Source organism: Pantoea agglomerans (assembly GCF_020149765.1).
In the GTDB taxonomy this organism is placed as follows: domain Bacteria; phylum Pseudomonadota; class Gammaproteobacteria; order Enterobacterales; family Enterobacteriaceae; genus Pantoea; species Pantoea alvi.
In genome coordinates, this window is sequence record NZ_CP083808.1 from 170,936 (window position 1) to 286,278 (window position 115,343).

The window sequence follows — 115,343 nt, forward strand, 5'->3', positions numbered from 1 at the left end:
ATGGCAAAGGAAAATGCCTCCGCAATCTGCTGGGAAAGCGGAGGCAGGGCGCGATTACCAGCCTTTGATAATATCGCCTTTATAAATTTCGTTGGCTTTATCCAGTACTTCCTGCGAGCGGAACGCCTCTTTCAGCTTCTGGATATTCGGGCTGTCTTTATTATCTTCACGCGCCACGATGGCATTCACGTACGGCGAGGCTTTGCCTTCCATAAACATGCCGTCGCGTGAGGCGGAGAGATTCGCCAGTGCGGCAAAGTTGTTATTAATAATGGAAAGGTAAACCTGTGGATCATCGAGCGTGCGCGTCAGCTGCGGCGTATCAACCTCGACAAACTTCAGTTTTTTCGGGTTGTCGGTCACGTCCAGCGTCGTCGGCAGCAGGCCCGCTTCCGGTTTCACCTTGATCAGACCCTGCGCCTGCAGCAGCAGCAGGCTGCGGCCCAGCGTGGTCGCTTCGTTAGAAATGGTAATGGTCGCGCCGTCCGGCAGCGCATCCAGCGATTTGATTTTGCGCGAGTAGCCAGCGATCGGGAAGACAAAGGTGTTGGTGATCACGGCGAAATGGTAGCCGCGCTCTTTGGACTGCATCTCCAGATAGGGCAGGCTCTGGAAGGCGTTGGCGTCAACATCTTTATTGAACAGCGCTTCATTCGGCTGCACGTAGTCGTTAAACGCCACGACATCGACATCCAGATGATATTTGTCATGCGCCACCTGCTTAACGGTCTCCCACAGCGTCTGGTCCGGACCGGTATTAATAGCGACTTTGACTTTGCTGTCGTCATCTTTATTACAGGCGCTGAGCAGCGTTACCGACGCGGCCAGCAGAATTGAAAGCACTTTTTTGTTCATAAGCCTGATCCCTTTTCTCGTAGGCTGAGGACTATAATCTACATCTAGACGTCTGTACATCCAGAGCTGCGCGTTTGCCGCTTTTTTATCCGCTCTGCCTGAAGCCATGCTCGGCCGGTGCGCAACTATTTTCACTCCGGCAGTGAAAGTGCTGCTGTCGTCAGCGGCTGTTTCTCTGCGCGCAGGAGGCCTATGCTGTTATCCAGCACCCGTAAACCTGTTACTGCTAAAAGGAACCGAGATGAAAGCTATCGTCTACAGCCAAAATGGATTGCCGATCGCCGATCCGCAATCGCTCTACGACACCACGCTGCCGCAGCCCCAGCCGGGCCCGCACGATCTGCTGGTGAAAATCGCCGCGATCGCCGTTAATCCGGTCGATACCAAAGTGCGCAACAACGCGCCGACCGAGCAGCCGCGCATCGTCGGCTGGGACGCCGTCGGGACGGTGGAGGCGGTTGGCGACAGCGTGACGCGCTTCAGGCCCGGCGACGAAGTCTACTATGCTGGCGCCATCGACCGTCCGGGTTCCTATGCGGAATATGGCCTGGTGGATGAACGCATTGCCGGCCACAAGCCCGCCTCGCTGAGCAACGCCGATGCCGCCGCGCTGCCGCTCACCTCCCTGACCGCCTGGGAACTGTTGTTCGACCGGCTGGAGGTGAAAGAGCAGGAAGATGAAGCGCTGCTGATTATCGGCGCGGGCGGCGGAGTCGGCTCGATTCTGACGCAGCTGGCAAGCAAGCTGACCAGCCTGCGCGTTATCGCCACCGCGTCACGCCCGGAAACCGCCGACTGGGTGCGCGAACTGGGCGCGCACGACGTGATCGATCACTCCCGTCCGCTGACGGAAGGGCTGCGCGAAATCGGCGTTGAGAACGTTCGCTATGTCGCCAGCCTTACCCATACCGACAAACACTATCAGCAGATTGTCGAGGTGCTGGCGCCGCAGGGCCGTATGGCGGTGATTGACGATCCGGAAACCCTGGACGCGATGCCGCTTAAGCGTAAAGCGATCTCACTGCACTGGGAGCTGATGTTTACCCGTTCGCTGTTCCAGACGCCGGATATGGCGCGCCAGAACGAGATCCTGGAAAACGTGCGCCGCCTGATCGACGACGGCACGCTGCGCACCACGAAAGGCGAGCACTACGGCACCATCAATGCGGAAAACCTGCGTCGCGCCCATGCGCTGATTGAGAGCAACCGCGCGCGCGGCAAAATAGTACTGGAAGGGTTTTAATCCAGCCTGATAAGCCAGCCTTTTACCCTGGTTTGTGCCGCAGTGTAATGCGGCAAGCACCCGGCCTTCTGGCCGGGTTTTTATTTGCCGCGCGGGTAAAGAGGCGCGTTGGCCTGCAATCTGCTGGCCCGATCCCCTCTCCGCAAAGAATACGTCGGCCGCGCTGTCCGCGCGGAGCTGCCGCGTCCTTAACCACTATTTCGCTAAAAAACCCTGCCTGCGCCCGCAGGAAGCAATATTTGAGAATAAATCTCATTGCCATCCACATTGATGTGCCCGTAGTTTGATGCCACAGGTCAGACTGCGGAATATGCCGGAGGTGGAAAGTGCCACTTATTTATGGGGTGCTTAATCGTCGGTAAAAAGCCGCAGTTAATATCCAGGCGTTAAACGCAGCGTTGACCGCTGGCGAACGCATCAGATAATAAGGAATGTATGGGAGCTTACTGCAGGCACTGCCGCGCGCTTTTGAGCCGGGACGAATATTTCTGGTTTAATGACAGCTGTCTTCGCTGTGAAAAATGGGTGCAAATTCGTGCCGAAGAGCGGGCGATTTTTATCAAGTCGCCGCTCTATGTCTGGAGTGAAATGCGTTTTCAGACGCGCAAGTTTAAACACCGTCTGACAGACTATCTGAAAAGGCTGAATCTGGTCTGAGCCTCTGGTTAAAGGTCGCGCGCCAGGGAATGTTTAACATGCAGCCCGTTATTTCATCAGAACAGCTGGTTTACCGTCCGCTAAAAAAAGAGGACTGGCCTTTTTTCTGGCGCTTTATCAGGACAGTAAACTTATGACCTATATCGCCGATCCCCGGGATGAAGCGGAAATAAGATCGGCATCGTTTGAAAGCCGTTTATTACCCTGGCGGAAAGGCGACGCGCACTGGTTATGCCTGGTTATTGAAACAGGTGATTGCCGCAACCCGGTGGGCGTTACCGGCTTTATTGAGCGCAGCCCTGACGTGGCGGAGGTCGGATTTATTCTGGCAGCCGAACATCAGCGCAAAGGCTACGGAAGGGAGTCGCTAAACGCAATCATTCGCTTTGCTTTCGATGCGCTCGATTACGGGAAACTCACCGCCACGGTCACGGCGGGAAATCACGCATCGCAGCGCCTGCTGCTTAACTGCGGATTTCGCCAGGAAGGGACCATCAGGCAAAATTATTTCCTGAACGGCGCGTGGCGCGACGACTGGGTGTTCGGCCTGCTGGCCAGCGAATCTCCGCGCTAATCGCCGCGTCGCTGTCGCGCCCGCTCAGATAGCGGGTCACGATGTATTGTGACGTTCTGTTTATCATTTCTGTCTGCGCAGATGGCCTGGCGCGCCGACGCCGCGCGCCAGTGCCGCAAAAATCCTCTGCCAGTCTCCCGCCTGCCGATAAAACAAATTTAAGTTTTTCATCGCGCTTCCGATAACCATTGCGCCGCTTTGAAGGTCGAGGATGCGTTGTTAACTATATCCATCACCTGAGTGCGCGTCGGGGCAAGACTGTCCCGTTTTTAATTTAACAAGGAGCAGTAAATGAAAAACCGCAATGCCCTTATGGCGGCTGTCGTCGCATCATCTCTTGTTCTCTCTGGCTGCAGCGCTATGGGAACGGCCATCAAGAAACGTAATCTCGAAGTCAAAACGCAGATGAGCCAGACCGTGTGGCTGGAGCCGTCAAATGAGAAAACGGTCTATCTCCAGGTGCGTAATACGTCAGACAAAGATATGAGCGATCTTCAGTCATTACTGGCACAGGACCTGCGCGCTAAGGGTTATACCGTTACCTCGTCGCCTGACACGGCCTATTACTGGATTCAGGCTAACGTGCTCAAGGCAGAAAAAATGGATCTGCGTCAGTCGCAGGGTTTCCTCTCAACTGGCTATGAAGGTGCGGTCACCGGCGCAGCGCTGGGTGCCGGTATCACCGCGTATAACAGCAACTCAGGCGGCGCCATGCTGGGCATTGGTCTCGCGGCAGGCCTGGCGGGCATGGCGGCAGACGCGCTGGTCGAGGATGTCAACTTCACCATGGTGACCGATCTGCAAATTTCGGAGCGCAGTAAATCTACCGTCACCACCGATAATATTGGCGCGCTGCGTCAGGGTAATGCCGGCATTAAGCTGCAGACCAGCAGCGAAGAGGGCAACCGTATGAAATACCAGACGCGCGTGGTTTCCAACGCTAACAAGGTTAACCTGAAGTTCGAAGAGGCCAGGCCGGTGCTGGAAGCCCAGCTGGCAAAATCCGTCGCGGGTATTATGTAATATCCTCTGTCTCAGCCATGCTCTGCGAACAGCGGCGTGGCTGAGCAGCCTCTGCCCTCTGAATGATATAAGGCGCATCGCTTTCCTTTCCTCTTTCCCTGCCTGTTTCAGCGTTAACCTTTTAAGGCGTTGACGCGGCGAGCGGCCGGGTTCGTGCTACGCTTGAACACCTGAACAGGTTCCACCGCACTCGATCACACCCCATTTTGCGCTGGATAAGCGCCGTTAACCCAGGGAAGCGCGATGTTTCATCTGATTTTTAGTATACCGAGCTGGTATGTCATCCTACGTTTCCTGTTGCCGCTGGCGATGCCGCTGGCGTTGAAAATTCTTTTGTCGGTGCTGGTTTTGCTGGCGTCGCAATATCTGTTTATCAGCCGCTTTACCGCTGGCGGCATCTTTTCGCCGGAGATGCCCCGCGCGCTGATTATCCTGTGCAACTGGGCGTTCAGCGCCGTTCTGTTTCTGGCGCTGCTGCAGATGCTGATCGACGCCGTCGCGTTGATATCGCTTTTAATCAGGCATCCGTTAGCCATTACGCCGATAGTGCGGGGTCTGGCGGCGCTGCTTGCCATGACGCTGGCGGCCGTGGGCGTACATCAGGCGATACGCGTGCCGCCGGTAAAAGATGTCGCTATCCGCATCAATAACCTTCCGCGCGAGTTTGAGGGCTACCAGCTCCTTCAGCTGACAGATCTGCACATTACCCGGCTCTTCAATGCCGGCTGGACCGCAGAGATGGTCAGGCGGGCAATGTCGCTCAACGTTAACCTGATCCTGATCACCGGCGATGTTATTGATGGAACCGTGCAGAACCGCAGAAAGGATGTGGAACCGCTGGCTAATCTTCACGCGCCAGACGGCGTTTACGCCGTTACCGGCAATCATGAATATTTCTTCGAGCAGCAGCGCTGGACCGAGCACCTTGCCTCGCTGGGCCTCTCTACCCTGCATAACAGCCACATTATTATCAGGCGGGGCGCAGCGGAGCTGGTTATCGCCGGCCTGCCTGATATCTCCGCGCTGCGAAGAAAGGCGGACGGCCCCGATCTGACGATGGCGTTAAAAGGGGCGCCGAAAAACGCCCCGGTTATTTTACTCGACCACCAGCCGCGCAACGCGCGCAAGAATGCTCTGCAGCAGGTCGATTTACAGCTGTCGGGCCATACCCATGGCGGGCTGATCGTCGGCCTGGATCGGCTGTTTGCTAAGCCAAACGGCGGCTTTGTTTCCGGGCTCTACCAGGTAGACGGCATGCAGCTCTACGTCAACAACGGAACCGCACTCTGGCCCGGCGTAGCGGTAAGGCTAGGGCGGCCGTCAGAATTGACGCGCATTACGCTGCTGGGGAAAGAGTAGCGGTTACAGACAGGCCTCAACAGGCTGGCTCTCTGATTCGGCGCAGCGGGTAAAAAACCGCGTTAAAGCGTCCGCAACGGCTTCGGGTTTTTCCTCAGGCAGGAAATGCCCGCAATCCTCCAGCGTTTCGCCTGCGACGTCAGCGGCAAACGCATGCAGAATGGCCGACATATCCGGGATCGATCCCTGATCGGCGCTTAAACCCAGCACGGGCAGGGTGAGTTTGCCGTTTTGCGCCAGCGCCCGGTTTTGCTCAGCCGAGCGCGCCACCGAGCGGTAAAACGCCAGGCCCGCTCGCATGCCGCCGGGCGCGCCGTAAATTCGCAGGTATTCGGCCATTTCCTCTTCGCCGTAACAGGCAGGATTAGCCGTTTTGGTCCAGAAAAACCATTCAAGATAGGCTCTTTCCCGCCCCTCAAGCAGGATTTCAGGCAGATCCGGCACGGCGTGAAAAGAGAAGTGCCAGGTCTTCCAGGCCGTTGGGGAGGTCGCAGGCAGTTTATCTGGCAGGGTTACGCCTGGGATGCCGGCATCCATCAGCGCCAGCGCCGCGACCTCCCCAGGGAAGAGGTGCGCGTAGGGGAAGGCGACCCATGCGCCGACGTCATGGGCGGCGAGGCAGTATCGCCTGATACCAAGATGCGCCAGAAGATCGTGCGTGCGCTGCGCCACCGTCTGCGTGTCATAGCCATCAAGCGGGCGATCGCTGTCGCCCTGACCGGGCAAATCGAGCGCGATGATATGAAAACGGCGACCCAGCAGCGGCATCACGTTGCGCCAGGCGTACCAGCTTTCTGGAAAACCCGCCAGCAGCACTACTGTCGGCTGCCCCGGCGCGCCGCCTTCGACGTAGTGAAAGCGTAACCCCCCGGCGGTGGCAAATTTGTGGCTGAATCCCGCTGGCGCGGACGGCATTGAACCATGAATCATGGCGTTGTTCCTTGCAGGCAAAGAGGTGAGGTAGCGCTACGGGTTGAAAACAGCAACATCATGCTGCCGGATTAAATTAGGAAACGATCGTATCCTAATTGTGGCTAACGGCGTGCGTCAAGCGCCAGCGTGACTTTTTTGCCGGAGGTGATTCCAGGCGTGCAGCCGATTATATTTTTAGTTCTTTGATTAAAAAATCGATAAAGATCCGGCACTTAAGGCGGATGCGGTGGTCGCCTGCATAGACTATGGTGATATCCTGCGCGGGTAAGGCGTAATCCGCAAAAAGCTGTATCAGCTTGCCTGCTTCACGCTCCTGGCGAACCATCCATTCAGGCAGAACAGCAATACCCAGACCGGCAATGGCCATTGCCTTAATGGCGGTTGAGGAGTTGGAGTGATATTTCGCTACGGCGCGTATTTCTGTGTCCGTTCCGTCTTTGTGGCACAGCGTCCACTGCGTTGGCGTCTGTAAATTACTGTTAGCAATCCAGGGCGCGGCGTTTAAATCCTTGACAGAGGTGAGGGGATTATTTTTCAACCATTCAGGCGAGGCGACCAGCAGAATATTATAGCTGGCTAATTTTCTACTTTTTAATTCAGAATCCCGTAGTGTGCCAAGACGAATTGCTAAATCAAGCCGGTCGGAAACTAAATCATTTAACGAGGAGTCGGCATAAAAGTTAATAGCCAGATTAGGGTGGAGCTGGCAGAAATCACCAATTAGCGGAATGATATAGTTTTCGCCGAATTCCGTGGTTGAAGTAATATTTAATACGCCAGAGAGAGAGCGATGGCTGTCAGATACATTTTCCAGTGAACTCTGGATGTTAACGAATATTTCGCAGAAATCTCTGTAGAGCGCTTCACCGGCTTCTGTCAGGGTAATGCCGCGCGAGTTGCGGATCAGCAGCTGTACCTTCAGCACCTCTTCAAGCGATTTGACGTGAATGCTCGCCATGGCTTTGCTGATAAAGAGACGCTCTGCCGCGCGCGTGAAGGAACCGCAGTCCACGACCGCGATAAATGTCTGAATTCGGTTTAAATGGTTAAACATTAACTGTTAATTTTAAGTAAACACCGCGTTTAATTTAATTTAATCGACTCTCAACGTCAAGCCGCCTTAGACTCCGCGTCGGAGGTCACAATGACATATCGCTATCGCATTGCTTTTGTTTTTCTTGCCGGTTTTTTATCGACTGTATCAATATATTTATGTCGGCTATCGCGCTGCCTGACATATCGCGCGAGCTGCAGGTCTCAGCTTCCAGCGTGGCCTGGGTTGCTAATAGCTATATTCTGGGCTTAACGCTCATTATTCCTCTCAGCCACTGGCTTGCCAGCCGCTTTGGCGCGCGACTGACGATGGCAGCCTCAATGCTGATATTCTCTACTGGCGCACTGCTGTCGGGATTTGCCGACCACTTTGGCAGCCTGGTGTTATTCCGTTTTATCCAGGGCGTGGGCGGAGGCTTGCTGATCCCTGTAGGACAGGCGTTGACCTTTGGCCTGTTTAAAAAAGAGGAAAGAGCAAAAATTTCTACCCTGGTGATGGCTGTTGCGCTTATTGCTCCCGCTATTTCACCGGCTGCCGGCGGTGCAATTGTCGACCATCTCTCCTGGCGCTGGGTCTTCCTTTGCAATATACCTTTCAGCCTCGTGACCGCTGCGCTGGCGCTGCTGTGGATTAAACCTGAAAAAAGCGCGGCGCCACGGCCCGATATCCTTGGCCTGATCATTATCAGCCTGGCGCTGACGGCTCTGCTGTCAGGCCTCTCTTTGTATGCGGACTCTGCTCACCAGAGCCTGCCTCTGGGGCTGGTTATAGCGGGTATAGCGCTGGCATTTGCCTATTTTCTGCACTACCGCCGCCAGGCTAACCCGGTGCTGGATTTAAGCGTGCTTAGCAATGCGCATATGCGCTTTTCTGTCATCGTTTATTACGCGGTGCCGGGCATTTTCACCGGGGTCAACCTGCTTAATATTTTTTTCGTGCAGGAGGTACTCGGCTGGACAGCGAGCGAAACGGGTCTGCTGATGGTGCTCTATGCGGGCGGCTCTTTCTGCGCGATGACGCTTTGCGGCCGTTTATATAACCGCACCGGCGCCGCGCCGCTTTTTCTGGCGGGCTTGCTGCTTCACGCCGCCGGTATAGCGGTGCTGTCGGTAACCGAGGCGTCGCACGACCTGCTGTTTCTTGTTTGCGCTTATCTGCTTATGGGAACCGGGGGTGGCATAGCGGCCAATACGGCTCAAACCACCGCAATGATGGATTTTGAAGGGGATCGCCTTGCTCGCGCCAGCACCATCTGGAATCTGAACCGGCAAATCTCTTTCAGCACAGGCGCAGCGGTTTTCACCCTGTTATTCAACCTGCTGCAGAAGTCCACAACGCTGACGTCTGCCTACCATTCCGTGTTTCTTATTGCCGCCGGGCTGGGGTTACTTCCTCTGCTCGGACTCATGAATCTTAGCCAAAAATCGGAGCTCCTATGCGATCGGAAAGAGAGTTAATCGCCCACTATAGCGTGACTGAACTGCATCAGTGGATTGAAGAGGTATTTACCGGCCGCGCAGGCTATCCCTCTGCCCTGGAGCGGCTGCTCGCCAGCTTTAGCACATCATTTAGCATGGTCACCATGAAGGGGCAGATCATCGGTTTGTCCGAGGTGGAGAATCTGTTTCGCAACAACAAGGGATCGCGTCCCGGTCTGCGTATTGAGACTGACGCCTGCGAAACGCTCGCCCAAACGGACACCTCAGTGACCTGTCGCTACCGCGAAACGCATTATGAGCAAGGCAACACGCATGTCCGCTGGTCGATCGCCATTATTGAGTTTGAGGCAGGCCGACCTTACTGGCGCTATCTGCAGGAAACGGCGGTAGCGGAAGCGTTATGAAGCAGTTTGCCATCACGACTATTCGTTCCGTAGGCGAAGCCGTTCGGGAGTTCACGCTTGACGCGGATAACAATGAGCTGGCTTTGCTGACGCCGGGAGCGCACTACCGCTGGCAAATGCCTGATGCGATCGGCACGCGGAGTTATTCCTGCGTCATGCTGGCGCTGCCCGCGCCCACGCTGACATTTGCTGTTCGTCTCTCCCCAGGCTCGTTAAGCAGCGGCTATCTGTCAGGTCTGGCGGAGGGGGATATCGTCACGCTGGAGGGGCCGTTCAACTCTTTTCCACAGCTGTCCGCGCCGTTAAATGGAAGAGATATCGTTATCGCCGGCGGGATTGGGGTTACGCCCCTGACGGGCGTGGTTGCTCGTCTGGTCGCTGCCGGGCGCCAGCCTGAATGCCATTACTTTGCTTCTTCCCGATCTCAGGCGGCCTACGCGGATCCCCTGGAGAGTCTGCTGCAAGAGCGGTTTCACTTACACACCGCAGAAGGTCCCCGCATCACTATTGATGCGTTACTGGGAAAGCTGCAGCGCAACGATCGTATCCACGTTTGCGGACCGACGCGTCTGCTGAGTGCGGTGCTGGACTACTGCGATGCCCATGATTTCCCCCGCAGCCATCTCGCCTTTGAAATCTTTAACGCGCCTCCGGCCGAGGCCGAAGCGGGCGGGTATGAGGTCGAGGCAGCAGAGAGTGGCGTAAGGTTTTATGTCACTCGCGGTCAGTCTCTGCTGGACGCGCTGGAAGAGGCCGGTCTGGAGCCGCTTTACGATTGCCGAAGAGGGGAATGCGGACTCTGCGCGCTGGAAGTCATTGAGGGGGAGGTCGAGCACCACGACTTTATTATGACGCCGCAGGAAGCCGCAACCAGTCGGACTATTTATCCCTGCGTTTCCCGAGCCAAAGGAAGCGTTCTCAAATTAGCTTTATGAGTGATGCCATGAACCCCAATACCCTTTTTCGCGGCAGCGAAATTCATAAATCCGCCTACCTTGATCAGACGCTTTTTCTCACTGAACAAAAAACGGTCTTTGCACAAAGCTGGCTTTATCTGTGCCACGCCAGCCAGCTCCCTGCTGCGGGGGACTATGTCACCGTTGAGCTTGCTGCTCAGCCCCTGGTCGCTATTCGTCAAAAAGCAGGGGATATCACCGTTCTGTTTAACCGTTGCCCGCACAAAGGCGTCAAGGTATTAGCGGAGTCCTCAGGCAATTGCGGTCGGTTTCTACGCTGCCCTTACCATGCATGGACCTTTAAGCCGTCAGGTGAACTGCTGAGCATTCCGGTGAAAAATGAATACGATCCCTGCGTGATCGCCGCGTGTGAAGCGGGCCACGGCATGGCACGAGTCGAAAATGTTGTGGTTTACCGCGATTTCATTTTTGTGCGTCTGAGTCAGCACGGCCTCTCCTTTGAGGAATTTTACGGCGATTCGCTTTCCACTCTGGACAATATGGTCGATCGCTCTCCCGCTGGCCAGCTGCGGGTAGTCGGCGCGCCGTTGCGCCATCGCCATCGCTGCAACTGGAAAATGGTGATGGACAATCAGACTGACACTTGTCATCCAATGGTGGCGCATGAGTCTTCAGCAGGTGAAGCCGTTAATCTCTGGGCGCAGTCAGAGCGGCAGGCTGAACAACCGATGGCGGTGGAGCTCTTTTCTCCGTTTATGTCGTCGCACGCCTTCTTCGCTGAAATGGGGATTCGCACCTGGCCAAACGGGCATGGACATACAGGAACGCGTAATTCAATCCATAAAGATTATTCCGCTATCCCCGGTTACTGGGAAAGCATGGTTGAAAGCTATGGCGAAACGCGGGCACGGCAAATCCTCGATGATACCCGCCACAATACCGTCTACTTTCCCAACCTGATGGTGAAAGGCCCGATACAAACGCTCCGTATTATTCGTCCCGTCTCGGCCAGCGAGACGCTGGTGGAATCCTGGATTCTGGAGCTGGTTGGCGCACCGCAACAGATGCTGGAACGAACCGTTCAATACAATAACCTGATCAATTCGCCCTGTTCGATGGTGGCGCATGACGATGTAGAGATGTATGAACGCGCGACGGAGGGGCTGCAAAGCCAGGGGAGTGAGTGGGTCAATATCGCCCGCCTCTACCAGGCGGATGAACAGTGGAACAGAACAACCGTCACCTCAGGAACCAGTGAGATTGCAATGAGAAACTTCTATGCCATGTGGCAGCATATGCTGGAGGGGAAACATGTCTCCTGAAGGTGTTTATAACGCGCTGACCGACCTGATCTATTACGAAGCTGAGCTGCTGGACGAGCAAAACTACGATGCATGGATGGCGCTTCTCTCTGAGGATTACACCTGGTGGATGCCCCTGCGCCACGGCCAGCCCGATCCGTTAACCGAGTCATCGCTGCTTTATGAAGATCGTTTTGTCACGCAGCTGCGCGTTAATCGCCTGCGCAGCGCACGTAATTTTTCTCAGCAGCCTAAAAGCCGCAGCCAGCACCTGCTGCAGCGGCCGGTAATTGCCTGGCGTGAAGGCGAGGCAAATGCGACAGCCGTCACCCGGCTTATCTACAGCGAAAGCCGCGGGGAGCAAGAGTGGCACTATGCTGCCCGCATTGAGCATGCGTTTCGTCTGGTGGAAGGGCAATGGCTAATCGCTGCGCGCAAAACGATTTTGCTCAATCTTGAACGCCCTCTCGACAGCCTGCAGTTAATCATCTGAGAACACCTATGACATCTCCATCACATGAAAACGGGGCGGCGCAGGCTTTTCCCTATATTGATACGCTGTTTGATTACGGTGATTTTCTTGCGCGAGCGGCGTCGCTGGGGGGTATTGGCCAGTGTCCAGAGCGTGAGCGCGCGCCTCGCGTCGCAATTATCGGTGCTGGCTTAAGCGGGTTAATCGCCGCGCGTGAGTTGCTTCGGGCGGGGATCCGCCACGTCACGCTGTTTGAAGCTGAGCAGGGCGGCTATGGTGGACGCCTGCTCAGCCAGCGCTTTGATCCTTCAATGCCGCACTATATTGCTGAAATGGGCGCTATGCGCTTTCCTCCCACAGAGGTTGGGCTATTTCACTATTTAAACCATTTCGCTATCGATACCGCTTCGGTTTTTCCCGATCCTGGCATTGTCGATACCGAAATCCACTACCAGGGAGAGGCATTTGCCTGGCGTGCCGGCGAGCCGCCGCCAGCGCTGTTTCAGAAAGTCGATCGCGGATGGCGCGCCTTTATAAAAGAGGGCGTTACCCTGGATAACGGCAGGGTACTGGTTGCGCCAGCCTCTATCACGCAGGCGCTGAAAGCGGGAAGGCTCGCGGACGCAAAAGAGGCATGGCAATGTTATCTGGATGTGTTTAGCGACAGCTGTTTTTACTCTGCGCTGGTACGCATTTTCACCGGCAAAAACCCGCCCGGCGGAGAGCCCTGGCTTAAACCCACCGATTTTGCCCTGTTTGGATCGCTTGGCATTGGTTCCGGTGGTTTTCAGCCCGTTTTTCGTGCGGCCTTCATGGAGATCATGCGGCTGGTGGTCAATGGCCTGGAAGAGGATCAGCGGCTGGTGCCCGCCGGTATTGCCACGCTCACTAACCGCATGGGCGAGGAGCGTATCGCCGGTCAGATGCTGTCAGACCGCATCCTGTATCAAAAAGTTACCGCCATCGAGGAGCGTGACGATAAGCGGTTCGACGTGGTGACCGCCGAGGGCGGCGCTACCCAGTTTGACCGGGTCATTGTTACGGTATCAACGCGTGCGATGCAGATCGCTCTGAAGCTCTCTCAGCGCCCGCAGTGGCTGTCGCCAGAGGTCTCGCGAGCGATAAATGAGACGCATCTTATCGGTTCATCGAAACTTTTCTTGCTCACCAGGGAGAAGTTTTGGCTGAAGGAGACGCTGCCGCACACCATTCTCACCGATACGCTCGCAAAAGGGGTCTACTGCCTTGACTACCAGCCAGACGATCCTGAGGGGCACGGCGTCGTACTGATCAGCTATACGTGGGAAGATGATTCGCACAAGCTGGTCACGCTTAAAGATAAACAGGCACGCCTGGCAAGGCTGGTAGAGGAGCTGAGCCAGACCGCGCCAGAGTTTGCCCGCCACCTTGTTCCTATGGATAACGATCCCAAATTTATTCTGGAGTATGACTGGCTTACTCACCCTCTCGCGATGGGGGCGTTCAAACTGAACTATCCGGGTGACGACCGTTATTCAGAAGCGCTTTTTTTCCAGTTCCAGAGCGCGGCGAGTGCTGACACCGATAAAGGGATATACCTCGCAGGATGCAGCTGTTCCTTTACCGGAGGTTGGGCGGAAGGGGCCGTACAGACGGGGATCAATGCGGCCTGCGCCGCTATCGCTAGTCTGGGGGGGACGTTGATATCCCGTAATCCGCTGCACGCTATGGCGCGCCATTTTCACTACTGAGAGCGACACGTTCATGCTGACTAAACGCCCTTGCTCTTTGGCTGCCGAGGTGGCCTTGAATCGTCACCCGGCAGGACTAAAAGAAAATCATCACTATCGATATGAACGCTACCGTGAAACGCTGTCGCTTAATGCATTTATTGCTTATGATGCGCAGCGTTTGCATGGTGAAATCCCACCTGCGAAGTCCACGTCCGCACCGCTTTTTGGGCTGCCTTTTTCCTGTAAAGACAATATCAACGCTAGCGGATTCGCGACCACAGCGGGTACGCCGGGACTGGCTGATTTCCTTCCTGAAAAAGATGCCCCCGTCGTTGCGCGCTTAATTGAGCAGGGTGCAGTGCTGTGCGGCAAAAATAATATGCATGAATTATCGTTTGGCGTGACTTCATGTAATGGCACCTGGGGCACGGTAGGCAATCCGGCTCATCCCGGTCATCTTGCTGGTGGCAGCAGTGGGGGCTGCGCTGCGGCTGTCGCAGCGGGTGCCTGCGCTTTCGCCGTGGGAACCGATACCGGGGGATCGGTGCGTATTCCGGCCTCGCTGTGTGGCCTGTCAGGATTCCGGCCGACCACCGGCCGCTACTCCTCTGCTGGCATTGTGCCTGTTTCCCACACCCGGGATACGCCAGGCTTTATTGCACCCGGCGTCTCCGATATCGTGCTGCTTGATGCCGCCCTTATGGACGAAACGCCGGTTGAGCCGGAGATGCCGCGCCGCGTGGGTTTTCCTGCAGGCTTTTTATGGCAGGGGCTGGATAGCGCGGTAGAGAAGCGGTGCAGGGAAGCTGTCGCCAGGCTTGAGGAGCAGGGGGTGGAAGTCGTCACCATTGATGACAGCCATCTTGGCGAACTGAATGCGTCAGTTCAGTTTGCCGTTCCGTTTTATGAATTTTTTATCGATTTCCCGCGCTTTCTGCTCGGTGAAGGGCTCGAATGGCGATTCCAGTCGATTCTGGACCAGCTGAGCGATGCCCAGGTACGTAATCTTCTTCAACGGCAGCTGCAGCAGTGCAGCGTTTCCTGGGATGACTATCTGGCCGGCCTGTGCACCACAGGCGATGTGCGCACCGCCTGGCAAGAGATGTTTTCTGAACATCAGCTTGATGTTTTACTTTACCCAACCGTGAGCTGTGCCGTGCCGCGCCTGACGGAAGCGCATAATCCTGTTGTTTTTGAAAAACTGGTGCGCAATACGGATCTCGCCAGCAGTGCCGGCGCCCCCAGCCTGACTTTGCCGGTGGGCAGAGCAGGTGAACTCTCTATTGGTCTTTCTGTGGATGGTCTGCCAGGAGAGGATCGCCAGCTAATGCGTTATGCTCTGGCGGTCGCTCGCCTGGTGCAGGCTTAATATTTTTTTATCGGAACATGTAATGACAGAAATAGCATTAACCCAGCGTCAGCCTTCAGTATGGTGGGGCGCGATGATTATCTGCGGGACGGTGGTAGGCGCAGGGATGTTTACGCTGCCTGTGGTGATGGCCGGCGCCTGGTTCGGCTGGTCGCTGCTGATACTGCTGGTTAGCTGGGGATGTATGCTGCTGTCGGGGCTGATGTTCCAGCAGGCAAGCCGCTATTTTCCGCTCGGTGCCGGCTACGATACCTTAACCCGCTCGCTGTTAGGGCGCCGGTGGGCTGCGCTAAACGGCCTGAGCATCCTTTTTGTACTGGGCATTCTGACCTACGCCTATATTTCGGCCAGCGGGCCGGTCTATCAGCACTCGCTCAATAGCGCCGGTTTGCCTGTCTCTGTCGCGGGCGCGAAAGTGCTGCTGACGCTGTGCGTCGCCATCGTCGTCTGGCTGGGGACAAAGGGGGTCAGCAGGATCATGACCTTTTGCGTGCTGGCCAAACTTTTGCTGCTGGTGACGGTCTTCGGTGGCCTGCTCACGCAGGTCAATCTGCTTACGCTTGCCGACGCGGGAAGCGGCGAGGGCGGCTACTGGCCCTATGCGTTTGGCGTCCTGCCATTCTGCCTCGCCTCGTTCGGCTATCACGGCAATATTACCGGCCTGATAAGCTACTATGGCGGCGAGCAGAAGCAGGTCAGGCGCGCGCTGGTGGTTGGCACGCTGATGTCACTGGTTATCTATCTGTTCTGGATTACCGGTACCATGGGCAATCTGCCGCGCGCCTCGTTTCCCGCCGTGGTGGCAGCTGGCGGGGATATCGCCGCGCTGCTCGCCGCCTTACGCGATCGGCTGCATGTCGGCGCGCTGAACTTTATGATGACGCTGTTTTCCCATTTCGCGGTGATCGCCTCGTTTTTAGGGGTAACGGCTGGTCTGTTTGACTTTATCGCTGACCGCCTGAAGCTGGGCGATACGCCGCTGGCGCGCTTTGAGGTGGCTTTGCTGACCTTTTTACCCGCCCTGGCCGCCTCACTATGGTTTCCCGACGGCTTCCTCGCCGCTATCGGCTTTGCCGGTCTTTTCGCTACGCTCTGGGCGGTCATTGTCCCCGCCTTACTCTATATCAAAGCGCGGAGACGCTTCGCTAAGCAGGAAAGAGCAGGGGCGCGGGGATCCCTTGCGGCGATGGTAGTTATAACCTTTGGCGTACTGAATATTCTGGCCTGGACGCTGAGCTGGCTCGATATGTTGCCAACGTTCAGCGGATAGCGCGGGCTATTGTAGCGACAGGCCTGCTGCAGAGCGTCTTCAGTCAGGCCAGTAACCCTTATTATCGGCTGCATATCCATGCGGCTTTGCAGCAGGTGGCGGGCTAACCCTGTGCTCGCTTCCTGCTCGTCCTGGCCTGACTCCTCAGGTTATTTCTACAGCCGCTCTCTTTTGTCATCTTTCGCGAACCGGACTTGCCGGACTTTGAACCTTGCCTGATAGCGTGCAAAAGCAGAAACCTGAACGCACAGGACTGAAGCGCGATTTAACATGTGGCTCAATTCTGGCGCGTATAAATCAGCCAGCGGTTTGCCGCACCCGCAGCGCAGCGATATAGTTTGGCTGCGTTAATGACATAAGGATATGAAAATGAAACTATTTAGATGGCATTTTTGCACCATGCTTGCCGCTTCGCTGCTGCTGACGGCCTGTGCCGGACAGCAGAGCAGCGCCGAACGCAACGCCAGCCATGCCGTTGCGAAACTCTCCAGCATTCACTTCGATCCCAATACGCGTCCGCTCCGGGCGGATAATTACCGCTGGATGACGACGTTTCTGCGGCAGTTTTACGATCAGGGTAAAAAAGACCGGGCAAACAGCCTGACGCAGGTGCAGGCTGAACAGCGCGTTAAAGCATTTAGCGAATGTCCGACGGGACCTTTCAGACCAGAGGCGCAGACCAGCCACATAGTTTCGCAGGTTTACAGCGCTGATCGTCCAAAGGAACAGAGTCAGATTTTGCTGGAGAGCGCCACCGCGACATACTGGGATGGTTATTACGGACGGCCGTAACGGGCACGGCGAAGGTTGATATCTGATCAAGCGCCGACCGCGGTCGGCGCTTTTACTGACAGAGAGCACGGCAGACAGAAAGGTTCGAGTCACCAGAGAAGAGGAGGGAGAAAAAGGCTGTCTGAGAGATCTCTGTTTGCTGCGGCTGATATTCTATTTAACATAAGATGTATTATGCGTAGTTGCGTTGGCTGTGAATATTTGCCATTAACTTACTATTTAACGTAAATAGCAACGCTAAAGAATGTATTAGACAGGAAATCAATAAAAAGTTAATCATTTGATTTGAAAAGATTAGAATTCAACACCAAACCCGTCTAAAACTCCGATCTGATTCACATTCATAAATTTACCTGTTAATTCCTGTTGCCAGCGCAGCAGGATTTAACAATGATTAGCCCTTAAAGGATTGCTACTTCTAAAAGGCAAAACCTAAACCTTCTCGCTTTCTTAACCTGAAGCAAGAAGGTTTAGGTTTTTTTTGTTTTTAATTTAACGCGTCACTGCGTTAGCCAGAGGAAGTGTTAGTCGGTTATATAACTTAACGATGAGATAAAAAATGAAGAAAAGACTCTCTTTGCGCATTACCTTTCTTGCCGCGCTTTTTATACCTGGCGCACAGCTTCACGCGGGAAATAGCGAATGGAATGGCATCGTATTAGGTTTTGAGCCCCCGGGAGCGGGTTTAGCCGGCGACATGGCAGGCATTCGTCCGTTACTTCAGGAACTTGGGTTTAATTATAACCTCAATTACCTGAATGAATTCGCCTATAATGTTGCTGGCGGTTACGATCGGCGTGAGCATCTGGCTTATATCGACCAGTTTGCGCTAACCTTTGTTCAGGATCTGGAACAATTTACGGGGATTCCTGATGCCAAAATAGAAGGCAATATTGTTAACCGAAACCACGATGATAATTTAACAACCAGACGTATTCAGGATATGAGAGTCAATATGGTTGACTCCGCTCAGGAAAGCCATGGCACAGGATCAGTTACGCGTCTTGGCTGGCTTACCTTTAGCCGCTCTTTTGACGATCGCCGTCTGCAATGGCGAATCGGCATGATGAATAAGGTGCAGACATTCGATCAGACCACACCCTGCGATTTTCAGTTGTTGACGCTATGCGGAGGAAAATCAGCTAACTCTTTTTTCTGGAGCAACTGGAACATCCATACGTGGGGCACCACGCTGGATTATAAAATTACGCCAGACGTTACCTTCAAAACCGGTATTTTCGAGCAAAATCCTCGTGCCACCGAGCGCAGCCATGCATGGAGCGGTTCAACAAAAGGCAGCAAAGGTTTTATACTGCCGATAGAGCTGGAATGGAAGACCACTATCAACGCCCTGCCCGGCATTTATAGTGTCGGGACGCAATTCACAAATGCTGTCCAGTACGACCTCTATAGTGGAAAGTCGAAAAAGGAAGGATTAACCGATCCTGAAGGCTATAAGCCCTATAATCGCACCTGGTTTATGTGGGCAAGCGCCAACCAGCAAATCACCCGTAAAGAGAATGATGCCAGCCGCGGCATGAGTCTGGGCTGGAATATTGGCGTAAGCGATCGTCGCAGCAACTTTTTACATCTGGTCACCGCAGCCTCTTTACGCTACCGGGGACTATTTGATGCCAGACCGGAAGACTGGATTGGGCTTGGCGTCAGTTATACCGATATCAGCCATCATTACAGCCGTAATCAACGCGCCAAAAACGTGCTTTCCGGGATTAATGAATACAGCCATGCCTTTTATCATCCCATTCCAGGGCATGCTGTTAATGCAGAGCTTTATTATCGTTTCCGTCCGGTAAGCTGGCTTGAGCTTCAGCCAGGCATTCAATACTGGCACCGCCCAGGAGGATTAAGGGAAACGCAGGATGCATGGGTTGGAGAGTTTAAGACCAGCGTGACCTTTTAAACCCATTTCGCCCCAGGCTAATAACGGGCTACGGCCCGCATCGACGGTAGCTCTTCTCACCTTGCCTGCACGCCAGTCAGCCAGTCGTCACGGCCGCTGTCAGGTCAGGATAGTTGCCCGCATTCAGGGTGGGGTCAGTATGGGTCAGACCGTTGCCGTTCTTATATCCCTTACCGGCATTGACGCCGGCCCGGACGCTAATGTCGTAGCCGTCCGAACCGGCGCCGATGCTGGCGCCGAGGTTACCGCCTGCATTCAAAGACACGGCATACCGGCCGGCCCATTCCCGGTCGCTCAGCAGTTACCGTTTTAATTCAATCAATTTTCAAACACCCCTCTTGTTCGCATCTCGTTCACTATAAGCTCAGGAACGTTTTCTACATCAGATATTCTTCTTGTGTTAACAATGATCTGACTCGCTTCTTTATAACCTGGTGCCCACAAATCATTATTGTCAGTTACATTTTTATAAACGCAGATGAGTGGTGTTTTCCATGCAGCAGAGATATGTACAATCGACGTATCTGGAGAGATAACCAGATCAACTCTTCTGATAAGTTCCATAACGTGATGCAGTGAGTTAAATGGATTGATAAAAACGTTATCGGGAAAAAACATATCCAGCTCTTTCCTGTGGTCAAGAACGATAAAGACTGTGTTGTCAGACTGTTCGTTAATCATCTCAATCGTCCGAGATAATTGCTCTTTTGACAGATTCCTTTCAGGACTTCCAGTGAAAATGTTAATTATGATCTTAAGCTTCCCTTCCCACTGACATAGATATTCTTTCACTTCAGAAGCAATCTCATTGGGAATGTGCAGGTCGTAACAATGGCGGTTTTTAAGATCAAGACCCAGGCTTTGGGCCACCAAAGAAATACCCTTTGTCACATGCTCCTTACCATTATCAAATGAAATGGATTTACTGTAGTGATTGATGCAGTCCCATTTGTTAAATCCGAGAACAAACTTTGCCTGTATCTCTCGAAAAAGCTTCATCCTGTGCACAGGGGTATCGAACAAACAAAGGTCAATCACCAGGTCATATTTATTTTCATTCAGCGTTCTTAGGGTTGATTCAGCCAGGGTGTGACTAAAGCTCTTCAGGAAAACCTCAGTGTTACAGTCCCCGGCTTCGTAGACATTCCTGACACAGGGATTGTATTTCATAGCTACGCTGCTTGACGTTGTCAGCAGTAAATCAACCGTATAACCCGCCTCATACAGGCACTTAACTAGCGGCGTTGAAACGACAACATCTCCAACTGTTCCTTCATTGCGAAGGAGCAGTATCGTTTTGATTTCTTTGCTGACAAAAGAACTTTTTTTACGCTTATCCCAGATAAGCTTTGCAATATAAATTCTGATGTTTAGCTTTACTTCCTTGAAGAAATAATTTCTTCTTCTGTTCCACTTCCTTATTCTTTTGAAACGGCCGCCTGGAATAGAAATTTCCAAATGCTTACTCACAACACTCTCTCCATGTTTTATATTTTCGCTTATTAACACATAACGGGCGTGTTTCTGCGCTTATCCCTGATGTACCTGTAGCAATATCGATCGCTTTTGGTTTTTAATGCGGAATGGGGGGTATTTAACGCCTTCCTGTTCCCTGGATGTCCAGTAAACTAATTAATTAGCTCCTCTTATGACTGGTGTAAATTGTCGCCCTTATCCCAAAACGAGCCAGCTTCGATATTATCATCGACGCCATCACAACATCCTTTTCGTTCACGCTATAATTAATTAAGTCTTTATATTATTCCAGCCCGGCGTCTGGAATACTTTAAAAGCTTCTGTAATTGTGAGAAACATCGCATCTTTATTATTCAGTGGCCGATGCCGCGCAAATTTTCGCCTAAATAATTAGGATTATTTTGAAAAAAGGGGCGTCGGAGAAAATTGATCTATTTTTCATTGGTCAGAGAGGAGGAAGAATGCGTTCTTTTGGCAGAGAGCATCCGTTCAGCCATATGACCGACCTGCAGTGGCTTTCGCCGGTGTGCGCCTTAGCTGACGGCATAAGCCGGACGCGACACGCAACCGCCCCTTATACTTAGCGCAGGTCATCGGGCCGCCCGCCCTGACCTGCTGCCCCTTAATCCCGCCGTTTTCGTAAAATAGCTGCTTAGAACCAGCGCCCTGTTCGCCGACAGAAATGCGCTAATAGTGTGATGCGCTTAACAAATAGCCTTCATTCTTCTTTGCATCTCTTCATTCCCAAAAGGAGTATGGGTCTCTTCGCTGGGACAGAAGCAAAAAGAAGCCAGCGACCCGCAGCTGAACATGCCACGGCTGCGCCCCACTCTTTATTCATCAAAAAGGAGATACCCACATGCCTGAGATTGTGGTTTATGCCGTAGAAGGCCGCTCTGCCGAGCAAAAAAAGAACCTGATGGTCAAGATCACCGACGCCGTAGTAGAGAGTTTCGGCGTGGAGCGCGATCTGGTGGTGGTGTCGGTCGTCGAAACCAAAGCCAGCGATAAAGCGCGCGGCGGCGTGCCCTACAGCGAACGCGGCAAATAGCGCGCCCCAACGCTCTGCCACAGGATCTCTCCCTGCGCGACTGTCAATTACCGGCTAACCAGGATATAAATGAAACGCTGTTTTATTTTTATATCCTTTATCCACTGACAGATGCAAGGAGAGACGATGTCAAAGAAAGCTGCACTTTTGCTGGCCACCGGTTTTGAAGAAGCCGAAGCATTTATTACCCTCGATATCCTTAGCCGACTGGGGATAAAGGTCACTACCCTCGCCTGTCATCCCCACAATCAGGTTGTCAGCTATCACGGCGTGGTGACGCTGGCTGATCGGCTACTGGAAGAGAGCCAGCATGAAATGTTCGATGCGGTGATCATTCCCGGCGGCCCGGAGGGCACGATGAATCTGGCCGCCAGCCCGGCGGTCAGCGCCTTTATCCGCCGCCACGACGAGGCGGAGAAGATCATTGCGCCCCTCTGTTCTGCGGCGGCGCGTGTGCTGGCGGGCAACGGTCTGCTGAAAGGACGCCGCTACACCTGCTCGGGCGAACTCTGGATGCACTATGAGGATGGCGAGTATGTTATGGCGGATGTGGTGGAGGATGGCAATCTGCTCAGCGGCAGAGGGCTGGGCGTCGCTTTTGACTTCGCGCTGCAGCTGGCGCTGCGACTGACCGGCAAGGCGGGCGCAGCGGATTTCCAGGCAGAACATATCTACTATGACCGCTGGCGCAGCGATCGGCTGTGCAACTGACAGCGGGCCAGCCAGGCTGGCCCGTTTCACAATTACAGGCTCGGGAAGGTGATATTGTTGCCCGGCGCTTCACGGTGCAGATGGATAAAGTTCAGGTGACGCTCGTACTGATCGAGAATGTCGATAATCACCTGCTCTTTGCTGTAGTCCGTCAGGTCGTTGCCCTGGCTACCCTCCAGCAGAAAGGTTTCCAGCCGGTAGTAGGTCGATTTGCCGCTGCGCGCGCGGTAGGTAAAGCCCGGCACCGAGTACTGCTGCGGCCAAACCTGATAGACGAAATCCTGCTCCTCACCCAGGTTGACGCGCAAATCGATATACCCCAGGGCGCTCTCCTCTGCCTCATGGCGCGCCAGCGTCACGCGGCCGCCGCGCAGCTCCAGCTCTTTCGCCACCTCCTGCATCGCCGGGAAGATCACGCTATCCATCATCTGCTGGGTGTAGCGCGAGCCGGGATAGTTCATCAGCCGCGACAGACGTTTCTTCCAGCTCAGCCGGTCGCTGCTGGTGGCCAGATAGGGCGCGGTATCACGGCTGGCGCTGGCGCGGCGGTAATCTTCCACCTTCAGGGATTTATAAAGCCCTGCCATTACAAAGAAGATTACAAAGCTGAACGGCAGACCCATGATCACCGTGGTGTTTTGCAGCGCGGAGATACCGTTGGTCATCAGCATGCTCAGCGTCAGCACGCCAATCGCTACCGACCAGAAGATGCGCAGCCAGTTCGGCGCATCGCTGTTGATATCCTTGAGTTTTGAGGTGAAGTTGCCCAGCACCAGCGAGCCGGAGTCCGCCGACGTGACGTAGAACAGCATACCGGTAATGGTGGCGACCGAGGCGCTCAGCTTAAAGGCGGGATACTGCTCCAGCAGCAGATAGAAGCCGCGCTCCGCGTGAGCCATCACCTCCTGCGCAAAGCCGCTGTTGCCGTGTAGGATCTCATAGAGCGCGGCGTTGCCGAATATCGACAGCCACAGCAGCGTAAAGGTAAAGGGAATAATCAGCGTGCCCAGCACAAACTCGCGGATAGTACGGCCACGGGAAATACGCGCGAGGAAGAGCCCCACGAACGGCGACCAGGCGACCCACCAGGCCCAGAAGAACAGCGTCCAGCTGTTCATCCACTGCGTCGGACGGTCGAAGGCGAAAGTGTTAAGCGTCATGCCCATAAAGCGGTTGATATAGTCGCCGACGTTCAGCACCAGCGCGTTAAGCAGGAAATCGGTTTTGCCGAAAAAGAGCACAAACAGGATCAGGCCAAGCGCCAGCGCCACGTTTAGCTCGGAAAGGATACGGATCCCCTTGTCGACGCCGGACGTTACCGAAATCGTGGCGATCACCACTGACAGCACGATAAGCGCGGTCTGCGCCGCCAGCCCTTCCGGAATATCAAACAGCACGTTCAGCCCGTAGTTCAGCTGTACTACGCCGATGCCGAGCGTAGTGGCGATGCCGAAAATGGTGCCTACCACCGCCGCGATATCAACGGTATGGCCGATGGGGCCGTTAATACGCTTGCCGAAGATAGGATAGAGCGCCGAGCGGATGGTGAGCGGCAGGTTGTAGCGGTAGCTGAAGTAGCCAAGCGCGATGCCCATCAGCGCATACATCGACCAGCCGGTCAGGCCATAGTGGAACAGCGTCCAGACCATCGCCTGTCGCGCCGCTTCCAGGGTCTGGCCCGCGCCTTCCGGCGGCTGCATATACTGCGTCACCGGCTCCGCCACCGAGAAAAACATCAGGTCGATGCCGATACCGGCGGCAAACAGCATCGCCGACCAGCTCAGCAGGCTGAACTCCGGCTTGGACTGCTCCGGCCCCAGCTTAATCGCGCCAAAGCGGGAACAGGCCATAAACAGCACGAATACGATGTAAAGCGTCGCGGCCAGCATGTAATACCAGCCAAACGTAGACGATACCCAGTTCACTGCCGCCTGAATCCATGCCCCGGCCTGCTCGCTGAAGAGAATCGTCACCAGTGAAAATGTCAGAATCAGTCCGGCTGAGGTGTAGAACACCACAGGATTGATTCTGTCTTTTTCACTTGCAGGTGGATTAATCATCAATTACCTCTGTTTTAGTATCTATTTCAGTACGTTATACAAACCCCTGATTGCGATGGACGTCCTTTATTTTTATTCCCTGACGGCTAAGCGCAGCGGCGCTTAGCAACAATCAAGGTACAACATCCTAACAACTTTCTTTTTTATATTGAACGTTCAATCAATAAAAGTTCTAATAGTGGACTTGTTTAGGGGCGGAGCGCTTGTCATGCCAAAGGTAGGAATGCAGCCGATACGACGTCGGCAGCTGATTGATGCAACTCTGGAAACCATTAACGAAGTCGGGATTAACGACGCCACCATCGCGCAGATTGCGCGGCGCGCAGGCGTCTCGACCGGCATCATCAGCCACTACTTCAAAGACAAGAACGGTCTGCTGGAAGCCACCATGCGCGACATCACGCGACAGCTGCGCGACGCGGTGGCGATCAGGCTCAGGCCGCTGGCGGACGCCAGTACCGAGGCGCGTCTCTGTGCCATCGTCGAGGGCAACTTCGATGAGAGCCAGCTGCATAAGGCGGCGATGAAGGCCTGGCTCGATTTCTGGTCGAGCAGCATGCATCAGCCCCAGCTCAACCGGCTGGAGCGCGTCAGCAGCAGCCGCCTCTTCTCCGCGCTGGCCGCAGAGTTCCGCCGCGAGCTGCCGCGCGAGGCGGCGCGCACCGCCGCTTACGGGCTGGCGGCGCTGATCGACGGCCTCTGGCTGCGCGCGGCGCTGGGCGGCAAACCCTTTGATTTTCAGCTGGCTCGCTCGTTAACGACCCAGTTCATACGCCAGCAGCTCGCTGGCAACACCCATCCCTGATAAAGGAGGAACCATGTCCCGATTCGCAGAGCAGCACCTCTATATTGATGGCGCTTACGTCCCGGCAGCGGCTGGCGACACCTTTGACACCATCAATCCCGCTAACGGCGACGTGCTGGCGAAGGTGCATGAGGCGGGCCGCGCTGACGTTGACCGCGCCGTTGCTGCCGCGCGCAAAGGCCAGAAGGTCTGGGCGGCAATGACCGCGATGCAGCGCTCGCGCATTCTGCGCCGCGCGGTAGATATCTTGCGCGAGCGCAACGACGAACTGGCCGCGCTGGAAACGCTGGACACCGGCAAACCGCTGAGCGAAACCGCCAGCGTGGATATCGTCACCGGCGCGGACGTGCTGGAGTACTACGCGGGCCTGATCCCGTCGCTGGAGGGCCAGCAGATCCCGCTGCGCGATACCTCTTTTGTCTACACGCGCCGCGAGCCGCTCGGTGTGGTAGCGGGTATCGGCGCGTGGAACTACCCGATTCAAATCGCCCTGTGGAAATCTGCCCCGGCGCTGGCGGCGGGCAATGCGATGATCTTCAAGCCGAGTGAAGTTACGCCGCTTACCGCGCTGAAGCTGGCGGAGATCTATAGCGAAGCGGGCGTGCCGGACGGCGTGTTTAATGTGCTGCCGGGCAGCGGCGCGGTAACCGGCCAGCTGCTGACCGAGCATCCCGGCATCGATAAAGTCTCTTTCACCGGTGGCGTCGCCAGCGGTAAAAAAGTGATGGCCAACGCGGCGGGCTCGACCCTGAAAGAGGTCACCATGGAGCTGGGCGGTAAGTCGCCGCTGATTGTCTTTGACGATGCCGATCTCGACCTCGCCGCAGATATCGCCATGATGGCCAACTTCTACAGTTCCGGTCAGGTCTGCACCAACGGCACCCGCGTCTTTGTTCCGGCCAGCCTGAAGGCTGCGTTTGAAGAAAAAATTGTGGCGCGCGTCGCCCGCATTCGCGCCGGCGACCTCAACGATCCCGCTACCAACTTCGGCCCGCTGGTGAGCTTTGCCCACCGCGACAACGTGATGCGCTATATCGAAACCGGTATCGCCGAAGGCGCGCGCCTGCTGTGCGGCGGCAAGCGGATGCAGGGGGACGCGTTTGATAAGGGCGCCTGGGTAGAGCCGACGGTGTTCACCGACTGCCGCGATGAGATGACTATCGTACGCGAAGAAATCTTCGGGCCGGTGATGTCGATTCTGAGCTATGAGAGCGAAGACGAAGTGGTACGCCGCGCCAACGCCACAGAATATGGCCTGGCCGCGGGTCTGGTCACGCAGGATCTTAACCGCGCGCATCGCGTTATCCACCAGATTGAAGCCGGTATTTGCTGGATTAACACCTGGGGTGAATCGGCGGCGGAGATGCCTGTCGGGGGTTACAAGCACTCGGGCATTGGCCGCGAAAATGGCCTGATGACCCTGCAAAATTATACCCAGGTGAAATCCGTACAGGTCGAGCTCGACCGTTTTCAGTCGGTATTTTAATTAATGCATCAACCTGAGGAGCGACTAATGGAATTTGATTACATCATTATCGGAGCCGGATCCGCAGGGAACGTTTTGGCTACCCGACTGACCGAAGACAGCGACGTCAACGTTCTGCTGCTGGAAGCGGGCGGCCCAGATTACCGTATGGATTTTCGCACGCAGATGCCTGCGGCGCTTGCCTACCCTTTGCAGGGAAAACGCTATAACTGGGCGTATGAAACCGAGCCAGAACCCCATATGAACAACCGCCGCATGGAGTGCGGACGCGGTAAAGGACTGGGCGGCTCATCGCTGATCAACGGCATGTGCTATATCCGCGCCAACGCGATGGATCTCGACGGCTGGGCGCAGGCGCCGGGCCTGGAGTCCTGGTCCTATCTCAACTGCCTGCCCTACTACCGTAAGGCGGAAACGCGCGACATCGGGCCGAATGAGTATCACGGCGGCGACGGCCCAGTCTGCGTGGCGACGCCGAAGGCAGGCAATAATCCGCTGTTCGCCGCAATGATTGAGGCAGGCGTCGAGGCGGGCTATCCGCGCACCGAGGATTTGAACGGTTATCAGCAGGAGGGCTTCGGCCCGATGGATCGCACCGTCACGCCGCAGGGACGCCGCTCCAGCACCGCGCGTGGCTATCTCGATCGGGCGAAAAACCGTCCGAACCTGAAAATTATTACCCATGCCATTACCGATCGCATTCTGTTCGACGGCAAGCGCGCCGTCGGCGTGCAGTATCTGCTCGGTGCCAGCAACACGTCGCACAAGGTGCATGCGCGGCGCGAAGTGCTGCTCTGCGCGGGCGCCATCGCCTCGCCGCAGATTCTGCAGCGCTCCGGCGTCGGCGCGGCCAGCCTGCTGAAGTCATTCGATATTCCCGTGGTGCATGACCTGCCGGGCGTCGGCGAGAACCTTCAGGATCATCTGGAGATGTATCTGCAGTACGAGTGCAAAGAGCCGGTGTCGCTCTACCCGGCCCTGAAATGGTGGAACCAGCCGAAGATTGGCGCGGAGTGGATGTTTAACGGCACCGGCATCGGCGCCAGCAACCACTTTGAGGCGGGCGGCTTTATCCGCAGCCGCGAAGAGTTCGCCTGGCCGAATATTCAGTATCACTTCCTGCCGGTGGCGATTAACTACAACGGTTCAAACGCGGTCAACGCGCACGGCTTCCAGTGTCACGTTGGCTCGATGCGTTCGCCGAGCCGCGGCCATGTGCGCATTAAATCGCGCGATCCGCGCCGCCATCCGGCGATCCTGTTTAACTATATGGCCAGCGAGCAGGACTGGCACGAGTTCCGCGACGCTATCCGCATTACGCGCCAGATAATTAACCAGCCGGCGCTGGACAAGTTCCGCGGTCGCGAAATCAGCCCCGGCGTAGAGTGCGAAACCGACGAGCAGCTGGATGAGTTCGTGCGCAACCACGCCGAAACGGCCTACCATCCGTGCGGCACCTGTAAAATGGGCAGCGACGAGATGGCGGTGGTCGATGGTGAAGGCCGCGTGCACGGCATGCAGGGACTGCGCGTGGTGGATGCGTCGATTATGCCGCTGATTATTACCGGCAACCTGAATGCGACCACTATTATGATCGGCGAGAAAATTGCTGACAATATTCGCGGTCGCCAGCCGCTTCCCGCCTCGACGGCAAGCTACTTTGTCGCGGGCGAAACGCCGGTGCGCGGCGAACCGCGACGGGCTTAAACGCAAAAGCCCGCTTCGGCGGGCTTTTGCCGTTACATCATCTGCGGCTCGCGGATCGCATTGCCTTTATCGAAGCGCGCCAGGCGGTACGGCGCGATATCGGTAAAGCGCTGACAGTTTGTCATCAGCTGCGCGCAGAGCAGGCCCGCGCCAGGGCCGATACCGAAACCATGTCCGCTAAAGCCTGATGCGACAAACAGGCCGGGCACGCGCGGCATCTCATCGATAACCGGCACCAGATCTGGCGTGGTATCAATCCAGCCGCCCCAGGCGTGATCGATTTTAATCCCCTCCAGCGCAGGAAAGGCCTTCACCAGAATGCCCAGCGCTTCGTTCAGAATCTGCCGATCGGGCTTCGGGTCCAGCACGCGGATCTTCTCAAACGGCGACACCCCATTGTTCGACCAGGATCCCGCCGCCTCCGGCCCGTTAAAAAAGGAGCCGTTCAGCCGCAGCTTGAGCTTTTTGGCGATCTTACTGCGGTACATCGGATAGAACTTCGTCGTATAGCGGATATTCTGCGGCGCGAGATCGAGCTGGCCGCGGCCGGGGATCGCCACGGTGTAGCTGCCGTCCAGCCGACGGCGGATACAAAGCTCGGGCATGCTCAGACAGCCCTGAATCACTTCCGGCGCCGCCGTGGTTTTAAACGCGGTGCCGAGAATATTGGCGCTGGGCAGGTCGATACCGTACTGCTTGCAGAAGCGCGAACTCCATGCGCCGCCGCAGCAGATCACCTGGCTGGCGCGCACGCGGCCGCGTTCTGTCCAGACGCCGGAAACGCGGCCCGCGCTGATATCCAGCCCGCGTACCGCGCAGCGCTGATGAAGGGATGCGCCCAGCTTTTGTGCGCCGACGGCGATAGCGGGTGCCGCAAGCGACGGCTCGGCTCGACCGTCGGTCGGCGACCAGATGCCGCCGGCCCAGCGCGCCTGCTCTCCCAGCCGCTCGTATACCTCTTTCGGCGACAGCAGATGGCTGACGAAACCGATCTGCTTCGCCTGTTTGCCCCACTGCTCCCAGCGCGCCACGTCCGCCTCGTTCTGCGTGCCGTAGAGGATGCCGCTGCGGCGAAAGCCGAGATCCAGGCCGATTTCGTTGCCCAGCTCTTCCCAGCGCTGCAGGCTACGCATCGCCAGCGGCAGTTCGTAGAGGTCGCGGTTTTGTTGTCTCACCCATCCCCAGTTGCGCCCCGACTGCTCGCCGCCGATAACACCTTTTTCAAACAGCGCGACCGAAACGCCCTGCTTCGCCAGCTCATAGGCGACGGAGGTGCCGATAATGCCGCCGCCGATCACCACCACATCGACCTGCTCGGGAAAGGTCGGGCTGTCTGTGACAGCATTGATTTTGATGCGCATAGAGAAACCTTATTAATTCAGGGCGTTCAGAGATGCTTTTCAGGCGGAATATGCATGATCCACAACACTCTGGCGTCGCGCTCCGTATGGTTGAAAATGTTATGCGGCAGATGGCTCTTAAACTGAAAGCTGTCGCCGGTCATCAGGCGCGCGGCATCGCCATTGATCTCCAGCGTCAGCTCGCCTTCGACCACCAGCCCCGCCTTTTCGCCCTGGCCAATCAGCATTTCGTCGGAGCGCACGCCGGGAGGAATGTCGATGAGCATAAACTGCATATCGTGATCGCCCGAAGGCGACAGCATCTCTTTGGCGATGCCGCGTTTGCCGACGTTAAAGCGCGGCCGCTCCGCGCTGCGGCGCACATAGTGCTCGGCGCCGCGCAGCGATGCGGCGCTCTCCTCCAGAAAAGCCGTCAGCGGCACTTTCAGCACCAGCCGGAGCTGTTCAAGCACCCGCACGGTAGGGTTTGTCAGGTTGCGTTCAATCTGGCTGATGGCCCCGGCTGACACGTTCGCCAGCAGCGCCAGTTCGGTAATGGTCAGATTGCGCGCCTTACGCAGGCTTTTCAGCCGCGATCCAATATCCGTTTCGGCGGCCCCTGGCTCCGCTCTGGGTTGCGATGCGTTTTTCATCTCATGCTCTTTTATGCCGCCGCGCCTGCAGGTCGGCCTGGATTAAGTCAGGGCATGCCCCATTTGTCCTTGATGGTCTGAAGCGTGCCGTCCTGTTTCATGGCGGTTAAGGCGCTGTCGATCTCCGCCAGCAGTTTATCGTTACCTTTCTTCACGCCGAACGCCATCGGAGAAACATGCTCAGGCTGATAGCCTTCCACAACGTGCATGCCTTTCAGCCCGCCCGCTTTAGCCTGCGCTTTTAAAATGGGATAGTCATTCATCCCGGCCGCAATGCGGCCTAGCGAGAGATCGCGCGTCATATCCGCCGGGCTGTCATAGACTTTCACCTCTTTGGCGATGCCGCTCTGCATCAGGCTTTGGGTATAATCGGTGCCGGCCATGGTGCCCACCACGTCGCCTTTTAAATCCTGCCAGGAGTGATATTTTTTCTCGTTGTCGTCGCGCACCACCAGCCCCGCGCCAAAGGCTGTGACCGGCTGCGAAAACCCGATTCGCTTCGCGCGCTCCGGTGTCGGCGTCATACCGGCGACGATCATATCGATCTTACCGGCGATAACCGACTGGATCAGCGTTGAGAAAGGCACGGCGGTAAAATTGACCTCCAGATGCTGACGCCTGGCCACCTCCGCCGCGACGTCCGGCATAAAGCCTTCGATTTTCCCACTTTGGGTGTTCAGGAAGGTGGTTGGTGCGCTGGAGGGCGGCGATCCCGCCGTTAAGGCGGCGGCCTGGGCATTCAGGCTGACCAGGGCGGTCACGCCCATGGCTATAGAGAGATTCAGCAGGCTTATTTTGCGGACGACAGACATAACTCACTCCTGGTTCAGTAGCGAAAGGGCGAACGTCTTTTTCACTATAATGAAATTTATGCTGCCGCTGTCAACGTTTTATTTTGTGAAAACGTGGCGCCTCACACATTGTCAAAAAAGCCGTTGATTTAATTTATTCCCCTATCTATAGCTGTTTCTTATCGCGGTAATAACAATTCGCTATCTTACAGAAGCGGGTAATTATTGACAGCGCCTGGTGGGTAAAGATATTCATTATAATGAATTGCCGTTGCCCCGATACCCGTGTGCAGCACGTTCAGGAGCCTGATATGGACTGGAGCAGCATTCATACCTACCTGCCCTTTTTGCTAAAAGGGGCTGAAATGACGATATCCATTACGCTGCTGTCGCTGGCGATCAGTACGCCGCTGGGGCTGATATTTGCCGCGGCAAAGATGTGCCCGTGGAAAATTATTTCCTGGCCGGTGGCGACGGTGATAAATATTACCCGCGGCCTGCCGATGATTGTGGTGCTGTTTTATATCTATTTTGTCTTTCCCGATATTGGTATCACCCTGACTTCTTTTCAGGCCAGCGTGATCGGTATCGCTTTTTGCTTCTCCACCTATATCGCCGAAATATTTCGTGCCGGTATTGAGTCCGTCGATCGCGGTCAGCTTGAAGCGGCGCGCTCAATGGGAATGGGCTTTCTCAAAGCGATGCGCCGCGTCATCCTGCCGCAGGCGTTTCACGTCGCGCTGCCGCCCTACAGCAATACGCTGGTGATGATGCTAAAAGATTCCGCCCTCGCCTCGACCATTGCCGTAACGGAAATGACCCGGCAGGGCCAGCTGATCGCCGCGTCGACCTTTGACAACACCACGGTCTATACGCTGGTGGCGGTGCTGTATCTGCTGCTGTGCATGCCGCTGATGGCCCTGACCAAACGGCTGGAGAAACGCCAGATTAAAGGAGCCTGAGATGATTGAGATCGATGAGGTACATAAAAAATTTGGCCGCGTGGAGGTGCTGAAAGGCGTCAGTTTTTCCGTGAGCGCCGGCGAAGTGGTCTGCCTGATCGGCCCGTCCGGCTCCGGTAAGTCGACCATTTTGCGCTGCATTAACGGGCTGGAGAGCTATGAAGGCGGCGAAATACGCGTACTGGACCAGCGGGTAGACAGCCGACATAAAAGCATTAACGATCTTCGTCGCCAGATCGGCATGGTGTTTCAGCGTTTCAACCTTTTCCCACACCGCAGCGTGCTGGAAAACGTGATGGAAGGCCCCGTTCACGTTAACGGCGAGTCGCGCGCCCAGGCGGAAAAGCGCGCCAAATCCCTGCTGGCGCTGGTGGGGCTGGCAGACAAAATTAACGCCTGGCCTGGACAGCTTTCCGGCGGTCAGCAGCAGCGCGTGGCGATCGCGCGCACGCTGGCACTGCAGCCGAAAGCGATTCTGTTCGACGAGCCCACTTCCGCGCTCGATCCCGAACTGGTTGGTGAAGTGCTGCAGGTGATGCGCAATCTGGCGCAGGAAGGCATGACGATGATTGTGGTTACCCATGAGATGCAGTTCGCCCGTGAGGTAGCCGATCGCGTCTGTTTTCTCCACAGCGGGCAGATTGTTGAGCAGGGACCGGCGCAGGAAATTCTGCTGCGGCCGCAGGAGGCACGCACGCAGGATTTCCTGCGTCGCGTACTCGGCAACAGCGACCACCATTTTTGCCGCCAGTGTCAGTCGGTGGTTTAGCGCCTGCGGCTCTGCAGATGCCTGGCGCTAAACCGCAGGCACCGAGGCAGAGCCGACGCGGCGCGGGCCTTTTCGCGCAGGTCCTCCTTTGTCAGACGCTTCTGCCGCTTTTTCTCTCCTCGCTGACTCACCGCCTTACCGCTTGGCTTTTTTCTTTTCCTTCAGATAGTTGTGAGAAAGCCGAGTGAGGTTATACTTCGATCAGCAGTGATTGCTCACTGAAACTAATAATGTTTATCGACTCTTCTCTGCGTGCGGGATAACGCTTTTACTTCGGCCAGGTGTGGCCGGTCGCGCACCGTCTCTCTTTTCCGGACACGGAATTCACGACAGCAACGCTGTTTTCTTTAGCTTTTCCATCCTGATTGCTATGCCGGGGATCGATCTGCGCAAGCAATAGCAGGGGTCTTTTTTAATCCTGATAATTTACGGGAGGGATTGATGCTGCCTTTTTCTGGCTTCTGGCAGGCGGGGTACGAAGGTGCCGATCATATCAATACGTCAGGCCAGCGCCTGGTCATGGATGCTCTGACCGACCATCAGACGCAGTTTCGCAGCGACTATCTCGCTCTACAGCATTTTGGCATCCGCACGGTGCGCGAGAGCATCGGCTGGCGCCAGGCGGAAGCGGATCCGGAACGAACTTTCGCTACGCTGCGGGCCAAAATGCAGGCGGCGCATGAGCTGGGCATTCAGATTAACTGGACCTTCTGTCACTACGGCTGGCCAGAAGATATCGATCTCTTTTCAGAGACCTTTGTCCCGCGCTTTGCCGCCTTTTGCCAGCGCATCGCCGCTTTCCTGGCGCCCTGGTATCGCAGCTCTCCGATCTATTCGCCGATGAATGAGATCTCTTTTTTTAGCTGGGGCCTTTCGGTTGGGCTATTCGGCAACCACCGCGAGGCGGACCCTGACGCCATCAAGCGCCAGCTGGTGCGCGCGACCATCGCGGGGTGCGACGCCATCTGGCTGGCCGATCCCAGGGCGCGTTTTCTTCATTGCGATCCCCTTATTCACCTGGTTCCCGATGAAGAGAGCGAGGCCTGTTACCAGCGCACCGCCGAACTTAACGACGCGCAGTTTCACGCCTGGGATATGCTGGCCGGCGCGCGTGAGCCGGAACTGGGGGGCGCGGCGCGCTATCTCGACATTATTGGCGCCAACTACTATCACGCCAATCAGTGGGAGACTAACTCCAACCAGCGCCTTGACTGGCATCTGGGCGACAGGCGAAGGATGCCGCTGCATAAGATGCTGCTCAATTTAGCGCAGCGCTATCAGCGTCCGATACTGCTGGCGGAAACCAGCCATGTCGGCAGCGGGCGGCCTGCCTGGATGAAGCATATCACCGCGCAGATTGCGCAGGCGCAGCTGGACGGCTGCGAAATCCTGGGCGTCTGTATTTACCCCATTATAGAAAGCCCGCTCTGGGAAGAGACAGATCACTGGCCGCGCAGCGGACTCTGGGATGTCGCCCCTGATTTTACCCGTCAGCTACATCAGCCTACCGCCGCAGCATTGCGGCAATCACAACGTTCGCTGCACCGGTTTCACGCGCTATTGTCGCCGGCCAGCGAGCTACAGGAGTCCTCTATGAAACAGTCCGTTTTGGTGGTATTTAGTCATCTTCGCTGGGGTTTCGTCTTTCAACGTCCGCAGCATTTACTGTCGCGTCTGGCCCAGCACCATCGCGTGCTGTTCATTGAGGAACCGGTTTACCAGCCCGGCGAGGCGGGTTTGCGACAGCATTCCCCCGCGCCCAACGTCACCGTAATCGAGCCGCATACCGACGTCGATGCGCCGGGCTTCCATGACAGCCAGATCGCGGTGCTCCAGCCCCTGCTCGCCACGCTGCTGGATAGCGACGAGCAGCCGCTGGTGTGGTTCTATACCCCGATGGCGCTGCCGCTGCTGGCCAGCTTCAACCCCAGCGCAATTATTTATGACTGCATGGATGAGCTATCCGCCTTTCAGATGGCGCCGCGCCAGCTGCAGCAGCGCGAGTCCGCCCTGCTGACCCGTGCCGATGTGGTCTTTACCGGCGGCACCAGCCTCTATGAAGCGAAAAAGTCTCGCCACCAGAACGTACACTGTTTTGCCAGCAGCGTTGACGCCGCGCACTTCGAGCAGGCGCTCGATCGCAGCAACGGTCATCCGCTGCAGGAAAATCTTGCTGGCCCGCGTCTGGGCTACTACGGCGTGATTGACGAGCGAATGGATATCGCGCTGATCGCTGCGCTCGCCGATGCGCATCCCGACTGGCAAATCGTTATGGTCGGCCCGGTAGTGAAGATCGATCCGCTCAGCCTGCCGCAGCGGCCCAATCTGCACTGGTTTGGTCAGCAGCCCTATGAAGCGCTGCCCCATTTCCTGGCCGGATGGGACGTCTGTTTGATGCCGTTCGCGCTGAACGCCTCGACCCGCTTTATCAGCCCGACCAAGGTGCTGGAGTATATGGCGGCGCAGCTGCCGATCGTCAGCACCGCGGTGCCGGATGTGGTGCGCCACTATAGCGAGGTGGTGAGCATCGCCGATACCCCGCAGGGCTTTATCCTTGCCTGCGAAGCCGCGCTGGGGCTGAGCGATGAGGCGCGCCGCCAGCAGGCGGCGCAGATGGCGGCGATCATCGCCGAAACCTCATGGGATCGCACCGCTGAGCAGATGCAGGCGCAGATTGTCAGGCTGCGCGATAACGTGGTTCAGCCGGTTGCTGCCGCGCAGGTGCCGGAAACCACCGACGGGGTGCATGCGGTCACCTTGCGTCCGGTGGAGTGCCTGATTCTGGGCGCGGGACCGACCGGCCTGAGTGCAGGCTACCACTACGGTGAAGGCGCAGTGGTGCTGGAGAAAAATGAGACGCCCGGCGGCTGGTGCCGCTCTATTACAGATAAAGGATTCACCTTCGACTATGCCGGCCACATTATGTTCTCTAACGATCCCTACGTGCTTCAGCTTTACGACAAACTGCTGGGGGATAATCTGCACTGGCAGAACCGCGAAGCCTGGGTCTACAGCCACGACGTTTTTACCCGCTATCCTTTCCAGTCGGCGCTGCATGGACTTCCGGCTGAGGTGATTGGCGAATGCGTGCTGGGCGCCATCGAGGCACGTTACGGTGTCACGGGTGCCCAGGAGGCGGCGCCGCTGAGCGCGGTGCGTTCGGCAGCGAATACCGAGTGCCGCGACTGCTGCGCCGATGGCGTGCTGGGCGCCGAGGCGACGGAACCTGCCGGCGCGGATGAGGCGGAAGAGGATTTTGAAAACTTTATCTTCCGCACCTGGGGTCGCGGCATCGCGCATCATTTTGCCGTTCCCTATAATCGCAAACTGTGGAAAACGCCGCTCGCCGATATGGAAACCTCCTGGCTGGGCGGGCGCGTTCCGCTGCCCGATCTTCAGCAGATCATCTCCGGCGCGCTGGCGCCGCTGGATAAGCCGGTCGGCCCTAACGCCCGCTTCGGCTACCCTAAGCGCGGTGGTTTTCAGGCGCTGATGAATGGCTTCCTGCCGCATCTTAACTGCGTGCTGGAGACCGAGTCGGAGATCGTTGATATCCAGCCGCAAAGCCGCAGCGTGATCCTCAAAGATGGCCGTCATTACCACTACGATCAGATGATCAGCACCCTGCCGCTGCCCGAGCTGGTGCGTCTGATGGGCAACCGCGCGCCGCAGGCGGTGCAGAAAGCCGCCTCGATGCTGCGTCACGTTTCGGTGCGCTGCGTCAACCTCGGCATCGGCCGCGCTAATCTCAGCGACAAGCACTGGATCTACTATCCTGGCGATACCCTGTTCCACCGCATTTTCCTGCAGGGCAACGCCAGCCCGGAATGCAATCCCCCAGGCGGTTTTGGCCTGACCTGCGAGATCACCTGGCGGGCCGATCAGCCGCTACCGTATGAAGGCGACGCGCTAATCCAGCGCTGCATTGATGACTGTATTCGCGTCGGCATTATTCGTGAGGATGACGTTATCCTGACCGCCAGCGAGGTGGATATGCCCTATGCCTATGTGGTTTACGATCATCAGCGCAAAGCGAACGTTGCACTGATCCGCAACTGGCTGGCGGCGCAGGGCATTCATCTGTCCGGGCGCTACAGCGAATGGGAGTATTACAATTCGGATCACGCTTTCCTGGCAGGCAAGCGCGCGGCCGAAACGGTAAAAGCCCTGTTGACCAACCGTAAGACAACGGCGTAACCAAACCGGACGCCGGACGCGTTGCGTCTGGCGTCCGCCAGCGATCCTTTCAGTAAAACGATCCTTTAGCCTTCTGACTTTCTATAATGGGCATTATATAAAGACAGCTGCGGCCAGGTGGTTGTTTTCTGTACGCTAAAATGACAACGCTACGCTAATTCTGCAGCACTCTTCCCCTGCATTTTCTGCAGAATTCACGTAGCGCGATCGGTTTTAATAATGCTTAACTTTCGTGCGCAATCAGGTTGCTTATCGTCCATCCTGACGCTTATTCGCCTGATACCCCTGCTCGCAGCCCTAAAGGTAAACTTCTGCCGTCCGGCTTTATGCTATTTTTTTGCATTAAGCCAATGATCCGCCTGTCGTCTAATACACTTTCTGTTTCGAGGCAGTCATTACAAGGAAATGAGGTATTCATGAGTCAACTCTTTAGCGCAACGCATATTGGCAAGCTGGCACTGGAAAACCGTATTGTTATTGCGCCTATGTGTCAGTATTCCGCGAATGAAGGCAAAGCCACTTCATGGCATCGCATCCACCTTGGCCAGCTGGCGCTCTCCGGCGCGGGCCTGCTGATTATTGAAGCCACCGCGGTTGAGGCGATTGGCCGCATCACGCCGGGCGACCTTGGCCTGTGGGACGACGAAACCGAAGCCGCCTTACGCACCGTGCTGGAGGATATCCGCACCTGGTCGCCGATCCCTCTCGGCATCCAGCTGGGTCACGCCGGGCGCAAAGCCTCGTGCGCCGCGCCCTGGGAGGGCGGCCACCAGCTGGCGCTTGATAACGGCGGCTGGGAAACGGTCGCGCCTTCAGCTGAAGGCTTCCATGAAGAAGACCGCCCGCCGCTGGCGCTGAGCCGCGACGATCTCGCTCGTATCAAGCAGAAGTTTGTTGAGAGTGCGAAGCGTGCTGAAAAGCTGGGGATTGAACTGATCGAGCTGCACGCCGCGCACGGCTATCTGCTGCATCAGTTCCTGTCGCCGCTCAGCAACCACCGTGAAGATGAATATGGCGGCTCGCTGGAAAACCGCATGCGCTTCCCGCTGGAAATTTTCCGCGCCGTGCGCGACGCGGTCTCAGACAATATCGCGGTCGGCGTGCGCATTTCCGCTACCGACTGGGTAGAGGGCGGCTGGGACAACGCGCAGTCGATTGAATTCAGCAAACAGTTTGAGGCGGCTGGCGGCGACTACGTGCACGTGTCGAGCGGCGGCCTTGCGCCTCAGCAGTCAATTACGGTGGGTCCGGGCTACCAGCTGCCGTTTGCGCGCGACATTCGCAAAGAGGTGAAGATTCCGGTTATCGCCGTGGGCCTGATTACCGAGCCGAAACACGCCGAAGCGGTGCTGCAGGAAGGCACCGCCGATCTGGTGGCGCTGGCGCGCGCGGTGCTTTACGATCCGCGCTGGCCGTGGCACGCCGCCGCTGAGCTGGGTGCACAGGCGAGCGCGCCGCCGCAGTACTTGCGTTCGGAGCCGCATGGCCTTAAAGGCACGCTAAAAGCCAACCGCTAACCTTGCCTGTCGGCCCTGCTGTCAGGGCCGGCTTTATTCCCCTTTTTGTGACGCGCAGCATACGCGCTCTCCCGCTCTTAAGGTTTCACTAAGCTGCAAAGTGTAAAACTCTACTCAGTTGCTGAGGAGAGTAAAAATGAAATCTGCACTGAATGCTAAACGTGACGAATACCTGGCGCTGCTTATCGCTTCAGTCAGTATTATTAGCTACCTTGCTATCTGGTTCAGAACCTGAATTTTTAGTGACGTTGTCACCTGTGTGAGTCACGTGTTTTATCGCGTTAAGCAGGTGCCGTCATACAGGTTCTTATTCGCTCGATATGAAGAGTTAAATACATCATCTCATCTTTTTTCAGGTCGTAGCGGTATTTTTGCTGCAGCATGCTGGCTATTTCTTTTGCGCACCGCCATGCGGTAATGTAATTAGCTTTTATCGTATTACAGAGCCTGTCATCTCCAGCGGGTTCACTTGTGCGGCTACGCATACGCTGGGCAAAAAATTTCAAATGGGTAACAAACCGCTGATAGCTTAGCGAATCCTGTATATAGGTTAGCTGCAGCTGCTTTTCTACGAAATCCAGTATATCCTGCATCACGCGGGTCATTTCCATTACCTCCGGCATCGCGCGGTTAAGCTGCGCTGTAACCAGGTGAAGGGCAATAAACCCCGCTTCATCTTCCGGCAGTTGAATATTGAGACGATGCGCGAGGATCGCGCAGGCCTCCTTTCCCAGCGCGAACTCGCGCGGATAAAGACGCGCGATATCCCACAGCAGCGCGTTTTTCAGGTTAAGCCCCTGTCTGTGGCGCTCAATGGCGCAGTGGCAATGATCGGTCAGCGTCAGATAGATGCTTTCATGCAGCTCACCCAGCTGCTGCGCTGCCTGCGCGATAATGCGATCGCAGGCGATCATCACCTCGAGCGGAATTTGCCGCAGCAGTTCGCCCAGGCGGCTGGTTAGCTCATCGCTTTGCAAGCAAAAGACTTTTTCGATGCGCGTCGCGTCTAGTACTTCGCCCGGCCGCTTTTTATAGGCCAGCCCTGACCCCATTACCACCTCTTCCCGCTGCTGCGCATTTACCACGATCACGGCATTATTGTTGAGTATTTTCGCTATTCTCATGCCTTTCCCCTAAATAAAACAGCTTTACCCTATTCTGGCTTTTGAAAATATTGCGTTCCAGTTACTCATTTTTACGCCTGTTGAGAGTAGCATCTGAGAAGATAAAGAGAACCGTTTTATGCTTACTGAGTAATTAATTGTGAGAGCGCATTCAGACAGGCGCAATTGATTTTAAAATTGCTGCCTTTGTAAATGGAAAGTTAAATTGCCCCTGTCGCGCTGGAATAATCCGATATTCACGTTAAAGCTTTGAGTAAATTTTTATTTATTTAGGCGGAAGCAGCAGGCGCGCCCGCACTAATTTCAATTTATTGAGCGACATCACAGTTAATTGCGCGCGATGCGCTGGACTCTTTTTCTCCCGGCTGTTAATTTCTTTTCGCTTCAGGGTTGTTACTGACAACAGGCAAAACCTGAGAGACTTGCTGCCGCCATGCGGTAATAAGTTCTCTCAGGTTTTTTTTTTTGCGCTTTATTCATCTTGAACCAATGCGGGTATTAACATGAAATATCAGGCACTCGCTCAGGACATCCTCAGGCATGTCGGCGGGAGAGCAAATATTCACAGTCTGGTGCACTGCGCGACCCGGTTGCGCTTTAAGCTTAACGACAGCCAGCAGGCGGACGCGGAAAGTCTGAAAGCTAATCCGGATGTGATTATGGTGGTCGAAAGCGGCGGCCAGTTTCAGGTAGTGATCGGTAGCCATGTAGGGGATGTCTACGCTGCGCTCTGTCAGGAAGCGGACCTGAACGACGTAAAGCCCGCTTCGCCAACTCCGGGCAAAGAAAGACCGACGCTGGCGGCGGCCTTTATCGATGTGGTCTCTGGCATATTCACGCCCTTTCTCGGGGTTATGGCGGCCTGCGGGATTTTAAAAGGCGGGCTTGCCCTCTGCCAGGCGGCAGGATGGCTGACGGAAAGCAGCGGCACCTGGCAAATACTCTTCGCTGCGGCTGACGCGCCGTTCTACTTTTTGCCGCTGGCACTCGGCTATACCGCGGGTAAAAAGTTTGGCGGCAACCCTTTTGTCACGATGGTTCTCGGCGGCGCCCTGGTTCATCCCACCATTGTGGCCGCTTTTCAGGCAGCGACAACGGGGCAAACCGCCACTTTCTTCGGCATCCCCATTGTCTTTATCAACTACGCCTCGTCGGTGATCCCCATTATCTGCTCCGCCTGGTTCTGCTGCTGGCTGGAGCGCCAGTGTAATAAGGTCATGCCCTCGGTGGTGAAAACCTTCTTTACGCCGTTGATCTGCCTGCTGGTGACCGTTCCCCTGACCTTTCTGGCAATTGGTCCGCTGGCGACCGCGCTGAGTCATCTGCTGGCGGACGGCTTTCAGCTGGTTAATCAGGCTGCCCCCTGGCTCGCCGGCGGGCTGCTCGGCGCGGCGTGGCAGGTTTGCGTGATTTTCGGCGTACACTGGGGATTGATCCCGCTCATGATGAACAATATGGCGGTGTGGGGCCACGATCCGATGCTGGTTATCCTGCTGCCCGCCGTCTTCGGTCAGGTCGGCGCCACGCTTGGCGTTTTCCTGAAAACCCGCGATGCGCGGCTGAAAACGCTGGCGGGATCGAGCGTCATTTCAGGGGTGTTCGGCATTACCGAACCCGCCGTCTACGGCGTGACGCTGCCCTGCCGTCGCCCCTTTATTTTCGGCTGCGTCGGCGGCGCGCTTGGCGGTGCCATTGTTGCGATGAGCCACAGCCAGGCCTATTCAATCGGGCTGGCGAGCATCTTTACCCTGGCGCAGATCATTCCCCCAGGCGGCATCGATAACGCCTTCTGGGGCGCGGTCGCTGGCACCGCGCTTTCCCTGATTCTTGCCTGCCTGCTGACGGTGATTGCGGGCTTACCACAGCCGCGGCGCGCTGACTAAGCGCTGCAACAAAAGGAGACATCAATGAAGAGTGAGTTCCCACAGGACTTTTTATGGGGAGGTGCGCTGGCAGCGAATCAGGCTGAAGGCGCGTATCGCGAAGATGGCAAGGGATTGACCACCTCTGACATGCAGCCTGAGGGCATTCTCGGGCCGGTGGTGCAGCGCCAGCCCGGCGACGCCAGCATCAAAGATATCGCTATCGATTTTTATCACCGCTATCCCGAGGATATTTCGCTGTTTGCGGAAATGGGCTTTACCTGTCTGCGCGTCTCTATCGCCTGGGCGCGCCTGTTTCCGCAGGGGGATGAACAAGCGCCGAATGAGGCGGGCCTGGCCTGGTACGATAAGCTGTTTGACGAACTGGCGCGTCACGGCATCCAGCCGCTGGTAACCCTGTCGCACTATGAGATGCCCTGGGGGCTGGTGCAGAACTATGGCGGCTGGGGCAACCGTCAGCTCATCACCTTTTTTGAACGCTACGCGCGTACCGTTTTCGCGCGCTATCGCAGCAAGGTTAAGCTATGGCTGACCTTCAATGAAATCAATATGTCGCTGCATGCGCCGCTGACCGGCGTGGGTCTGCAGGGTGATGTGAGTCAGGCGGAGATTTATCAGGCGATCCATCATCAGCTGGTCGCCAGCGCCCTGGCGGTGAAAGCCTGCCACGAGCTGATCCCTGACGCGCGCATCGGCAATATGTTGCTTGGCGGCCTGCTCTATCCGCTGACCTGTAAGCCTGACGACGTGCTCGCCGCGCTGCAGGAAAACCAACGCTGGCAGTTCTTCGGCGACGTGCAGTGCCGCGGCCGTTATCCTGGCTACATAAAACGCTACTTCCGGGAACAGAATATTACGCTTTGCACCGAACCGGCAGACTTTGAGGCGCTGAGCCATACGGTCGATTTCGTCTCGTTCAGCTATTACATGTCCGGCTGCGCCACTGCCGACGCCAGCCAGGCGGCAAAGCTGCGCGGTAATATTCTCGATATGGTGCCTAATCCCCACCTCGACAGCTCGGAATGGGGCTGGCAGATCGATCCCGTCGGACTGCGCACCCTGCTCAATCTCCTGTGGGATCGCTATCAGAAGCCGCTGTTTATCGTCGAGAACGGGCTTGGCGCGCAGGATAAACCCGATGCCGACGGCCAGATCCACGACGACTACCGCATCCGCTACGTCAACGATCATCTGGTGCAGGTGTGGGAGGCGATTAATGATGGCGTAGAGGTTATGGGCTACACCTACTGGGGCCCCATCGATCTGGTGAGCGCATCAAAGGCGGAGATGACCAAACGCTATGGCTTTATCTATGTGGATCGCCATCAGGACGGCTCCGGCACCCTGAAGCGCAGCCGTAAAAAGAGCTTCTACTGGTATCGTGATGTGATTTGCAGCCGCGGCGCGACGCTCAGCCGCCAGTAAAAAAAAGCCCTGCGCTGGCAGGGCTTCTCGGTTAGCTTTTACGGCAGGAGGTCAGAATATCATCTTCCGCTTTATAGACCTTTGTCGCCGTGCCGGTTAGCCCCAGCATGGTAGAGAAGAGATTATCCTGCGAGAAGTTATCCTGCGCCGCCAGCTTGTCGAGACAGCGCTTGTTGACGCCATAGCGTTGCTGGTAGTCCGGCGACAGCCAGATCAGCATCGGCACATGTTTCTGTACCTCCGGTGCGATAGCGTAGGGCATGCCGTGCAGGTAGGTGCCGTTCTCGCCCAGCGATTCGCCATGATCGGAGAGATAGACCAGGCTGGTAGTGAATCTGTCCTGATGCGCCTGCAGCAGCTTAATCGCCTTGTCGACGATAAAATCGACGTACAGCAGGGTGTTGTCATAGGTATTCACCAGCTGCTGCTGCGAACAGTCCTGAATCTGGTTGGTGTCGCAGGTTGGCATAAAGCGACGGAACTGGGGCGGATAGCGATTATAGTAAGTCGGGCCGTGGCTGCCGATGGTATGCAGCACGATCACGCCGTTGCCCTGCAGCTGCTGAATATAATCCTCCAGCCCGTGAAACAGCACCTCGTCGTAGCATTCGCCCTTAATGCACATCCCCGCCAGATTGAGGCTGGAGAGATCCTGATGCGGCACGCGGTCGCAGGCGCCCTTACAGCCGCCGTCGTTATCATTCCACAGCACCTTAATGCCGGCGCGCTGAATCACATCCAGCAGTCCCTCCTGATGCCCGGCGAGCGCGTCATCGTAGTGAACGCGCGGCATACCGGAAAACATGCAGGGAACCGACACCGCCGTCGCCGTGCCGCAGGAGGCGGTATGCGGAAAATAGGTGATGTTATCGTTCTTCAGCAGCGGGTTGGTCTCGCGCTCGTAGCCCGACAGGGAAAAGTTGGCCGCGCGCGACGTTTCGCCGACGATTAAAATAGTCAGATTCTTTTTGCCCGTCTGCATCGCCGGCTGCAGGCGTGCATCTTCACCGATTTTCACCAGCGGCAGATTTAAATCCCGGTTGTGCTTATACCAGGAGAGCGTGGCGGTAATAGCGTTTGACGGGCTGAGCGACTTCACCAGCTCTTTCTGATTGCGGAACAGCGAAGCGTAATCTTTGTAGAACAGCGAGGCCACCAGCAGAATGCAGATCACCGACGCCGCCACGCTAACAATGCGATAAACCGCGCTTTTCCAGAAGGGGCTGGTGGGACGAACCCGCACCCAGAACGCCACTCCCGCCATTACCACGCCGGAAAGCAGCAGCGTCGCCACCAGCTGCGGCGTCAACAGCGCAAAGCTCTCGGACGGCGTGGTATCGAGGATATTGACCAGCATCGACCGATCAATAATCACCCCGTAATTCCAGATGAAATATTGCGCAGCGGCGGAGACCAGAATAAACAGCGCGATAATCAGGCGATCGAGCCAGATAAAAGAGGCGATGGTCGCAACGATATTAATTACTGAAATCGCCACCAGCGGCATCGAGAGAAAGACCAGCCAGTTGCGCACGCTGTCCAGCGGCATGGCAGCGATGACCTGACGGTAAAAGGCCAGGTTAAGAAATACCGCGATATAAATCGAAAACAGCAATAAAAAAGAGAGCCGATTCAGCGTCGGTCTTTTATTGAGCGGGAAAAACATGCTTGCAGTCCATCTGTTAACAGGAGCGGACAGCATGCTGCATTAACTTTAGGGAAACCTTAAGCCGCTTTAATCAGAGCACGCGCCATCATGCTGGCGACGTCGAAGCGCGTTAAAATGAATGCCTGCTTTGCTTACTGCCTCTGGAGAAGAGATGACCACGCTGCGCCTGCTGCTTTCAGAATCAAACGATCCCTGGTTTAACCTCGCCGTCGAGACCTGCATTTACCGGCAGATGCCCGCCACGCAGAAGGTGCTGTTTCTGTGGCGCAATGCCGAAACCGTGGTAATCGGCCGGGCACAAAATCCCTGGAAAGAGTGCAATACGCGGCGTATGGCGCAGGACGGCATTAAGCTGGCGCGCCGCAGCAGCGGCGGCGGCGCGGTATTTCACGATCTCGGCAACTGCTGTTTTACCTTTATGGCGGGCAAGCCGGAGTATGACAAGAGCGTTTCGACCGGCATTATTTTACGTGCGCTGAGCGCGCTGGGGATTGAGGCCGAGGCGTCCGGGCGCAACGATCTGGTGGTCAGGCGCGGCGAGGAAAGTCGCAAAATATCCGGCTCCGCCTATCATGAAACTCCCGATCGCGGCTTCCATCATGGTACTTTTTTAATCAATTCTGACCTGTCGCGGCTGGCGGATTATCTTAACCCGGACATCAAAAAGCTGCATACCAAAGGCATTACCTCTGTGCGTTCACGCGTGGCGAATTTAACGGAAATTGCGCCAGAGATAAACTACGCGGCAATTTGTGACGCTGTCACAGAATCCTTTTTTGATTACTATCAGGCGCGCTGCCAGCCGGAACGCATCTCGCCAGAGGCGCTGCCCGATCTCCCTGGCTTTGCCGAGCAGTTTGCACGCCAGAGCAGCTGGGAGTGGAACTTCGGCCACTCACCCGACTTCTCTCACCTGCTTGATACCCGTTTCGCCTGGGGCGGCGTGGAGATCCATTTCGACGTCGAGCGCGGCGTAATTAGCCGCTGCCAGATCTTTAGCGACAGCCTTAATCCCGCGCCACTGGAGGCGCTGGCGACGCAGCTGCAGGGCGTCGACTATCGTCCCGACGCGCTCGCCGCTGCGGTCGCGCGGCTGCAAGTGGCGTTTCCCGCACAGCATGAGGAGCTGGCAGAGCTGAAAAGCTGGCTAACCACCAGCGTCAGCTAGCGCGAAAACGGGCCGGGCGCCACCGATTCGCGCAGCGACAGGCTGGCGGCGAACGCCTCGGCGTCCTGCCACGAGCCGCCGTCGAGCATCGCCAGCAGGCGCGCGATCGCCTCCTGGATCATTTCCGTAACGGGAATTTTAACGCTGGAGAGCGCGGGAACGATAAAAGGCGCCAGCGGGATATCGTCAAAGCCCAGTACCGACACCTGCTTCGGCACCGCTATCTCTGCCGTGGTCAGCGCTCTGATGGCACCAATCGCCATCTCATCGTTGCTGGCTACCAGCGCGCTAAAGGGGCAGCCGCTGGCGAGCAAGGCAGCCGCTGCCTGCGCCCCGCTCTCTGCATGCCAGTTGCCCTGCACGATAAGCGCCGCGCGCAGCGGAATACCGCTCTCCTCCAGCGCCGCTTTATAGCCGGCGAGGCGCTCAAGGCCGGTCGGGGAATCAAGCGAGCCGGTGATAAAGCCGATATCCCGATGCCCGAGATCGATAAGCGCTTTCACCGCCATCGCGCTGATCCGCTTCTGGTCGGCGTAGATGCAGAAGCTGTGGTGCTGGCGCAGGCGTCGGTTCACCACCAGCACCGGCTGCTTATGCTGCGCGATAATCTCATCCATTTCGTCAACGCTGAGAAAGCGCGGGTAGATGATAATGCCGTCGCAGCGCAGGTCGAGCAGAAAATCGATCGCCGCCCGCTCCTGCGCCGCGCTGTGCTTGCCGTCCGCCAGAATAAGCTGGCGGCCCTGCTGCTCCAGCATGCGCGCGGAGTGCGACATCAGCTCGGAAAAGTAGTTGCCGCTGTAGAGGGTATTGGTCACGACCAGCCCGACTGTCTGGGTCGATTTCACCGACAAATTGCGCGCCAGTAAATTGGGGCGGAACTCCGTTTCGGTCACCGCCTGCATTACCTTTTCCCGCGTCTCCTGACTGACATAGCCATTGCCCGACAGCACTCTGGACACCGTGGCTTTTGACACGCCCGCCCGTTTCGCGACCTCAAGTATGGTGGCCATAATTTTTCCCTTCTCCTTCAGTCAGCTGAGCAGTCTACTTAACCTCAGACCCCGCTCGACAGGCATCAATCCAGTAAGTGACAGTAATCACAGTTTAGAAAATATCCGCTTTTTGCATCTTGTTATCAATTTTGCAACTGTTCATGCTTTTGTGAAACCGGTTTCCTATGGCGCATCATCCCGCTCTGGCGAATCAGCGCACACTCTGTCCCTACAACAGCAGGCCGCCGGTAAAAAACACTCTACTCATAACAACAGAGACGCAAAACTATGCCTAATCCCTACGCAGAAGTCTCTCGCGCCATCGTACAGTCGCTGGGCGGCATGCAAAATATTGAGGCAGTGACCCACTGCATGACCCGCCTGCGGTTCGTGCTGAAAGATCCCGCCCTTATCGACAGCGCCGCGCTTAAAGCGCTGCCCGGCGTAATGGGCGTGGTCCACAAGGAGACCCAGTGTCAGGTCATTATCGGCAACAACGTCGGCAAGGCCTATCAGGCGATCCTTGAACTCGGCACCCCGGCCGCCTCAGGCGGCGCAGCGGTGAAGCGCAAAATTACCCTGAGAGGTATCGGCGCCGGCATTCTCGATGCGCTGGTGGGCACCATGTCGCCGCTGATTCCGGCCATTATCGGCGGCTCAATGGTGAAGCTGCTGGCGATGGTGCTGGAGATGAGCGGCGTGCTGCCGAAAGGCTCGTCCACCCTGACGATCCTGACGGTGATCGGCGACGGCGCATTTTTCTTCCTGCCGGTGATGGTTGCCGCGTCCGCCTCGCTGAAGTTTAAAACCAATATGTCGCTGGCCATCGCTATCGCGGGCGTGCTGCTGCACCCCGGCTTTATCGATCTGATGGCGAAAGCGGCGCAGGGCCAGGCGGTCGATTTCGCCTCGATTCCCGTGACGCCGGTGAAATATACCTACACGGTGATCCCGGCACTGGTGATGACCTGGATCCTGTCGCATATCGAGCGCATCATCGACCGCATTACGCCAGCGGTGACGAAAAACTTCCTGAAGCCGATGCTGATCGTGCTGATCGCCGCGCCGATCGCCATTCTGCTGATTGGCCCGCTCGGCATCTGGATCGGCAGCGGTATTTCCGCGCTGGTGTATACCGTTCACGGCTATCTCGGCTGGCTCTCGGTGGCGATTATGGGCGCGCTCTGGCCGCTGCTGGTGATGACCGGCATGCATCGCGTCTTTACCCCGACCATTATTCAGACCATCGCGGAGAGCGGCAAAGAGGGCATGGTAATGCCGTCGGAGATCGGCGCCAACCTGTCGCTGGGCGGCTCTTCGCTGGCGGTGGCCTTTAAAACTAAAAACCGCGAGCTGCGCCAGACCGCCCTCGCCGCCGCCGCTTCGGCGATTGTCGCGGGCATCTCTGAACCGGCACTCTATGGCGTGGCGGTGCGCCTGAAGCGTCCGCTCATCGCCTGCCTGATTAGCGGCTTTATCTGCGGCGCGGTCGCCGGCGTCGGCGGTCTTGCCAGCCACTCTATGGCATCGCCGGGACTCTTTACCAGCGTGCAGTTTTTCGACCCCGCCAATCCGATGAGCATCGTCTGGGTGGTGGCGGTTATGGCGCTCTCCGTGGTGCTCTCTTTTATTCTGACGCTGATTTTAGGCTTTGAAGATATTCCGGAAAGCGCGCCTGAGGCCAGCGCCTCACCCGCTCAGACCGACGCAATTAAGCCCGTTAAGGCGGCAGTCCATCATTGAGGTAATTTATGTCTGAACTGACATTTCCAGCAGGTTTTTTATGGGGTGGCGCGCTCGCCGCAAATCAGTCTGAAGGCGGGTATCGCGAAGGCGGGAAAGGACTGACGACGGTCGATATGATCCCGCACGGCCCGGCGCGCATGCCGGTAAAGCTCGGGTTAGAGAAGCGGTTTGCGCTGCGCGACGATGAATACTATCCCAGCCATGAAGCGATCGATTTTTATCATCGCTACAAAGAGGATATCGCCCTGATGGCCGAGATGGGCTTTACGGTGTTTCGCACCTCCATCGCCTGGAGTCGCCTTTATCCGCGCGGCGATGAGCCTGAGCCGAACCCGGAAGGGATCGCTTTTTACCGCAGCCTGTTTGAGGAGTGCAAAAAGTACGGCATCGAGCCTCTGGTTACCCTGTGTCATTTTGACGTGCCGATGCACCTGGTGATGGAGTATGGCTCGTGGCGCAGCCGCAAAATGGTCGATTTCTTTGCCCGCTATGCGCGCACCTGCTTTGAGGCTTTCGACGGGCTGGTGAAGTACTGGCTCACCTTTAATGAGATCAATATTCTGCTGCACAGCCCCTTCTCCGGTGCCGGGCTGGCGTTCGAGGCGGGAGAGAATCAGGATCAGGTGAAGTATCAGGCGGCGCACCACGAGCTGGTGGCCAGCGCGCTGGCTACCCGAATCGCTCACGAGGTCAACCCGGCAAATCAGGTCGGCTGTATGCTGGCAGGCGGCAACTTCTATCCCTGGTCCTGTAAGCCGGAAGATGTCTGGGCGGCGCTGGAGAAGGATCGCGAAAATCTCTTCTTTATCGACGTGCAGGCCAGAGGCGCCTATCCCGCCTATGCCGCCCGCCTGTTTCGAGAGAAAGGCGTTACGATCGAAATGGCGAGCGACGACGCAGAGACGCTGAAAAACAGCGTCGATTTCGTCTCATTCAGCTATTACGCGTCGCGCTGCGCTTCGGCGGAGATGAACGAGCAGAACAGCAGCGCCGCCAACGTGGTGAAGTCGCTGACCAATCCCTATATCAAGCGCAGCGACTGGGGCTGGGGCATCGATCCGCTGGGGCTGCGCATCACCATGAATATGATGTACGACCGCTATCAGAAGCCGCTGTTTCTGGTTGAGAACGGACTGGGGGCGCAGGATACCGTGGAGGCGGACGGCAGCATCAATGACGACTACCGCATCAGCTATCTGCGCGAGCATATTCGGGCGATGGCGCAGGCGATTGACGACGGCGTGCCGGTGATGGGCTACACCACCTGGGGCTGCATCGATCTGGTCGCTGCCTCTACCGGCGAGATGAGCAAGCGCTATGGCTTCGTCTATGTCGATCGGGATGATCTGGGGCGCGGCACGCTGGCGCGCTCGCGGAAAAAATCGTTCTGGTGGTATAAAAAAGTGATCGCCAGCAACGGCCGCGACCTTAGCTAAGGCTACGCTAATCAGGCAGCAAAATTCACGCGCGGCAGCTCAATTTTTCCAGCTTATGCCACACTTAACGGACCCGCATTCTGTTAAGGATATCTGATGAATTTTCGCTGCCTTTTTCTCTGCCTCGGCCTGGCGGTATGGAGCCAGCTGACGCTGGCGATTCCCCTTCCCCAGCGCCCGCCCGACACTCTTCCGCCGGAACGCTATATCAGCCACGTCAACGCTAACAACACGATAACGTGGCAGTTATGGGCGCCCGCCGCCAAAGCGGTTGAGGTGGTCACCGGCGCTACGCCCGATCGTTACGTTTCCCATCCGATGACCAAAGACGACCAGGGCATCTGGTCTTTTACCAGCGAACCTCTGCAGCCCAGCTTATATGAATACTTTTTCAACGTGGACGGCTTCCGCAGCGTCGACACGGGCAATGCGCTGGCGAAACCGCAGCGGCAGGTCAATACCAGCCTGATCCTGGTGCCCGGCAGCCTGCTGGACGAGCGCGAGGTGCCGCACGGGGAGATCCATACCCTGACCTGGCATTCGCCGTCGCTGAAGCGTGAACGGCGCATCGCCGTCTGGGTGCCGCCCGGCACGCGCGCCGATTCGCCGCCGCTACCAGTGCTCTACTACTACCACGGCTTTGGCGATACCGGTATGTCGGTGCTAACGCAGGGACGGGTGCCGCAGATTATGGACAACCTGCTCGCCGAGGGAAAAATCGAGCCGATGCTGGTGGTAATGCCGGATACCGAAACCGACGCCGAGGGCGCGATACCGGAGAGCTTTGCCCCCGCTACGCGCCGCGAGGTTTTCTATCCGCGCAACGCGCAGGCGGCGGACAAAGAGCTGATGGAGGAGATTATGCCGCTGGTAGCCGCGCGCTATCCGGTGCGCAAAGAGGCCAGCGGCCAGGCGCTGGCCGGTCTCTCTCAGGGGGGCTATCAGGCGCTGGTCAGCGGCATGCGTCATCTGGATAAATTCGCCTGGCTGGGGATTTTCAGCGGCGTGACCACCGAAACCGTGCCTGACTTTCGCGTGGCGGCGCAGCTGAAGAAGCCCGCAGCTATCAACCGCCAGCTGAAGCTGCTGACGCTGGTGAGCGGCGAAGAGGATATTATTACCGGGCGCGATATGACCGGGCTGAAGGCGCAGCTGGATCAGCGCGGCATCCGCAACGACTGGCACAGCTACCCCAAACTGGGGCATGAAATGGATGTGTGGCGTCCGGCCTATATCGATTTCGTTCAGAAGCTGTTTCGGACGGAAAAGTGAGCTGCCCTGCGTAGCGAAACCGCCAAAACTTTTTTCCCTGTTGGCCAAGGGAGGCATTTGCCTCCTTTGTTATTTTTACTATCAGGCACAACAAGGATCTGTTTTATGAGTCACCATAGAGACGATCCCGTCGGGATATTTCCAGGCGATCGCCGCACAGAAGAGCGAGGATCAAACTGATCCTGCAGCGATTGAACAGCGCCTGGCAGCAAGCACCGTATGGGCTTCCTGATGTTGATAATACAACGCGACCAACAGGCTAATTCCCACTGAAATAACCTTGCCCGCGCCAGGAGCGGAACGGATATATCAGCGGTTGCGGCGCAGAACCGCTAAGGCAGCGTTTTCACCAGGGTCAGCTGGTTTTCCGTTTCTCCCTGATGGTAGCTGACCCGGTCGACGCCTGAAAAAATAAGCTGCATGCCGCGTCCGCCCTCGCTCAGGCTCTCCAGCGTCAGCGGCGCGTCGGGATCGATCACCGGCGGCTGGCGCTTATCCTCCGGCACCGGCACGCCGCTGTCGTAGAGCGTTACCGTGACCGCGCGGCCGTCGTGGCTAAAGCAGACCCGGTAGCGCGCCGAGGCGTCGTCATGATAGCCGTGGCGAATGATATTGCTGGCTGCCTCGCATAACGCCAGATCGAGCGGATAGATCCAGGCCTCATTCACCGGCAGCGCCGCCAGGAACTGACGCAGCGCAACGCCAAGGGTTGTCAGGCTGTTAATCGTTGCGCAGAGCCGAAGCTCTTTTTCCTGAGCCTGTTCGGACATAGGTCAGCCTCCTTCGTTAATCACGGCGAGCGCCTCGCTGCGATCGGCGCAAAGGGTAAACACCCGGTCCATACGGGTCAGGGCAAACATCGCTTTGATATTGGCATTAAGCGCGCAGAGCACCAGCTGCCCTTTGCCGCTCAGCGACTTCAGCACGGAAATCAGCGCGCCCAGACAGCTACTGTCGATAAAATCGACGCGCGAAAAGTCGAGGATCAGCGCGCTCTCCCCCTGCTTGATCACCTCCGCTATCGCCTCTTTAAAACGCAGCGCGACCGACGCGTCCAGACGGCGCACCACCGGCGTAAAGATAAAGGCCTGGTCGATCTTTTCAGTTTCAAATTTCATTTCGCTTCTCCCGTTAAGCCCTGCTGCCGTTCAATGACCAGCAGGGAAATATCATCCGCCGCTGACGCGGCTTCGTCCGTTGCTATGCCGCGCCACTGATTAAGCGACTGCTCTACCGCCGCCAGCAGCGCCTCAAGAGAATGGCCATGCAGCGAGGCCAGCAAAGCTTCCAGCCGCGCGGTGCCAAACATCTGCTGCTCGGCGTTTTCACACTCGCTGATGCCGTCGCTGTAGAGGCAGAGCCGCTCGCCCGGCGCGAGGTGAAAGGCGTACTCATCCCAGTCGAGCTGCTCAAGCAGCCCAACCGGCGGCCCGCCCTCGCCGATTTCGCGCACCGCGCCACTGTTGCTGACGATAAACGGCGTGGGATGGCCCGCCTGGCAGAGCCGCCCTTCGCCGCTGAGGCGATCGATAACGCCGTAAACCAGGGTGAAATAGCTGGTGACCTCGGGGTGCTGCGCGCAGAAGCGCTCGTTTAAAATGCGCACCACCTGCGACGGCGGCGTAACGGCTTCGCCGTCAAACAAAAAGGGATCGACCGTGCGGCCGTGCAGAAACTGGCGCGCCACCGCCACCGACATCATCGCCGCCGTCACGCCGTGTCCGGCGACATCGACGCAGTAAAAGCCTGCGGTTTTGTCATCAAGAGGAAAGAGATGAAACAGATCGCCGGAAACCCAGGCGGACGGCATAAACAGCCAGTCGGCGAAATAGTCGCCCTGGCGCAGATGATGCGGCGGCAGAATACTGCGCTGCAGCCGGGCCGCCGCCTGCAGATCCTGCTCGATCTGCGTCAGCGCCTCGCTGAGACGGCGATTTTTGCTGGCCAGCGTCCCCTCCAGCCGCAGGATGCGCTCGCCCGCATGCAGGCGCGCCTGCAGTTCCACCTGATTGACCGGCTTGCGTAAAAAGTCATCCGCGCCGACGTCGAAGCCGACGCGTAAATCCTCCACGCTGTCGCGGGCGGTGAGCACGATAATGTAGATATAGCGATCCTGTAGCTGATGGCGGATCTCACGGCACAGCGTCAGGCCATCCATCACCGGCATCTCCCAGTCGCTAATCACCAGACTGACCGTCTCCTGCGCCAGCAGCGCCAGCGCCTGCTCACCGTTCTCCGCTTCGAAAACCTGATAGCCCCACTGCCGCAGCAGCCCTGCCAGCAGCCGTCGGTAAAGCTGCGCGTCGTCAACGATCAGCACGGATTGAGGCGGTAGCGCGTCCATAAAAAACCTCAGAAAGGAAGAAACCAGATAAGCGAGATAGTGCCCTCACGAAACTTCGCGTTGGCGCCGCTTCGGCCGGGAAAGCGCGTGCCGCTGTAGTTGCTGTACTGAAGCGAAAAAGAGCCGGGTGTATAGCCGGCGTAGCCGAAGCTGTAGCTGTAGTCGCCGTTCCACGGCTGCTGCTGTTCAGAGCGCGGAAACCAGAAGGCGGTGGCGCGAATAAAAAAGTGCTGCTTAAAGGTGTAGCCGCAGCCGCCCAGCGCGACCTCTTTATTCGAGCGCAGATCGTTATCCGCCAGCGAGTAGTAGCGCGGCACCCAGCTGACGCCCACCTGACAGGTGAGCGCGTCCCCTTTGTTGATCAGCAGATGCTTCTCCAGCCCCTTCGGCAGCGAAAATTTATAGGCGAAGGTAAAGGCGCCCTGCTCAAAGTAGGTGCGACGCGACTTGCCCGAGGGAAACAGATGGTTATCGCCATAGTTGCTGTAGACCAGGCTAAACGTATTGGGATGCCAGTCGTCATAGCCGAAGCTGTAGCGAAAATCGGTGGTGTATTTATCAAAATCGGTAATGGGCGCGCGCAGCGTGACGTTAGCAAACCAGAAGCTGTAGGGCGAATATTGCAGGCTGAGGTTCACAAGCTGATTAACTTTCTTTTTTTGCTGTGCCGAATCCTCGCCGTTAGGAATGGTGATCCACTGCTCTTTAAGCCCGCTTGAGAAGCTGAGCGCGCTGGAAAATTTATCCTTGTTGCCGGAAAAGAGCCGGCCCCAGCGGCTGGTGAAGACCCCCGCCTGAATCGGCTCTTCCTGCGCTGAAACCGTTTCGTTGTCGGTTACGGCGGCGAAAGCGGGCGCCGCCGCGCCCGCGGCGAACGCAATAGTCAGCCATCCTGCTCCTCTGGCCGAAAGCCCAGGGTAAACCATGCAGCACTCCTCGCTTAATTAGGGATGAAACGCCCGCCAATCTCTTTTTTCGCCATTCCCCACAGCAGCCCAAGCGCGGCGAGATGAATCAGCGTGTTGCGTATCCACGCCTGGTGCCAGAGGTCAAATTCCACAAACTGGCTGACCGCCATCACCACGAAAACGTGCAGGATAAAGGTGTAGAGCGAGTGCTGCCCGAGCGGAATAAGAAACCAGCCGAAGGCGCGCTCAAGGGGCCGCCAGCAGAAGGTCAGCACCAGGTAAACCAGCAGCATCAGGCTGAAATCGTTCAGTACGCGGCAGGGACCCAGGGCGTTTTTGCTGGCGAGGTGATAGTAAAACCAGTTGAAATCAGCGGGGGGGATCACATGCAGCAGCAGGAACGAGGGCATAAAGGGGTTGGTGTGGTTCTGCGCGACAAACATCATGCCGAGCGCATAGATCACCATAATGCCCATCACGATATAGCCGCCCGGCGTGCGGGCCAGCGACATCAGCTCATCTTTATACCAGCCGCAGCACATGCCTAAAACATAGATAAGCTGCCAGGCGAGCAGCGGAAAGGCGAACTCGAACTCCGCCACCGTCAGGCGCGTCGGCCAGAGGTGATAGCTGACGTAACCCGCCAGCGACGCCAGCAGCAGCCACCCCACGCGGCGTCCCTTTAGCAGCGCCAGAAACAGCGGGCTGAGCAGCAGCAGGCAGATATAGAGGCCGAGGATTTGCGTCTGGTGCGGCCCGATTTGCAGATAGAGAATGATGTTAAACCAGGTCTCTTTGATCTGCGGCGTGGTGGGAAACAGCGACCAGACGGTGCCGGAATAGCGATCGACGAAATGGGTGACCTCAAAGGTATTAACGTAAGGAATATGCGACAGCAGCAGCATGATGCCGATGATTGCCAGATTGACCAGATAGATTTTTCCGGCCCGTCGCCACAGGGTCCAGCTTACCGTGAGCAGAACTTCTTTTTGCAGGCGCTGGCGGTTAAGCATGCCCAGCATAAAGCCGGACAGAATAACGAAGCCCTCGGCGCCGGTAGTCAGACCAAAGCGCTCCCAGGTGAATATATTGACCAGCGACAGCAGCTCAGTATGGGCCACCACCATCATCACCAGCGCAATGCCGCGCAGCATATCAACACGCAGGTCGCGCTTGCCGGGCACCGCATAGCGCCACGCGCGCCAGTCAACGCTTATCGTCTTAGGCTCAACCGCCACATCCGCCATAAATGGTTACCGTAAGTGATGGAAGGAAATTTTTTAGTTAAATGAAACAGATCGTTATTCTGTAAGGAGAAGTTTAGCGCTGTTGCTGTTTAAGTCACGTTGAAATGAAAAAATTCTTATCTACCTTGTAAATACCTGTAATTTAATACTATATAAATTGACAGAGAGCGACGGGCAACAGATGGGTTAATCTTTGCTCATTGCCGCTCCGCCATAAACATAAAAATAACTTAATCATGAATATTTAACCGGTTAATGAATTAACTGTTGCCTCCAGGTGAAAAGATAACCAACAGACGCTTCCGCCATCAAAACGAGACGCCATGGATTATTACTTTTCACGCTTTGAACATCGCCGTCCGCCCGCCCCGCTTCAAACGCCGCTGTGGGTGATGCGGCTCTGGCAGGTGCTGGCCGTCGCCGGGCTGATTCTGGGAGCGAACTACATCCGCTGGCGCTGGATGGAGTCGCTGAATATGGACGCCCTCTGGTACGCCGTTCCGCTGGCGCTGGCGGAAACCCTCGCCTGGGTTGGTACGCTGCTGTTTACCATCAATATCTGGCAGGTCAAGGACCCTGCCTGTCCGGCACCGCCTGACGACATCAATCAGTGCCTGCTGGAGCAGGATCGCACCGAGCCGCGGCCGCCGAAGGTCGATCTCTTTATCGCCACCTACTCCGAGGATCCCGAGCTGGTACGCCTCTCGATTCGGGACGCACTCAAGCTGACCTATCCCACGCCGCTCGAGCTCGCCATCCATGTGCTGGATGACGGTCGGCGGCCCGAAATGCGCGCGGTGTGCGAACAGGAAGGGGTGAACTACATCACCCGTGAAAACAATATCGGCTTCAAGGCGGGCAATATCCGCAACGGCATGGAGCAGACCGACGGCGACTTTCTGGTGATTTGCGATGCGGATACGCGCGTCTTCCCTACGCTGCTGGCCAATACCCTGGGCTATTTTCGCGATCCCGACGTCGCCTGGGTGCAGACGCCGCAGTGGTTTTACGATCTGCCGGAGGGCGAGCGTTTTGCCGACTGGCTGCGTCGTCGCGCCGGGCTGCCGGGCTATCTCTTCGGCCGCGCCGCCGAGGGGCTGTTTGGCCGGCTGACGGTGGGCAGCGACCCCTTTTTCAACGATCCGCGCATGTTCTACGATGTGATCCTGCGTCGCCGCAACTGGGCCAACGCCGCGTTCTGCTGCGGCGCGGCGTCGGTTCACCGTCGCGAAGCGGTAATGCAGGCGGCGCTGCGCAGCTACGTATTTAGCGTCGAAGAGGAGATTTCACGCCATACCCGCGACATTCGCGATGAAGAGATGCGCGCCACGCTCAGCCAGGCGATGCGCCCGCACGTCATTGCCGATATCGAGCTGACGCCCTACAAATTTCACGTTTCGGAAGATATCTACACCTCTATCGTGCTGCACGGCGACAGCGGCCGCCGCTGGCGTTCGGTGATGCATCCCGGCATCGAGTCAAAAATGCTGTCGCCGCAGGATCTGCTTACCTGGATGATCCAGCGCTTTAAATATGCGGCGGGCTCGCTCGATATTCTGTTCCACGATAAGGTTTTTAGCCGCCGCCGCTTTAAGCTCAGCCTCGGCCAGACGCTGATGTACGGCACCACCTTCTGGTCCTATCTCGCCTGTATCTGGAACACCGTGTTCCTGATCTCGCCGCTGATCTATCTCTTTACCGGCATCCCACCGGTATCAGCCTACTCAACGCCCTTTTACCTGCACTTCCTGCCCTTTTTTATCGTGTCGGAGCTGGCGTTTATGTTCGGCACCTGGGGCATCTCCGCCTGGGATGGACGCTCCTCCTATCTCGCCTTTTTCTCCGTTAACCTGCGCGCCCTGAGCACGGTGCTGCGCGGCGAGAAGGTCAAGTTTCACGTGACGCCGAAAGAGCGTCAGTCGGGGCGTTTTCTCTATCTGGTGAAGCCGCAGCTGGCGATTGTGGCGCTGACGCTGCTCGGCCTGATCTGGGGCGGCATTCAGGTGGCGCGCGGCAACGTCGACGACCCGTCGGGCTATGTGATTAACATCTTCTGGGGCGCGGTCAATATCGCCGCCATGATGCCGATGATTATGGCGGCGATGTGGACGCCGCCAGCCACGCAGGAGGCGGAAGCAGAATGAGCCTGAAATCGGGCATTTACAGCGCGCGCAGCTATCTCACGATTCTGATTGGCTTTTTGATCGGCTTCGCCATCGTACTGTGGGTTGAACGGCAGATGCCGACGCGCGTCGAAACCACGGACGGCATTGTACTCAGCGAATCTTTTCCCCCACTGCCTGAAGCGCGCGAGCTGACCTTCGACGAGGCGGTCTGGGCGCGCGTCGCCTGGCAATATTTCGTGAATAACACCCAGACGAACGGGCTGGTCAACGCCGAGGCGGACAAGCCCTGGCTCAGCCTGTGGAGCACCGGCAGCTATCTGCTTGCGGCTATCGCAGCGCAGCAGCTTGCCATCATTCCCGAGGCGGAGTTTGACGATCGCATCGATTCGGCGCTGGAGGCGCTGGGCGCGCTGCCGCTGAAGCCAGACGGATTGCCCGCCGCCTTTTATCACGCCGAGACGCTGGAGGCGCTGCCGTCGGCCGCGGAAAATGCCGGCTCCGCCATCGATATGGGGCGACTGCTGATGCCGCTGCAGATCCTGCTGTGGCGCTATCCGCAGCATGCGGCGGCGGTCAACCAGCTGCTCTCGCGCTGGCAGCTCGCGGGGCTGCTGCAGAGCAGCGGGCCGCAGGGCGCAAGCCTGCCGGTTAACCGCTGGGTGATCCGCACCGACGATCCGCGCGGCAGCTACGGCTATCGCCTTTATGCGGGCAGCGTGCTGCGCCTGATCAACGCCTCCGCCGGCCTGGCGGTGAGCCAGCCGCCGGACGGCCTGAAGCTGGTGGAGATCGACGGCCACGCAGTGCCCGATGAAGGGCTGCGCACGCCCTGGGGCAAGCAGCCTTCCCTGATCAGCATGCCCTATCTGCTCACCGGGCTGGAACAGGGTTTTGACGCACGCAGCGGTGAAATCACCTGGCGCATTATGCAGATCGTTCAGAATCGCACCGGCATGCCGGCCGACGCTGGCGATATCAACAGCGACTATGCCGAACAGGCGCCCGACTTTACCAGCGCGCTGCCGGGCAGCCAGCCGCTACCGGCGCCGGAGGTCAGCAATGACGCCAGCGAAGCGCTGACCAGCCGCGCCCTGATCTCTACCCGCTCCGCCTTCGCCTGGTATGCGCTGTTCCGCAACCGCTGGAGCGAGACGCTGCGCGCAGAGATGCGGCCGATGCTGGAGCCAGGCAAGGGCTGGAAGGCTGGCTTTAACGCCGACGGCTCGGTCAATGCCGCTATTGATGCGGATACCAACGCAATGGTGCTGGAGAGCCTCTCCTATATCGCCCACGGCCAGCTTCTTTGCCTGGGCTGTCTCGCCGCCCCTTTACCCGCTAAGCAGCCGCAGCAACAAGGAGTAACAACGAAATGAGATCTTTATGGCTTTGCCGGTCTGGCCTTGCTGCCCTGCTGGCTGCGCTGGTGTTTCTTGCCCCCGCGACTCAGGCGGCGGTCACGCTGCCTGCTTCCGATTACAAGGTGCGTCACGGCGAGCTGAACGAGCGCGAAATGGCGGTGGCGAGAAATGCCTGGGCCTACTTTGTCGCCAATACGCAGCCCACTACCGGACTGGTAAACGCAGTTAACAAATATCCCTCTACTACCATGTGGGACAGCGCCTCTTATCTGGCGGCGCTGACGGCAGCGCGCGAGCTGGGCATTATCGATAAAGCAGAGTTCGACCGGCGTCTGCTGCAGTTTATGGCGACCCTGAACAAGCTGGTGCTGTTCCAGAACCAGGTGCCCAACAAAGCCTACAACACCATTACCGGCCAGAAGGTGGACTACCTGAACAAACCGGGCGAGATCGGCTTCTCCGCCATCGATATCGGCCGCATGCTGCTCTGGCTGAAAATCATCAAAGAGCGTTACCCCGAGCACGGCAACAGCATCGACAATGTGGTGCTGGGCTGGGATTTCACCCACGTCGTCGATGACTGCGGCATGCTCTATGGCGCCTATCTCGACGGTAAAAAACAGCCGCAGTACGTGCAGGAAGGCCGACTCGGCTATGAAGAGTATGCCGCCGCGGGCTATCAGCTATGGGGCTTTACCACCTGCCAGGCGAGCCGACCCGAGCCTTACGCGCTGGCGGACATCTACTGCGTGCTGGTGCCCTACGATTCGCGCGATCCGCGCCTGACCAACCAGCACAACTACGTGGTGACCGAATCTTATCTGCTGCACGGCCTGGAGATGGGCTGGGACAACGCCGACGATCGGGATAACGATGCGCGCGACTTCAGCCATCCGTGGATGAAAAACTTCGCCGATCGCGTCTATCAGGCGCAGGAAAACCGCTACATGATCACCGGGACCCTGACGGCGCGCTCGGAGCATCAGCTCGATAAATCCCCCTACTTCGTTTATGACACGGTGTTTAGCGACGGCTACAACTGGAACACCATTACCGATAAAGGCCAGTATGTGCCCAACGTCGCGGCGGTCTCGCTGAAGGCGGCGCTCGGCATGTGGGTGCTGTGGAACTCGCCCTACACCGACCGGCTGTTCGACAGCATCGAAAATGCCAGCGAAAAAAACAAAGGCTATTACGAAGGGCTGTATGAAAACGGCGACGGGCCAATCAAGGAGTTCACCGCCAACAACAACGGCATCATGATGGAAGCGCTGCTGTTTAAAAAAGAGGGCAAATTGCTGCGCTTCAACAGCAACGATCCGCGTAAGGCCAGCTATGCGCCCTCTATGTGGGAGAAACGGCTGGTTGATATCTTTGAACCGAACAATACGCCGCGCAACCGTCCATTCCTGAACGTCACCCCAGGGATCAAAAACTGGTGCGAGCAGAGCGGCACCGCCGTGCGCAGCGCGCCGTCGTGTCAGGCCTGTAAATGCGCGCGCTGCGACAGTCAGGCGCCCGTTAAGTTACCGCCGGTGGCGACGACATGCCTAAAACAGTAATTCGCCTGCTTGTTACGCTGCTGCTGGCGATAGCGCTGGTTATCGGCCTGCTTGCCTGGAACCAGGCGGCGGGCTGGCGCTGGCTGGTAAACGGCGGCTGGCACACCACCGCGCGACTGGGTGCGCTCAGCGATCAGGAGCGGCGCTGGGCGATCATCGCCTGGCGCTACTTTGAGAATAACGCCCAGCCTAAAACGGGGCTGGTCAACGGCAGCGATAAGCGGCCGGTGGTCAGCCTGTGGCAGATGGGCGATACCCTGATCGCCCTTACGGCGGCGCGTCAGCTCGACCTGATCGACGACGCGGCGTTCGATCGCCGCCTGACGCTGATCCTCGGCACCCTGAACCGCCTGCCGCTTACCTCGGCAAACGTGCCCAACCTGCTCTACAGCGCCACCAGCGTGGCGATGGTGGGCTACGCCAATACGCCGCAGGTGATCGGCTGGTCGGCGAAGGATATGGCGCGGCTGATGCTGGCGCTGCGCATCGTGGCGGCGTTTCATCCCGAGTACAGCGAATACCTGGAGCGCGTGGTTCTGCGCTGGGACTTCTGCCGCGTGGTGGATAACAAAGGTCAGCTCTACGCCGGACAGATGCGCGATGGGAAACTGACGCCGCAGGCTGAAGGCCGCCTTGGCGACAGCGAATACAGCGCGGCGGGATTCGGGCTCTGGGGCTTCGCCAACGACCAGTCGCTGCGTCCGCCAGCGCAGCATGTGATTATCGACGGACTGGCGCTGGATATCGACGCGCGCGACCCGCGCACCACCTGGACGCCCGCGGCGATTACCACCACGCCCTACGTGCTGAGCGGCATGGAGTACGCCTGGACGCTGCCCGGCGCCGATCGCGATATCGTGACGCTTCAGCGCCAGCGCGCCAGCAACGTTTATCGCGTGCAGGAGATGCGCTGGCAGCAGAAAAATATCCTCACCGCCCGAAGCGATTTCAATATCTCCGCGCCCCCCTGGCACGTCAACGACACTATTTTTGCTAACGGCTACGCCTGGAACACGCTGGCCGACGACGGCAAATGGGTGCCGCGTCTGGCGCAGGTCTCTACCCGCGCGGTGTTCGGACTCTGGGCGCTGTGGCAAACCCCCTTTACCGATGCGCTGATGGCGATGACCCAGCGTCAGAACGATCCGCAGCGCGGCTGGTTTGAAGGGCGCGTCGAGGCGACCGGCGACTACAACCGCGCCATTACGCTCACCACCAACGCCCTAGTGCTGGAGGCGCTGCTGTTTAAAGCCAATATGGGCGCGCTGCTGCGCGACAGCGAACTGAGCGAGCAGAGCTACTTCCGCCGGCAGCTGGCCGATCCCTTTACCGCGCCGCAACGCTGTTTTCCGCTTAACCACGCCGCCCAAAGCGGCAGCCTGAATTAAGGAGGCGTCATGCCTGAAAGCCAGCTTCCTAAAGCGCTCGACTCGCTGCGCGCGGCGGTGCTGATGTATGACGACCAGGAGCGCCTGATCGCCTTTAATAAGCAGGTGGTGCGCTTCTATCCCGGCATAGAGGCGCGTATTCGCCTGGGCATTACGCTGACGCAGCTGGTGGAAGAGTTTATCGCCTCCGCCTATATGACGGAAAATCAGCAGAGCCGTCAGGCGATGATCGATAATCTGGTCAGCCGCTGCCGCCTGGATAACCACAGCGAAATGCGCCGCATCGGCAACCGCCAGGTGTTTGTGCAGCACAACCGCACCCCGGAAGGCGGTATCGTTAGCCTGCATATCGATATCACCGGCTTCGAACCGATCAGCGAGTCGCGCAACCAGCTGCACGCCGATTTCGTCCTGGCGGCGGAGTCAACCCAGATCGGCATCTGGGACTGGCAGCAGCAGAAAGATCTGCTGCAGGTCAACGACGCGCTGCTCAATATGCTGGGCTATCCGCGCGAAACCTGGCACTACAGCGCCAGCTTTCTCGATACGCTGCTGCATCCCGACGATCGCGAGCCGCTGCAGCAGCTCTTCTCCAGCGCCAGCAACCAGCAGCTGCCGGTTTTTGAGAGCGAGATCCGCCTGTTACACCGTAACGGAAACTACCGCTGGATGCTGCTCTCCGGGCAGGTGGCGAGTCTTACCGTCACGGGCGAGACCGCGCGCGTCATCGGCACGCTGCAGGACATCACCAAACGCAAAGAGGCGGAGCAGCTGTCGCTGCAGGCGCTGGCCGCCGCGCGGGCTGCAAACGAGGCGAAAAGTATCTTTCTCGCCAATATGAGTCACGAAATCCGCACGCCGATGAACGGCATTCTCGGCATGACGCAGCTCTGCCTGGATACCCAGCTCACCGCCGAGCAGCGCGAGTATATGACGCTGGTCTACCACTCGGCGCATACGCTGCTGCGCGTGATCAACGATATTCTCGACTACTCGAAGATTGAAGCGGGCAAAATCGAGCTGGATGAAGAAGAGTTCCCGCTGCGCCGCTTTCTGCATGCGCTGATGCGGCCGCTGATGCCCGCCGCATCGGAAAAGAATGTGGAACTGCTGGTCAACGTCGCGCCGGACGTGCCCGATATGCTGACCGCAGACAGCGTGCGGCTGCGTCAGGTGCTGACCAACCTGGCCAGCAATGCGCTGAAGTTTACCCCTTCCGGCGAGGTCGAGCTTTCGGTGCAGCGCGATGCCCAGAGCCGTCGGCTGCGCTTCCAGGTGCGCGACACCGGCATCGGCATCCCCGCCGACAAGCAGCAGCTGATTTTTGAATCCTTCAGTCAGGCGGACACCTCGACAACGCGCAAATATGGCGGCACCGGGCTGGGGCTGACCATCTCTGCGCGGCTGGTGGAAATTCTGGGCGGCGAGCTGACCGTGCAGAGCGAACCGGGTAGCGGCAGCGTGTTCAGCTTTACCCTGCCCGCGCCACACCAGCCGGTCAGCGACACCCTGAAGACCTCGCCGCGTTTCGCCAGCGTGCCGGTGCTGGTGGTGGACGACAACGCCACCAACCGCCATATCATGAGCGATATGCTGCGCAATATGGGCCTGCTGCCGAGTCTGGCGGCCAGCGCCGACGAGGCGCTGGCGATGTTAAAGGTGATGCCCGATTTTCCGCTTATCCTGCTGGACGCGCAGATGCCGGACAAAGACGGCATGACGCTGGCGCAGGAGATCAAAGCCGCGCCCGCGCTGGCCGCCAGCCAGATCGTAATGCTCAGCTCGATGAGCCGCGTGATGGACGCCGATCAGCTCGCCCGCATCGGCGTGAACTACTTTCTCGGCAAACCGGTCGACCAGCGCGAGCTTTATGACGTTATCAGACAGGCGCTGGCGCTAAAGCCAGCCAGCGAGATCGCGCCCACGCCGCCTCTGCGCGATCTTGCCGCCAGCACGGAGCGGCCGCTGCGCATTCTGCTGGCGGAAGATAACCTGGTGAACCAGAAGCTGGCGGCGCATTTTCTTACCCGGCTCGGCCATCAGTTCGCCATCGTCGGCAACGGTCTCGAAGCGCTGGAGCAGCTGGATAAGGAGAACTGGGATCTGATTTTGATGGATCTGCAGATGCCCGAACTGGATGGGGAACAGGCGACGCGCCTGATCCGCGAGCGCGAAGCGAGCCGTTCTGGACGAGGGCACCAGCGCATCATCGCCATGACGGCGCACGCCATGAAGGGCGATAAAGAGTTCTGCCTGCAGCACGGGTTCGACGGCTATCTGTCGAAGCCGGTGAGCCTGGAGTCGCTGAACGACGAGATCCTGCGCGTCATCACCCTGCCGTCGCCTGCGCAGCCCGCAGCCCCCTCGCCGCCGCCCGATCGGAAGACGCTGGCGACACGACTCGGGCTGGACGACGCCCTGCTGAGTGAACTGCTGGCGCTGTTCGCCGAAGGGCTGCCGGAGATGCTCGCCCAGCTGAAAAGCGCTCTCCATGAGCAGGATATGACGCGCATACGCCGCCTGGCGCACAAGCTGCGCGGCGAGGCCTCGACCTTTGGCTTCGACGCCTTCACGCGCTACCTACAGGCGCTGGAGGAGTTGGCCCGCGATGAGGCGCAGCTGGACAGCGCCACATTGATGAAACAACTGGAGCAGCAGTCGGAGACGCTTTTCAGCCATCTTCGCCAGCTACAGGAGAAGCTATGATGCGTTACGCCCTGTCCCTCAGCCTGTTTATGTGCGCGCCGCTGTTTGCCGCACCGCTGCCGCCGCCGCAAAGCTGGTCGCTGGCGGGAACATGGCGCGCCCATGACGCCAACGACGCCGGTTTTGCCGGCTGGCGCGGCAGCGATCGGACGTGGCGCACGCTGCGCGTGCCGGCGAACTGGTACAGCGCCGGCTGGGATCATCAGGGCGCGCTCTGGTACCGCACCGAATTTTCTTTGCGCAAGCCCGCCGCCAATCGGCTGGCAACGCTGGAGTTCGACGGCGTCGACTATTTTGCTGACGTCTGGCTTAACGGCAAGAAACTGGCGAGCCATGAGGGCTATTTCCAGCGTTTCGCGGTGGATATCAGCGACAGCCTGACGCGCTATAACCGGCTGGCGGTGCGCGTCGACAGCCCGTTCGAAGATCCGCAAAAGAACTGGCCGCTGCGCAAAAACTTAGTCAAGGGCATTCTGAACCAGCACGACTCGCGGCCAGGCGGTGCCTGGTCACCACAGGGGCAGGACGCCAACTCTGGCGGCATCTGGTCGCCGGTCAGGTTACGCCTCAGCCGCAGCGTGGCGATCGATAATGTCATCCTCAGGCCCGACTGGTCGCAGGGCCTGACGCAGCCGCGCCTGCGCGTTGAATTTGTCTATCGCGCCCCGGCGGCGAAGGCCGCGACGCTGGATCTTAGCGCGCGGCCCGATAATTTTAGCGGAGGCAGCTACCGGCTACAGCAGGCCGTGACGCTGCAGCCCACCGGCGACGCGACGCAGCGCGTTGCCGTTACGCTGCCGATGCCGAAGGCGCAGCTCTGGTGGCCCAAGGGCTACGGCAAGCCCGCGCTCTATCAGGTGGAGGTGAAGCTGCGCGACGACCAGGGCATTCTCGATCGGCGCAGCAGCCGCACCGGGCTTCGTCAGGTGGTCGAACAGCCGCAAAATCAGGGCTGGCTGATCAACGGCCAGCGCCTGTTTATTCGCGGCACCAACTATATTGGTTCACCCTGGCTCAGTACCATGAACAAGGCGCGCTACGCGCGTGATTTCGACCTGGTGGAGCGGATGAACGCCAACGCGATTCGCGTACACGGCCATGTGGCCAGCCGCGCGCTCTACCAGGCGGCGGACGAGCGCGGCCTGATGATCTGGCAGGATGTGCCCTTGCAGTGGGGCTATAACGATACGCCCGCCTTCGCCGACAACGCGGTCAGACAGACGCAGGAGATGGTAGAGCAGTTCGGCAACTCGCCTGCCGTGGTGGTCTGGGGCGGGCAAAACGAGCCGCCGTTTAACTCGCCGTGGATGGGCAAGCGCTTCCCAGACTGGCATAAAGATCTTAACCGCAACCTGATGCAGCGCGTGGCCGATACCCTGGCGCAGGACAAGAGCCGTATTGTGCATCCCTTCTCCGCCGTTGAAGAGCACTACTGGGCAGGCTGGTATTTCGGCACCCTGGCGAATCTGCTGGAGCCGGCGAAAACCGCCACCATTACCGAGTTTGGTGCCCAGGCGCTGCCGCGGCTCGCCACGCTGCGCACCTTTATTCCGCGCAGCGAGCTCTGGCCCGACACGACAAAGCCGGGCGATCCTAAATGGACGCGCTGGAAGTACCATAACTTTCAGCCTATCCAGACCTTCCAGAACGCGAAGATTTCGCGCGGCGACACTATCCAGAGCTTTATCGCCAATACTCAGCGCTATCAGGCGCGGCTGGTCGCTATCGCTGCGGAAAGCTATCGGCGTCAGCGCTATCAGCCGGTCACCGCGCTGTTTCAGTTTATGTTCGTTGAAACCTGGCCTTCGGTTAACTGGGGCGTTGTTGATTATCTGCGCCAGCCCAAGGCGGGCTACTATGCGCTGCAGCGCGCCTATCAGCCGCTGCTGCCGTCGATTGAACCGAGCCGGCTCGACTGGAAGGCTGGCGAGCCGGGACAAATCAACCTGTGGACCATTAACGATCGGCCGACCGCCTTTCACAACAGCCAGCTGGAATGGCGCATCGTTCAGGGCGACAGCGTGCTGGCGCAGGGTAAGCAGCGGGTAGATATCGCCGCCGACAGCGGTAAGAAAGTCGTGGCGCTGCCCGTGACGCCGTCACGCGGCGGAACGCTGCGCGTCTCGACGAGGATCGTCGATAGCGAGAATAACACCCTGGCGCGTAACCAGATGGCGTTTGAGGTGGCGCCCTGACCCAGCCGTCAGGTTAGCCCGCCAGCTGGACGAGCCAGTCGATAAGCGCTTCGCTGCCTGGCTGGCTGCGCGAGCGCTGCGGCCAGGCGAGATAATAGGCTTTGCTGAGGGGCAGGCTCAGCCTGTCGATGACCACCAGATCGCCGCGCGCCAGCTCCGCGGCGATGAGCCGTTTCTGGCCTAACAGCAGCCCCGCGCCCGCGACCGCGGCGTCAATGGCCAGCGAGGTGAGGTTGAAGCTGAGGGACGCCTGCGTCGCTCTCTGCGCCACGCCGCGGGCCTGCAGCCAGCTGCGCCAGTCCGGTAAAAAACGCCCTTCATTGCCCCAGTCGAGATGAATCAGCGGCGCCTGTTCCAGCGCCTGCGCCTGGGCATAGCGCCCCAGCAGCGCCGGGCTGGCGACGGGCACCACCTCATCGACAAACAGGCGCTGCTTATCCAGCTGCGGATAGCGATCCTCGCCGAAACAGATAACAAAATCTGCGGGTGTAGCCTGGAAATCGACCTGCGCATGAGTGCCGTACAGCAACAGGTCGATAGCGGGACAGCGTTCGCGCCACTGCATAAGGTTGGGCAGCAGCCACTTTGAGGCCAGCGCCGGCAGCGCATAAAGCGTCAGCTTCGGCATGGCGGCGGCGTGCCGCAGGTTCTGCTGCCCGAGATGCAGGATATCGAACGCCTCGGTTACGTAGCGCAGATACTCTTTGCCGGTTTCGGTGAGCATTACCCCGCTCTGCGTGCGCAGGAAAAGCGCGCTGCCGAGCTGCGCTTCAAGCTGGCGGATTTGCTGGCTGACCGCCGCAGGCGTCAGCGCCAGCTGGGCAGCCGCTTTCGCCAGACTGCCCAGCTCTGCGGCAACCTTGAATGACTGAATAACGCTGATTTTCGGCAGGCGGGGGGAGTGAGCGGGCATTAATCTTTCCTTAACAGGTCGTTAAAAAACTATCGCTACGCACTACCTTATCAGCCGGTTACAGTTTTCACACACCCGTCATGATGAGAACCGCCGCGATGTCTGCATTGATCCGTTTCGACCTGCACCCGCTCGCCGACGCCAGCTGGCGGCGCCGCTGCCGCGACCAGCTTAACCAACACGGCGCGCTGGTGCTGCGTCAGTTTTTGCAGCCCGCCGCGCGGCAGGCGATCGTGGCCGAAGGTGAGGCGCAGCGCCATCGGGCCTGGCACACCCTTAGCAAGCACAACGTCTATCTGATGAAAAGCGACGCGGCCTATAGCGCCGATCATCCGCGCAATCGCGATGTGATCAGCACCAAAGGCTGCATCACCGACGATCTGATCGCCGCTGATTCGCCGCTGCGCCAGCTCTATAATGACGCGCTGTTTAAACAGTTCCTGTGCGATGTGCTGGCAGAGCCTGCGCTCTATCCCTATGCCGACGCGCTCTCCTCTATCAATCTGCACTACGCCCCCGACGGCCAGGAGCTTGGCTGGCATTTTGATAACTCCTCTTTCGCTATTACCCTGCTGGTGCAGAAGCCGCGCGCCGGCGGCGTGTTTCAGTATGTGAAGGATCTGCGCGACGCCGATGCCGGCGAGATGAACTTCGGCGGCGTGGCCGAGGTGCTGGATCAGCGCCGCCCCCCTGAGGCGCTCGATATTGACGCTGGCGATTTGGTGCTGTTCCGCGGCCGCAATTCACTGCATCGCGTAACCCCTACCGAAGGGGATATTACGCGCATGCTGGCCGTGCTGGCTTACAATACCCAGCCTGGCATCGCCCTGTCGGAGACGGCGCGCATGACGTTTTATGGGCGGCTTTGAGTCACCTCCCTCAGACTGGATACGCGCCAGCTGCTTGCTCTTAACCTGCCCTCCTCTTAACTTCTGCTTCAGCCACCCTGTCCTCTCCTGAAATAGACGCCCTGCCCGCAGGCAGGCGTGTTTTTGCGTCGGCAGGTTGCTGAGTGCCGGTGCTGACCGGGGAGATCCCAGACGTTGCTATAGCGAGCGTCTCTTTTCCTGCCAAAGCAAATAGCGCGCACGCTGAGATACAGGAAAAATATATTAATTAACTTTATTTTGTTATTGTTTCATTGGTGTCAACTCTTTGTTAATAAGTGAGAATTTGATTTTGTGATGCAGATATAATTCACTTTTCACCTCTTATTTCAAAATGAAATTCTGCATTTCTTTTAGAAAACCACTCGCTTTTATAATGACTCGCGCTTGTGAGTTTAATCACTCGGATAATTTTCGCCGACAAATGAAATCCGTTAACATTCAAATTCTTGAATAATTTTATTTTTGGTTTTTATGCCGCTGGCACGCCGCGTGCAAATATAACCGGCAAAACACCAATGGAGAAAAGTGAATGAACTATAAAATTCTGCTTCCGCAAGAAATAATGAAGGAAGGTCGGGAATATCTTGAGAGCCGTGGCTATGAGTTAATTACCGGTTCCGGTATGGAAGAGGATGATATTATCCGTGATATCCCCGACTGTGATGGCATTATTGTTCGCCTCTCTAAAATGTCCGAGCGCGTATTTGACGCAGCGAAGAAATTAAAGGTGGTTGCCCGCCACGGTGCGGGATATGACACGGTAGATTTAGACGCTGCTAAACGTCATGGCGTGACCGTGTTAAATGCCCCCGTAGCAAACAGCATGTCTGTTGCCGAGCTGGCGATTTTTTACATGCTCTACTGCTCCCGCAATTTCAAGCTGGTCGAAGAGAAAATGCTGGAGGACTATTACTGGGCAAAACTGCGCACGCCAAAAGTGGAGCTGGATGGCAAAACCCTGGGTCTGGTCGGCGTAGGCAATATCGGTTCTCGCGTCGCCATCAAAGCGCTGCACGGCTTTAATATGAAGGTCATCGCTTATGACCCCTATAAAACCCAGCAGCAGATACCCGCAGGCGTTGAGTTAACTAATGACCTGGATCGGATATTTAAAGAGAGCGATTTCGTCTCTTTGCACTGCCCTGCGAACGCCGAAACCTTCGACTTTGTAGGTGAAAAGCAGTTTGCGCTGATGAAGCCCACCGCCTGTTTCATCAATACCGCACGCGGCAAGCTGGTCGATGAAAAAGCGCTTTACCACGCGCTTTCCACCCGCGCTATCGCCGCCGCGGGCCTTGATGTGCTGAAAAAAGAGCCCTTCGATCCAGCAAACCCCATCTTTGCCCTCAACAACGTAGTGATTGGGCCGCACATCGGCGCCGCCACCAAAGAAGCCACCGACCGCGCCTCGCTGCATTCTGCTATCGGTATCGACGAAGTGTTATCCGGTAAAAAACCCTCCTGGCCAGTGCCGGGTTTCTGAGGAATAAATCATGCCTATTGGTAATCGTGTTTTTATGAAACGCCCTGCGTTTGACGTTGATCTGTTAAAAGAATATGAGCAGCTGCCTGCGGCAAATATCGCCGACGTTATGAACCGCATCGCGGTACTCGGCAACGGTATCAGACGCATCTCTTCGCCGAAGAAGCCGATTATGGCGGGCTATGCCATTACGGTGAAAGCACGCGCGGGTGACAACCTGATGCTGCATGCCGCGCTGGATATGGCGACGGAAAATGATGTCATCGTGGTCTCTAACGAAGGCGACCGCTCCCGCGCGCTGATGGGTGAAATCATGGTCGCTTATGCCCACTGCACCAGGAAGATCGCCGGTATCGTGCTGGATGGCCCCATCCGCGATATCGACGCCCTTTCGGTACTCGATTTTCCCATCTTCGCCACTGGCGCAAATCCGGCTGGCCCCTTCAAAGAGGGGCCGGGAGAGGTGAATACGCCTGTCGCCGTGGGTGGCGTTGCGGTCTCGCCGGGCGATTTGATTGTAGGCGATGCGGACGGGGTGATCGTGATCCCTCTCAACGATGCCGCCGCCCTGCTGGACAAAGCCCGTGACTACTCCAGATTTGACGCCGGTAAAGTGGAGGCGGCGAAAAATGGCACCGCCAACCGTGCATGGGTAAGGAAATCATTAGAGGAAAAAGGCGTTGAGTTTATCGACGACGTCTGCCGCTAACTGCTGCCAATAATGAAATGCCGCGCGTCAAATGGATGATGCGCGGCTGACAAATACAGGTAACGTAAACATGCTTTATCTTAAACTCTTACCCATTATCGCTTTCCCCGTTCTGTTCTGGATTATCCCCCACCCGGAAAGTATTACTGCCGAAACCTGGCATTTAGTCGGTATCTATCTGGCGATGCTGTGCGGCCTGGTGCTGCGCCCGTTTACCGACGCGGTAATTATGCTCATCATCCTCGGCATCGCGTCACTGTTTATGGCGCCTGGCCCGCTGTTCGCCGGGTTTGGCAGTCCGATGGTGTGGTTTATTATCAGCGCCTTTATTATCTGTAAGGCGTTTGTCATTACGGGATTAGGTAAGCGCATTGCCTACCTGCTGCTTCAGCGCTACGGCAAAAATACCCTGACGCTGGGCTATCTGATGATGGTCACTGATACCGTACTGGCGCCAGCAACCGGCTCGAACATGTCGCGTTCCGGCGGCATTACCTACCCTATTTTCCGCAATATCGCTGAAGCGCTGGGATCAACACCAGAGAGCGGTAGCCGTAAGATCGGGGCGTATCTCACCATTCTGATGTATGTGGTGTCGATGGGCACCTCAAGTCTGTTTCTGACCGGGATGGCCACTAACTCCATTACCGTCTCCCTCGCAAATGAGATTATGCACGTCAGCCTGGGGTGGATGGTGTGGTTCAAAGCGGCCATCGTTCCGGCAGGCATCGTATTGCTGGCCGCGCCCTGGATCCTCTACAAGCTCTATGCGCCAGAGTTAAAAACTATCGTTAACGTTAACGAGATTGCTACCCAGGGGTTGCAGGAGCTGGGCCCGGTAAAACGCGAAGAGAAGCTGCTGCTGCTTTTCTTTGTGCTCGGCGTGTTGGGCTGGATGACCGGCTCCCTTACCGGTATCGCCTTTATTCCGGTCGGACTGGCCTTTCTCGCCTGCCTGTTGCTGTTCGGCGTATTGAGCTGGAACGATGTGATTAGCGAGAAAGCGGCCTGGCAGACCTTCGTCTGGTATGGGGCGTTCTATGGCTGCGCCGTTGCGCTTTCAAAAGGGGGTTTTTATATCTATCTGGTTGAGGTGATCAAAAACTACCTCGACCTGTCGCAGCTCAGTGAAATCAGCGCGCTGGGCGTGCTGGTGTTTATCAGCCTCGCGGTACGCTACTTTTTCGTCTCCAACAGCGCCTTTGTGGTCTCCTTCTATCCCGTGCTCTTTACGCTTGGCATGACAACCCAGGCGCACCCGATGTACATCGCGCTATCGCTGGCTTTTTCTGCCGGTTATGGCGCGCTTTTGACCCACTACGGCAATGGCGCAGGCGTGTTTACCTTCTCCAGCGGCTATGTTCCGCAAAAGACCTTCTGGCTGCTGGGCACCATTATGGTGGTAGTTAACGTGCTGGTCTTTTTCCTGATTGGCATTCCCTGGTGGAAAGTAATCGGTATTTAATAAGGAGATAATAAGATGAAACCCGATATTTTAATTAAAAACGGCCTGGTAGCCGACCTCGACAGCGAGAGTTATATCCATCAGGACATTGGGATTGTCGGCAATCGTATTGTCGATGTGGAGACGCTGGAACGCGCTGACGCTGAAACGGTCATTGATGCGGCGGGCTGCATCGTCCTGCCCGGATTAATTGATTTCCATGCGCATGTGTTTTACGGCGGAACGGCCATTAGCGTCAATCCAGATATTCTCTGTCTCCCTAACGGCGTGACCAGCGTGGTGGATGCCGGAAGCAGCGGCTGGGTTAACTACCGGCTGTTCCGCAACAGCGTGATCAATCAGGCGCAGACGCGCATCAAAAGCTATCTGAACGTGGTTAACGTTGGGCTCTCCACGCTGGGCGGCGGCCCTACGGGGTATCTTGAAAACACCAATCCTGCCAACTTCAACGTAGAGAAAATTCGTCAGACGCTGGCGGAGAACGCAGACAATATCCTCGGGCTGAAGCTGCGTTACAGCCAGGATATTGCCACCGGACGCAACTATAGCGGCGACCCTTTCCTGGCGACGGTTGAGCTGGCGCGCCAGTTAAAAACCACCCTGTGCGTACACGTCACCGACTCGCGCCTGACAGCGGATGAGCTGATTGGTCACTTTATGGCTGATGATATTTACGCGCACTGCTTCCATGGAACAGGCAATGCCATTCTTCAGGAGAGTGGCGAGCTGTTCCCGTCAATTAAAGAGGCTAAAGAGCGGGGCGTGATTTTTGACTGCTCCAACGGCGTGGCGCACTTTGATTTCCACGTGGCGCGCAAGGCGATGGAGCAGGGTTTCAATCCCGATATCATCAGCACCGACCTGACGCTGCGCAATAGCCTGCGTACGGAAAAAGTGTTCAGCCTGCTGTTTGTTATGTCGAAGTATCTCAATATGGGCATGTCCTTTTTCGACGTGGTGAAAGCCGTAACCCAAACCCCTGCCCGCCTGATGAAGATGCAGGATCAGACTGGCACCCTGACGCCGGGGGCATTTGCCGATATCGCGATCGTGAAACTGCGTAAAGAGAAAATCGAGTTTGAAGATACCCGAGGCGTTCGGCTCGAAGGTGATTGCTATATAGACAACTGTGCCACCATCAGTAACGGACAGATTGTTTATCGCCGTCAACGTTTTTAACAGCTGAGTTCGCTTATAACAGATACCTGCGCATCGCTCGATGGCAGGTATTTTTTTGTCCGGTTCTTTTCCCTGACCGGACAGGAAACAGGATGTTTCGCCCTTAGCCTGATGAACTTTAGTTGCCTATGAAAAATAATGAGATCGCCATATTTTCGGTATCACAAACCATCACCCAGCGTATATTCAGCGTGTTGGCTGAGAGAAAACTCGACATACCCGTTTATGAATATCACTACGCTGACCTTCTTGATAAAGCTGAACAGCTGATCCAGGGCGGGACAAAAGTCCTGATTAGCCGAGGGGGCACGGCAGCGGTTCTGCGAAACCATCTGAATATTCCCGTTGTGGAGATTGCTCACGATCTGCACGGCATCTACCGTATTTTACAGGAGGCCAGAAAAACGTCGCAGAAGATCGCAGCGGTGGGCTTTCCGCGCTTTTGTCACGTTTTACGCTATTACCAAAATATGGCCCAGGATGAGTTTAAAATTTGTCAGGTCTACAACCACTACGACATAGAAAATGTCGTTAAAACCCTGGCAGAGAATGACTATAAACTGGTTATCGGCGGCCTGACGGTCGCGGAGATGGGCAAAAAATATGATTTAAAGGTCGTTATGGGCGACACCGATAATATCACTATTGAGCAGGCGCTCGATGTCGCGACCAGCATGTTGAACTATATCAACCGAGAGGGGATCAGGCAGGAGATGTACTGGTCGGCCCTGAATCAATCCCGCGAAGGGGTGATGTGTCTCGATCAGTCAGGGGAAATCATCAATATTAACGCCCGCGGCTTCACGCTGTTTCAGTGCAGCACCGGCGAGAAAATCTTTCAAAAACCCTGTTTTAAACCTCTTTATGCCAGCATCATCAATGAGCTGGACGTTCAGGATTATGCGCTGGAAATCGAGGGTGAAAGCGTACAGGTCTCGATCAAACACTTCAGCAATAAACAGGATTTCTACACCATTGTGACGGGGAGTAAATCAGAGCAGGCAGGCAGCTCTGGTTTTCGCAGCAGCAAAAAAATCGCCAGTCAAACCTTCGTCACTACCTACACCTTTGCCGATATTATCGGCGACTCCCCGGCAATGCAGTCGGCTATTGCGCAGGCTAAACGCTATGCGGCCAGCGATATGCCGATTGCTATTCAGGGCGAAACCGGCACCGGTAAAGAGCTGTTTGCGCAGAGCATACACCATGCCGGGCCGCGCAGCGCCGAGCCGTTTATTGCAATCAACTGCGCGGCAATTCCCGAAACGCTGCTGGAGAGCGAACTGTTCGGCTATGCCGACGGCGCCTTCACCAATGCCCTGCGGGGAGGAAAGCCCGGTATTTTTGAGATGGCGATGAATGGCACGGTATTTATTGATGAGATTAGCGAAGCGCCACTGGCGGTTCAGGTTAAGCTGCTGCGCATTTTGCAGGAGAAGAGGTTTAGCCGACTGGGCGGGGATCGCTTAATCAGCGCGAACTTCCGCCTGATTACCGCCAGCAATAAAGACCTGGCCGCCCTGGTAGCGGCAGGCGAATTCCGCAGGGATCTCTGGTATCGCATCAATGTTCTTGAGCTAAGGCTGCCCGCGCTTAAAGAGCGCTGTGGTGATGTGATGCTGCTGATCGACGCGCTGCTCTCCAGGGAGGGGATCGCTTTGCGCTTTACCGATGACGCGGTGAATTTTCTTAACGCTTACCCCTGGCCGGGCAATATCCGTGAGCTACAGACGGCCGTTTCCCGCCTGACGGTGCTGCACGACATCAACGAAAAGGTGGACGTGAAGGTTTTGCGCGTCCTCTGCCATCTTTCGGCGTCTGCCAGTGAAAGTAATGAGGCTGCTTTTTCCCTGACGGATGAGGTGGATCTGTTAAAAAAACAGGAGCAAAAACTCATCCATTCAGTGATAAAACAGACCGGCGGCGACCGCCTGAGAGCGGCAACGATTTTGGGTATCAGCCCGACAACGCTGTGGCGAAAGATGAAGATCTACAACCTGGATTAAGCTGAATCCGCTGCACTTACTCATCATCCCTGCCTGATCATGAAAATTGTTCATGTTCGTTGAAATTATATCACTTTTCCTTGATCCCCGACTCAGGCATAAATGATGCATGGATGTTAAGTAATGGTAACACGAAGAGTTGTGAACGTGAAAACAGCTAAACCAATCGGGATATCCTGAGCAGAAAGCATTACACCAGATTGTCGATCACGAATTAGGATGCCAGATTAAAATGACTCAGCCATTCGATTTTACGATTAAAACCCTGCGCTTTGACGAAAATTATAACCCTTCGGAAAATACGCGCATCACCACTAACTTTGCCAATTTAGCCCGCGGCGATAAGCGCCAGGAAAATTTGCGCAACGCGCTGGCAATGATTGACAACCGCTTTAACTCGCTGGCGCACTGGGATAATCCCACCAGCGATCGCTATTCCGTCGAGATCGACATTATCTCCGCTGAGATGAGCATTGAGGCGTCCGGTAGCCGTGCGTCGTTCCCGGTAATTGAAATATTAAGACCCAATATTATCGATGGCAAAACCGGCCAGCGCCTCGAAGGTATTCCGGGCAATAACTTCTCTTCTTACGTGCGCGATTATGACTTCAGCGTGCTGCTGCCGGAGCACAACAAGAATAAAGCAGACTTTACGCTTCCCGAGACCTTCGGCGATCTGCACGGCACCATTTTCAAACGTTTTGTGGCCTCGTCTGCCTATAAAGAACGCTTTCAAACCTCGCCGGTGATCTGCCTGAGCGTCTCCAGCAAAAACGTTTACCACAGAACCAATAATCAGCACCCGGTGCTGGGCGTGGAATATCAGCAAGACCGCCCCTCACTGACCGACCGCTACTTTGCGAAGATGGGTCTGCAGGTGCGCTATTTTATGCCGCAAAATAGCGTCGCGCCGCTGGCGTTCTATTTTAGCGGCGACCTGCTGGCCGACTACAGCAACCTTGAGCTGATCGGCACCATCAGCACCATGGAGACCTTCCAGAAGATCTACCGGCCGGAGATCTATAACGCCAACTCCCCGGCGGGACAGCGCTATCAGCCGGACCTGAATCATCAGGATTACTCTTTAACTCGAATTGTTTACGACCGCGAAGAACGTAGTCAGTTAGCCGTTGAGCAGGGTAAGTTCACCGAAGAGAACTTTATCAAACCCTATCAGACGCTGCTTGAGCAATGGGCTGTTCATTCCGTTCTTTGATTATCTAACCCACAGGGTCACGCTTTATGAAAAAGTTATTACCAACCTCTACCGCTGGCAGCTTGCCTAAACCCTCCTGGCTGGCGCAGCCCGAGACGCTCTGGTCGCCGTGGAAATTACAGGATCGCGAGCTGGTCGACGGCAAAAAAGATGCCCTGCGGTTATGTCTGGCGGATCAGCTTGAGGCCGGCATCGATATCGTCAGCGATGGCGAACAAACGCGTCAGCATTTTGTCACCACCTTTATTGAACACCTGAGCGGCGTTGATTTTGAAAAGCGTGAGATCGTGAAAATTCGCGATCGCTATGACGCCAGCGTGCCGAGCGTGGTTGGCGAAGTGAGCCGTCAAAAGCCGGTGTTCGTTGAGGATGCGAAATTTCTACGTCAGCAGACCAGCCAGCCGATTAAATGGGCGCTGCCTGGCCCGATGACGATGATCGATACCCTTTACGACGGCCACTACAAAAGCCGCGAAAAGCTGGCCTGGGAGTTCGCTAAAATTCTCAACCAGGAGGCCAAAGAGCTGGAGGCCGCTGGCGTAGATATTATTCAGTTCGACGAGCCAGCCTTTAACGTTTTCTTCGATGAAGTGAATGACTGGGGCATCGCGACGCTGGAGCGGGCGATTGAAGGTCTTAAGTGCGAAACGGCGGTGCATATTTGCTACGGCTACGGCATCAAAGCCAACACCGACTGGAAAAAGACGCTGGGAACGGAATGGCGTCAGTATGAAGAGATTTTCCCGAAACTGCAGAAGTCGAATATCGACATCGTTTCGCTGGAGTGTCAGAACTCACGCGTGCCGATGGATCTGATCGAGCTGATTCGCGGCAAAAAAGTGATGGTAGGCGCCATCGACGTGGCCACCAATACCATTGAGACCCCCGAAGAGGTTGCCAGCACCCTGCGCAAGGCGCTGCAGTTTGTTGACGCCGATAAGCTCTATCCCTGCACTAACTGCGGCATGATCCCGTTGCCTCGTCACGTAGCCAACGGCAAGCTCAACGCCTTAAGCGCGGGCGCGGAGATTGTCCGAAAAGAGTTAATGGCTAAGTAACGCCGCCAGGCGCTGCAAAAGAGTGCCGTCCGGTTGGGCGTTTTCGCCTGACCGGATTAACTTGCAGCCTCGATCTCTACGGCAAGGAGAGAGCGGCGCATCCCCTTCCCTCGTCACGCCGCCATCAGCAGTTAAAAATAATTTTCCGCCGCTGCATCCAGTTGCCCTTCTCACGCGTATATCCCTTTGTGAGCAACCTTATTGCTCCTTCAACGAGGATATATGATGAAAAAGTTAATCAGCCTTTCCGTTGTGTTCGCTGTCCTTTTCGTTTCAGCAGGCTCATGGGCCGCGATGAATGATGACGCTGTTATGGTTGGCGGCGCAGCGATGTATCCGCAAAAAAATATCGTCGAAAATGCATTAAATTCCCGAGATCACACCACCCTGGTGGCGGCCGTTAAGGCGGCGGGCCTGGTGGATACCCTGCAAGGCAAAGGCCCCTTTACGGTCTTTGCGCCCACCAACGCCGCTTTCGCCAGACTTCCTGCGGGCGCGGTAGATGACCTGCTCAAACCGGAGAACAAGGCGAAGCTCAGCAGCGTGCTCACCTATCATGTGGTAGCCGGCAAATATGATATGAAAGCGCTGGAGCATAAAATTAAGCAGGGCGGCGGCCATGCCGAACTGAAAACGGTGAACGGCCAGCCGCTATGGATTATGAGCAACGGCCCGCACAATATTCAGCTAAAAGATGCTCAGGGCAATATCGCCAATATCAGCACCTATGACGTCTACCAGAAGAATGGCGTGATTAACGTTATTGATACTGTTCTGATGCCGAAGTAATTATCTATACTCGGACTGGCGCTAAATCCATGCGGAAAAAATATGGACACCACTCAGGCCGAACAGCTTAATCAGTTAATGAAGGCGGTCGTCAACGGCGACCGCCTTGCGTTTGAACGGCTTTACCGGCTTACCTCGCCCTATCTGTTCGCCGTTGCACTGCGTACGCTGCGCAATCGCGCCTGGGCGGAAGATGTGCTGCACGACTGCTTTATTACGGTCTGGAACAATGCCTCGACCTTTAATCACGCGCTCAGTTCGCCCCTGACCTGGATGACCCATATCCTGCGCAACCGCTGCATTGACTGGCTGCGCAGCGGCGCGGTGCGGCGAACAGCGCCTGACGAAGCGCTCAGCGATGAGTGGGTCTCCTCCCCGGCGGGCCTGCAGGATGACACGCACCACAGCGATCGGGCGGAGCGTCTTCATCGTTGCCTGCAGAATTTAAGCAGTGAACAGCGGCAGACCCTCTCTCTGGCCTACTATCAGGGGATGTCCCATAGCGAGATCGCCGACTGGGTGCAGCAGCCCGTCGGCTCAGTTAAAAGCTGGATCCGTCGCGGTCTGGCGCATTTGCGGGAGTGCGTGGGACTATGAGCGTAAACGATCGGCGCGATCGGGCACTGGCGGCGGAATATGCGCTGGGCACGCTGCGCGGCGCGGCAAGGCTGCGCTTTCAGCGCAGACTGAAGAGAGAGCCGGCGCTGGAGGCGGAGACGGCGCGCTGGATCACGCTGCTGCACGGTATGGAGAGTCAGCTGCAGCCGGTGACGCCGCCGGAAGCGGTCTGGAAAAAAATCGCCCTTGCGCTGCCGGAGAGAAAGCCAGCGCCTGTTTATGGGCGCACCCTGCCCTGGCTTACCGCTGCCGGGCTGGTTTTCGCCGTGCTGCTCTACGCCTTTGCGTTCCGGCCGCCAGCGCTGACGCCGCTCACGGTGCTTAACGGCGGTCAGCAAAGCGGCCAGTGGATCGTCAGCGCGAATGGCGCGCGCGATCGCATCAGGCTCTCGCCGGTAGAGGTTATGGACGTCGCGCCCGACAAGAGCCTGGAGCTGTGGGTGATCCCCGCAGGCCAGGCGCCGGTTTCGCTCGGCGTGATTCAGGGTGGGTCGGTCAATAATGTCGATATTACCCGGCGGCTCTCGATGGAAAACGCGGTTCTGGCGGTGAGTCTGGAGCCAAAAGGCGGATCGAAAACCGGGCAGCCTACGGGGCCAGTGCTCTACAGCGCGAAGTTATAAGCAGGCGCACAGGGCTGGCGAACCAGGGCGTCAGGCCAGCCACCAGGCGCAAACCTGGCTTGATGTTCGTTACCGGGCAGGCTAGCCTGCGCACATCACAGGCAATATCTTCTGAAAGGTAACAACCACCATGGCTCTGATCCCTAAAAACTATGCGCGGCTGGAAAGCGGCTACCGCGAGAAAGCCCTGAAAATCTATCCGTGGGTGTGCGGACGCTGCGCGCGCGAGTTCGTGTATTCCAACCTGCGCGAACTTACCGTCCACCATATCGATCACGATCACACCAATAACCCGGAAGATGGCAGCAACTGGGAGCTTCTTTGCCTCTACTGTCACGACCATGAACACGAAAAATACACGGAAGCGGACCAGTACGGCACTCGCGTGGTGGCGGGAGAGGATGCGCAAAAGGATGTCGGTGCCGCCACCTATAACCCCTTCGCCGACCTGCAGGCGATGCTCAATAAGAAAAAATAACGGCGGCCACTGCCGTAGCCTCTACCTCGCCCGGCGCGCGGGAAAAGCTTAAAAAAAATCCGGAAGCGTCGTCGCTTCCGGATAGGTATGGCACCTCAACGGCATGCAACCGGTTTCAGCCGGCTGCGGCATCTCGTCTTTGGGATCAGAAGCTCTGCCACTCCGCTTCGTTGATCACCGCGACGCGCTGCGGCGCAGGGGCGCGAAAAGGTGTCGGCTGCGCTGCCGGCGCACGCGGCGCGGCGAACTCGAGAGTGCTGCCAATGCGGAACTTGCCGACCAGTTCGGTAAGCGTGCTGGCCTGCTCCTGCAGCGACTGCGCCGCCGCCGACGCCTCTTCCACCAGCGCGGCGTTCTGCTGGGTTACGTCGTCCATCTGGTTCACCGCCTGGTGTACCTGCGCGATGCCCTGACTCTGTTCGACCGCTGCTGCGGCAATTTCGCCGACCAGATCGCTGACCTGGCGAATCGCATCTTTCATCACGTCCATATTGCGGCCCACGTCGCTCGCCTGCGCAGCGCCCGCTTCCGTCAGCTGATGCGAGGCTTCGATCAGCGCTTTAATCTCATGGGCAGCGGCGGTGGAGCGCTGCGACAGGTTTCTCACCTCGCCCGCCACCACGGCGAAGCCTTTGCCGTGCTCGCCAGCGCGCGCCGCTTCTACCGCCGCGTTAAGCGCCAGGATGTTGGTCTGGAACGCGATGCCTTCAATCAGCGAGACAATATCGTTTACCTTGCGCGAGCTGCCGCGAATATCGTCCATTGTTGCCAGCATGGTACTCAGCGATGCGCCGCTCTTTTCTGACAGGCTGCTGGCGTTGGCCGCCAGCTGGCTCGCCTGGCGGGTATTGTCAGCGGTTTGACGTACCGTCTCGCTCAGCTGGGTCATGCTGGCCGCCGTCTCTTCCAGCGACGCCGCCTGCTGCTCGGTACGCGAAGAGAGATCCTCATTGCCTGCGGTAATCTGCACCGATGCGCTGCTGACCGACTGCGACGCCTGGTTCACCGAGGCGAGCGCCGATGCGACGCGCTGCATCAGATGGTTAAAGGCGCGCGCCATATTGCCAATCTCATCACGACGGCTCTCATCGGCGTTCAGCGTCAGGTCGAGATTGTCACTGGCGCGCGTCATCACGTTGCCCATGGCCGTCAGGCTGCGGCGAATACGCAAAATGGTAAAGGTAGAGAAGAGGCCGAACAGCACGATGGTGGCGATCACGCCGCCGATGGTGGCCCACAGCACAATTTTAAACTGGCTACGGTTGGTGTCGCGCAGCTCGTTGCTGATGTCGATATTGAGCGTCAGCTGTTTCTGGTAGTCGGCAATCAACTGGCGAATCGCTGCGCCGACGCCCGTATCGCCCTCGATCATCCCGAGCGTCAGGCTATCCTGATGCGCATGGGAGGCGGCGATAAACGCCGGCAGACGATCGTTAATTACGCGCAGGTTCTCATAGGCGACGTTGGTCAGACGCTTGTCCTCGTCGTTAGAGATATCGTTGGTCATGTAGTAGTCGATCTGCGATTTGATCTGCGCCAGGCTTGCGGCGAGGTTTTTTTCCACCCCGGCAAACTTCGCGTCTTCGGTCTGGCTCTGGTGCTTGTAGAGCGTGATTGCCAGCTGATTACCTTCATCAATCATTTTCCCCAGATCCTTGATCGAGGGAATAGCGTTGGCCTGGACATACTCAAAGCGATCCTGAAACCCGGACAGCAGCGAGATAGCCAGTACGGCCTGTAAAATAATCGCGCCAAACAGCAGCGAGAATGCCAACAGCAGGCGTTGGGTGATGTTCATCCTGTTCTCCATAAGGTTAGTGCCCCTGACCTTATGTGTTCAGGCAGGGTTTAGCTCTCCTGTCATCGGCACGGTCTCCGCTTTTATTAATTTTATTTGCGCGGCGCGCTGCACATTTTCCAGACGCCGCTGCAGGGATTCTCGCTAACGACCTGAGCCCGACGCGTTATCCGAGCGCCATTATCGCGGAGGACACCAGCGGCAGGATGGCGGCAGGTCATCTCCCCTGCGTCCGCCTGCGCGGCGGCCGCCAGCCAGTTGTCATAATTCCTTCATCAGCGCGCTGTAGTCCGGCCTCTCTGCTGCCGATAACGGTGAGAAGTATTTCAAATACGCTTTATCGACACTCTGGCGCGGCGACTATTGATGACGACTTATACTCACCCCTCTTCCACTGACGGACGCGCGCGCGGCCTGGTCAGAAAACCGATGATTATTATGCTGGTGCTGCTCGGCCTCTCTTTTGGCGCCGCGCTGACCGCGCTGCTCTGCGTGGCCGACGATCTGAACGATAAAGCGGATCTTCGCAGCGGTCTGCTGCTGGGCAAGGCGTTCGCCAGCAGCGAGGAGAGCATGCGCTTTCACCTCAGCGACAACGCGGAATGGGGCGAAGCCTACGATAACCTGCATCGCGTGCTAAACCTCGACTGGGCCTGGCAAAATCAGAACCTGGGCGAATCGCTGTTCACCACCTTCGGCTATGAGGGGGTGTTCGTGATCGCCCCCAGCGGCGAAACCCGCTACAGCGTGCTTGAGGGGGCGCTGCGCCACGAAAGTTTTCAGGCGTGGCTGGGTCAGGACCCGCTTAACGTTGTGAAGCAGTGGCTACAGCAGAACGACGGCAAGGCGATCGCGCGTCTGGTGCGCACCGGCGACCAGCTGGCGCTGATTGGCGCCTCCTGGATCACCCCAGGGGGCGACCACAGCGTAAACAGGGTTGAAGGCCCCCCCTCTGTAATGATCTTTGTCGACCGCCTCACGCCCGCGAAGCTGGCGAGCGCCGGCGCGGAGTATGGCATTAAGAACCTCAGCTACGCCGACGCGCTGGCCGCCGCCTCCGCCGACACCGCGCGCTATCGCGTATCAGCGCTGGGCGGCGCCGTGACGCTGATGTGGCAGAGCGACAATCCCGGCGGCGCGCTGCTTACCTGGCTGCTGCCGCTGCTGGTGCTGCTGATGGGCGCCACCTTTTTCACCGCCACCATGCTGATGCGCAACGCGCTGCGCAAAGCGCGCCACAGCGACGTCAGCACCTTCCTGCTGGAGCAGAGCCAGCAGGCGCTTGCCGCCAGCGAACAGCGCTTTCGCGACGTGGCGGAGAGCACCACCGACTGGATCTGGGAAGCGGATGCGCAGCTGCGCTTTACCTGGATCTCCGGGCGCTTTCCCGCCGTCACCGGCTACCACAGCCAGGACTGGCTGCATCAGCCGCTGCACGCTTTTCTGCTCGACGATGCCGATTTGCCGCAGCGGCTGACGCAGCGGGAGCAGCCCGGCGAGCCGCTGACGCTGCTGCGCTGCCGCTACCGATCCGCGCAGCAGCATATTCGCTTCTGCAACCTGACGCTGCGGCCGGTTACGCTGGCGCAGGGGAAGAAAGGCTATCGCGGCACGGCCACCGACGTGACGCTGGAAGTCGAGGCGGAGGCGCGCGTGCGCTATCTCTCACAGTTTGATGAGCTGACCGGCCTGCCCAACCGCGCGCAGATGAACGCCTGCCTTGCGGGCAAGCTTAGCGGCGCGCTGCACAGCGATCGGCCGCTGGCGGTGATCATGATCGACCTGGATAAGTTTAAGCCGGTGAACGATCTCTACGGCCACGCCGCCGGCGACAGCGTGCTGCACGAGGTCTCCCTGCGCTTCAGCGACTGCCTTAAAGAGGCGGGGATGACCGCCCGCCTCGGCGGCGACGAGTTTGTGATGATCGTCTCCGACATGACCAGCCAGGAGGAGATTAGCGCGCTCTGTAGCCGCATTATCACCCAGATCAATCTGCCCTTCGCCATCAACGGCGGCGAGGTTTATATCGGCGCCAGCCTGGGCATTGCGCTGGCGCCGCAGGATGGTAATAACCCCGGCGATCTGCTGCGCTATGCGGATATTGCGCTCTACAAGGCGAAAAACGCCGGGCGCAACAACTGGGTCTTTTACCAGCGCGATATGGGAGAGAAGATCGTACAGCGGCGCGAAATGGAGCGCGAACTGCGCGAGGCGATCCACACCGACCAGCTGCGGCTCGCCTGGCAGCCGCGCTACGACGTGCGCGCCGCCCGCGTCACCGCCGTCGAGGCGCTGGTGCGCTGGCACCACGCGCAGCACGGCGTGCTGATGCCCGATCAGTTTATCCCGCTGGCGGAAGAGACCGGGCTGATTAGCGCGCTGAGTGACTGGGTGCTGCTGCGCGCCTGCGAAGATACGCGCCGCGACCTGCCGGGACTGGCGGTGTCGGTCAACCTTTCCGCGGTAGAGTTCAGCGATAAAGGCCTGCCGCGGCGTATTCGCGCTGCGCTGGAGGCCACCGGCCTGCCGAGCAACCGGCTGGAGATCGAGGTAACGGAAAACGCCATGCTGCAGGACCCGGAAACCACGCTTGAGGTGATGCAGGCGATCAAGGCGCTGGGCGTGAAGTTTTTAATTGATGATTTCGGCACCGGCTACGCCTCGCTGAACTATCTGCGCACCTTTCCGTTCGACGGCATCAAAATCGATAAATCCTTTATCTTCCCGCTCAGCGACTCCGCGCAGGCGCGGAAGATTGTTGAGAACATGGTGGGACTGGGAAAAGCCTACGCCCTCAGCATTACCGCCGAGGGGGTCGAAACTGCCTCTCAGATGGAGCAACTAAAACTGATGGAGTGCGACGGTCTGCAGGGCTACTACCTCGGCAAGCCGCAGCCGCTGGCGCAGATCGTCGAAACCTACTGCGCCGCGCCTACTCCGCCTTAGCGGCTCAGGGAGAACGCCGCGCCTGATTGCGTCCGCCATGCTTCGCCAGATAGAGCGCCTCATCTGCCTTCTCGATCAGCACCTGGGGCTGGGGGCGATCGCTTTCAGGCAGAAAGGTCGCGCAGCCCGCGCTCAGGGTGACGTGCGCGGCGATCGACGAGGAGTCATGGGGAATATTGCGTGCGCTCACCGCCTTCACCGCCGCGTCAGCGATGCTCAGCGCGTCCGGCCCGGTTGCGCCCGGCAAAATAATAGCGAACTCTTCGCCGCCATACCTTGCCACCTTATCGTCAGCGCGCAGCGTCAGCCCGCGCAGCGCGCTGGCAACCGCTTGCAGACAGGCGTCACCGGCAACGTGGCCGTAGGTGTCGTTGTAGCGCTTGAAGTAGTCGATATCCATCAGGATCAGCGACAGCGGCTGGCCGTGCTCCGTCGCATCGAGCAGGCTCTGCTGCAGGTAATGGTCGAACTGGCGGCGGTTCGCCAGCCCGGTCAGGCCATCGGCGAGCGCGAGGTTCTCCAGCGACAGGTTCGCCGCAGTCAGCTCGTCGCGCAGGCGGGTCAGCTCTTGCTGATAGCGCAGGCTGCGCCGCGCCTGGCTGAGGATATAGGCTCCGAGCAGCACAATTCCCGCCAGCAGCGCCAGATCGAGCAGCACATTCTCTACCTGGCCCTTAATCCAGTTCTTCAGCAGGTTATATTTGTCGTAGCCCGCTGCCACCACCAGTCCGTAGCGCTCCGAGCGGGCAAAGCCGAAAATACGCGCCTGTCCATCCAGCGCGGCGCGCCACTGGCCGCTGCCTTTGTCGGCGCTGGCGAGCATCGCCTGAAACAGGTGGCTGGAGGAGAGGTTTTTGCCGATATAGCTGTCGGGCATCGGCCGCGCGTAGAGCACCGTGCTGTCCGCCAGCATCAGCACCAGCACATCCTGCGGCCCCAGCTCATAGTAGCTATAAAAGTGACGAAAGTAGTCGACGCGAATAGTGGCCAGCAGTATGCCGCTGAAGCCGCCGGAAAGATCGTTGACCCGCAGCGAAACCGGTATCACCAGGTCGCCGGTGCTGCGGCTGCGCAATACCGGCCCGATATGCACGCTGTCGCGCGCATTCATGCGGTGAAAATTGAAATATTCACGATCGGCGTTGTTAATCCCTTTGGGAATGCTCTGCATCGAGGTGGCGATCCACTTTCCCCTGGCGTCGTAATAAAACAGCCCGTGCAGCTGCGGCAGCCGGCTTGCCAGCTCCCGCATGGTCTGGCTGAGCGCAGCGCCGTCGATGCCGATCGCCATTTCGCTTATCAGCTGATGCTGCACTTCCCGCAGCGACAGCTCCGTCTGCAGTATGGTGTCGTCCGCCTGGCGCGCCTGAGAAAGGGAAAGATTTACCGCCATCTGTTCAGACTGAATCACGGTATCGCGCCAGGCTTCACGCATTGTCCAGAGGTTTAGCCCGGTCACCGCCACCGTCAGCAGCAGCCCGCCCATCGCAATGCTTCTGGGCAGTGAACGATTTAACGACGTCCCTCGATCGCTTCTCCTTTTTAGCTTCATGTCCCGCCTCTTTGAAATGCTTGTGCTAAGTTAAGCACATGGCGGCGTCTCCGCGCAGACCGCACAGCCTGGTATCGCCTGAAAAAACAGCGCGTCGTTGCGTTTATCTTCAACGGCGGATAAATCATCTCTTTAAACAAAATATTCACATATCATTACGTTAACGGTTAAGTTGCTAATTACTAAGGACACAGCCTGCTGAATAAGCGAAACGGCAGGTAAAACAATATTTTATGCTGTTTTAATTTTCGGCTGACAGGTTCAGACTGTATATTCATCCACTGCGGCAGGCGGTGGCTATTCGCTCTCCGTTCAAGGACAGCATATGACTTATACGTCTGAAACCATCTGCGCGATATCGGGCGCCGCTCTGGTTAATCTTAAGCGCTGGTATCGAAGCGGCGTTATCCATAAATACCCATCCGATCGTGAATGGACCGAGGCTCAGCTGCAACAGGTGATGGATATAACGCGCCTGACCAGCCAGGGCGCGACCATCAGGGAGATCAAAACGGCGCAGGCTGGCGCGCATCCTCTCCGCACCGGCGGCTGGGCGGCACGGCGCGGCGATATGCTCTGGCAGCTCGAATTTGGCAGCCCGCAGTCGCTGAGGGTGCTGCTGCGCAAGCTTGCCAGCAACTTTACCGGCGATGATTTCGTGTTACGGCTGCTGCTGCCGCTTCACCAGTGGCTGCGTGACGATACGCGCGCCGGGGCCAGCCGTCGTATGGAGCGCTTCCATCAGCTGATGGTCGCCCATGCGGGCAGCGTGACGCGCCACGCCACGCGCGCCGCCGCTATTCCACTGCTGCTGGAAAATGTCAGCGAGAAACACCAGACCGATATCTGGCTGGAGGCGATCAGGCTCAGCGGTCAGGGCTTCTGCGTCGAAGTGCGCCCCTTTTGCACCCTTTATCCCTCAGTCAACGTGCATCAGCACCATCTTTACTGGTGCGGCGCTGGCCTGACGGAGCTGATGTATCAGCACTTTCTGACGCGCCAGCAGAAAGGCGATCCCGTTCTGCTCTGCGGCCCCGACCGTCGCGTCCATCATCTCTATCCGCAACCGCAGCTGCACGCGGTCGCCTGAGCGGCCGCTTTCCCCTCTTCTTCCTTCATACGCGAAACCAGACCGTAGCGAGTACACTTACTGGGTCCCTTTCACCAGGAGGTTTCTATGTCTCAGGTTTCCCTTCGCTATCGTCTCGGCGACGACGAGGTCGGCCGTTTAGGTTACGGTGCGATGCAGCTCGCCGGCCCCGGCGTCTTTGGCCCGCCAAAAGATGAGGCGCGTGCGATACAGGTGCTGCGTGACGCCATCGCGGCAGGCGTTCGCCATATCGACACCAGCGATTTCTACGGCCCGCACCTGACCAATCAGCTGATTAAAAAAGCGCTGCATCCCTACCCGGAAGATTTAATTATCGTGACCAAGGTTGGCGCACGCCGCGACGAGAAAGGCGGCTGGCTGCCCGCTTTTTCGCCGGATGAGCTGGTCAGCGCGGTGGAGGATAACCTGCGTAACCTTGACCTCGACGTGCTGGAGGTGGTCAATCTGCGCAGCATGCTCAATCCGCAAAAGCCGGTGGAAGGGTCGCTGGAACCGCAGCTGCGGGCGCTGATTGGGCTAAAAGAGCAAGGGGTCATTCGCCATATTGGGCTAAGCAACGTCACGGCGCGTCAGGTAGAAGAGGCGCAGCAGCTTACCGAGATCGCCTGCGTGCAGAACCTTTATAATCTCGCCAACCGCGCGGATGACGCACTGATCGACAAGCTCGCCGCGCAGGGCATCGCCTATGTGCCCTTCTTCCCGCTGGGCGGGTTTACGCCGCTGCAGTCCACGCAGCTGACGCAGGTGGCGCAGCAGCTTAACGCTACGCCGATGCAGGTGGCGCTCGCCTGGCTGCTGCAGCGCTCGCCCAATATTCTGCTGATCCCCGGCACCTCGTCGCCGGAACATCTGCGGGAAAACCTTGCGGCGGCGCAGCTGACGCTGCCGGATGAGGCGCTGGCCACCCTGGACGGCATCGGTAAAAAACAGGGCCGCTAGCGCGGCCCCTGACTGGCTGACGATCTTTTAGCGCAGCGCGCCTGAGGTCTCCTCGGGCGCTTCGCACCGTTCCAGCGCGACCGGGATACTTTTGTAGGCCGGGATCCCGCTCTCGGTGTCGTGGCTGTCGAGCGGCACCATCACGTTTGCTTCAGGGTAATAGGCCGCAACCGAGCCGGGCGCCATGTCATAGACCACCACGGTAAGATTATCGAGCCGCCGTGCGGTGCGGTTGCCCTCGGGATCGAGCGCCACCATATTCACCTTATCGCCGACGCGGAACTGGCGTTTTTCCGCCTCGTCCGCCGCCATAAACAGCACGTCGCGCCGACCGGTGACGCCGCGATAGCGGTCATTGAGGCCATAGAGCGTGGTGTTGTACTGGTCATGGCTGCGCAGCGTGGTCAGCACCAGATCGTGACAGATTAGCGAGCGGGGATCTTCGTTGATGCCCTGCATCACCTTAAACTGCGCCTTGCCGCTCGGGGTCAGCCATTTCCGCTGCGAGGCCGCCACCGGCAGGCGAAAACCGCCAGGCGTCAGAATACGGTTGTTGAAATCCTCGAAGCCTGGGAACACCGCCTCGATGGCGTCACGAATAAAGCTGTAGTCGCCTGCCATTTTGTCCCAGTCAACGCGCGAGTTGCGCAGCGTCGCTTTTGCCAGCGCGGCGACCAGCGCCGGTTCCGATTTGAGATGCGGCGAGGCGGGTTTCAGCGTGCCGCGCGAGGCGTGCACCATCGACATCGAATCCTCTACCGTTACGCTCTGCTCCCCCGACGCCTGGCGATCGATTTCGGTGCGGCCCAGCACCGGGAACAGATAGTTATGCTTGCCGAGCAGCAGGTGTGAGCGGTTGAGCTTGGTGGCCATATGCACCACCAGGTCGAGCTTGCGCATCGCTTCAAAGGTGACCTGCGGATCGGAGATCGCCTCCGCCAGGTTGCCGCCCAGGCAGAGCAGCGCTTTGGCTTTGCCGTCGCGCATCGCCTGGATCGCCGCCACCGCGCCGTGTCCATGCTTCTGCGGCGGCTTAAAGCCGAACGCTTTTTCAATATTGTCCAGCATCCACTGCGGCGGGATCTCGGTAATGCCGACGGTGCGATCGCCCTGAACGTTGGAGTGACCGCGTAACGGGCAGATGCCCGCGCCGCGCTTGCCGATATTGCCGCGCATCAGCAGCAGGTTGGCGATCTGCTGCACGTTCTGCGTACCGTACTGGTGCTGGGTAATCCCCATGCCGTAACAGATAATGGTGTTTTCCGCCGCGGCGTAAAGATGCGCGATATTTTGAATCTCTTCGAGCGTCATGCCGGAGACTTTCAAAATATGCGGCCATTCCGTCGCCTCAAGATCCGCCTTCAGCGCGGCAAACCCTTCGGTATGTTCGTTGATAAAACTTTCGTCGATCACCCCTGGCTCGCCCGCCGCCAGCGCTTTCTCATGCATCGACAGCAGGGTCTTCATCACGCCTTTCAGCATCGCCGCGTCGCCACCGACGCGCACTTTGTAATAGGTAGACGCCAGCTGCGTCGATCCCATCGACAGCATTTCAATGGGGCTTTGCGGCGAGGTAAAGCGCTCAAGGCCGCGCTCGCGCAGCGGATTGATCGCCACGATGGTTTTGCCGCGCTTTGAGACGTCGCGCAGCGTCGCCAGCATCCGCGGGTGGTTAGTGCCGGGATTGTGGCCGATGCAGAGCACCAGATCGCAGTGATCGAAGTCTTCAAGCTCTACCGTGCCCTTGCCTACGCCAATTGACTGCGGCAGCCCGACGCTGGTCGGCTCATGGCACATATTGGAGCAGTCGGGAAAGTTATTGGTGCCATATTCGCGGGCGAAAAGCTGCCAGAGAAAGGCCGCTTCGTTGGAGGCGCGGCCAGAGGTGTAGAACTCGACGCTGTCGGGATCTTCATAGCTCTGCAGCAGCGCGCCGATCTCGCTCAGCGCCTTTTCCCATTCAATGGGCTGATAAGTGTCGCTCGCCGCGTCATATTTCATGGGATGGGTCAGGCGCCCTTCGCCCTCCAGCTCAAGGGCACTGCGCTGCCAGAGTTCGCTGACGGTGTGGGCAGCGAAAAATTCCGGCGTGGTGCGCTTGCTGGTGGCCTCCCACGAGACCGCCTTGGCGCCATTTTCGCAAAATTCGAATGAGGAGCGGTGCTGGGGATCGGGCCAGGCGCAGCCCGGACAGTCGAACCCTTCCGGCTGATTGACCTTGAACAGCGCGATAACGTCCTGCTTAACTGACATCTGGCCGCGAATAGCATCCGCTACCGCCTTGAGTGCGCCCCAGCCGCCTGCCGAACCGCCATAAGGCGCAATACCAATATTACTGTTTTGTTTTTTCATACGACCTTGCTCTCCAGTGCTAAACCTTTTTAGCGTAGGCGAGCAGACCCTGAGTGCGGCGGCGGCGGGCCGAAAGATGTTAAATTTATTCTTTCAGGATGTTACCGCGTTTCGCATAGTCGGATCGCCGAGTGCAAGGTAGCCGATGCGGTAACCGTCGCCCGGCCGTTCCGCCTCCGCCGCGAAATCGACATGCAGCAGCGTCTGGGCCGAAATATCCCAGCCGACCAGCGCCGCCTGCAGGTTCAGCGCCGCCAGTTCGCTATAGGGGGCAACCGGTTCAGAGCGCAGCACCGCGAAGCGCGCGTCGCGCAGCGTGGCGACCGGCGGCGCTTTTATTCCCAGCCAGCTTTGAATCGCGGGCCAGCCGAAATCCTCTGTGAGCCTGGCGAAACCGGCGCTCTGTAAGAAACGGATCATCCCGTCGGTGTCGCGCCAGAGATAGAGCGGCGCGTAGCAATTCGCTCTTGCCCCCTCATCACGTCGCGCATAGAGATAAGCCTTAAATATCAGATCGGGAAAGCCGTCGAGCCTGGCGCCGTTTTCTGCGATGCGGCGCTCGATAATCGCCATGTCGTAATCGGCGGGCAGCGTAAAGCGATAGTGCATCAGGATCATTACGCCTCCCCGGCGAGCATGGTGCCGTTGCTAAAGCTCCAGTCGCCTGCGCTGTTAAACTGGATCACCACCATCACGTCGTCGGGACGGACGGCGAGCTGCTCCGCCAGCCGCTGCGTCAGCGTACGGCACAGCGCGGCTTTCTGCGCCGCCGAGCGCGGTTTGCCGGCAAGCAGGGTAAAAAGCATAAAATCGTCGCTGCGCCCGCCGCTCAGGTAGTGCGCATCATAAATCCGCTGCGACGCGGGCAGTTTTTCCACTATCTGAAACCGGTCTTGCGGTGGAACGTCAAAGGTATCTACCAGCGTGCGGTGCAGGATGTCGCCGATCAGCGCGATGCGCGCCTCGCTGGTCTGCTCAGGCAGCGTAATTCGGGTCAGCGGCATGACTGCTCCTCCCCGGCATTGTCGTCCTCTGGCAAATAGTGCAGCGCGGTTACGGCGGCGGGCCAGCCGGCATAAAAGGCCAGGTGGGTAAAGGCTTCACTGAGTTCGCGACGGCTCAGGCCGTTTTCGCCGGCGAAGCCGATATGCCAGCCGAGCTGTTTCTCCCGTCCCAGCGCGGCGAGACAGGCCAGGGTGATCAGGCTGCGTTCGCGCGGCGTCAGGATGTCGCGCCGCCAGATATCGCCGAATAGCAGGTTATGCGTGATCTCCGCCAGCTTTGGCGCAACCTGCTGCAGGGTCTCTTTATCGAGTGCATTGCTCATGGTGGTGTGGTTCCTCTCAGGATTTATCGCTCACCTGCAGTGTCGTCCTCTGCTACTATCCTGAAAATCAAATTATTCAGCATGGTTCATCCCGAATAGCAGGACGATATGAGTAAACTTCCGGTCTCTCTTGATATGGATGCGCTGCGCAGTTTCGTGGCGGGCATCGAATACGACAGCTTCGCCCTTGCCGCCCAGCGTCTCTGTCGCTCTACCTCCGCCGTCAGCGCGCAGCTTAAAAAGCTGGAAGCGCAGTGCGGCGCTGAGCTGGTGGTGAAGCAGGGCCGCAAGCTGGCGCTCACGCCCAGCGGCGAGATGCTGCTGAGCTACGCGCGTCGTTTGCTGGCGCTTAACGATGAAGCGCAGCGCGCCGTGCGCGGTGAACTGCTAAAGGGAGAGCTGCGTATCGCCATGCAGGAGGATTTTGGCGAATCCCTGATGCCCGCCCTGCTAAGCCAGCTGGCGCGTCAGCATCCGCATCTCAATCTGACGGCGCGCATTGATCGCAACCGCGCCCTGCGCCAGGCGGCGCTTGAACGTCAGGTCGATATCGCACTGCTGTGGCAGCCTGAGCAGGTGCTGGATGAGAGCGAGTTTTTAGGGGAATGCCCGCTGGTGTGGATCGCTTCGTCGCAGAGTGAGGTCAACAGGCTGCTGGCAAGCGGCGAACCTTTACCGCTGGTGATGTTTGATGCGCCCTGTCAGATGCGCTCGCGCGCTATCGCCGCGCTGGACGGCGCCGGGATCCCCTGGCGCATTATCTTTACCAGTCCGAGCCTCAGCGGCATCTGGGCGGCGGTTCAGGCGGGCCTGGGGATTACGCTGCGCTCGCCTGTGGGTCTGCCGTCCGGCCTGCATATGGTCGACGGGGCGCTGCCTGCGGCGGGCCGCATCGGGATAACCCTGTGGCAAAACCGTAGCCTGGACCTTCAGGCGCAGCGCCTGCTGCGCGATTCGGTTTCCGCTGCGCTGCTTCCCTCGCTGCTGCGCTAAAGATTTCCGGTTTAAACAATTTGGTTTAAATATGTTTCCCGCACGTAAGGTTAAGCCTTTTATATAACTTAACCTTCGCGCTGCGGATTAATTTATGGCGTGATAATTTTCACCGCGTCGTTTGTTTAATACGTCAACAAAAAAGGCCTTTAATTGCCTGTTTCTTCTTCGGTTAGCGTTTTTTTTGCGGTTAAACCTGCCGGCTGCGCTACGCCGTCACACCTTGTTAACACAGGCGTCATCAGGGGCGCGCATACTTTGCTGGCAGGCCGCATGGCAGGAAAGGTTTGTTATATATAAACGCGAATGAATCTAAACAAAATAAAAGATTGAGCCCGAATCGCAAAAGCTCTATATTGGCCGCGCCTAAAATCAGGTAACCCGATTTTTTAACAATCATTCAACTGCGGCACATACGATTGCCCCGGTTGTAGGAGAGATATGATGACGGATAAAGTCCGTATTGATTCTTTAGATGCCACTTCAAACGCAAACAATGAAACCTATTTGGCCCGTCAGGCTGAGTTCGAATCAAACGTCAGAAGTTATCCCCGCAAGTTACCGTTAGCGATTACCCAGGCGAAAGGCGTATGGATCACCGACGCCGACAACAAAGAGTACCTCGACTGCCTGGCAGGCGCGGGTACGCTGGCGCTGGGTCACAATCATCCTGACGTATTGCAGAGCATCCAAAATGTCATTACCAGCGGCTTGCCGTTACATACTCTCGATCTGACAACGCCCTTAAAAGATGCGTTCTCTGAATACCTGCTGTCGCTGCTGCCGGGCCAGGGTAAAGAGTACAAACTGCAGTTCACCGGCCCGTCCGGCGCGGACGCGGTAGAAGCAGCCATCAAGCTGGCGAAAAAAGCCACCGGCCGTTCAGGCGTTATCGCCTTCTCCGGCGGCTACCACGGCATGACCCATGGCGCGCTCTCGGTCACCGGTAACCTGTCGCCGAAAGAAGCGGTCAACGGCATGATGCCGGAAGTGCAGTTTATGCCTTACCCGCACCTTTACCGCTGCCCGCTGGGCATCGGCGGCGAAGCGGGCGTAAAAGCGCTGACCTACTACTTCGAAAATCTGATCAACGACGTGGAAAGCGGCGTGCGCAAACCTGCGGCGGTGATCCTGGAAGCGGTCCAGGGCGAAGGCGGCGTAAACCCGGCACCGGCCGAGTGGCTGCAGCGTATCCGTAAGGTGACCGAAGAGCACGGCATTCTGCTGATCATCGACGAAGTGCAGGCGGGCTTTGCGCGCACCGGTAAATTCTTCGCCTTTGAACACGCCGGCATTCAGCCAGACATTATTGTGATGTCCAAAGCTGTGGGCGGTGGTCTGCCGCTCGCCGTACTGGGTATCAAAAAGCAGTTCGACGCCTGGGCGCCGGGTCACCACACCGGTACTTTCCGCGGCAACCAGCTGGCGATGGCGACCGGCCTGACCACGCTGAAGATCCTGAAAGAGCAGAACATCGCCGACAAAGTGGCACAGCAAGGCGAGTGGCTGAAAGGCAAACTGGCTGAGATGCAGAAACGCTTCCCGGTTATCGGCCACGTACGCGGCCTGGGCCTGATGATCGGCATCGAGATTGTGAAGCCGAACGAAGCCAAAGATCAGCTGGGCTGCTATCCGGCGGACGGCGATCTCTCTGCCCTGCTGCAGAAAAAATGCTTTGAAGCGGGCCTGATCCTCGAGCGCGGCGGCCGTCACGGCTGCGTGCTGCGTCTGCTGCCTTCCCTGCTGATCACCAACCAGGAGCTGGAAGTCTTCCTCGATAAGTTCGAGCAGGCGCTGCTGGCCGCTGGCGTGCAGCCGGTTTAAGTGGAGCGGAATGCAATCATGTCTGAATTAAATCCGATCCTGGCGGGCTCAGCGCAGAGCATCGAAGCCTATCAGCAGGTTATCGAGCAGAGCAGCAAAGCGGTTGTTGAGTGGCTGAAGCAGCCTGAAATGTATCAGGGCAAAACCGTCGCGGAACTGCGCGAGCGTATTGCGCTGGACTTCAACCCGACCGGCCTGGGCAACCAGGCTGCCATTGAGCGCGCGGTGGAGTTCTTCCTGAAGGACAGCCTGGCGGTGCATCACCCGCAGTGCGTGGCGCATCTGCACTGTCCGAGCCTGGTAGTCAGCCAGGCGGCGGAAGTGCTGATCAACGCCACCAACCAGAGCATGGATTCCTGGGACCAGAGCCCGTCAGCGACCATCATTGAGATGAAGCTGATCGAGTGGCTGCGCGCCCAGGTTGGCTATGAAGCGGGCGACGCGGGCGTCTTCACCAGCGGCGGCACCCAGAGCAACCTGATGGGCCTGATGCTGGCGCGCGACGCGTTTTTTGCGCGTCAGGGCCACTCAGTGCAGCAGGATGGCCTGACAGGCGATCTGCGCAAGCTGAAGGTCTTCTGTTCTGAAAACGCCCACTTCTCCGTACAGAAGAATATGGCGCTGCTCGGCCTGGGCTACCAGTGCGTAACCCAGGTGAAAACCGACGAATACGCCCGTATGGACGTAACCGATCTGGCGGAGAAGATCGCCCAGGCGAAAGCCAACGGCGAACAGATCCTGGCGATCGTTGCTACCGCAGGCACCACCGACGCGGGCGCTATCGATCCGCTGCGCGACATCGCCGCGCTGGCGGCCCAGAACAATATCTGGGTACACGTCGATGCAGCCTGGGGCGGCGCGCTGCTGCTGTCGGAAAAATATCGCGACTATCTGGACGGCCTGGAGCTGGTGGATTCCGTTACCCTGGACTTCCACAAGCAGTATTTCCAGACCATCAGCTGCGGCGCTTTCCTGCTGAAAGATGCGGCGAACTATGAGCTGATGCGCTACCAGGCGGCTTACCTGAACTCTGAGTTTGACGAAGAGGCGGGCGTGCCGAACCTGGTATCCAAATCGCTGCAGACCACGCGCCGTTTCGACGCGCTGAAGCTGTGGATGGGTCTGGAAGCGCTGGGTCAGAAACAGTACGCGGCGATCATCGATCACGGCGTCACCCTTGCCCAGCAGGTCGCGAAATATATCAGCGCCCATCCGCTGCTTGAGCTGGTGATGAAGCCGCAGCTGGCGAGCGTGCTGTTCCGCTTCCATCCGGAAACCGGCTGTCACGATCTTGCCGAAACCGCGCTGCTGAACCAGCGCATCGGCGACGCGCTGCTGGAATCGGGCCGCGCCAACGTCGGCGTGACCGAGCACAACGGCGTAACCTGCCTGAAGCTGACGCTGCTTAACCCCACCGTCACGCTGGAAGATGTGAAAGTCCTGCTGGCGCTGGTTGAGAAAACCGCGAAGCCGCTGGTAGGCTAAGCCGCTTAGAGGCGAAAAAGCCGGTAACCTGAGTTACCGGCTTTTTTTTGCGCCGCGCCAGGCCGCACGCAACGGCCTGCGGCGCATTCGCAGCGCTATACCAGTACCACCTCGATACCCTGCGCTTTCAGCGCGTTTACAATCCCGGCATCGGCCTGCTGGCCGGTGATCACCAGATCGATATTCTCCGCCTTGCTGAACAGCATGCCCGCGCGCTGGCCCAGCTTGCTGCTGTCCACCAGCACGCCCAGCTTCCCGACCATTCCCAGCATTTGCTGCTCAGAAATCGCCGTCAGCATATCCGTTTTATACAGCCCTTCGGCGGTCAGTCCGCCGCCGCTGGTAAACATCCAGTGACCGGCATAGAGGCTGCTGCTGCTCTCCTGGGGCGGCAAAATGATCGAATGATTTTTACTGTACTGGCCCCCCATGATAATGACGCTTTCATGGTCATGTTCAATCAGGTAGTTGGCCAGAGGCAGATAGTTAGTGATGATTTGTACTTTCTTGTTGCAGATTTCCTGGCCCAGCAGAAACGCCGTCGAACCGCAGTTAATCACCACACTTTCGCCGGGATGAATGAAGGTCGACGCCGCCCGGGCGATGCGCACCTTCTCGTCATGGTTTGGCGCCCGGTTAGGATTAAGCGGGAGCCAGGTCTCGCGTTCCGGCGTGATGGCTTCGGCGCCATTGCGGACTTTACGCACTTTCCCCTCTTTATCGAGGCGAATAATGTCGCGCCGGGTGGTGGCCGGAGAGGTACCCAAAAGTTCAGTAATCTCACTGACGCTAAGCACATCGTGTTCACGCAGCAGATTAATTAAAAGATGATGTCGCTGTGTTTCAGTCATTCTGCTACCTGTTTTTGTTTGACCGACCGTCAAGCGGAAGGTGCCGGATTATCCGGCACCTCAGCCCTAAAGAAAAGACTTAAAGGGTAGATCGGGTTCAGCTGTAAAACAGTCATCAAAACCGCGCGGATAGTGATATTCCAGCTTGTCTTTATCCAGCGGCCAGGTGAACTTGCCGCCGACCTGCCAGATAAAGGGCTTGAAGCCATAGTTCAGCCGATCTTTTTTCATCTCCCACAGCACGCGGATCTCCTGGGGATCGGCCTGAAAGTTTGACCAGATATCGTGGTGGAATGGGATCACCACGCGGGTTTTCAGCGCTTCAGCCATACGCAACATATCGGCACTGGTCATTTTATCCGTGATGCCGCGCGGATTTTCACCATATGAGCCAAGCGCCACGTCGATCTGATGGTCATTTCCGTGCTTCGCATAGTAGTTAGAGTAGTGAGAGTCACCGCTGTGATAAAGCGAACCGCCGGGGGTTTTGAACAGGTAGTTGACCGCGCGCGCGTCCATATTATCAGGTAGCACGCCCGCGGCTTTCTGATCGGCTGGCAGGGTAATCAGCGCGGTGCGGTCAAACGCATCCAGCGCATGAATCACCGTATCTTTGATTTTTATCTCATCGCCCGGCTTCACCACGATGCAGCGCGCTTCTGGCACTCCCCAGCCGATCCAGATATCCACGCAGCTCTGAGGTCCGATAAAGGGCACCGTCTCCGCGCAGTTTTGCATCACGGCGGCGGCCACGTTGACATCAATATGATCGTTGTGATCGTGCGTGGCGAGCACCGCATCGATCTGCCGAATGGCAAAAGGGTCGAGCACAAAAGGAGTGGTGCGCAGGTTGGGCTGGAGCTTTTCCACCCCGCTCATACGCTGCATCTGATGCCCTTTTTTCATCAGCCCGCTGCCGTGGCTCTGCTTGCCGGTGCCGCACCAGAAATCGATGCAAATATTGGCCCCGCCCTCTGACTTAAGCCAGATTCCGGTACAGCCCAGCCACCACATCGTAAAGGTACCCGGCGCGACCTGCTCCTGCTCAATCTCTTCGTTTAGCCAGCTGCCCCACTCCGGGAACGTGCTCAAAATCCAGGATTCGCGGGTGATGGTGTTCACTTTACTCATCGGTTCCACTCCTTAATGAAATCAAAAGTAATCACAATATGATTACCTTTGATTGATACTGACACGCTTTGATTCGGTTTGCAACGCCTTGATTACGCCAGTGACATTTGCATACCCGCTGCAACACCCGTACTTAACTGGCTAATAAATATAGTTTTTACTTATATATTAGCGGGGTAACCTTTAATTCAGGGGCGTTACAGGCAGGAGCGATCATCGCATGGCGCACAAAAATAATTTGCATGGCGCGTCACAAATAATCAAAAGTGATCTTGTGGTGATTTTTGGTGATTACTAGAGTGTTGGCACTGACCACACAGGGATTGCCCCTTGTGTTTTCCTTTCTGGAGAGCGTTATGGAGATCCTCTACAACATTTTTACCCTGTTCTTTCATCAGGTGATGACCAACGCTCCGCTGTTGCTGGGGATTGTGACCTGTCTGGGTTATATCCTGCTGCGCAAAAGCGTCAGCGTGATTATCAAAGGCACCATTAAAACCATTATTGGCTTTATGCTGCTGCAGGCGGGTTCAGGCATCCTGACCAGCACCTTTAAGCCGGTGGTCGCCAAAATGTCAGAGGTGTATGGCATTAACGGCGCTATCTCTGACACCTACGCCTCGATGATGGCCACCATCGATCGCATGGGGGATGCCTATAGCTGGGTGGGCTACGCCGTTCTGCTCGCGCTGGCGCTGAACATCCTTTACGTGCTGCTGCGCCGCATTACCGGCATTCGCACCATCATGCTGACCGGTCATATTATGTTTCAGCAGGCGGGCCTGGTGGCGGTTTCGTTCTATATCTTCGGTTACGCCATGTGGACCACGATTATCTGCACCGCGGTGCTGGTATCGCTCTACTGGGGGATCACCGCCAACATGATGTACAAACCCACCCAGGCCGTGACCGACGGCTGCGGTTTCTCTGTTGGGCATCAGCAGCAGTTCGCCTCCTGGATAGCCTGTAAGATTGCCCCCCGCCTGGGTAAACCTGAAGAGAGCGTGGAAGATCTCAAGCTGCCGGGCTGGCTGAACATCTTCCACGACAACATCGTCTCCACCGCCATTGTGATGACTCTCTTTTTTGGTGCCATTCTGCTCTCCTTTGGCATCAACGTTGTCCAGGCGATGGCGGGCAAAACCCACTGGACGGTCTATCTGCTGCAAACCGGCTTCTCTTTCGCGGTGGCGATTTTCATTATCACTCAGGGCGTGCGCATGTTCGTCGCTGAGCTATCGGAAGCCTTTAACGGCATCTCTCAGCGTCTGATCCCCGGCGCGGTTCTGGCGATCGACTGTGCGGCTATCTACAGCTTCGCCCCTAATGCCGTGGTCTGGGGCTTTATGTGGGGCACCATTGGCCAGCTGATTGCGGTGGGCATTCTGGTCGGCTGTGGCTCGTCGATTCTGATCATTCCCGGCTTTATTCCGATGTTCTTCTCCAACGCCACCATCGGCGTGTTTGCTAACCATTTTGGCGGCTGGCGCGCGGCGCTGAAGATCTGTCTGGTGATGGGAATGATTGAAATCTTCGGCTGCGTGTGGGCCGTCAGGCTCACCGCCATGAGCGCCTGGATGGGCATGGCGGACTGGTCAATTCTGGCTCCCCCTGTGATGCAGGGCTTCGCCTCGCTTGGACTGATTTTTATGGCCGTCATCATCCTGACTGCGCTGGCCTATATGTTTTTCGCAGGCCGATCTTTGCGACAAGAAGAAGATGCAGAACAACCCGCAGAACTCTCTACTCACTAAGGAGTTTCGATTATGACCGTACGTATCCTGGCCGTGTGTGGCAACGGACAAGGCAGCTCCATGATCATGAAGATGAAAGTGGGCCAGTTTCTGACCCAGTCAAATATCGACCATACGGTAAGCAGCTGCGCAGTGGGTGAATATAAAAGTGAACTGAACGGTGCAGATATCATTATCGCATCGACCCACATCGCCGGCGAAATCAGCGTCTCAGGCAACAAATATGTGGTGGGCGTGCGCAATATGCTGTCGCCTGCGGATTTCGGTCCAAAACTGCTTGAAGTGATCAACGCACATTTCCCTCAGGACGTGAGGTAAGGACGCGCGATGAAGTTACGTGATTCGCTGGCGGAAAATAACGCAATTCTTCTCCAGGCCGAGGCCAGCACCTGGCAGGAGGCGGTAAGGCTGGGCGTCGATCTGCTGGTCAGGGCGGATGTGGTAGAGCCGCGCTATTACCAGGCCATTCTCGACGGCGTGGCGCAGCACGGCCCCTATTTTGTTATCGCGCCTGGGCTGGCAATGCCGCACGGCCGCCCGGAAGAAGGCGTGAAGAAAACCGGCTTTGCGCTGGTGACGCTGAAAACCCCGCTGCTGTTCAACCACGAAGATAACGACCCGGTGGACATTCTGATCACCATGGCCGCTGTGGATGCGCATACCCATCAGGAAGTGGGGATCATGCAGATCGTCAACCTGTTCAATGACGAAGCCAATTTTGACCGCTTACGCGCCTGCCGAACCGGACAGGACGTACTCAACTTAATCGATAACGCCACTGCGGCGGCAGTTTAACAGGAGCTGAATATGTCATTACCTATGTTGCAGGTTGCGCTGGATAACCAGACCCTATCCGACGCCTACGCCACCACCCGCCTGATTGCTGAGGAAGTCGATATCATCGAAGTCGGCACCATTCTCTGTGTCGGCGAAGGAGTGCGGGCCGTGCGTGACCTCAAGGCGCTGTATCCGCACAAAATCGTGCTGGCGGATGCCAAAATCGCCGATGCCGGCACCATCCTGTCGAAGATGTGTTTTGAAGCCCAGGCCGACTGGGTCACGGTAATCTGCTGTGCTGATATCAACACGGCGAAAGGCGCGCTGGAGGTCGCCAGAGGCTACAACGGCGACGTGCAGATTGAACTCACCGGTTTCTGGACGTGGGAACAGGCGCAGGCGTGGCGCGAGGCGGGCATCCAGCAGGTGGTTTATCACCGCAGTCGTGATGCGCAGGCCGCAGGCGTCTCCTGGGGAGATGCGGATATCAGCGCCATCAGGCGCCTGGCGGATATGGGCTTCAAAGTGACCGTCACCGGCGGGCTGGCGCTGGACGATCTGCCGCTGTTTAAAGGCATCCCCATCCACGTCTTTATTGCGGGTCGCAGCATTCGGGATGCGGCTTCGCCGGTAGAGGCAGCGCGTCAGTTTAAACACGTCATCACTCAGCTCTGGGGCTAAGGAGTCGCTATGTCGTTTAAACCGGTTCCGCTCGGCATCTATGAGAAAGCGCTTCCTGCTGGGGATGACTGGCTGGAGCGGCTCCAGCTGGCGAAGCAGCTGGGGTTCGATTTTGTTGAGATGTCGGTGGATGAGACGGACCAGCGCCTTGCTCGCCTCGACTGGCGGCGGGAGCAACGGCTGGCGCTGGTCAGCGCCATCGCTGAAACGGGGGTTCGCGTCCCCTCACTGTGCCTGAGCGCCCACCGCCGTTTTCCTCTGGGAAGCGAGGATGACGGGGTGCGTGCCCAGGGGCTGGAGATCATGCGGAAAGCGATTGCTCTGGCGCAGGATGTCGGCATCCGCGTTATCCAGCTGGCGGGTTATGACGTTTACTATCAGCAAGCCAACGATGAGACGCGTCGTCGTTTTCGTGACGGCCTGAAAGAGAGCGTCGAGATGGCGAGCCGCGCGCAGGTCACGCTGGCGATGGAGATCATGGACTATCCGCTGATGAACTCCATCAGCAAGGCGCTGGGCTATGCGCACTACCTGAATAACCCCTGGTTCCAGCTCTATCCAGATATCGGCAACCTGTCGGCATGGGATAACGACGTACAGATGGAGCTTCAGGCGGGCATCGGGCATATCGTGGCGATTCACGTAAAGGATACGCGGCCGGGCGTGTTTAAAAATGTTCCCTTCGGCACCGGCGTGGTGGATTTTGAACGCTGTTTTAACACCCTGAAGCAGACGGGCTACTGCGGCCCCTATCTGATTGAGATGTGGAGTGAAACCGCCGACGATCCGGTCGCCGAAGTGGCCAGCGCGCGGGACTGGGTACGTGAACGGATGGCGAAGGCTGGCTTACTGGAGGCGGAACATGCTTCGGCTCAAACAGCAGGTGTATGAAGCCAACGCGGATCTGCCGCGTTATGGCCTGGTGACCTTTACCTGGGGCAACGTCAGCGCTATCGATCGTGAGCGGGGTCTGGTGGTGATTAAGCCGAGCGGCGTGCCCTATGACAGACTGAGCGTGGAGGATATGGTGGTGGTCAATCTCCAGGGCGATGTGGTCGAGGGAAAATGGCGGCCCTCTTCCGATACCGCAACCCATCTGGCGCTTTACCGACGTTACCCTGGGATTGGCGGTGTCGTGCATACCCATTCAACGCACGCCACCGCCTGGGCACAGGCGGGGCGGGCAATCCCGGCGCTGGGAACGACGCATGCCGACTACTTCTTTGGCAATATTCCCTGCACGCGGGCGCTTACCCAGGCGGAGGTTGAGGGTGATTATGAGCTAAACACCGGTAAGGTGATTATCGAAACGCTGGGCGCAAGTGAGCCGCTGCATACGCCGGGAGTCGTGGTCTGTCAGCATGGCCCATTCGCCTGGGGTAAAGATGCGCATGAGGCGGTGCATAATGCCGTGGTGCTGGAAGAGGTGGCGAAAATGGCGTGGATTGCGCGCGGCATTAATCCACAGCTTGCGGAAATAGATGATTATCTGATGAACAAGCATTTTCTGCGTAAGCATGGCCCCAATGCCTATTACGGACAAAAATAAGGGGCATCGATGCACCGCAGCGGCGGACGGCTAAGCGAACGAACGGGAAGCTATTCCTTGCTGTGGAAGGCACAAGCACGCTTTTAATCGCCGGTGCCGTGCTCCCTTCCCCAGCGCTTCCCGCCTCTCTTTACCGACGGGGTTAAGGCTATTTCACCGTTCTGCCCGCAGCGATAATGCCACGTTTCGGCACCACTCTTCTGACGCGCATCAGGGTCATCGCCATCGACGTCAGCGCCAGTAAAATCAGTACCGCCCCCAGCACCGCCATCGCGTGAAACCCTGCGTGACGAAACAGCCACAGCCCGACAATCCCGCCGCCGAGAAACGTAAAGTCCGCACGGTCAATGATAACAAGCCGTATATTAACGCTATCGCAATTTGAAATGACGGCACCGCCGCTGGCCATCATGATATCCAGTTAAGGAAAACCTATGTTAGCAAGGCTCTTTCATTTCTTTGAAAACTTACTGACGCCCTTCCCGGAAAAAGATATCTGTTTTACAGAGAAGAGACAGGGGATATGGTATTTCGTTAAAAAAATAAAATTTATTGTTGTGCTCATTGCTCTCGCCGGACTGATTAAAGCCGCCGTTGATGTCGGTATAATTTATACCCTGGGGCTGGTAATTGATTCTCTGAACGGCACTCTGCAACCTGCTGTCGCTCATCTGGTTACACAAAATCAGTTACTGGTCCTTACCGCAGTGCTGTTTCTTGTTGTTCGGCCGCTCTCAGCATTGAGCCTGGGATTACTTTGCGATCAATGCCTTCGCACCCGTTTTAGCCCTATGATCCGCTGGTTGCTTTATAACAAGGTGATTAATAATGACCTTGCTTTTTTTAACCATAATCACGCCGGAAAAATTGCATCCGCTGTCTGGCAGGCCGGACAGGCCGCGACAGAATTCTTACTTAGTGTATTGCAAAGAATAGGGTCGAATGTTGCCTTTATCCTTTTAACGCTGGGGTATATGAGTTTCATTAATACAGGGTTTACGGCTGTAGTTATTCTTTGGCTGGCACTTTATCTCGCTCTTTCAGTAAAATATGCGCCTGAAATAAAAAGACTGTCCCGTAAATCAGCTGACTCTTCCAATATAATCAACGGCCATCTTGTCGATATTTTTTCCAATATAATTAATGTCAAATCACTTTCGCCCCAGGGAGATGATAGTGAGTTTATGCGTCACAGGCTGAGCGATTTTATAAATAAGAATGAAAGTTTTCTGCGAGCCATTACCACGGCAGAGATGCTTCTGTTGCTAACCAGCTCAACGGCAATAGTCGCAGCAGGCTATATCTCAATTTTATCATGGCGCGAAGGGCTGCTTTCAGTGGGAGAGATTTCAGCTGTGTTCGGGCTAGTTTTGCGTATGGAAAGTCAGCTCTCTGCTCTGATGGAGCAATTAACCGGTGCGATGCGGTCGCTGGGGTTATTTAATGCTTCTGTTGAGACAATAGATTACCAGAATCAAATTACCGACGGCACTCTCCCGATACTGAGAGATAGCAGCGCAGGCGAGATAAAAATTCATGATCTGCATTTTCAGTATGCTGCGGGTAAAAGGATTATTCAGGGAATAAACCTGCATATCCGCCCCGGAGAAAAAGTCGCGATTGTGGGAGAATCTGGCTGCGGCAAATCGACGTTAATCAGTTTGCTGATGCGATTTTACGATCCTGAGCAGGGAGAAATTATGCTTGATGGCGTGGACATCAGGGAACTAAACCGACATGATCTTCGTCAGCAGTTCAGCATAGTCAATCAGGATAACTTACTGTTTAATCGTACTATTTATGAAAATATAACCTTTGGCTGCTCTCAATTCACCAAAGAAGACGTATGGAAGGCAGCAAAAAAAGCGAAGGCGCTGGATTTTATTCTTCAGGCTACAGACGGTACCCATAGCGGATTTGAGACCCTCACTGGCGATCGCGGTGTCAAGTTGTCGGGCGGTCAGCGCCAGCGACTGAGCATCTGTCGGGCTATTTTGCGTAATGCTCCGGTGTTAATTCTGGATGAGGCTACCTCAGCGCTCGACTCTCTTACGGAAGCTGAAATTCGTGATTCACTGAATGAGGTAATGGCAGGGAAAACGGTTATCGCAATTGCGCATCGGTTATCATCCATAACAGGAATGGATCGAATTTTCGTTCTTCAGAATGGTTTAATAGAGGCTGAGGGAACGCATAATGAGCTGCTTCAGCAGAGAGGACGCTACTACTCTCTGTGGAAAGAACAAGCCCGCTTATGATGTCAGATTCGCTTTTACTTAACGGAGAGCGACATTCCCTTTCTGTTTTCCAGATGCACTGTAGTGCCTGACGCTGCTCCAGCGTCCGCTGCCAGAGAGGTAAACATTCTCCCTCTTGAACCCTTTCGCAGCGGTAAACTTGATTCAAGAGGGTAGCGTCTTTGGTTCGACTTTAGACATGTTGGACGCTGATTGCCGGGCAGGCTATTTCGCCGTTCTGCCCGCAGCGACAATGCCACGTTTCGGCACCACTCTTCTGACGCGCATCAGCGTCATCGCCATCGACGTCAGCGCCAGTAAAATCAGTACCGCCCCCAGCACCGCCATCGCGTGAAACCCTGCATGACGAAACAGCCACAGCCCGACAATCCCGCCGCCGAGAAACGAGAAGATAGTGGTCAGGTGCGTTTTCAGCTGCTTCTTTTGCGCATGCGCGTTTTTCGACGGGTCGCGGCGCAGCATTGCGCTCAGCACAGAGGCAAAGGAAATGCCGGCATCGGTCAGGGTGCCGGTAATATGCGTCGCGCGCACGCGTCCGTTAGATAACTGCGTTGAGGTGGAGTTATGCACGCCCATCAGAAAACCGAGCAGCACTAAGACTTCGCGGTTATTGCCGGAAGAGTAGAAAAAGATTTCGAACAGCGACAGACACAACAGGGCGATCCCTTCCGCTACCAGCACCTGGCAGAAAATGGTGCGCATATTGTGTTTAAGTCCGGCAATCACCGCCAGCCGCGCGGTGACCGCGCCCGCGACAAAGGCCAGCAGCAGGCAGCCGAGAAAGGTGAGATCGCGCAGATCGCTGTTATTCACTTCGCTGGAGAGCTGTGAAGTATTGCCCGACATATGTGAAGGAAAAAAACCAAAGGCGCCTAACGCCATAGCGTTAAGCAGGCCAGCCGCTGTCGCCAGCCAGACGGCAAGATAGCGGTCTTCAGTGTGGGATCGCTCTCGCTTCATTTTTATCAACATTCACGCTTCACCTTTTTATTATTACCTGAGCTTAAGCGTAGGGAGTAATGCGATCCTTGTCACAGCGACTAAGTAAAAAGAGTTAATAAAAATGTTAAGTAACTTAAATAAAAATGCGTTATCTCAGTTACTGTAAAGGCGCGGTGGGGTTACAGAAAAGTCAATCAGCGGCGGGCGTAATTTCGCGCCAGCCATTAATATAGCTGGCGCGAGGCGATTATCAGCGGCGGGCTCTTACCACCTGATAGCGTCGGGTGAAATATTCCACCGGCGCGCTCCAGACGTGAACCAGTCGCGTAAACGGAAACAGCAGAAAAATAGTCATGCCGAGTACCAGATGCACCCGGTAGATCCACTCTACCCCGGCCAGCGATTCAGAGGCGCCGCCGCGGAAGGTGACAATGGCCTGCGCCCAGCCCACCAGCTTCATCATGTCGGCACCGTCGAGATGCTGCATCGAGAAGAGGATCGTTGTCAGACCCAGCGCGCACTGCACCAGCAGAATCATCAGGATCAGCATATCGGCAGGGGTTGAGGTTGCACGAACGCGCGGACTGAACAGACGACGCTTCAGCAGCAGCAAACCGCCGACCAGCGTCATGATGCCGAACACGCCCCCCGCCGCCATTGCCAGCTTCTGCTTGGTGGCGATAGCGAGGAAGGATTCATACATCCAGTGCGGCGTCAGCAGGCCGAACAAATGGCCGAAGAAGATGCCGAGAATACCGATATGAAACAGATTAGAACCCAGGCGCATCCCTTTTTTATCCAGCATCTGGCTGGAGGAGGCGCGCCAGGTGTACTGGCCGTAGTCGTAACGCAGCCAGCTCCCAATCAGGAACACGGTGCCGCACAGGTAGGGATAGATATCAAAGAACAACACGTTTAAATAGTGCATCAGGCTGTTCCTCCAGCGGAGAGATCGAGATATTGCGGCGCGGTTTCATGGCGGAAGCGCCGCTGATGTTGCTGTTGTGCGGAGCTGTCGCAGGCGCTGTCGTCGATAAACCTCACCTGCTCCTCTTCCCAGACCGCATCCATAGCGGCCGGGGTATCGTCGCGCGACTCGCTGGCGACCTGAGCCGCCACGCTTTCGCTGCTCAGCGGGCTGTTGGCTACCTTCAGAAGCGTGTCAAACAGCAGGCTGAAGTCGCTGTCGCGCTCTTTCAGACGGCCGCCGAGCAGCGCCAGAATCGGCGCGACGTCCAGCAGTCCCTGACGGGCATCCGCTTCTGGCTGCAGGCTGAGATATTCCAGATAGAGCGGCAGATAGTCCGGCAGTTCACGACAGTTCAGCTCCAGTCCGGCGCGTTCATACTGCGCCATAAGATCCACCATCGCCTGACCGCGATCGCGCGACTCTGCGTGCACATGCTCAAACAGCAGCAGCGAAGTCGCGCGGCCGCGTTCGAACAGCGCGCACCATTCTGCCTGCATATCGAGCGGCGGCGTGGCAAAGTAGCGATCGATAAAGGGCAGCAGCGCGGGATGCTGCGCGCTGACCAGCTCGCGCAGCTCCTCCTGATGCGACCAGAGCGCCTCGTCGGGATACTCCAGCAGCAGGGCTACAGCTTTAATTAGCGCCATTATTTGCCTCCCGCGTTGTCGCCGATATTGATCGCGTCAATGCGGCGGCTGTTAAACAGGTTAAATTTGGTGTCACTGCCGTGGCAGCCGTCGCCAAAGGTAAAGCCGCAGCCGTTGCGTTCAGGGAAGGCTTCACGCGCCAGCTCGCGATGGCTGCTGGGGATAACGAAGCGATCTTCATAGTTGGCGATCGCCAGATAGCGATACATCTCCTCGACCTGCGCTTCGCTCAGCCCCACCTCGTCGATGGCGCGCGTATCGGTAACCCCGTCCACGCTCTGCGCGCGTTTGTAGTGGCGCATCGCCATCATGCGCTTCAGCGCACGCAGCACCGGGGCGGTATCGCCGGCGCTCAGCAGGTTAGCGAGGTATTGCACCGGAATGCGCAGGCTTTCCACGTCCGGCAGCACGCTGGTCTGGGACACCAGCCCGCCCGCGTCGGCCACCGACTGAATCGGCGACAGCGGCGGCACATACCAGACCATCGGCAGCGTGCGATATTCGGGATGCAGCGGCAGCGCCAGCTTCCAGTCCATCGCCAGCTTCCACACCGGCGACGCCTGCGCGGCATCGATAACGCTTTGCGGGATGCCCGCTTCAGCGCCTCTTCGATCACCTGCGGATCGAAGGGATCGAGAAAGACGTCGCACTGGCGCTGGTAGAGATCGGTTTCCTGTTCGGTGCTGGCCGCTTCGGCGATCTTGTCGGCGTCATACAGCAGCACGCCGAGATAGCGAATGCGGCCGACGCAGGTTTCTGAGCAGACGGTGGGCATGCCTGACTCAATGCGCGGATAGCAGAAGATGCATTTTTCCGACTTGCCGCTCTTCCAGTTGAAGTAGATCTTTTTGTACGGGCAGCCGCTGACGCACAGACGCCAGCCGCGGCATTTATCCTGGTCGATCAGGACAATGCCATCCTCTTCGCGCTTGTAGATAGCGCCGCTCGGACAGGTAGCGGCGCAGGCGGGATTAAGGCAGTGCTCGCACAGGCGCGGCAGATACATCATGAAGGTGTTTTCGAACTGGCCGTACATCTCCTTCTGCATCGCGTCGAAGTTTTTATCCGCCGAACGCTTGCTGAACTCGCCGCCAAGGATCTCTTCCCAGTTCGGGCCGCCCTGGATTTTGTCCATACGCTGACCGCTGATCAGCGAGCGCGGGCGCGCCGTCGGCTGGTTCTTGCCTGCTTTGGCAGTGTGGAGATGCTGGTAGTCAAAGGTAAAAGGCTCGTAGTAGTCATCGATGCCCGGCACCACCGGGTTGGCGAAGATTTTCATCAGCACCGATGAGCGGCTGCCGAGGCGCGGCACCAGTCGCCCCTTGATGTTGCGGATCCAGCCGCCGCGCCATTTTTCCTGGTCCTCCCAGGCGTTGGGATAGCCGACGCCGGGTTTGCTTTCTACGTTGTTAAACCAGGCGTACTCCATCCCCTCACGGCTGGTCCAGACGTTTTTACAGGTGACGGAGCAGGTATGACAGCCGATGCACTTATCGAGATTTAATACCATGCCGACCTGAGAGCGGATTTTCATTTTGTCGCCTCCTGTACTTGATCGCGGCCTTCGTCATCCAGCCAGTTCACCTTGTTCATCTTGCGTACCATGATAAATTCGTCGCGGTTAGAGCCGACGGTGCCGTAGTAGTTGAAGCCGTACGCCAGCTGGGCGTAGCCGCCGATCATATGGGTCGGTTTCGGACAGGCGCGCGTGACCGAGTTATGGATACCGCCGCGCTGGCCGGTCACCTCCGATCCTGGAATGTTCATCAGACGTTCCTGCGCGTGATACATCATCGTCATGCCCGCCGGAACGCGCTGGCTTACCACTGCGCGCGCCGTCAGCGCGCCGTTGGCGTTGAACACCTCGATCCAGTCGTTATCTTCAATCCCCAGCTCTCTGGCGTCTGTTTCACTCATCCAGACGATGGGGCCGCCGCGTGACAGCGTCAGCATCAGCAGGTTTTCACTGTAGGTAGAGTGAATGCCCCATTTCTGGTGCGGCGTAAGGAAGTTGAGCGCTTTCTCCGGGAAACCGTTGGAGGGAATATGCTCCAGGTTCTGCACGCTGCGCGTATCAACCGGCGGACGGTAGGCGCAGAACGCTTCGCCGAAGGCGCGCATCCAGGGGTGATCCTGATAGAGCTGCTGACGGCCCGACAGGGTGCGCCACGGGATCAGCTCATGCACGTTGGTGTAGCCGGCGTTATAGGAGACATGCTCATCTTCCAGGCCAGACCAGGTCGGGCTGGAGATGATTTTGCGCGGCTGCGCCTGAATATCGCGGAAGCGGATCTTCTCCTCTTCTTTTGGCTTCGCCAGGTGGGTGTGGTCGCGACCGGTGAACTCACTCAGCGCCTGCCAGGCTTTTACCGCCACCTGACCGTTGGTTTCCGGCGCCAGCGTCAGGATCACTTCTGCGGCGTCGATGGCGCTGTTGATCATCGGCTGGCCTTTAGCAACGCCGTCCGCTTTGGTGTAGTTAAGACGGCGCAGCAGGTCGACCTCTTTATCGGTGTTCCAGCTGATGCCTTTGCCGCCGTTGCCCAGCTTCTCCAGCAGCGGCCCGACCGAGGTGAAGCGCTCGTAGACGGCGGGATAGTCGCGCTGCACGCTGATAATCTGCGGCGCGGTCTGGCCAGGAATAAGATCGCACTCCCCTTTTTTCCAGTCGCGCACGTCGCCCGCCGCCAGTTCGCCCGGCGAGTCGTGCTGCAGCGGCTGCAGCACCACGTCGGTCTCTTTGCCGAGATGGCCAACGCAGAGGTCGGAAAAGGTTTTGGCGATGCCTTTATAGATTTCCCAGTCGCTTTTCGACTCCCAGGCGGGATCGACCGCGGCGGAAAGCGGATGAATAAACGGATGCATATCCGAAGTATTCATATCGTCTTTCTCATACCAGGTGGCGGTCGGCAGCACGATATCGGAGAAGAGACAGGTGCTGGACATGCGGAAATCGAGCGTGACCAGCAGGTCGAGCTTGCCTTCCAGCGCCTCGCCGCGCCACTCCAGCTCTTCCGGGCGCTCCTTCTCATCGCTTATCGGCTCGCCCTGAATACCGCTCTCGGTGCCGAGCAGATAGCGCAGCATATACTCGTGCCCTTTGCCCGACGAGCCGAGCAGGTTTGAGCGCCAGATAAACATATTGCGCGGATGGTTGTCGCCGTTATCGGGATCTTCGCACGCCATGCGCAGCTTGCCAGACTTCAGCGCGTCAACGGTCCAGGCCTGCTCTGACTGGCCGGCGCGTTTCGCCTCTTCGGCGATGCGCAGCGGGTTGATGCCGAGCTGCGGCGAGGATGGCAGCCAGCCCATACGTTCGGCGCGGACGTTGAAGTCGATTAACTGGCCGCTGAACTTGCTGGCGTCGGCGAGCGGCGACAGCAGTTCGCTGACCTGCAGTTTCTCAAAGCGCCACTGGCTGGCGTGGTTATAGAAGAACGAGGTGCTGTTCATCTGGCGCGGCGGACGATTCCAGTCAAGCGCGAAGGCCAGCGGCGCCCAGCCGGTTTGCGGACGCAGCTTCTCCTGACCCACATAGTGCGCCCATCCGCCGCCGGTCTGACCGACGCAGCCGCAGAATACCAGCATATTGATCAGGCCACGGTAGTTCATGTCCATGTGATACCAGTGGTTCATGCCCGCGCCGACGATAATCATCGAGCGTCCGTGGGTTTTGTGCGCCGTTTCGCCGAACTCGCGCGCGATTTTTTCAATCTGGCTGCGCGGCACGCCGCAGATCTGCTCCGCCCAGGCGGGTGAATAGGCGCGCACGTCGCTGTAGTCGCGCGCGCAGTTAACGTCATCAAGGCCGCGGTCGAGACCGTAGTGGGCCAGCGTCAAATCATAAACCGAGGCGACCGGCAGCTCACGACCGTCGGCCAGCGTCAGCATTTTGACCGGCACTTTATGCAGCAGCACCTCTTCCTGCTTTACATGGCGAAAATGAGGGTTCTCGATGCCGCCAAAGTAGGGAAAGGCAACATCCATAACCGCATCGCGCCGGTCGAGCAGCGAGAGCGTCAGCTGCGTCGGCGTGCCTGCTGCTTTCTGTTCGAGGTTCCATTTGCCCTTTTCGCCCCAGCGGAAGCCGATTGACCCGTTCGGCACCACCAGATCGCCCGTCTGGTTAAAGGCGACGGTTTTCCACTGCGGATTGTTCTCTTCGCCGAGGTTATCGGCCAGGTCCGCGGCACGCAGCTGGCGTCCCGGTACATAGCTGCCATCTTCACGCGGCTCCAGCAGCACCAGCATCGGCATATCGGTGTATTGACGCGCGTAGTTCAGGAAGTAGTCGCTGGGGTTTTTCAGGTGAAACTCGTTCAGGATGACGTGGCCCATCGCCATCGCCAGCGCGCTGTCGGTGCCCTGCTTCGGCGCCAGCCACTGGTCGCACAGCTTGGCGACTTCCGAGTAGTCCGGGGTGATGGCGACCGTTTTAGTGCCTTTGTAGCGCACTTCGGTAAAGAAGTGCGCGTCCGGGGTGCGCGTCTGCGGCACGTTGGAGCCCCAGGCGATAATGTAGTTAGCGTTGTACCAGTCGGCGGATTCCGGCACGTCGGTCTGCTCGCCCCAGGTCATCGGCGACGCGGGCGGCAGGTCGCAATACCAGTCGTAGAAGCTCAGGCAGGTGCCGCCGAGCAGCGACAGATAGCGCGTGCCTGCTGCATAAGAAACCATCGACATCGCCGGGATTGGCGAGAAGCCCGCAATTCGGTCCGGGCCGTAGTTTTTGATGGTCCAGATATTGGCGGCGGCGATCAGCGGATTCAGCTCTTTCCAGCTGGCGCGCACGAAACCGCCGCGGCCGCGCTGCGATTTATAGATTTTGCTCTTTTCCTTGTCCGCCATAATGGCGTTCCAGGCGTCAACCGGATCGCTGTGCTGCGCCAGCGCGTCGCGCCACATCTCCAGCAGCACCTTGCGCACCAGCGGATATTTCAGCCGGTTGGCGCTGTAGAGATACCAGGAGTAGCTCGCACCGCGCGGACAGCCGCGCGGCTCGTGGTTGGGCAGATCGGGACGCGTACGCGGATAGTCGGTTTGCTGCGTCTCCCAGGTAACCAAACCGTTTTTAACGTAAATCTTCCAGCTGCAGGAGCCGGTGCAGTTTACGCCGTGGGTGGAACGCACGATCTTGTCATATTGCCAGCGCTGCCGGTAACTCTCTTCCCAGTCGCGATTGGTGTTATAGACCTGACCGTGCCCCTCTGCGAAGCTGTCGCCTTTCTGTTTGAAATAGCGGAAGCGGTCGAGAAGTTTGCTCATTGCGCATCTCCAGTATGGTTAGTGCTCATGTTCTGCTTAGTTGTTATTGGTTTTGCGACGGCCATACAGCAGCCAGGTCAACAGCAGACAGACGATGTAAAAGATCAGGAAAAGTTTCATGGCGCCGACGGGCGAACCGGTCAGGGTCAGCGAGGTGCCGAACGCTTTCGGGATAAAGAACCCGCCGATCGCGCCCAGCGCGGAAATAAAGCCCAGCGCAGCGGCGGTGTCGGTTACTGCGGCATGCTGCGCCTCTTCCGGGCTGCGACCGAGTTTCGTCATGCGCTCCAGAGTGATCTGGCGAAAAATGACGGCGATCATCTGGAAGGTCGAGCCGCTGCCGAGACCTGAGGCCAGGAACAGGCCCATAAAGACCCCATAGAAACCCAGGAAGTAGCCGTCAGTGGCACCCGGCAGCGTAAGAAAGACCAGCGCCGAGAACAGCGTCATTAGCGAGAAACTAATCACCGTAACGCGCACTCCGCCGAACCTGTCAGACAGGAAGCCGCCCGCAGAGCGCGCCAGCGCGCCGAGGAAAGGGCCGAAGAAGGCGAGATGCACGATATCGACATGGGGAAACTGCGTTTTCGCCAGCATGGCGAAGCCCGCAGAGAAGCCGATAAAGGAACCGAAAGTAGCCAGATAAAGCATGCCCAGGGTCCAGAGATGGCCCTGTTTCAATACGGGCAGCTGCTCGCGCAGCGAGGCGCGCATGCCGGCGATATCGTTCATGCCGGTCCAGGCGGCGATGGTGGCTATAGCCAGCAGCGGCGCCCAGATCCAGGCGGCGTTGGCCAGCCACATCTGGCTGCCATCCTCCAGCGTGATGCCACCCACGAAAAACGGCACCGCGATAATCAGCGGCGCAACGAGCTGCATCACGCTGACGCCGAGGTTGCCGAGACCGCCGTTGATGCCGAGCGCCGAGCCCTGTTTGCTTTTGGGATAGAAGAGGCTGATATTGCCCATGCTGGAGGCGAAGTTAGCCCCTGCCAGACCGCAGAACAGCGAAATAATAATAAATACGCCGTAGGGGGTTTGCGGATTCTGCACCGCGAAGCCGAGCCAGACGCAGGGAATAATCAGCACGGCGGTGCTGATCACCGTCCAGAGACGGCCGCCGAGCACCGGCACGACAAAAGAGTAAGGCACGCGAAACAGCGCCCCGGAGAGCGAAGGCAGCGCGGTCAGGAGAAACAGCTGATCGACGGTAAAGTTAAATCCAACCCGGTTCAGGTTAACGGCGACGGTGCTAAAAAGCATCCAGACGCAGAAGGCGAGCAGTAAGGCGAAGACTGAGATGATGAGATTGCGACGGGCGATACGTTTGCCGCTGCTTTCCCAGAATTGTTGATTTTCAGGCGCCCAGTTTTCAAGCGCGCCGTGCCCGGA

General features: G+C 57.4%; 91 protein-coding genes and 3 pseudogenes (1 of these 94 cut by a window edge). 61 read left to right on the plus strand and 33 right to left on the minus strand.

Annotated elements, in window-relative coordinates; translation table 11 throughout:
- Positions 1 to 54: 54 nt before the first annotated feature.
- A complete protein-coding gene (locus LB453_RS00825) occupies positions 55 to 855 on the minus strand; it encodes a MetQ/NlpA family ABC transporter substrate-binding protein (RefSeq protein ID WP_103796451.1) in 801 nt (266 codons plus the stop codon).
- Between the two features lie 241 nt (positions 856 to 1,096).
- Between LB453_RS00825 and LB453_RS00830 the strand changes: the two genes are divergently transcribed.
- The 5 genes from LB453_RS00830 (at position 1,097) to LB453_RS00845 (ending at position 5,711) form a co-directional block, all read left to right on the plus strand.
- Complete coding sequence (locus LB453_RS00830; RefSeq protein WP_103796452.1) at positions 1,097 to 2,098, plus strand: zinc-binding alcohol dehydrogenase family protein; 1,002 nt, start codon at positions 1,097 to 1,099, stop codon at positions 2,096 to 2,098.
- Positions 2,099 to 2,623: 525 nt separating this feature from the next.
- Positions 2,624 to 2,755, plus strand: a complete 132-nt coding sequence (locus LB453_RS23290; RefSeq protein WP_263489561.1) for a hypothetical protein — start codon at positions 2,624 to 2,626, stop codon at positions 2,753 to 2,755.
- Between the two features lie 133 nt (positions 2,756 to 2,888).
- A complete protein-coding gene (locus tag LB453_RS00835) occupies positions 2,889 to 3,329 on the plus strand; it encodes a GNAT family protein (protein WP_318011367.1) in 441 nt (146 codons plus the stop codon).
- 291 nt (positions 3,330 to 3,620) lie between these two features.
- Positions 3,621 to 4,352 carry a complement resistance protein TraT gene (gene traT / locus LB453_RS00840; RefSeq protein ID WP_103796454.1) on the plus strand — a complete coding sequence of 244 codons (732 nt, stop codon included), beginning with the start codon at positions 3,621 to 3,623 and terminating at the stop codon, positions 4,350 to 4,352.
- A 243-nt stretch (positions 4,353 to 4,595) separates the two neighbouring features.
- The gene (locus LB453_RS00845) at positions 4,596 to 5,711 is read left to right on the plus strand and encodes a metallophosphoesterase (protein WP_103796455.1); all 1,116 of its coding nucleotides are present in this window, start codon (positions 4,596 to 4,598) and stop codon (positions 5,709 to 5,711) included.
- A gap of 3 nt (positions 5,712 to 5,714) precedes the next feature.
- Here the strand turns inward: LB453_RS00845 and LB453_RS00850 are convergent, their stop codons facing one another.
- Complete coding sequence (locus LB453_RS00850; protein WP_103796456.1) at positions 5,715 to 6,641, minus strand: alpha/beta fold hydrolase; 927 nt, start codon at positions 6,639 to 6,641, stop codon at positions 5,715 to 5,717.
- A 169-nt stretch (positions 6,642 to 6,810) separates the two neighbouring features.
- On the minus strand, positions 6,811 to 7,698 hold the full coding sequence (locus LB453_RS00855; protein WP_103796457.1) for a LysR family transcriptional regulator: 888 nt from the start codon (positions 7,696 to 7,698) through the stop codon (positions 6,811 to 6,813).
- A 90-nt stretch (positions 7,699 to 7,788) separates the two neighbouring features.
- Between LB453_RS00855 and LB453_RS00860 the strand changes: the two are divergent.
- The 10 genes and pseudogenes from LB453_RS00860 to LB453_RS00905 all read left to right on the plus strand — a co-directional run bounded on the left by LB453_RS00860 (position 7,789) and on the right by LB453_RS00905 (position 19,295).
- Positions 7,789 to 9,155, plus strand: a pseudogene (locus LB453_RS00860) (MFS transporter).
- Entirely contained in the window at positions 9,134 to 9,541 is a 408-nt protein-coding gene (locus tag LB453_RS00865; RefSeq protein WP_146053842.1) for a hypothetical protein, read from the plus strand. Before LB453_RS00860 ends, LB453_RS00865 begins: the two are co-directional and overlap by 22 nt.
- The gene (locus LB453_RS00870) at positions 9,538 to 10,476 is read left to right on the plus strand and encodes a flavin reductase family protein (RefSeq protein WP_103796460.1); all 939 of its coding nucleotides are present in this window, start codon (positions 9,538 to 9,540) and stop codon (positions 10,474 to 10,476) included. Before LB453_RS00865 ends, LB453_RS00870 begins: the two co-directional genes overlap by 4 nt.
- Entirely contained in the window at positions 10,473 to 11,780 is a 1,308-nt protein-coding gene (locus LB453_RS00875) for an aromatic ring-hydroxylating dioxygenase subunit alpha (protein ID WP_224481411.1), read from the plus strand. Before LB453_RS00870 ends, LB453_RS00875 begins: the two co-directional genes overlap by 4 nt.
- Positions 11,770 to 12,252: an aromatic-ring-hydroxylating dioxygenase subunit beta gene (locus LB453_RS00880; protein WP_103796462.1), complete on the plus strand. Its 483-nt coding sequence runs from the start codon at positions 11,770 to 11,772 to the stop codon at positions 12,250 to 12,252. The genes LB453_RS00875 and LB453_RS00880 overlap by 11 nt, the downstream gene beginning before the upstream one ends.
- 8 nt (positions 12,253 to 12,260) lie before the next feature.
- Complete coding sequence (locus LB453_RS00885) at positions 12,261 to 13,961, plus strand: NAD(P)/FAD-dependent oxidoreductase (protein ID WP_103796463.1); 1,701 nt, start codon at positions 12,261 to 12,263, stop codon at positions 13,959 to 13,961.
- A gap of 13 nt (positions 13,962 to 13,974) precedes the next feature.
- Positions 13,975 to 15,312: an amidase family protein gene (locus LB453_RS00890; RefSeq protein ID WP_103796464.1), complete on the plus strand. Its 1,338-nt coding sequence runs from the start codon at positions 13,975 to 13,977 to the stop codon at positions 15,310 to 15,312.
- A gap of 22 nt (positions 15,313 to 15,334) precedes the next feature.
- A complete protein-coding gene (locus LB453_RS00895) occupies positions 15,335 to 16,582 on the plus strand; it encodes an aromatic amino acid transporter (protein WP_103796570.1) in 1,248 nt (415 codons plus the stop codon).
- A 369-nt stretch (positions 16,583 to 16,951) separates the two neighbouring features.
- On the plus strand, positions 16,952 to 17,374 hold the full coding sequence (locus tag LB453_RS00900) for an Exc2 family lipoprotein (protein WP_199187334.1): 423 nt from the start codon (positions 16,952 to 16,954) through the stop codon (positions 17,372 to 17,374).
- Positions 17,375 to 17,933: 559 nt separating this feature from the next.
- The gene (locus LB453_RS00905) at positions 17,934 to 19,295 is read left to right on the plus strand and encodes a carbohydrate porin (RefSeq protein ID WP_103796466.1); all 1,362 of its coding nucleotides are present in this window, start codon (positions 17,934 to 17,936) and stop codon (positions 19,293 to 19,295) included.
- A gap of 76 nt (positions 19,296 to 19,371) precedes the next feature.
- On the opposite strand, the gene LB453_RS00910 is transcribed toward LB453_RS00905, so the two are convergent.
- Both LB453_RS00910 and LB453_RS00915 read right to left on the minus strand, forming a co-directional pair.
- Complete coding sequence (locus LB453_RS00910) at positions 19,372 to 19,560, minus strand: hemagglutinin repeat-containing protein (RefSeq protein WP_158253396.1); 189 nt, start codon at positions 19,558 to 19,560, stop codon at positions 19,372 to 19,374.
- A gap of 53 nt (positions 19,561 to 19,613) precedes the next feature.
- Positions 19,614 to 20,765 (minus strand): glycosyltransferase family 9 protein, encoded by a 1,152-nt coding sequence (locus tag LB453_RS00915; RefSeq protein WP_224481412.1) that lies wholly within the window; start codon positions 20,763 to 20,765, stop codon positions 19,614 to 19,616.
- 865 nt (positions 20,766 to 21,630) lie between these two features.
- On the opposite strand from LB453_RS00915, the gene LB453_RS00920 reads away from it, so the two are divergent.
- Positions 21,631 to 21,822: a tautomerase family protein gene (locus tag LB453_RS00920; protein WP_103796468.1), complete on the plus strand. Its 192-nt coding sequence runs from the start codon at positions 21,631 to 21,633 to the stop codon at positions 21,820 to 21,822.
- 126 nt (positions 21,823 to 21,948) lie between these two features.
- Complete coding sequence (locus LB453_RS00925) at positions 21,949 to 22,533, plus strand: DJ-1/PfpI family protein (RefSeq protein WP_103796469.1); 585 nt, start codon at positions 21,949 to 21,951, stop codon at positions 22,531 to 22,533.
- Between the two features lie 32 nt (positions 22,534 to 22,565).
- Here the strand turns inward: LB453_RS00925 and LB453_RS00930 are convergent, their stop codons facing one another.
- Positions 22,566 to 24,593, minus strand: coding sequence for a choline transporter (locus LB453_RS00930; RefSeq protein ID WP_103796470.1), 2,028 nt, complete (start codon positions 24,591 to 24,593; stop codon positions 22,566 to 22,568).
- Positions 24,594 to 24,801: 208 nt separating this feature from the next.
- On the opposite strand from LB453_RS00930, the gene betI reads away from it, so the two are divergent.
- Genes betI through betA form a run of 3 tightly spaced genes read left to right on the plus strand, consistent with a single transcriptional unit; the run spans position 24,802 to position 28,591 of the window.
- Entirely contained in the window at positions 24,802 to 25,398 is a 597-nt protein-coding gene (gene betI, locus LB453_RS00935) for a transcriptional regulator BetI (RefSeq protein ID WP_103796471.1), read from the plus strand.
- A gap of 13 nt (positions 25,399 to 25,411) precedes the next feature.
- The gene (betB, locus tag LB453_RS00940) at positions 25,412 to 26,884 is read left to right on the plus strand and encodes a betaine-aldehyde dehydrogenase (RefSeq protein WP_103796472.1); all 1,473 of its coding nucleotides are present in this window, start codon (positions 25,412 to 25,414) and stop codon (positions 26,882 to 26,884) included.
- Between the two features lie 27 nt (positions 26,885 to 26,911).
- On the plus strand, positions 26,912 to 28,591 hold the full coding sequence (gene betA, locus LB453_RS00945; RefSeq protein ID WP_103796473.1) for a choline dehydrogenase: 1,680 nt from the start codon (positions 26,912 to 26,914) through the stop codon (positions 28,589 to 28,591).
- Positions 28,592 to 28,623: 32 nt separating this feature from the next.
- Here betA and LB453_RS00950 read toward each other — a convergent pair whose 3' ends face one another.
- From LB453_RS00950 to LB453_RS00960, 3 genes are read right to left on the minus strand one after another with little or no spacing between them, the layout of a single operon-like run.
- A complete protein-coding gene (locus tag LB453_RS00950) occupies positions 28,624 to 29,952 on the minus strand; it encodes an NAD(P)/FAD-dependent oxidoreductase (RefSeq protein WP_224481413.1) in 1,329 nt (442 codons plus the stop codon).
- A 26-nt stretch (positions 29,953 to 29,978) separates the two neighbouring features.
- A complete protein-coding gene (locus LB453_RS00955; protein WP_103796475.1) occupies positions 29,979 to 30,584 on the minus strand; it encodes a cupin domain-containing protein in 606 nt (201 codons plus the stop codon).
- Positions 30,585 to 30,631: 47 nt separating this feature from the next.
- Positions 30,632 to 31,396 carry an ABC transporter substrate-binding protein gene (locus LB453_RS00960; protein WP_199187335.1) on the minus strand — a complete coding sequence of 255 codons (765 nt, stop codon included), beginning with the start codon at positions 31,394 to 31,396 and terminating at the stop codon, positions 30,632 to 30,634.
- 290 nt (positions 31,397 to 31,686) lie between these two features.
- Between LB453_RS00960 and LB453_RS00965 the strand changes: the two genes are divergently transcribed.
- The 4 genes from LB453_RS00965 to LB453_RS00980 all read left to right on the plus strand — a co-directional run bounded on the left by LB453_RS00965 (position 31,687) and on the right by LB453_RS00980 (position 38,820).
- On the plus strand, positions 31,687 to 32,337 hold the full coding sequence (locus tag LB453_RS00965) for an amino acid ABC transporter permease (RefSeq protein WP_103796476.1): 651 nt from the start codon (positions 31,687 to 31,689) through the stop codon (positions 32,335 to 32,337).
- A gap of 1 nt (position 32,338) precedes the next feature.
- Complete coding sequence (locus LB453_RS00970) at positions 32,339 to 33,106, plus strand: amino acid ABC transporter ATP-binding protein (RefSeq protein WP_103796477.1); 768 nt, start codon at positions 32,339 to 32,341, stop codon at positions 33,104 to 33,106.
- Positions 33,107 to 33,547: 441 nt separating this feature from the next.
- On the plus strand, positions 33,548 to 37,303 hold the full coding sequence (locus LB453_RS00975) for an NAD(P)-binding protein (RefSeq protein ID WP_103796478.1): 3,756 nt from the start codon (positions 33,548 to 33,550) through the stop codon (positions 37,301 to 37,303).
- 416 nt (positions 37,304 to 37,719) lie between these two features.
- Positions 37,720 to 38,820 (plus strand): NADH:flavin oxidoreductase/NADH oxidase, encoded by a 1,101-nt coding sequence (locus LB453_RS00980; protein WP_103796479.1) that lies wholly within the window; start codon positions 37,720 to 37,722, stop codon positions 38,818 to 38,820.
- A gap of 281 nt (positions 38,821 to 39,101) precedes the next feature.
- Here the strand turns inward: LB453_RS00980 and licT are convergent, their stop codons facing one another.
- Positions 39,102 to 39,944: a BglG family transcription antiterminator LicT gene (licT, locus tag LB453_RS00985; protein ID WP_103796480.1), complete on the minus strand. Its 843-nt coding sequence runs from the start codon at positions 39,942 to 39,944 to the stop codon at positions 39,102 to 39,104.
- Between the two features lie 503 nt (positions 39,945 to 40,447).
- Between licT and LB453_RS00990 the strand changes: the two are divergent.
- Positions 40,448 to 41,809, plus strand: a pseudogene (locus LB453_RS00990) (PTS transporter subunit EIIC); the annotation flags it as partial.
- A gap of 42 nt (positions 41,810 to 41,851) precedes the next feature.
- The gene (locus LB453_RS00995; RefSeq protein WP_103796482.1) at positions 41,852 to 43,252 is read left to right on the plus strand and encodes a glycoside hydrolase family 1 protein; all 1,401 of its coding nucleotides are present in this window, start codon (positions 41,852 to 41,854) and stop codon (positions 43,250 to 43,252) included.
- A gap of 31 nt (positions 43,253 to 43,283) precedes the next feature.
- Here LB453_RS00995 and eptA read toward each other — a convergent pair whose 3' ends face one another.
- Positions 43,284 to 44,918, minus strand: a complete 1,635-nt coding sequence (eptA, locus tag LB453_RS01000) for a phosphoethanolamine transferase EptA (protein WP_103796483.1) — start codon at positions 44,916 to 44,918, stop codon at positions 43,284 to 43,286.
- A 154-nt stretch (positions 44,919 to 45,072) separates the two neighbouring features.
- Between eptA and LB453_RS01005 the strand changes: the two genes are divergently transcribed.
- A complete protein-coding gene (locus LB453_RS01005; RefSeq protein ID WP_103796484.1) occupies positions 45,073 to 46,089 on the plus strand; it encodes a lipoate--protein ligase A in 1,017 nt (338 codons plus the stop codon).
- Here the strand turns inward: LB453_RS01005 and LB453_RS01010 are convergent.
- Positions 46,086 to 47,102, minus strand: a complete 1,017-nt coding sequence (locus LB453_RS01010) for a LacI family DNA-binding transcriptional regulator (protein WP_103796485.1) — start codon at positions 47,100 to 47,102, stop codon at positions 46,086 to 46,088. The genes LB453_RS01005 and LB453_RS01010 overlap by 4 nt on opposite strands.
- Before the next feature lie 270 nt (positions 47,103 to 47,372).
- Between LB453_RS01010 and ascF the strand changes: the two genes are divergently transcribed.
- The 3 genes from ascF (at position 47,373) to LB453_RS01025 (ending at position 51,538) form a co-directional block, all read left to right on the plus strand.
- On the plus strand, positions 47,373 to 48,827 hold the full coding sequence (gene ascF, locus LB453_RS01015; protein WP_224481414.1) for a PTS cellobiose/arbutin/salicin transporter subunit IIBC: 1,455 nt from the start codon (positions 47,373 to 47,375) through the stop codon (positions 48,825 to 48,827).
- Positions 48,828 to 48,835: 8 nt separating this feature from the next.
- Positions 48,836 to 50,266 carry a 6-phospho-beta-glucosidase gene (locus LB453_RS01020; RefSeq protein WP_224481415.1) on the plus strand — a complete coding sequence of 477 codons (1,431 nt, stop codon included), beginning with the start codon at positions 48,836 to 48,838 and terminating at the stop codon, positions 50,264 to 50,266.
- A 96-nt stretch (positions 50,267 to 50,362) separates the two neighbouring features.
- Positions 50,363 to 51,538 carry an alpha/beta hydrolase-fold protein gene (locus tag LB453_RS01025; RefSeq protein WP_103796487.1) on the plus strand — a complete coding sequence of 392 codons (1,176 nt, stop codon included), beginning with the start codon at positions 50,363 to 50,365 and terminating at the stop codon, positions 51,536 to 51,538.
- A gap of 332 nt (positions 51,539 to 51,870) precedes the next feature.
- On the opposite strand, the gene LB453_RS01030 is transcribed toward LB453_RS01025, so the two are convergent.
- The 5 genes from LB453_RS01030 to opgC are packed head-to-tail and all read right to left on the minus strand — an operon-like array spanning position 51,871 to position 56,037.
- Entirely contained in the window at positions 51,871 to 52,308 is a 438-nt protein-coding gene (locus tag LB453_RS01030) for an ATP-binding protein (RefSeq protein ID WP_103796488.1), read from the minus strand.
- Positions 52,309 to 52,311: 3 nt separating this feature from the next.
- Entirely contained in the window at positions 52,312 to 52,656 is a 345-nt protein-coding gene (locus tag LB453_RS01035) for an STAS domain-containing protein (protein ID WP_103796489.1), read from the minus strand.
- A complete protein-coding gene (locus tag LB453_RS01040; RefSeq protein WP_103796490.1) occupies positions 52,653 to 53,882 on the minus strand; it encodes a PP2C family protein-serine/threonine phosphatase in 1,230 nt (409 codons plus the stop codon). The genes LB453_RS01035 and LB453_RS01040 overlap by 4 nt, the downstream gene beginning before the upstream one ends.
- Positions 53,883 to 53,890: 8 nt before the next feature.
- Positions 53,891 to 54,808 carry a hypothetical protein gene (locus LB453_RS01045; RefSeq protein WP_103796491.1) on the minus strand — a complete coding sequence of 306 codons (918 nt, stop codon included), beginning with the start codon at positions 54,806 to 54,808 and terminating at the stop codon, positions 53,891 to 53,893.
- Between the two features lie 14 nt (positions 54,809 to 54,822).
- Positions 54,823 to 56,037 carry an OpgC domain-containing protein gene (opgC, locus tag LB453_RS01050; protein WP_103796492.1) on the minus strand — a complete coding sequence of 405 codons (1,215 nt, stop codon included), beginning with the start codon at positions 56,035 to 56,037 and terminating at the stop codon, positions 54,823 to 54,825.
- Positions 56,038 to 56,360: 323 nt separating this feature from the next.
- On the opposite strand from opgC, the gene LB453_RS01055 reads away from it, so the two are divergent.
- The 6 genes from LB453_RS01055 to LB453_RS01080 are packed head-to-tail and all read left to right on the plus strand — an operon-like array spanning position 56,361 to position 67,372.
- Positions 56,361 to 58,181, plus strand: a complete 1,821-nt coding sequence (locus tag LB453_RS01055) for a glycosyltransferase (protein ID WP_103796493.1) — start codon at positions 56,361 to 56,363, stop codon at positions 58,179 to 58,181.
- Complete coding sequence (locus tag LB453_RS01060) at positions 58,178 to 59,536, plus strand: DUF3131 domain-containing protein (protein ID WP_103796494.1); 1,359 nt, start codon at positions 58,178 to 58,180, stop codon at positions 59,534 to 59,536. Before LB453_RS01055 ends, LB453_RS01060 begins: the two co-directional genes overlap by 4 nt.
- Positions 59,533 to 61,083 (plus strand): DUF3131 domain-containing protein, encoded by a 1,551-nt coding sequence (locus LB453_RS01065; protein WP_103796495.1) that lies wholly within the window; start codon positions 59,533 to 59,535, stop codon positions 61,081 to 61,083. Before LB453_RS01060 ends, LB453_RS01065 begins: the two co-directional genes overlap by 4 nt.
- Entirely contained in the window at positions 61,068 to 62,471 is a 1,404-nt protein-coding gene (locus LB453_RS01070) for a DUF3131 domain-containing protein (protein WP_103796496.1), read from the plus strand. Before LB453_RS01065 ends, LB453_RS01070 begins: the two co-directional genes overlap by 16 nt.
- A 9-nt stretch (positions 62,472 to 62,480) precedes the next feature.
- Positions 62,481 to 65,177 carry a PAS domain-containing hybrid sensor histidine kinase/response regulator gene (locus LB453_RS01075; RefSeq protein ID WP_103796497.1) on the plus strand — a complete coding sequence of 899 codons (2,697 nt, stop codon included), beginning with the start codon at positions 62,481 to 62,483 and terminating at the stop codon, positions 65,175 to 65,177.
- Positions 65,174 to 67,372 carry a glycoside hydrolase family 2 protein gene (locus LB453_RS01080; RefSeq protein WP_103796498.1) on the plus strand — a complete coding sequence of 733 codons (2,199 nt, stop codon included), beginning with the start codon at positions 65,174 to 65,176 and terminating at the stop codon, positions 67,370 to 67,372. Before LB453_RS01075 ends, LB453_RS01080 begins: the two co-directional genes overlap by 4 nt.
- 13 nt (positions 67,373 to 67,385) lie before the next feature.
- Here LB453_RS01080 and LB453_RS01085 read toward each other — a convergent pair whose 3' ends face one another.
- Positions 67,386 to 68,285, minus strand: a complete 900-nt coding sequence (locus LB453_RS01085) for a LysR substrate-binding domain-containing protein (protein WP_103796499.1) — start codon at positions 68,283 to 68,285, stop codon at positions 67,386 to 67,388.
- Between the two features lie 98 nt (positions 68,286 to 68,383).
- Between LB453_RS01085 and LB453_RS01090 the strand changes: the two genes are divergently transcribed.
- The 12 genes from LB453_RS01090 (at position 68,384) to yajD (ending at position 80,799) form a co-directional block, all read left to right on the plus strand.
- On the plus strand, positions 68,384 to 69,154 hold the full coding sequence (locus tag LB453_RS01090; protein WP_103796573.1) for a 2OG-Fe(II) oxygenase family protein: 771 nt from the start codon (positions 68,384 to 68,386) through the stop codon (positions 69,152 to 69,154).
- 550 nt (positions 69,155 to 69,704) lie between these two features.
- Positions 69,705 to 70,658, plus strand: coding sequence for a hydroxyacid dehydrogenase (locus LB453_RS01095; RefSeq protein WP_103796500.1), 954 nt, complete (start codon positions 69,705 to 69,707; stop codon positions 70,656 to 70,658).
- A 10-nt stretch (positions 70,659 to 70,668) separates the two neighbouring features.
- Positions 70,669 to 71,367: an RraA family protein gene (locus LB453_RS01100; RefSeq protein WP_103796501.1), complete on the plus strand. Its 699-nt coding sequence runs from the start codon at positions 70,669 to 70,671 to the stop codon at positions 71,365 to 71,367.
- A 70-nt stretch (positions 71,368 to 71,437) separates the two neighbouring features.
- Positions 71,438 to 72,832, plus strand: coding sequence for a DASS family sodium-coupled anion symporter (locus LB453_RS01105; RefSeq protein ID WP_103796502.1), 1,395 nt, complete (start codon positions 71,438 to 71,440; stop codon positions 72,830 to 72,832).
- Between the two features lie 15 nt (positions 72,833 to 72,847).
- Positions 72,848 to 74,011 carry a metallo-dependent hydrolase gene (locus tag LB453_RS01110; RefSeq protein WP_103796503.1) on the plus strand — a complete coding sequence of 388 codons (1,164 nt, stop codon included), beginning with the start codon at positions 72,848 to 72,850 and terminating at the stop codon, positions 74,009 to 74,011.
- 128 nt (positions 74,012 to 74,139) lie between these two features.
- Positions 74,140 to 76,017: a sigma 54-interacting transcriptional regulator gene (locus LB453_RS01115; protein WP_103796504.1), complete on the plus strand. Its 1,878-nt coding sequence runs from the start codon at positions 74,140 to 74,142 to the stop codon at positions 76,015 to 76,017.
- Between the two features lie 232 nt (positions 76,018 to 76,249).
- A complete protein-coding gene (locus LB453_RS01120) occupies positions 76,250 to 77,233 on the plus strand; it encodes a DUF1852 domain-containing protein (RefSeq protein ID WP_103796505.1) in 984 nt (327 codons plus the stop codon).
- Between the two features lie 26 nt (positions 77,234 to 77,259).
- The gene (locus tag LB453_RS01125; RefSeq protein ID WP_103796506.1) at positions 77,260 to 78,291 is read left to right on the plus strand and encodes a methionine synthase; all 1,032 of its coding nucleotides are present in this window, start codon (positions 77,260 to 77,262) and stop codon (positions 78,289 to 78,291) included.
- A gap of 225 nt (positions 78,292 to 78,516) precedes the next feature.
- A complete protein-coding gene (locus LB453_RS01130) occupies positions 78,517 to 79,080 on the plus strand; it encodes a fasciclin domain-containing protein (RefSeq protein WP_103796507.1) in 564 nt (187 codons plus the stop codon).
- 42 nt (positions 79,081 to 79,122) lie between these two features.
- Entirely contained in the window at positions 79,123 to 79,677 is a 555-nt protein-coding gene (locus tag LB453_RS01135) for an RNA polymerase sigma factor (protein WP_103796508.1), read from the plus strand.
- Positions 79,674 to 80,321: an anti-sigma factor domain-containing protein gene (locus LB453_RS01140; RefSeq protein ID WP_103796509.1), complete on the plus strand. Its 648-nt coding sequence runs from the start codon at positions 79,674 to 79,676 to the stop codon at positions 80,319 to 80,321. The genes LB453_RS01135 and LB453_RS01140 overlap by 4 nt, the downstream gene beginning before the upstream one ends.
- Before the next feature lie 130 nt (positions 80,322 to 80,451).
- Complete coding sequence (yajD, locus tag LB453_RS01145; RefSeq protein ID WP_224481416.1) at positions 80,452 to 80,799, plus strand: HNH nuclease YajD; 348 nt, start codon at positions 80,452 to 80,454, stop codon at positions 80,797 to 80,799.
- Positions 80,800 to 80,944: 145 nt separating this feature from the next.
- On the opposite strand, the gene LB453_RS01150 is transcribed toward yajD, so the two are convergent.
- The gene (locus tag LB453_RS01150) at positions 80,945 to 82,597 is read right to left on the minus strand and encodes a methyl-accepting chemotaxis protein (protein ID WP_103796511.1); all 1,653 of its coding nucleotides are present in this window, start codon (positions 82,595 to 82,597) and stop codon (positions 80,945 to 80,947) included.
- A 366-nt stretch (positions 82,598 to 82,963) separates the two neighbouring features.
- On the opposite strand from LB453_RS01150, the gene LB453_RS01155 reads away from it, so the two are divergent.
- The gene (locus LB453_RS01155) at positions 82,964 to 85,543 is read left to right on the plus strand and encodes an EAL domain-containing protein (RefSeq protein ID WP_318011368.1); all 2,580 of its coding nucleotides are present in this window, start codon (positions 82,964 to 82,966) and stop codon (positions 85,541 to 85,543) included.
- A 4-nt stretch (positions 85,544 to 85,547) separates the two neighbouring features.
- Here LB453_RS01155 and LB453_RS01160 read toward each other — a convergent pair whose 3' ends face one another.
- Positions 85,548 to 87,095, minus strand: coding sequence for a GGDEF domain-containing protein (locus LB453_RS01160; protein WP_103796512.1), 1,548 nt, complete (start codon positions 87,093 to 87,095; stop codon positions 85,548 to 85,550).
- Positions 87,096 to 87,420: 325 nt separating this feature from the next.
- Between LB453_RS01160 and LB453_RS01165 the strand changes: the two genes are divergently transcribed.
- On the plus strand, positions 87,421 to 88,185 hold the full coding sequence (locus tag LB453_RS01165; protein WP_103796513.1) for a hypothetical protein: 765 nt from the start codon (positions 87,421 to 87,423) through the stop codon (positions 88,183 to 88,185).
- A gap of 87 nt (positions 88,186 to 88,272) precedes the next feature.
- Positions 88,273 to 89,145: an aldo/keto reductase family oxidoreductase gene (locus LB453_RS01170; RefSeq protein WP_103796514.1), complete on the plus strand. Its 873-nt coding sequence runs from the start codon at positions 88,273 to 88,275 to the stop codon at positions 89,143 to 89,145.
- A 27-nt stretch (positions 89,146 to 89,172) separates the two neighbouring features.
- On the opposite strand, the gene LB453_RS01175 is transcribed toward LB453_RS01170, so the two are convergent.
- The 4 genes from LB453_RS01175 to LB453_RS01190 all read right to left on the minus strand — a co-directional run bounded on the left by LB453_RS01175 (position 89,173) and on the right by LB453_RS01190 (position 92,824).
- Positions 89,173 to 91,497, minus strand: coding sequence for an FdhF/YdeP family oxidoreductase (locus tag LB453_RS01175; RefSeq protein WP_103796515.1), 2,325 nt, complete (start codon positions 91,495 to 91,497; stop codon positions 89,173 to 89,175).
- Positions 91,498 to 91,590: 93 nt separating this feature from the next.
- Positions 91,591 to 92,115: a DUF4865 family protein gene (locus LB453_RS01180; RefSeq protein ID WP_103796516.1), complete on the minus strand. Its 525-nt coding sequence runs from the start codon at positions 92,113 to 92,115 to the stop codon at positions 91,591 to 91,593.
- Positions 92,115 to 92,501 (minus strand): tautomerase family protein, encoded by a 387-nt coding sequence (locus tag LB453_RS01185; RefSeq protein WP_103796517.1) that lies wholly within the window; start codon positions 92,499 to 92,501, stop codon positions 92,115 to 92,117. The genes LB453_RS01180 and LB453_RS01185 overlap by 1 nt, the downstream gene beginning before the upstream one ends.
- Complete coding sequence (locus LB453_RS01190; RefSeq protein ID WP_103796518.1) at positions 92,492 to 92,824, minus strand: carboxymuconolactone decarboxylase family protein; 333 nt, start codon at positions 92,822 to 92,824, stop codon at positions 92,492 to 92,494. The genes LB453_RS01185 and LB453_RS01190 overlap by 10 nt, the downstream gene beginning before the upstream one ends.
- 108 nt (positions 92,825 to 92,932) lie before the next feature.
- Here LB453_RS01190 and LB453_RS01195 point away from each other — a divergent pair, with 108 nt between their 5' ends.
- From LB453_RS01195 to LB453_RS01205, 3 genes are all read left to right on the plus strand, one after another.
- Entirely contained in the window at positions 92,933 to 93,817 is an 885-nt protein-coding gene (locus LB453_RS01195; protein ID WP_103796519.1) for a LysR substrate-binding domain-containing protein, read from the plus strand.
- 441 nt (positions 93,818 to 94,258) lie between these two features.
- A complete protein-coding gene (locus tag LB453_RS01200) occupies positions 94,259 to 95,641 on the plus strand; it encodes a diaminobutyrate--2-oxoglutarate transaminase (RefSeq protein ID WP_103796520.1) in 1,383 nt (460 codons plus the stop codon).
- Positions 95,642 to 95,659: 18 nt separating this feature from the next.
- Positions 95,660 to 97,126 carry a pyridoxal phosphate-dependent decarboxylase family protein gene (locus LB453_RS01205; protein WP_103796521.1) on the plus strand — a complete coding sequence of 489 codons (1,467 nt, stop codon included), beginning with the start codon at positions 95,660 to 95,662 and terminating at the stop codon, positions 97,124 to 97,126.
- A 95-nt stretch (positions 97,127 to 97,221) separates the two neighbouring features.
- On the opposite strand, the gene ulaR is transcribed toward LB453_RS01205, so the two are convergent.
- Together ulaR and ulaG are read right to left on the minus strand one after the other, a co-directional pair.
- Positions 97,222 to 97,977 (minus strand): HTH-type transcriptional regulator UlaR, encoded by a 756-nt coding sequence (ulaR, locus tag LB453_RS01210; RefSeq protein WP_103796522.1) that lies wholly within the window; start codon positions 97,975 to 97,977, stop codon positions 97,222 to 97,224.
- A gap of 66 nt (positions 97,978 to 98,043) precedes the next feature.
- The gene (gene ulaG / locus LB453_RS01215; protein ID WP_103796523.1) at positions 98,044 to 99,108 is read right to left on the minus strand and encodes an L-ascorbate 6-phosphate lactonase; all 1,065 of its coding nucleotides are present in this window, start codon (positions 99,106 to 99,108) and stop codon (positions 98,044 to 98,046) included.
- Positions 99,109 to 99,464: 356 nt separating this feature from the next.
- Between ulaG and ulaA the strand changes: the two genes are divergently transcribed.
- From ulaA to LB453_RS01245, 6 genes are read left to right on the plus strand one after another with little or no spacing between them, the layout of a single operon-like run.
- A complete protein-coding gene (gene ulaA, locus LB453_RS01220; protein WP_103796524.1) occupies positions 99,465 to 100,862 on the plus strand; it encodes a PTS ascorbate transporter subunit IIC in 1,398 nt (465 codons plus the stop codon).
- 12 nt (positions 100,863 to 100,874) lie between these two features.
- Positions 100,875 to 101,180, plus strand: a complete 306-nt coding sequence (gene ulaB / locus LB453_RS01225) for a PTS ascorbate transporter subunit IIB (RefSeq protein WP_103796525.1) — start codon at positions 100,875 to 100,877, stop codon at positions 101,178 to 101,180.
- Positions 101,181 to 101,189: 9 nt separating this feature from the next.
- Positions 101,190 to 101,657 (plus strand): PTS ascorbate transporter subunit IIA, encoded by a 468-nt coding sequence (gene ulaC, locus LB453_RS01230; protein WP_103796526.1) that lies wholly within the window; start codon positions 101,190 to 101,192, stop codon positions 101,655 to 101,657.
- A 12-nt stretch (positions 101,658 to 101,669) separates the two neighbouring features.
- A complete protein-coding gene (locus LB453_RS01235; RefSeq protein WP_224481384.1) occupies positions 101,670 to 102,320 on the plus strand; it encodes a 3-keto-L-gulonate-6-phosphate decarboxylase UlaD in 651 nt (216 codons plus the stop codon).
- Positions 102,321 to 102,329: 9 nt separating this feature from the next.
- A complete protein-coding gene (locus LB453_RS01240) occupies positions 102,330 to 103,211 on the plus strand; it encodes an L-ribulose-5-phosphate 3-epimerase (RefSeq protein ID WP_103796528.1) in 882 nt (293 codons plus the stop codon).
- Positions 103,183 to 103,869 (plus strand): L-ribulose-5-phosphate 4-epimerase, encoded by a 687-nt coding sequence (locus LB453_RS01245; protein ID WP_103796529.1) that lies wholly within the window; start codon positions 103,183 to 103,185, stop codon positions 103,867 to 103,869. Before LB453_RS01240 ends, LB453_RS01245 begins: the two co-directional genes overlap by 29 nt.
- A 148-nt stretch (positions 103,870 to 104,017) precedes the next feature.
- Here LB453_RS01245 and LB453_RS01250 read toward each other — a convergent pair whose 3' ends face one another.
- Positions 104,018 to 104,281, minus strand: coding sequence for a hypothetical protein (locus LB453_RS01250; protein ID WP_224481385.1), 264 nt, complete (start codon positions 104,279 to 104,281; stop codon positions 104,018 to 104,020).
- A gap of 22 nt (positions 104,282 to 104,303) precedes the next feature.
- On the opposite strand from LB453_RS01250, the gene LB453_RS01255 reads away from it, so the two are divergent.
- On the plus strand, positions 104,304 to 106,127 hold the full coding sequence (locus LB453_RS01255; RefSeq protein ID WP_224481386.1) for an ABC transporter ATP-binding protein: 1,824 nt from the start codon (positions 104,304 to 104,306) through the stop codon (positions 106,125 to 106,127).
- A gap of 204 nt (positions 106,128 to 106,331) precedes the next feature.
- On the opposite strand, the gene LB453_RS01260 is transcribed toward LB453_RS01255, so the two are convergent.
- The 6 genes and pseudogenes from LB453_RS01260 to LB453_RS01285 all read right to left on the minus strand — a co-directional run.
- Positions 106,332 to 107,099, minus strand: a complete 768-nt coding sequence (locus LB453_RS01260; RefSeq protein ID WP_103796532.1) for a YoaK family protein — start codon at positions 107,097 to 107,099, stop codon at positions 106,332 to 106,334.
- A gap of 220 nt (positions 107,100 to 107,319) precedes the next feature.
- On the minus strand, positions 107,320 to 107,997 hold the full coding sequence (narI, locus tag LB453_RS01265) for a respiratory nitrate reductase subunit gamma (RefSeq protein ID WP_103796533.1): 678 nt from the start codon (positions 107,995 to 107,997) through the stop codon (positions 107,320 to 107,322).
- On the minus strand, positions 107,997 to 108,686 hold the full coding sequence (gene narJ / locus LB453_RS01270; protein ID WP_103796534.1) for a nitrate reductase molybdenum cofactor assembly chaperone: 690 nt from the start codon (positions 108,684 to 108,686) through the stop codon (positions 107,997 to 107,999). Before narJ ends, narI begins: the two co-directional genes overlap by 1 nt.
- Positions 108,686 to 110,220: pseudogene (gene narH, locus LB453_RS01275) on the minus strand (nitrate reductase subunit beta). Before narH ends, narJ begins: the two are co-directional and overlap by 1 nt.
- On the minus strand, positions 110,217 to 113,951 hold the full coding sequence (locus LB453_RS01280) for a nitrate reductase subunit alpha (protein ID WP_103796536.1): 3,735 nt from the start codon (positions 113,949 to 113,951) through the stop codon (positions 110,217 to 110,219). The pseudogene narH and the gene LB453_RS01280 overlap by 4 nt, the downstream one beginning before the upstream one ends.
- Positions 113,952 to 113,987: 36 nt before the next feature.
- Positions 113,988 to 115,343 carry the 3' portion of a NarK family nitrate/nitrite MFS transporter gene (locus LB453_RS01285; RefSeq protein WP_103796537.1) on the minus strand. 18 nt of this gene lie beyond the right edge of the window, so only the last 1,356 of its 1,374 coding nucleotides appear in the window; its start codon lies off the right edge, out of view; the stop codon is at positions 113,988 to 113,990.

What these genes read in the sequence shown, in the direction of transcription:
- LB453_RS00825 (WP_103796451.1), bottom strand. Translation starts at nt 855, where the DNA reads ATGAACAAAAAAGTGCTTTCAATTCTGCTGGCCGCGTCGGTAACGCTG.
- LB453_RS00830 (WP_103796452.1), top strand. Translation starts at nt 1,097, where the DNA reads ATGAAAGCTATCGTCTACAGCCAAAATGGATTGCCGATCGCCGATCCG.
- LB453_RS00835 (WP_318011367.1), top strand. Translation starts at nt 2,889, where the DNA reads ATGACCTATATCGCCGATCCCCGGGATGAAGCGGAAATAAGATCGGCA.
- traT (WP_103796454.1), top strand. Translation starts at nt 3,621, where the DNA reads ATGAAAAACCGCAATGCCCTTATGGCGGCTGTCGTCGCATCATCTCTT.
- LB453_RS00845 (WP_103796455.1), top strand. Translation starts at nt 4,596, where the DNA reads ATGTTTCATCTGATTTTTAGTATACCGAGCTGGTATGTCATCCTACGT.
- LB453_RS00850 (WP_103796456.1), bottom strand. Translation starts at nt 6,641, where the DNA reads ATGATTCATGGTTCAATGCCGTCCGCGCCAGCGGGATTCAGCCACAAA.
- LB453_RS00855 (WP_103796457.1), bottom strand. Translation starts at nt 7,698, where the DNA reads ATGTTTAACCATTTAAACCGAATTCAGACATTTATCGCGGTCGTGGAC.
- LB453_RS00865 (WP_146053842.1), top strand. Translation starts at nt 9,134, where the DNA reads ATGCGATCGGAAAGAGAGTTAATCGCCCACTATAGCGTGACTGAACTG.
- LB453_RS00870 (WP_103796460.1), top strand. Translation starts at nt 9,538, where the DNA reads ATGAAGCAGTTTGCCATCACGACTATTCGTTCCGTAGGCGAAGCCGTT.
- LB453_RS00875 (WP_224481411.1), top strand. Translation starts at nt 10,473, where the DNA reads ATGAGTGATGCCATGAACCCCAATACCCTTTTTCGCGGCAGCGAAATT.
- LB453_RS00880 (WP_103796462.1), top strand. Translation starts at nt 11,770, where the DNA reads ATGTCTCCTGAAGGTGTTTATAACGCGCTGACCGACCTGATCTATTAC.
- LB453_RS00885 (WP_103796463.1), top strand. Translation starts at nt 12,261, where the DNA reads ATGACATCTCCATCACATGAAAACGGGGCGGCGCAGGCTTTTCCCTAT.
- LB453_RS00890 (WP_103796464.1), top strand. Translation starts at nt 13,975, where the DNA reads ATGCTGACTAAACGCCCTTGCTCTTTGGCTGCCGAGGTGGCCTTGAAT.
- LB453_RS00895 (WP_103796570.1), top strand. Translation starts at nt 15,335, where the DNA reads ATGACAGAAATAGCATTAACCCAGCGTCAGCCTTCAGTATGGTGGGGC.
- LB453_RS00900 (WP_199187334.1), top strand. Translation starts at nt 16,952, where the DNA reads ATGAAACTATTTAGATGGCATTTTTGCACCATGCTTGCCGCTTCGCTG.
- LB453_RS00905 (WP_103796466.1), top strand. Translation starts at nt 17,934, where the DNA reads ATGAAGAAAAGACTCTCTTTGCGCATTACCTTTCTTGCCGCGCTTTTT.
- LB453_RS00920 (WP_103796468.1), top strand. Translation starts at nt 21,631, where the DNA reads ATGCCTGAGATTGTGGTTTATGCCGTAGAAGGCCGCTCTGCCGAGCAA.
- LB453_RS00925 (WP_103796469.1), top strand. Translation starts at nt 21,949, where the DNA reads ATGTCAAAGAAAGCTGCACTTTTGCTGGCCACCGGTTTTGAAGAAGCC.
- LB453_RS00930 (WP_103796470.1), bottom strand. Translation starts at nt 24,593, where the DNA reads ATGATTAATCCACCTGCAAGTGAAAAAGACAGAATCAATCCTGTGGTG.
- betI (WP_103796471.1), top strand. Translation starts at nt 24,802, where the DNA reads ATGCCAAAGGTAGGAATGCAGCCGATACGACGTCGGCAGCTGATTGAT.
- betB (WP_103796472.1), top strand. Translation starts at nt 25,412, where the DNA reads ATGTCCCGATTCGCAGAGCAGCACCTCTATATTGATGGCGCTTACGTC.
- betA (WP_103796473.1), top strand. Translation starts at nt 26,912, where the DNA reads ATGGAATTTGATTACATCATTATCGGAGCCGGATCCGCAGGGAACGTT.
- LB453_RS00950 (WP_224481413.1), bottom strand. Translation starts at nt 29,952, where the DNA reads ATGCGCATCAAAATCAATGCTGTCACAGACAGCCCGACCTTTCCCGAG.
- LB453_RS00955 (WP_103796475.1), bottom strand. Translation starts at nt 30,584, where the DNA reads ATGAAAAACGCATCGCAACCCAGAGCGGAGCCAGGGGCCGCCGAAACG.
- LB453_RS00960 (WP_199187335.1), bottom strand. Translation starts at nt 31,396, where the DNA reads ATGTCTGTCGTCCGCAAAATAAGCCTGCTGAATCTCTCTATAGCCATG.
- LB453_RS00965 (WP_103796476.1), top strand. Translation starts at nt 31,687, where the DNA reads ATGGACTGGAGCAGCATTCATACCTACCTGCCCTTTTTGCTAAAAGGG.
- LB453_RS00970 (WP_103796477.1), top strand. Translation starts at nt 32,339, where the DNA reads ATGATTGAGATCGATGAGGTACATAAAAAATTTGGCCGCGTGGAGGTG.
- LB453_RS00975 (WP_103796478.1), top strand. Translation starts at nt 33,548, where the DNA reads ATGCTGCCTTTTTCTGGCTTCTGGCAGGCGGGGTACGAAGGTGCCGAT.
- LB453_RS00980 (WP_103796479.1), top strand. Translation starts at nt 37,720, where the DNA reads ATGAGTCAACTCTTTAGCGCAACGCATATTGGCAAGCTGGCACTGGAA.
- licT (WP_103796480.1), bottom strand. Translation starts at nt 39,944, where the DNA reads ATGAGAATAGCGAAAATACTCAACAATAATGCCGTGATCGTGGTAAAT.
- LB453_RS00995 (WP_103796482.1), top strand. Translation starts at nt 41,852, where the DNA reads ATGAAGAGTGAGTTCCCACAGGACTTTTTATGGGGAGGTGCGCTGGCA.
- eptA (WP_103796483.1), bottom strand. Translation starts at nt 44,918, where the DNA reads ATGTTTTTCCCGCTCAATAAAAGACCGACGCTGAATCGGCTCTCTTTT.
- LB453_RS01005 (WP_103796484.1), top strand. Translation starts at nt 45,073, where the DNA reads ATGACCACGCTGCGCCTGCTGCTTTCAGAATCAAACGATCCCTGGTTT.
- LB453_RS01010 (WP_103796485.1), bottom strand. Translation starts at nt 47,102, where the DNA reads ATGGCCACCATACTTGAGGTCGCGAAACGGGCGGGCGTGTCAAAAGCC.
- ascF (WP_224481414.1), top strand. Translation starts at nt 47,373, where the DNA reads ATGCCTAATCCCTACGCAGAAGTCTCTCGCGCCATCGTACAGTCGCTG.
- LB453_RS01020 (WP_224481415.1), top strand. Translation starts at nt 48,836, where the DNA reads ATGTCTGAACTGACATTTCCAGCAGGTTTTTTATGGGGTGGCGCGCTC.
- LB453_RS01025 (WP_103796487.1), top strand. Translation starts at nt 50,363, where the DNA reads ATGAATTTTCGCTGCCTTTTTCTCTGCCTCGGCCTGGCGGTATGGAGC.
- LB453_RS01030 (WP_103796488.1), bottom strand. Translation starts at nt 52,308, where the DNA reads ATGTCCGAACAGGCTCAGGAAAAAGAGCTTCGGCTCTGCGCAACGATT.
- LB453_RS01035 (WP_103796489.1), bottom strand. Translation starts at nt 52,656, where the DNA reads ATGAAATTTGAAACTGAAAAGATCGACCAGGCCTTTATCTTTACGCCG.
- LB453_RS01040 (WP_103796490.1), bottom strand. Translation starts at nt 53,882, where the DNA reads ATGGACGCGCTACCGCCTCAATCCGTGCTGATCGTTGACGACGCGCAG.
- LB453_RS01045 (WP_103796491.1), bottom strand. Translation starts at nt 54,808, where the DNA reads ATGGTTTACCCTGGGCTTTCGGCCAGAGGAGCAGGATGGCTGACTATT.
- opgC (WP_103796492.1), bottom strand. Translation starts at nt 56,037, where the DNA reads ATGGCGGATGTGGCGGTTGAGCCTAAGACGATAAGCGTTGACTGGCGC.
- LB453_RS01055 (WP_103796493.1), top strand. Translation starts at nt 56,361, where the DNA reads ATGGATTATTACTTTTCACGCTTTGAACATCGCCGTCCGCCCGCCCCG.
- LB453_RS01060 (WP_103796494.1), top strand. Translation starts at nt 58,178, where the DNA reads ATGAGCCTGAAATCGGGCATTTACAGCGCGCGCAGCTATCTCACGATT.
- LB453_RS01065 (WP_103796495.1), top strand. Translation starts at nt 59,533, where the DNA reads ATGAGATCTTTATGGCTTTGCCGGTCTGGCCTTGCTGCCCTGCTGGCT.
- LB453_RS01070 (WP_103796496.1), top strand. Translation starts at nt 61,068, where the DNA reads ATGCCTAAAACAGTAATTCGCCTGCTTGTTACGCTGCTGCTGGCGATA.
- LB453_RS01075 (WP_103796497.1), top strand. Translation starts at nt 62,481, where the DNA reads ATGCCTGAAAGCCAGCTTCCTAAAGCGCTCGACTCGCTGCGCGCGGCG.
- LB453_RS01080 (WP_103796498.1), top strand. Translation starts at nt 65,174, where the DNA reads ATGATGCGTTACGCCCTGTCCCTCAGCCTGTTTATGTGCGCGCCGCTG.
- LB453_RS01085 (WP_103796499.1), bottom strand. Translation starts at nt 68,285, where the DNA reads ATGCCCGCTCACTCCCCCCGCCTGCCGAAAATCAGCGTTATTCAGTCA.
- LB453_RS01090 (WP_103796573.1), top strand. Translation starts at nt 68,384, where the DNA reads ATGTCTGCATTGATCCGTTTCGACCTGCACCCGCTCGCCGACGCCAGC.
- LB453_RS01095 (WP_103796500.1), top strand. Translation starts at nt 69,705, where the DNA reads ATGAACTATAAAATTCTGCTTCCGCAAGAAATAATGAAGGAAGGTCGG.
- LB453_RS01100 (WP_103796501.1), top strand. Translation starts at nt 70,669, where the DNA reads ATGCCTATTGGTAATCGTGTTTTTATGAAACGCCCTGCGTTTGACGTT.
- LB453_RS01105 (WP_103796502.1), top strand. Translation starts at nt 71,438, where the DNA reads ATGCTTTATCTTAAACTCTTACCCATTATCGCTTTCCCCGTTCTGTTC.
- LB453_RS01110 (WP_103796503.1), top strand. Translation starts at nt 72,848, where the DNA reads ATGAAACCCGATATTTTAATTAAAAACGGCCTGGTAGCCGACCTCGAC.
- LB453_RS01115 (WP_103796504.1), top strand. Translation starts at nt 74,140, where the DNA reads ATGAAAAATAATGAGATCGCCATATTTTCGGTATCACAAACCATCACC.
- LB453_RS01120 (WP_103796505.1), top strand. Translation starts at nt 76,250, where the DNA reads ATGACTCAGCCATTCGATTTTACGATTAAAACCCTGCGCTTTGACGAA.
- LB453_RS01125 (WP_103796506.1), top strand. Translation starts at nt 77,260, where the DNA reads ATGAAAAAGTTATTACCAACCTCTACCGCTGGCAGCTTGCCTAAACCC.
- LB453_RS01130 (WP_103796507.1), top strand. Translation starts at nt 78,517, where the DNA reads ATGAAAAAGTTAATCAGCCTTTCCGTTGTGTTCGCTGTCCTTTTCGTT.
- LB453_RS01135 (WP_103796508.1), top strand. Translation starts at nt 79,123, where the DNA reads ATGGACACCACTCAGGCCGAACAGCTTAATCAGTTAATGAAGGCGGTC.
- LB453_RS01140 (WP_103796509.1), top strand. Translation starts at nt 79,674, where the DNA reads ATGAGCGTAAACGATCGGCGCGATCGGGCACTGGCGGCGGAATATGCG.
- yajD (WP_224481416.1), top strand. Translation starts at nt 80,452, where the DNA reads ATGGCTCTGATCCCTAAAAACTATGCGCGGCTGGAAAGCGGCTACCGC.
- LB453_RS01150 (WP_103796511.1), bottom strand. Translation starts at nt 82,597, where the DNA reads ATGAACATCACCCAACGCCTGCTGTTGGCATTCTCGCTGCTGTTTGGC.
- LB453_RS01155 (WP_318011368.1), top strand. Translation starts at nt 82,964, where the DNA reads ATGACGACTTATACTCACCCCTCTTCCACTGACGGACGCGCGCGCGGC.
- LB453_RS01160 (WP_103796512.1), bottom strand. Translation starts at nt 87,095, where the DNA reads ATGAAGCTAAAAAGGAGAAGCGATCGAGGGACGTCGTTAAATCGTTCA.
- LB453_RS01165 (WP_103796513.1), top strand. Translation starts at nt 87,421, where the DNA reads ATGACTTATACGTCTGAAACCATCTGCGCGATATCGGGCGCCGCTCTG.
- LB453_RS01170 (WP_103796514.1), top strand. Translation starts at nt 88,273, where the DNA reads ATGTCTCAGGTTTCCCTTCGCTATCGTCTCGGCGACGACGAGGTCGGC.
- LB453_RS01175 (WP_103796515.1), bottom strand. Translation starts at nt 91,497, where the DNA reads ATGAAAAAACAAAACAGTAATATTGGTATTGCGCCTTATGGCGGTTCG.
- LB453_RS01180 (WP_103796516.1), bottom strand. Translation starts at nt 92,115, where the DNA reads ATGATCCTGATGCACTATCGCTTTACGCTGCCCGCCGATTACGACATG.
- LB453_RS01185 (WP_103796517.1), bottom strand. Translation starts at nt 92,501, where the DNA reads ATGCCGCTGACCCGAATTACGCTGCCTGAGCAGACCAGCGAGGCGCGC.
- LB453_RS01190 (WP_103796518.1), bottom strand. Translation starts at nt 92,824, where the DNA reads ATGAGCAATGCACTCGATAAAGAGACCCTGCAGCAGGTTGCGCCAAAG.
- LB453_RS01195 (WP_103796519.1), top strand. Translation starts at nt 92,933, where the DNA reads ATGAGTAAACTTCCGGTCTCTCTTGATATGGATGCGCTGCGCAGTTTC.
- LB453_RS01200 (WP_103796520.1), top strand. Translation starts at nt 94,259, where the DNA reads ATGATGACGGATAAAGTCCGTATTGATTCTTTAGATGCCACTTCAAAC.
- LB453_RS01205 (WP_103796521.1), top strand. Translation starts at nt 95,660, where the DNA reads ATGTCTGAATTAAATCCGATCCTGGCGGGCTCAGCGCAGAGCATCGAA.
- ulaR (WP_103796522.1), bottom strand. Translation starts at nt 97,977, where the DNA reads ATGACTGAAACACAGCGACATCATCTTTTAATTAATCTGCTGCGTGAA.
- ulaG (WP_103796523.1), bottom strand. Translation starts at nt 99,108, where the DNA reads ATGAGTAAAGTGAACACCATCACCCGCGAATCCTGGATTTTGAGCACG.
- ulaA (WP_103796524.1), top strand. Translation starts at nt 99,465, where the DNA reads ATGGAGATCCTCTACAACATTTTTACCCTGTTCTTTCATCAGGTGATG.
- ulaB (WP_103796525.1), top strand. Translation starts at nt 100,875, where the DNA reads ATGACCGTACGTATCCTGGCCGTGTGTGGCAACGGACAAGGCAGCTCC.
- ulaC (WP_103796526.1), top strand. Translation starts at nt 101,190, where the DNA reads ATGAAGTTACGTGATTCGCTGGCGGAAAATAACGCAATTCTTCTCCAG.
- LB453_RS01235 (WP_224481384.1), top strand. Translation starts at nt 101,670, where the DNA reads ATGTCATTACCTATGTTGCAGGTTGCGCTGGATAACCAGACCCTATCC.
- LB453_RS01240 (WP_103796528.1), top strand. Translation starts at nt 102,330, where the DNA reads ATGTCGTTTAAACCGGTTCCGCTCGGCATCTATGAGAAAGCGCTTCCT.
- LB453_RS01245 (WP_103796529.1), top strand. Translation starts at nt 103,183, where the DNA reads ATGCTTCGGCTCAAACAGCAGGTGTATGAAGCCAACGCGGATCTGCCG.
- LB453_RS01250 (WP_224481385.1), bottom strand. Translation starts at nt 104,281, where the DNA reads ATGATGGCCAGCGGCGGTGCCGTCATTTCAAATTGCGATAGCGTTAAT.
- LB453_RS01255 (WP_224481386.1), top strand. Translation starts at nt 104,304, where the DNA reads ATGTTAGCAAGGCTCTTTCATTTCTTTGAAAACTTACTGACGCCCTTC.
- LB453_RS01260 (WP_103796532.1), bottom strand. Translation starts at nt 107,099, where the DNA reads ATGTTGATAAAAATGAAGCGAGAGCGATCCCACACTGAAGACCGCTAT.
- narI (WP_103796533.1), bottom strand. Translation starts at nt 107,997, where the DNA reads ATGCACTATTTAAACGTGTTGTTCTTTGATATCTATCCCTACCTGTGC.
- narJ (WP_103796534.1), bottom strand. Translation starts at nt 108,686, where the DNA reads ATGGCGCTAATTAAAGCTGTAGCCCTGCTGCTGGAGTATCCCGACGAG.
- LB453_RS01280 (WP_103796536.1), bottom strand. Translation starts at nt 113,951, where the DNA reads ATGAGCAAACTTCTCGACCGCTTCCGCTATTTCAAACAGAAAGGCGAC.